Below are 91,903 nucleotides of genomic sequence, written 5' to 3' on the forward strand. Positions count from 1 at the left end.
TCTCGTTCACTATTCCCCATGGTGCGATTGTCGGCATTGTGGGTGGTAACGGTGCGGGTAAATCAACCCTATTCAAGCTGATCACGGGTAAAGAGCAGCCCGATGCCGGTGAAGTAACGATCGGCGAAACAGTCGATATTGCTTACGTTGAACAGTTACGCGACGCTTTAGACGACAAACAAACCGTATGGGAAGCCGTTTCAGATGGACAGGACATCCTGAACATTAACGGTTATGAAGTCTCTTCCCGTGCTTACGTCGGTCGCTTTAACTTCAAAGGTAACGACCAGCAGAAGCGCTTATCGGAGCTCTCCGGTGGTGAGCGCGGACGCCTACAGCTTGCCCAAACGCTCAAACAAGGGGCTAACGTTCTCCTGCTTGATGAGCCATCCAATGACCTGGATATCGAAACTTGCGTGCGCTGGAAGAAGCCCTGCTGGCCTTCCCTGGCTGCGCCATGGTGATCTCTCACGATCGTTGGTTCCTGGACCGTATCGCGACCCATATTATGGCTTTCGAAGGCGACTCCGAAGTCGTGCTATTTGAAGGCAACTATGCCGAGTACGAAGAGGATCATAAAAAGCGTGTCGGCAACGACACGCCTAAGCGCATGAAATACAAGCGTATTGATGCTTAATAACGGCTGTTAAACTGAACGTCAAACGCCTCGCACTGCGAGGCGTTTTTTTGCAGAGCGTTTAGCAATGGGTATTAAATATGATACGAATGTTAAATATGATAGACGCTCTTGGTCATCACTTTGGAGACTAGCCCCATACCCCATTTCACTGGTGCTGGAAAGCGTATACCGCCCGCTTCCAATGCAAGATGAGCATGGTGCGCCTCATCAACAGCCATTTTCCGTAGGATGGCACGGGAACGGTGATCTGCTGCGGGTAGCGACGTTTGGTGCGCATCAATATGCCTACCCAAACGTTCTTCAGTTGCTGCTACCAAGCCCAAACTGACGCGATCACTGACTGCCCCGGTTACGGCACCAACACCAAATGAAGCGACGTAAAAGAGAGGGTTTAAGTAGCTTGGGCGGCTACCTAATTGTTCCAGGCGTTCATCACACCAGGCCAAATGATCGATCTCTTCTAATGCCGCCTGCTCCATCTGCCTGCGCCCGTGAGGAAGCTTTGCTGTAACGCTCTGACCCTGATATAGCGCCTGGGCGCACACTTCCCCCGTATGGTTAATGCGCATTAAGCCTGCCGCATGACGACGCTCCTGATCGTCCAACACACCGTCGACAACCCCTTGCGCAGGTGTCACACGTTGAGGAACAGCCGCATGGGGCATTAAAGTACGTAAAAGTGTGTCGAACTGGTGAATCATTCGATCTGAACGGCTTTGCTGGCGATCCATGTCAACAGCTCCTCCCTCTTGGTGCAGTCGCAGTCTACAAGATTTAACCGGCAGGCCAAGTAAATACGCGCCCACCCATCAAATGCATATGAATATGGTAGACCGTTTGTCCGCCCATTTCGTTGCAATTCATCACGACACGGTAGCCATCTGCCGCAAACCCCTGCTGCTTGGCAAGTGTGGCAGCCGTAAACTGCAGCCGTCCAATCATCGCTAAATCAGCTTCATCTATATCGTTTAATGTCGCTATATGCTTTTTGGGAATGATCAATTGATGGGTGGGCGCCTGAGGGCCAATATCATTAAAGGCCAGCACGTGCTCATCTTCATAAACGATATCAGCAGGAATTTCGCGGTTGATGATTTTACAAAAAAGACAATCCATATATCACTCCATTCTTGTTGTCTGCCACGATTAGCGAAAACGCCGCTGTGCCAACAAATGTCGAACCAAAGGGGCAAGAATAAGCTCCATCGCTAGCGACATTCTTGCGCCGGGTACGACCAGTGTATGCGGGCGAGTCATAAACGAATCTTTAATCATCGCCAATAACCAAGGAAAATCAACGGTCGAGGGATCCCGAAAGCGGATAACGACAAATGACTCAGCGTCTGTTGGAATGTCCTGCACTTCAAAGGGGTTAGACGTATCGACGGTGGGCACACGCTGAAAATTGATATGAGTACGCGAAAATTGTGGCTGGATATAGCGGACATAGTCATCCATCCTGCCCAAAATGGTGTCAATCACCGCTTCCTGAGAATAACCACGCAACTTGGTGTCGCGATCAATCTTCTGTATCCACTCAAGATTCATGGTCGGTGCGACGCCAACCAGCAGATCTACATGGCGGGCTATATCAAACTCTTCAGTTACCAACCCACCATGCAGTCCTTCGTAAAACAGCAGGTCGGTACCGCACGGCAGCGATTGCCACTCGGTAAACGTGCCTACCCGGTAACCCGCTTCAATCTTCTGCTTATCTTCGGCATGAATATAATGCCTAAAGGTACCCGACCCATGCTCACCATACTCGCTGAACAGGCCTTCCAAACGGTCAAGCAAATTAGCTTCAACGGCAAAGTGAGAAAGCTCATCCTTGCGCTCCGGCTCTTCCCGGAAGATGCGGTGCAGATCATCACGGGTATAGCGGTGAAAGGCATCGCCATCAACCACGGCCGCATGCACATCTTCGCGCAGAAACATCCGCTCAAAGCTGCGCCGCACAGTGGTAGTGCCTGCTCCAGAAGAGCCGGTCACCGCTATAATCGGATACTCACGCGACATCAGCCACTCCTCGCATTCGCCAGCGCTTGTATAACCTGCGTGGGCACTTCAGCCGGGCGGCCCGTGGCAAGATCAATTAAGAGCTGATTAACTCGTGACGTCGCGACTAGCTGTTCAGAATCTGCCTGATAAATACGCTGGTAAATAATTAACGCTTTGCCTTGCGGCTCGGGTACAGCGGTCTCAATAAGCAACGCATCGGGCCAGCGGGCCTCACTGTGATACTGGATCGCTAAATCGGCAACTACAGAGGGGTGGCCATGCATATCCCACTCAGGCAGATCAAGCGCTGCGAAAGCCTGTATACGCGCTTCATGGAGCAACGATACAACGGCATCGTGCCCCAAATGACGGCCATAGTTCATATCGGTTACCCGCACCGTCAGAGGGTGACGGTGAATAACCGCTTCAGCGGGAAAATCCAGCTTCACACGCTCCATAGCTATTTCCTCGTCACTGCCTGATGGTATTCACGCACTTAGCATTCATAGCGTTCACGCGCAGACTCACTACTCCCGCGCAATGGCTCTGTAGGCGATATCACGCCGATACTCCGCATCGTCCCAGCGAATCGCATTTACACCCTGATATGCTTTCTGCTGTGCCTCAGACACGCTATTGCCAAGCGCTGTCACACACAGCACCCTGCCGCCAGCAGTGATAATCTCGCCTTGGGCATTTTGCGCTGTTCCCGCATGGAACACTTTACAGCCTGTTTGCTCAGCTTCAGCAACGCCATGAATCACATCACCTTTACCATAGCTGCCGGGATAGCCACCTGCGGCCATCACAACACCAACAGCGGCGCGTGCATCCCACTCACAGGTGCGTCCTGCCAACTTACCCTCGGCGCCGGCTAGACAGAGCTCAGCTAAATCAGACGTTAAACGCAGCATGATAGGCTGGGTTTCAGGGTCACCAAAGCGGCAGTTGTACTCAATAACTTTAGGGTTCCCAGCAGCATCAATCATCAGACCCGCATACAGAAAGCCACTATAGGCATTACCCTCTGCGGCCATGCCGCGTACGGTGGGCAGAATGACTTGCTCCATGATGCGCGCATCAACCTCAGGGGTAACCACTGGAGCCGGTGAATAAGCCCCCATGCCACCGGTATTGGGGCCGGTATCGCCATCGTAGGCGCGTTTGTGATCCTGGCTAGTGGCCATCGGCACAACATGTTCACCATCGACCATGACAATAAAGCTAGCTTCTTCACCTTCCAAAAACTCTTCAATCACCACGCGTGCGCCAGCATCGCCAAAAGCGTTGGCTTCCAGCATATCGCGAATGGCTGCTTCCGCTTCTACTTCGCTAAGCGCCACAATCACACCTTTGCCAGCGGCCAAACCATCCGCTTTAATCACAATCGGCGCGCCCATTTTATGCAGATAGGCGAGTGCAGGATCTACTTCAGTAAATGTTTGATAATCTGCCGAAGGAATAGCATGGCGAGCCAGGAAGTCCTTGGTAAATGACTTAGAGCCTTCCAGCTGTGCCGCCGCCTGGGAAGGGCCAAAAATGGCTAAACCAGCCGCTTGAAAAAGGTCGACAACACCGTCTACTAAAGGCGCTTCTGGACCAACTACCGTTAGTCCAATTTGCTCATTTTTGGCAAATGCAACTAAACCTTCTAGGTCTGTTGCCTCAATAGCCACATTGGTCACTTTAGCCTCTGTCGCAGTGCCGGCGTTACCCGGGGCAACAAACACCTGCTCTACTTGAGCAGATTGGGCTAATTTCCAAGCCAGAGCATGCTCACGACCACCGCCGCCAATCATCAAAACCTTCATGTTCATCCTTCTCAAACGGGAGAGCGTTTATCGGCGGCATTATGCCACAGCGCAGCGCCAAGTGGGGTCAGGAGGATTTGTTATCGTTACTCGCGTCGCGGCTATCCGCTTTAGGCTCGCTTGCGTCACTTGGTTCATCAGCTTCAGCGGACTGATTTAGCGTTTTCTGCCAAAACCGCATATTTTCTTCTGCCAACTCACGCATAAACTCAAGCGGCGTATGGCGAATAGCCTGCTTCCATTGGCTTTGCAGACGCTTTTGCTGCTCCAGCATTAGCTGGGTACCTTGCTCAAGGTAACGCGACAACGGCAACGGCGATGCCATATCGTAGACACGAATTAGCTGCGCCAATAAATCATTCGAAAATACATCCGATTCGCCGTCGGCCTGCTCTTGTTCAATGATGATGGATAGCAAAATGGTCCGCGTCAGGTCTTCACCGCTTTTGGCATCCTCAACCCGGAACGGCTCTTCTTCAATAATTAAACGACGTAAGTCTTCCAACGTTACATAGCGACTTTGCTGCGTATCATACAGCCTTCGGTTAGCATATTTGCGAATCACGCGCACGGCGCATCTCCTTAAACACGATAGGGGCTTTTGCTCCCATTACTGGTATTGTGCCTGCACCACGCGTCCTTGCAAGCCACCTTGATATATTAGACCGGCATACTGCGCCTGTTTTGTGACCAATAGACTCTTATTATGAATTTGATTTTACTCGACCCTAACGACCTCACCAACGATGGCTGTGCGCTTATAACAGACCCACGCAGGCTAATGCATTTACGCGATGTCCATCGCGCGTTACCTGGCGACCTATTGACTGTCGGGGTGCAAGGCGGCGAAATGGGCAAGGCGCGGCTTACAGAACTCACTGCCGAGCATGCTCGCTTCTCCTTGGAAATCCTTAACGAACCACCGCCACCTCCCCTGCCGGTACATTTAGTCTTGGCGCTGCCGCGGCCACGCATGCTAGCCCGCACTTTAGAGCACGTGACAGCGCTGGGCGTAAAAGAGATTACCCTGCTTCACACCAAACGAGTAGAAAAGAGCTACTGGCAATCTCCCGAGCTACGCGAAGATAAAATTTACCAGCACCTGGTACTGGGCTTAGAGCAGGCCCGTGATACAAAACTGCCTAATGTGACGCTATGCAAAGGGTTTCGGCCTTTTTTAGAACAACAGCTACCTGACTTATTAAATGCGCGACGTGGACTGTTAGCGCACCCCGGCATGCCCAATGCTTGCCCTAGAGACATCCAAGACCCAACACTGCTATTAGTCGGCCCTGAGGGAGGGTTTATTGCCTGGGAGGTTGAACAACTGCTGGCAGCGGGCTGCGAGGGCATGCACCTGGGCCCACGCATATTACGCGTGGAAACAGCCGTCACAGCACTGCTGTCACGGCTGTTTTAGCGGTCTATCCGTTATGATTGGTCATCTTCAGGATCGTGAGGCACAACGTCAGCGTTTTCATCACACCCGGGCTCTTGCAGGAAGGTATTGCGCACATCGAGCAAACCTAGGTGGCTAATAGTACGGCGACCTAACAACAGCGGGTAGAGCATCTCTTCACGGTCACGCAGGCTGAACTGCTCTTCATAAATCGTATCGCCCATGCAGAGTTCCATGAGCACTACGGGGCGTTCGTCACGGCCACCGGCGCCACGTACGGTTTGCTCACGGTGAAGTGGGCGCTCAATTTCATCACTGAAGACTTCGCCACTCTCCTGGTCTTCAAGCTTGAGACGAAAGCGCACCCATTCCTCATCGTCTTGCTCGAACAGCTCAATATCGCGAGCATCTAGCGATGACGTTAACGCGCCACTATCAAGCTTTGCCTTAACCGTTATGCCCCATGGCTGTAGCGTCGCGTTTTCGACCCAACCGAATACTTGATCTTCTTCAGCCAACGCAGTGGAAGTAGATAGCATCGCGCCTACTACCAAGCTGCCTAATAACGTTTTACTCATCATTCGCATAGCGTCATCCTTGGTAAAATAAATGGCTAGTCAAATGACTGCCTACTCTGAACGGCTGCGTAACTGTTCCAACAGCTCCTGTGTCGCAAAACCGTCTGGTATTAACCCTTGATCGCGCTGGAAGTTCCGCAAACCTTGTCGCGTATTGGGCCCCATCACCCCATCCGCCCCCCCCACCGCATAGCCCACCCGGTTCAAGCGTTGTTGCAGTTCTTGGACATCGTCACGGGTAAGCGCTGCCTGATCACGCGGCCATGACTGTTCAATACCGCCGCGACCGGCAATAGCATCGCCCAAGGTAGCCACGGCCAGGGCATAACTAGTGGCATTGTTATAGCGTAAAATAGCGCGGAAGTTAGGGCCTACCAAAAAGGCAGGGCCATTGGCGCCAGCAGGAATCACCACGGCGGCACTGTCAAAGTTGGGGAATTCGCCTTGAAGCGCCTGAATACCTTGGCGTTGCCACTCAGCGCTACTGCGACGTTCGGTTTGGGCGTAGTCAAACCCTTCCGGCAGGCTCACTTCAACGCCCCAGGGTTGACCTGTTTGCCAGCCCGCTCTCGCCAAATAGTTGGCCGTGGATGCCATGACATCAGGAATACTTCCCCAAATATCACGCCGACCATCACCGTCGCCATCGACTGCGTAAGCTTCAAAGCTGCTGGGAATAAATTGGGTATGACCCATCGCGCCTGCCCAAGAGCCTTTCATCTGCTCGGCGGCAATGTCACCTTGATCAATAATACGCAGCGCTGCGAGCAATTCTCCACGAGCAAAGTCGCGTCGACGACCATCATAAGCCAGCGTGGCCAGCGCCTCTAAGGTTGAAAAGTCACCAAAGTTGCTGCCGTAGTTACTTTCAATGCCCCAGATGGAAACAATAATTTCAGCAGGCACACCATAGCGTTGCTGCATTTGCATAGCCGTATCGCGGTGATCTGCAAATTTTTCACGACCCGTATTGATTCGGGTGGAAGAAACCGCTGTATCGAGATACTCCCAGATAGGCCTTACAAACTCGGGCTGGAAACTATCAAGTTCAATAACGCGCGCGCGATAGCGCACGCCATCCAATGCCTCACTCAGCGTTGCTTCACTAATCCCCTCGCTGGCAGCATGGCGACGAAACGCTTGAAGCCATTGTTGAAAATTTGCATAGCTGACTTCGTTAGCCGCACGCGCGTCGACTTCGGTCATCAACTGTTGATTTGCGAGTGCAACGCCCCCGGCTAACGGGGAAATTAGCACTGCAGCAAGTGAGACACGCAACAAGGGGCGATAACACCCACTAAATGAAAAAATACGAAACATCACTTATATCCTCAGGCAGTCCTTGGCATACCTGAGATGATGGCCTAGAAAACAAGTGGATACCAGCTTTCAAGGTTCCGCAAAGGCGAAGCTTACTTTACACACTAGCAATCACGGATGGCTCGGCGGATTCGGCCAATTCACCAGCAGGAATTAACCAGCGCGGCCACTGCTCAAGCTCAACATAGGGGCTGTAAATTCTGCAGGGGCAACTCGCCAAGACTGGTAATGCTCTAAGTGAGGTGTAGTTAAGCATAGACCGTTACCATTATACTGTATAATTTCTGTAAAGTTATTGTTTAGGTAAGTTTAACGTGACGAAACCAATTCCTTAACTTCAAAAACAAAAAAGCCACCCGGAGGTGGCTGATCAAAATTCTTTATTGGTTATGTAGACACTACCTTGCTATCCCACTAATCAGGATCAGTATCCCTCGGCTGTCGCTTGGCATTCTCATGCGTCTCTAGGCCACTTTTTAATTCGTGGGTTAGAGGATCATAGTTGGGACGTAATTCATCTTTAACTGTGCCACTCCAAAGCTTGGAGCCGACAAAATAACCAGCACGACCAATGACATGTGCAGCCACCGGTGCGGTCATTAGGATAAACACAATGATCGCAAACGAACGCGCCACTATGCCTACTTCAGCAAAGTGCATGGCTGCCGCCAGCATAATCAAAATAACGCCGAGTGCGGCAGCCTTTGTCGTCGCATGCATACGGGTGAGTAAGTCGGGTAAGCGCAGCAAACCAATGGAAGCAAGCAGAATAAACAGCGCGCCACCAATGATTAACGTGCCCTTGATAAAATCAATCATCGCGCGGGCCTCCTCGTTCCAAAAAGCGCGCAAAGCCTATCGCCGCTAAAAAGCCCATCAATGCAATCACAATGGCAGCGTCCAAGAAGCTTGCGACTTCAGATTTGATCGCATACACCCCAACGAGTCCTACCACAGTCGTCGAAAAAAGCTCAAGCGCCACAACACGGTCAGGCAGGCTTGGGCCACGCACCACTCGTACAAAGGTGAGTATTAAGGCCAAGCTCATAATGACTTGGCTAATCAATATGACGGTATCCATTAGCGAAACAGCTCCAGGGCCCGATGCTCCATTTCTTTTAAATTACGCCGCAGCTCTTCTTCATCATCTAAAAACATCGCATGGATATACAGCACCTTGCGATCATCAGACACATCAAGACTCAGTGTGCCGGGCGTTAGAGAAATCAAGTTTGCCACCATGGTGATTTCCATTTCCGTACGGGCTGAAAGAGGCATCGCAATGACACCAGGCTTCATGTGCCACGGGGGGGTCAGAATATCGAAACCGACCCGCAGATTGGCTTGAATAAGCTCTTTCAAGAAAAAGCCGACAAACCCTATCAAGCGCGGGATGCGGGCTGGATAGCCTTTTAAAGCGTCAAGCTGCGGCTCAATCAGCACCAGAGAGATATAACCAAAAACTAAACCAACCAGTAGATTTAAGCCGGTAAAGTCGCCACTTAACAACACCCATGCAAGGCCTAACAGTAGATTCCAAATGGCACCCGTCATGGCACATCCTCCCCAGCATCAGCCTCTACTTCATCAGCCCCCGATACAACGGGCTCAAGCAGTGCATCTTCGCCACTCGCAGCAATACCCATGACGGCTTCAATATAGCCAGATGGCTCAAATAGTTGGTCACTAATGATCGTCATTACCAGCATAACGGGTTCAGCAAACACACCTATCAGTAGCGAAAACATCGCCAGTACCACCACAGGCAAATACATCATCCAAAGACTTGGCTTTAATAAACGCCCATCATCACCCATGGGCGTCGCTGTTTCAGGCACATGGTTCTCTTCCGGTAGTGATTTCCAGAACACCTCATTCCAAATTTTCACCATGGAGTAGAGGGTCATCAGGCCGACCGCGAGTGCAATTCCGGTAACCACATAGGCTTCTGCTTCTATGCCTGCTCGTACAATCACGAACTTGGCAAAAAAGCCTGACAGCGGCGGGATACCCGCCAACGAGAAGGCAGAAACAAAGAAGGCCACTGCCAGCCAGGGGCGTTCACGGTATAACCCGCCCATTTTTTTAAGCTGATACGTTCCTTGCAGACGGTGAGTAATACCGCTGATTAAAAATAGGTTCGTCTTCACGATAATATTGTGCACGATAGCGAACACCCCACCGGCAATGGCTAATGGGGTATAAAGCGCCAGGCCCAATATCATGTAGCCAATCTGACTAACAATATGGAAGGACAGTATCCGCCGGAATTCATACTGCGCGGCGGCCCCCAAAACCCCCGTCACCATAGTAAAGGCAGCGCCCCACAGCATGATGTCCTGAAGGTAGCCCATGGACTGATCAAACATCAGCGTAAACACACGGAACAGTGAGTAAACGCCGACTTTGGTGAGCAAGCCAGCAAATAGCGCAGAAACCGCTACCGGCGGGGTATGGTAAGACGCAGGAAGCCAGAAGAAGAGCGGGAATGCCGCTGCTTTGATGCCAAAGGCCACCATAAACATAACGGCTAACACCTCAACCATGCCTTGATGCTCTGCTTCATTCAGTCGCAGTGCAATATCGGCCATGTTTAAGGTGCCCACCATGCCGTAGAGCAGGCCAATCGCTGTTAGAAAAATAACTGATGCTAACAGGTTCAGGGTGACGTACTTGATGGCACCTTCCATTTGTGCCCGCTCACCACCTAAGATCAGCAGGGCAAAAGACGCCACCAGCATGACTTCAAACCATACATAGAGGTTGAAAATATCACCGGTTAGAAACGCCCCTGCTACACCAGCTAACAGCAGATGCATTAATGGGTAATAGCCAAATTTTTCATGGCCGCGGCCGGTCGACGCGAGCGAGTATATCCCCATGGCCAAACCAATAATGGCGGTCATTAGGATCATAACGGCACTGAGCATATCGGCGATTAGCGTGATACCAAACGGTGCTGGCCAGCTACCCATCTGCATCGTGACGTAGCCATCCGACAGCGTCGAGATAAACAGCCAAATACTGACAATGAACAGTGCGACATTACCAGCCACGGCCAAAAAGCGCTGCATGGGGCGCGAGCGCCAGAATAACAAAGATATTGCCCCTGAAAGCAAGGGCAAGAGGACGGGAAGAGCGACTTCAGGCCTCACGTATCAGTATCCTTCATCTTGTCTAAATCATCTGCCTTAACGACTTCATAGGCGCGTCGAATCAATACCACCGCAAATGCAAGCACCCCGAAGGCAATAACGATAGCCGTTAGCACCACGGCTTGGGGCAAAGGATCAGCGACATCACCTACGGGCCGCATCATGCCTTCCGGAATTAATGGCGGTGCCCCTCGCGTCATACCTGCAGTGGTAAAAATCAGCAAATTGGCGGCGTTAGAGAGCAGCATTAAACCGATTACCAGTTTCACGATAGAGCGACGTAACATCATAAAAATAGCCGTCGCATAAAGCAGGCCGATGGCCACTGCCATTATTGGTTCCATGCTGAGCCTCCTAATAAATCAAGGTTCATCCTTATCAACCTCCATTAGCGTCATCACCATGCCTGTGACAGAGCCCAATACCGCTAGATAAACACCAATATCAAAAATCAGCGGCGTAGACGCTTTGAAGTCGATGACCGGAATAGTCCACCACTGGGCCGTTAGAAACGGCTGCCCCATAAACCAGGCGGGTACGACCGATATCATGCCTAACAGCAAGCCAATGCCAATCAAGTCGCGGGGATCAACCATCCGCAGCACTTCCTTAGTGGCACTCACCCCAAAGGCAAACAAATAGAGCGTAAAGGCCCCTGCGGCTACTAGCCCGGCGATAAATCCCCCACCCGGCTCATCGTGTCCGCGAAGTAGCAAGAAGACCGAAAAAAGCAGTTGCAGCGGCATTAAAAAGCGGGCTGCCGTATTAAGAATAATCGTGCCTGATTTAACCATCGTAGGGCTCCTTGGCAGTCACTTTGCTGCTCTCGACGGTTTTTCCATCGCTATTCTCACCATGACGCAGTTTCAACATGGCAATAACACCAATCGCTGCAAGCGCGAGTACGAACATCTCTCCCAAGGTATCCAGCGCGCGATAGTCAACCAAAATGACATTGACGATGTTGCGACCATGAGCCAAGGGTGCACTGTTCTCAATCATATAGGTGGAGATAGGCTCAAACTGCTGAATGCTCCACGCCGTCATAATGAGCAAGCAGATTAAAATACCCATAGTGGCCGCAACGGCACCATCGCGTATACGCTCAAGGCTGGTCGAGAGGTTCGAAAAGCGCGGCAAGCGGAACAGCACTAACACCAGCAGGATGACGGTCAGTGTTTCAACCAGCAACTGCGTTATCCCAAGGTCTGGCGCGCTAAACAGAATGAAGATTAGCGCGATGGAGAAGCCCATAATGCCCACAGATACCACAGCACCGAGACGCGAGCGTGATATCGTTGCAAATAACGCCCCCATGGCCATCGTGCCAACTACCACCAGTTCGTGGAAACGAACATCCAGCTCGAAAGCGAGCTGTGGCGAGTGACGCAGTAAAATTGAGTTGCCGATTAAGACGATAAGTGTCACTAGCATTACTAAAATATAGTTACGCATATAGCCATTTTGCAGCAAGCGCGTTTGCCACTCAGAAACATGCACGATGCCATTCATAAAGCTTTCATAACCCGCTTCAGGGCCATAGCGCATTGCAGGTGCCAGCATGGAAAGCTTGCCGCGCACCGTGTCCCAGCGTTTAAACAGTAAAAAGCCCAAACCCAGGCTGACGATAGACATAATCAGCGGCAGGTTGATGCCATGCCAAAGTGACAGCGATACAGTGATGGGTTCGCCCACCACCGCAGAGGCCGCCGACGTCAGCAGCCCTTCGCCGACTAATGCAGGCAAAATACCGATAAACAGTGACAACGCGGCGAGCATGCCTGGCCCTATCAACATGCTTAAAGGTGCTTCGTGAGGCTCTTTAGGAGTATGGTGCTGCTTTCCAAAAAACGGTCTTAGCGCAATAATGGCGGCCACGGCAATGGTTAAGAAAGCCGCTACAAAGCCAAATAGCACTAGCAGTGCACGAAAGCTACCCGCGCCGAGCACAGACTCAAACATTAACTCTTTACCGACAAAGCCAAACAGGGGCGGTACACCTGCCAGTGACAGCGCTGCCACCATCGCAATGACCGCAGTCACAGGCATCAATGAGCGCAAACCACCCATTTGCGTGACATCCTTGGTACCGGTCTCGTGATCTAAAATACCCGCCACCATAAATAGCGCACCTTTATAGAGTGAATGCGCTAACAGGAAAGTAACGAACGCAATCATCGCACCATCGGTACCGATGCCTAACAGCATGGTCAGGGTGCCCAGCGCCATAATCGTTGAGTAGGCAAGTAGCTTCTTAATATTGGTGTGATGGATAGCCAAGAAGGCACCCGTCAGCATGGTAATAGCACCTACCACGGAAAGAATACCAATCCACAGCGCCGTGCCGCCCAGTTCGGGCTGCAAACGCGCCATTAAATAAATACCCGCTTTGACCATTGTGGCGGAGTGAAGGTAGGCCGACACCGGGGTAGGCGCCGCCATAGCGTTGGGTAGCCAGAAATGAAACGGGAACTGGGCTGATTTAGTGAAGGCACCTAACAGTAAACAGATCAGCATGGGGGTATAAAGTGCATGCTCGCGCAGGTCGGCTTCCATGCTACGAATTTCAGCCAGTGACCAACTGCCGCTTGCAACTCCCAACAGCACCAAGCCCGCCATCAACGCTAATCCACCAGCGACGGTTACAAATAAACCCTGCCGGGCAGATTTGCGCGCTTCGATATCGGCATGATTAAAGCCAATCAGAAGATAAGAGGTGATGCTGGTCAATTCCCAAAAAATAAATAGCGTCAATAGGCCGTCGGCCAACACTAGGCCAAGCATGGACACCATGAACGCCACCAGTGCAATATGAAAACGCACTAAGTCAGGATGACCTTTGAGATAACCACCTGCGTAAACCAGTACAAAAGCACCGATCACCGTGATTAACAGCCCAAACAGCAGTGACAAACCATCCAGCATGAATGACAGGCTGATACCTAGCGAAGGCACCCACTCCCACTCCAGAAGTATGCTGCCATTTTCGATCACTTCAGGCGCTTGTATTGCCAGCCACGCAGCCAGTCCCGCTGGAAAGAGCGCCAACACCAGGCTGGTGTGATGAGCAAACCAGCGATGCAGCAACGGCGACGACGCGGCCAGCAAAAAACCCATTAACACGGCAAGTTGCATCTAGCGAAATCTCCTAAGTAACAAACTGCCCACCACTACCGATGGGAACGTTAGGCATGATGCCTCATTTACTGCTAATTCCCCCAACCAGCGCGACAGGTGATATTGAGCCGAGGCCCATATAACACCAAAGTGGCTTAGGCATAAGTCGCCTACCACCCTCACTAACGCCTCTGTAGACTGCCTCCGACAGCTGGCAAGAGAGTAGCTATCCAAGGTGACGCAAACTGTAAACCTTATAGCACCCATGTTTGGCTTACCAGACGCGTGTTTTAACGCGCGCTTGCCACCGTCATGTAAACCCTCAACCTTCACATGGCTCTACCACTTGCCAACGGCACGCTCGCGGCAGTGTTAAAGGCCACCCAGAGTGCGGAACGCTAGCAATGTCGCTGCTATGGATACCTTTGTTAACCCTGGCTGGCACCTTAGTGCCGCTATTCACCGCCAGCCGCGGACGCGTTATTTGCACGATCGCCACGATCATTGCCCCATTGGCCGCCCTCAGCATTGTCTTCAGCCATTTACCCACTCTGCTAAGTGGCGAGATCGTTACCCAACACTGGACCTGGATGCCATTGCTGGGGCTTGACCTTGCGCTACGCCTTGATGGGCTGACGCTACTTTTTGCGCTACTCATCCTGGGCATAGGTAGTCTTATCATTACCTATGCGGGCTATTACCTTGCCAGTGACGAGAAAGACGGTCGCTTTTTCTCGTTCATGATGCTGTTTATGACAGCTATGCTCGGCATTGTGATGGCCGATAATTTACTGCTGATGTGGCTTTTTTGGGAGCTTACCAGCGTCGCCTCTTTTCTACTGATTGGCTTTTGGGGCCACCTGAGCGATGCCCGCCGTGGGGCCCGCATGGCCCTGACCGTCACTGGCGCCGGCGGGCTAGCGCTGTTAGCGGGCATACTGCTGATTGGTAATGAAGTGGGCAGTTTTGCCATGGCTGATGTATTAGCCGCAGGCGAGCAACTTCGGGCATCTGCACACTACCCCCTCATTATGGCCTTAGTGTTACTCGGTGCATTTACCAAATCAGCACAGTTCCCGTTTCACTTCTGGCTACCCCACGCAATGGCCGCCCCTACCCCGGTGTCAGCCTATTTACACTCTGCCACGATGGTCAAAGCGGGGATTTTTCTGCTCGCCAGACTGCATCCAGCACTGGGCGACACCTCTCTTTGGGCGGTTAGTCTAACACTAGCTGGCCTTGCAACGCTCGTTTATGGCGCATGGTTTGCTTTGTTAGAGCGTGATTTAAAAGGTATTTTAGCGTTCTCAACGGTTAGCCATTTAGGCCTTATCGTATTGCTACTGGGCTTAGATACACCGCTGTCGATTGTGGCTGCCCTTTTTCACATACTTAACCACGCCCTGTTCAAGGCCACACTGTTTATGAGTGTTGGCATTATTGATCACGAGACGGGAACCCGGGATATTCGCCGCCTGGGAGGGCTGTGGTCGCTAATGCCAATTACCGGAACGTTAACCTTAATGGCCGGGGCCGCCATGGCAGGCTTTCCACCATTCAACGGCTTTTTATCTAAAGAAATGCTGCTGACAAAAGCATTGGCGAGTGAGCTTTTCGGTGGCTTAGGAAGCATCATTCCACTACTTGTGCTGTTAGGTGCCACGCTATCGGTCGCTTATTCCCTACGCTTGGTGCACGGTGTTTTCTTCGCCAAGTCCATTGATAACTCCCCTGCAGAGCAAGCCTTACACCCCCATGACCCACCCCAAGGAATGTACCTTCCTGGCCTGATATTAGCGTTTCTATGCCTACTGGTCGGATTACTTCCAATGACCCTTGCCGCGCCACTAATTAATAGCGCTAGCCTTGCGGTTCAAGGTGTCAATAACCCTGTTTTCATTTTTGCACTATGGCATGGATTCAACTTACCGCTAATGATGAGCCTTATTGCCATTGCAGGCGGGGCTCTCTTATTGCGCGAACATAAGCGCCTGGGCCTTCTGGCCAACATCCTGCCTAGCCCAAATGCCAAAGTTGTTTTTGAAAAACTCATTACCCGGATTGTGAAAGCAGCGCTGTGGGTGACGCTACGCCTGGAGAACGGCTCACTACAGCGCTATCAGGCGCTTTTGCTGCTCGCCGCTTTGGCGATGACCGCGCTGGGGCTGAGTAATGTTAGTTCTTTAACGGGCTCTGCAGGCATACAACCTGTCGATGGCTTAGTCATGCTGGGTGCCGCCGTGATGATGCTGGGGGCCATTGGGAGTGCGCTGGCACATCGCTGGAGGCTGGTATCTCTACTAATGCTCTCGGTGGTGGGGTTAACCGTATCGCTAACGTTTATCCGCTTCTCTGCGCCGGACCTCGCGCTCACTCAACTGTCGGTAGAAGTCGCCTCAATGATTTTAATGATCCTGGCGCTGTTTTTTCTACCTCAGCGGCCGCCGCTATGGGTTTCCTCAAGGCGGATAATGCGCGATGTACTGCTCGCAGGCTCATTGGGTCTTATCATTGCCTCGCTAAACTACGCGCTGCTCACCCGTGAGGTAGCGAGCATTTCGGACTTCTTCCTGACCGAAAGTGTTCCCGGCGGTGGCGGCACGAATGTCGTTAACGTGATTCTGGTCGACTTCCGCGGCTTTGATACCCTGGGCGAAATTACGGTACTGACGCTTGCCGGCCTTGCGACTTACAAACTGCTTAACCGCTTACGCTTGTTTAAACCCTCAGGCAATTTAGAAGGGATTCGCTGGTCCAGGCACCGCTATCCTCTGATACTAGATGTGGTGGCACAAATCATCCTGCCCATTGCCCTGCTGGTATCGTTCTATATCTTTCTACGCGGCCATAACCAACCCGGCGGCGGCTTTATTGCGGGTCTAATTACCGCAATTGCGCTGCTGCTGCAATATATTGCCCGGGGCTATGAGTGGACCAGCCAACGCCTTAAAGTCTCTTTCCCTTTTATCTCAGTACTGGGGCTAGCCATTGCTGTTTGCACAGGGCTCGGCAGTTGGCTGTATGGCTATCCTTTTCTCACCTCCTCTTTTGGCTATTTCGATATTCCGCTAATCGGCAAAATTGAATTGGCGACGGCGATGCTATTTGACCTAGGTGTCTACCTAGCAGTAGTGGGCGCAACACTGATGATTTTGGTCAACCTTGGCAGTGTCACGACGGCGCACCGGCCAACACTCCAAACGACCGAGCAGTCGGCATCCAAAGAGGGGAGTAAATAATGGAACTGTTGTTCTCACTGGTCACGGGCGTACTCAGCGCCAGCGGCATCTACCTGCTGCTACGCGGCCGCACCTTCTCTATTATTGTGGGTCTGGTTCTGCTCTCTTATGCGGTCAATTTGTTCCTCTTCTCAACAGGCGGGCTACACACTCACTCTGCGGCGGTCATTGGCGAATCAGCATCTCCTGCCGACCCTCTGCCTCAAGCACTGGTATTAACGGCAATTGTTATTGGCTTTGCCATGACAGCGTTTATTGTCATTCTGGCTATCCGCACGCGGGCAGAACTAGGCAATGACCATGTGGATGGCAAACAGGGTGAAGAAGGAGACACACGCTGATGAGCCAACATTTATTGGTGCTGCCGATTCTTCTCCCCATGGTGACCGCCCTGGGCCTGCTGCTCACCGGGCAAACACCGAGCGCCCTACAGCGTCAAATAAGTATTTGCTCCTCAGCACTTTTGGTGGTGCTTTCCGTCTTTTTGCTGATGCGTGCTAACAGTGATGTCATCAGCGTTTATGCGCTAGGTAACTGGCAGGCCCCCTTTGGCATTGTGCTCGTACTTGATCGCTTATCGGCACTTATGGTGGCGCTAACGGCGGTACTGGCACTGGGCTGTATTGTGTTTGCCAGCGCAGGGGATGACGCACGGGGAAGTAATTTCCACGGAATTTTTCACCTTCAGCTATTAGGGTTAAACGGTGCGTTTCTCACTGGCGACATGTTCAACCTGTTTGTCTTCTTCGAAATTCTATTGCTCGCCTCTTATGCACTGCTAATGCACGGTGGTGGCAAGGCACGAATTGGGGCTGGCCTGCACTACGTGGTACTGAATTTGGTCGGTTCAGCACTATTTTTGATCGCACTGGGCGTGCTGTACGGTATTACCGGCACCCTTAATATGGTCGACATGGGGCGGCGTATTACGCTCATGGAGGGCGACGAAGCGGCATTAGCCAGTGCTGGCGCGCTGCTTCTGGTGGTCGTGTTTAGCCTTAAAGCTGCTATTTTACCGCTCTATTTCTGGCTGCCGGCAACATATGCCTCGGCCCCGGCGCCGGTCGCCGCCCTGTTCGCGATTATGACCAAAGTGGGCCTTTACGCTCTGCTCCGCGTACAAACCCTGGTATTCGCCGACAGCCCTGCTGCCACGCTCATTAATGCATGGCTATGGTGGGGCGGCTTAGCCACACTACTCTTTGCGGCCATTGGTGTGCTGGCGGCCCGGGATATGCGAACGCTGGCGGCTTACCTAGTGCTGGTTTCCGTCGGCACGCTGTTGAGCGGTGCAGGTATGGGGCATGTCCCCGCCAACAACGCCCTCCTCTTCTACTTGGTTCATACCACGCTAATTGCAGGCGCTCTATTTCTGATTGCGGAACTCATTGGCATGCAACGGGGGAAAGCGGGTACTCGCTTGGTGCGTGCCCGCCTACTGCGCCAGCCCGCCCTGATTGGCAGTATGTTTATTATCGGTGCCGTGGCAATTTCCGGTCTGCCCCCGCTAGCGGGCGCACTAGGAAAGCTACTGCTCATGCAGTCCGCTGAAAGCGGCCAGCGGATCTGGCTGTGGCCATTACTATTACTTGCTGGTTTGGCCAGTTTAATTGCGCTTTCCCGAGCAGGCTCGGTATTTTTCTGGGCAAGTTACAAAGGCGCGCCTAACGGTCCTAACATTAGTCGTTTACAATTAACCGGCGTTGCATGGCTACTCATTAGTGCTCCGCTACTGGTCATCTTAGGAGGGCCGGTGAGTCACTACACTCAAGCCACTGCCGAGCAGCTTGCTTCTCCACAGCTGTTTATTGATGCGTTGCTACCTAACGATACAGCGGTTGTTCTCAGCTCAGGAGAATCGCAATGACCAATATCCTGCGTTACTTCCCAGCCCCCATGCTGTCGCTGATCCTTCTGGTTACCTGGCTGTTGATGGTACGTAGCGTTGCCTTTGGCCAAGTGCTGCTCGGTATCGTTCTCGCCATCGGCATTCCGCTGCTCACGCGCCAATTCTGGTTACCCTTTCCACGCGTAAAACACCCTATTAAATTGCTACGCTTTTTCTTCTGTGTGCTTGGCGACATCGTTGTCGCCAACCTGCACGTTAGCCTACTAATACTAAGCCCCAAACGTGAACCCCACCCTGGTTTTGTGGAATACCCGTTGCAAGTAAAAGACCGCTTAGCCATCACACTACTTGCCAATACCATCACCATGACACCCGGCACCGTCTCTACCAATATTCGTCTTGATCAGACGTCATTATTGATTCATGTGCTTGATATGCGAGATGAGCAGCAACTAATAGACGAAATACATCAGCGTTATGAGCGGCCCTTAAAGGAGATTTTTGAATGTTAACCGTGGCTTTATGGATTAGCCTGACGTTCATTGTCCTTGCACTAGCAATGAACGTTTACCGCCTGGTGATTGGCCCTGACATTCCTGACCGACTTTTGGCGCTGGATACCATGTACGTTAATGCGATCGCGTTAATCGTCATTGCCGGTTTATGGTTTAACACTAAAACCTATTTTGAGGCCGCCATGCTAATCGCCTTGCTCGGCTTTATCAGCACTATGGCTATCTGTCGCTATCTACTACGCGGCGACATTATCGAATAACAGCAAGATTGAATAAGGGAACGGGCCATGACGCTTAATCTCATTGCTGAGGCAGCGGTTTCATTACTCCTGGTATTAGGTGGACTATTTGCCTTCGTAGGTTCACTGGGAATGCTGCAATTTAAAGATTTTTTTATGCGGCTACATAGCCCCACCAAAGGCACCACGCTGGGCATTGGCTGCGTGTTAATCGCATCAATGATCTATTTCAGCGTCACTCAACGCGAGCCTCATATTCAGGAATTACTGATCACACTTTTCCTATTTATTACTGCACCCGTCACCGGCCATATGCTAGCCAAAACAGGGCTACACATGCACCTGCGCTTTATTACGGGCACACGGGGCTCATTACCAGAGCTAATGGATGAAGATGTCGGCCAGAGCCGCTTTGCCCGCCCGGCTCGCCCAAAACCTCCCGGCGGGTTAAAAACCCGCCGGGAGCAGCTGCTAAAAAGTCGTGGGCGTTAGGCGTTAGGCAGCCAGCCCTGTAGCTCATTATTGATAACGGCCAGTAATGCCTCTATGTGATCGTCGCGGTCGTTTAGGCAAGAAATATAGCTAAACGTCTCACCGCCTGCTTCCATAAAGCTATCGCGGATCTCCTCTTCAATCTCTTCGAGTGTTTCCACGCAGTCTGACGAGAAAGCAGGTGACATAATCGCAATATGTTTATGCCCCTGCTGGGCCAGTTCAGCCACATGGTTCACTGTCTGTGGCCCCACCCATTTTTCAGGGCCAAACTGGGACTGAAATGCGGTATCCACTTCCTCTTTGCTAAAACCAAGCTTCTCCCGGAGCAAACGCGTGGTTTTCTGGCACTGGCAATGGTAAGGATCGCCTTCCATTAAATAGCGCTCGGGCACACCGTGATAACTAGCCACTAGCTTCGTCGGGCGGGTAGGCAAATCGGCATAGACCTCTTCCACCGAATTGGCCAGCGCCTGTATGTAAGCAGGATGATCGAAATAGGCAGGCACCGTGCGGATATATGGCTGCCACTTCATTTTCATCAGGGTGCGAAATGCTTGGTCGTTAGCCGTTGCGGTGGTCGGAGAGCCGTACTGAGGGTAAAGCGGAAAGAACACAATCCGCTCACAGCCCTTCTCTTTCAGCCGCGTCAACACGCTTTCGGTTGATGGATTGCCATAGCGCATGCAGAAATCAACTTCGACATCGTCACCATAAAGCGCTTTCAAACGCGCCGTCATTTTTTCAGTCTGGGCTCGTGTGGTTGTCAGCAACGGACTTTCGTTCTTTTCATTGTTCCAAATACTTCGGTACGCCTTACCCGACGAGAACGGACGCTTGGTCAAAATAATCAGCTGCAACAGCGGCTGCCATTTCCAGCTGGCATAATCGACGACCCGCTTATCGGAAAGAAATTCATTTAAGTAACGGCGCATTGACCAATAGTCAGTGGCATCCGGGGTTCCCAAGTTCGCTAGCACTACACCCACTTTGGCTCGAGGCACCGGCGGATGATCGCTAGGTGCATGGGCCAAGCGTCCTGTACCCGGCTGATCCTTGACGACATTCTCGGTCATTACACTTGCTCCTGGAAAATAACGTTGGTGCTCAGCACATGTAGAAAGTGCATAAATCCTATCACTTTTCGGCACATCGGCGGCATAAAGTTATACTATCAGCATTATTTGTATAACCCTGGGGCAACTCATGTCTAAGCCTTTGCTTTTGGTACTTGGCGACCAGCTAACGTTTTCACTGGCAACGCTACAGCAAACACCGGCCAATGCGGTAGTAGCCCTGTGCGAAGTCGCCGAGGAAGCGCGCTATGTGCCCCATCATATACACAAAATTGGCCTCTTTTTGGCGGCCATGCGTCACTTTGTCCAGGCACTGCGCGAAAAGGGCTTCCAAGTCCATTACAGCGCACTGGATGATGCTGACAACACTCACGCAATTATCACAGAAGCCGAACGCATTGCCGCCCAATATGGCTGCGACGAGATACGCGTTGCCCGGCCAGGGGAGTGGCGCCTTTGGGAGGCTATGCAACAACGCGGTGATGCAGACCTTCCCTGGCGGCTCTTGGAGGATGATCGTTTTTTCACCACCCCTAATGACTTCCGCCAATGGTCGAGCGGTCGTAAACAGTTACGTTTAGAGTACTTTTACCGCGAACAGCGCAAGCGCACAGGACTATTAATGGAGGGCGATGAACCTGCGGGCGGCAGATGGAATTTCGACCACGACAATCGTCAGCCTATCGATGCATCGCTTGAATTTTCTGCGCTGCCCCAGCATCAACATGATGAACTTACTAAGACCGCGCTAGCCGATGCCCAGCGCCACTTCAGTGAGCATATGAGTTCCATTGAGCAGTTTAATCTACCGGTCACCCGGCGCCAGGCATTGGTCGACCTTAAACACTTTATGCAGCATGGATTGACTCACTTTGGCCGATACCAGGATGCCACCAGCGACGCATCGCCGTTTTTTTACCACTCGCGACGCTCTGCAGCACTGAATATCGGTTTATTGACACCCCATGAAGTGTGCGAGGCCACCGCACAGCGTTACTACACAGGCGATGCGCTAATCAATGCCGTGGAGGGTTTATTCACCAGATACTGGGATGGCGAGGGTATGTTCGGGGGCTCTACTGGACCCAAATGCCAGCTTATAAGGCTGCAAACAAGCTTGGCTTTCAGCGCGACCCAGATGACTATCGACAATAATTACGCCCACCATATTCAGCGGCTAATGGTAACGGGCAATTTCGCTTTGCTGTGTGAGATTAAACCCGAGGCTTTATGTGATTGGTATCTAGCGGTGTACGCCGATGCCAGCGAGTGGGTAGAGCTGCCTAACACGCTGGGCATGGTCCTGCATGCAGGCGGCGGTTTGATAGGCTCCAAGCCCTACTGCGCCTCCGGTAAATATATCGACAAAATGTCTGATCACTGACAACACTGCCGCTATCTCAGCGGCAACATATCGCGCTGGTGAATATTCAAGCCAGTGAATTTAAGCCCAGGAGCATGGCCAAGACTTTGCCGCCATGATGGGGCAACTGCACCTGCGCAACAGCCTAGGAGCGTGGTATATCGGGATGGATGCCAGCCGTGCCCTCTATGCTGTGTTGGGCTACCGGCGGCTGGTGAGATTTTCGTGCTTACCGGGAGTACGCGGCTTAATGAACACCGGTTACCGGTTTTTTGCCCGCCGCCGAATTCGGCTCGGGCAGTGGTGGGAAAAACGTAAGGGGAAGGGCTAGCTGTTGATAGCGCCTTACTTTAAAAGCTAATTTAAAAACTAACTTAAAAAGCTAGCTTAAAAAAACCAGCTTAAAAAACTAGCGGCATACGTGAAGTGAGAGGCTCACTGTAGTGCGCATCACGGCCAATTACTTCATCGTGGGGCACATGCTGGACTAAGTAAGCGCGATGAATACCGGCGCGTTTAAGCTCCATGTAAACATCATCTAGCGAGCGAAACAGCATTGGTTTACCGCGCTGCATGAGCATATGGCGCTCGGCTTCAACGTCTTCTAACTCGATTTGATAAAAACGGCTGCCCGAATGGGTAATCACGCGTATTTCAAAATTGTCGTGACTCGCGACAAACTGTTTTAGATCCTTCAGTTCCATGGTTCCCTCCTATTATTTGTATACATCATCGGGCACAGCATGCCTGTACCCGATGACATTCCTGTTGCCTGATTATTGCAATGTTATGACGATCTCCATCGCCAAAACATTCAACACTTCTACATTTAATAACTAGGAGGGCAACAGTGCAAGAGAGTTCCTGACCAAAGAGTCAACAAACAGTGCTTAACGTTGATATTCAGAAGGGTCGATAGCTTTACCAAGCGAATTACGGTCGATCCAATTACCGCCTTTTGTTTCCTTGTAGCGGAAAACCACCTTATCTCCTACTGCCACAGGAAGCTCGCCATCTTCAGTTTGATAGCTATACTTTTCACCCTCCACAACTAAGTGGTAACGGTAAAGATCGGGCATACCTAGCCACTCTTTAAAAGGTCCTTCGCGCTCTAACGACTGCAACTCACCGCGACCTTCTAGCTTAGGAAGACGCTGCCTATTTCCGCGCCGAAATCCACCTGCCATTTGCTACTCCCGTTATCTACATTTCTGGGTGGGGCATTATACGAGCTTACTCCCCATCCTCAAGTTAATCAGAGACTGCTTAATCACCGAAAGCTTCGCCGTAACTATCCGGAGCCAAATCCTCAAAGCGGGTATATTTACCAATAAACGCCATATGCACCGTACCGATAGGCCCGTTACGTTGCTTACCGATAATTAACTCAGCGATGCCCTGGTTATCGGGGTTATCTGGGTTATAAACCTCATCACGATAAACGAAGGCGATAACATCCGCATCCTGCTCAATCGCTCCAGACTCCCTCAAATCCGACATGACTGGCCGCTTGTTGGGGCGCTGCTCCAAAGAGCGGTTTAGCTGTGAAAGTGCGACCACAGGGCAGTTAAATTCTTTTGCCAACCCTTTTAAGGAGCGCGAGATTTCAGAAATTTCCCCAGTACGGTTTTCATTGAAACCGGGAATCTGCATGAGCTGAAGGTAATCGATCATTACCAGCGCTATGTTGCCATGCTCACGCACGACTCGGCGCAGCCGTGAGCGCATTTCATTAGGTGATAAGGCCGCGGTATCGTCGATAAACAGCTGTTTGTCTTTAAGCAGGTTAACTGCGGAAGTTAAACGCGGCCAATCCTCATCTTCCAACTGACCAGTCCGCACACGGGTTTGATCAATCCTACCCAGCGACGATAGCATCCTCAGCATCAGCGATTCGGCGGGCATCTCCATGGAGAACACCATCACCGGCTTGTCGCTAGAAATAACCGCATGTTCAACCAAGTTCATGGCGAAGGTGGTTTTACCCATTGATGGTCGCCCTGCAATAACCACCATGTCCGAAGGCTGTAGACCCGTGGTCATCTCATCCAGGTCACGGAAACCGGTTGAAAGCCCGGTCATTTCACCTTTGAGGTTAAATAGCTCATCAATGCGATCAACGGCCTTGGTTAACAGCTCACTCATGCCGATAGGACCGCCGGTTTTTGGGCGCTCCTCAGCAATCTGGAAGACTAACCGTTCGGCTTCGTTAAGCAGTTCATCCGCCGGACGCCCTTGAGGGGAAAAGGCACTATCCGCGATTTGGTTAGCAGCGCGAATCAGTTTACGCAGTGTGGCGCGCTCGCGGACGATATCAGCGTAGGCGCGAATATTACTCGCAGAGGGCGTATTACGCGCAAGCTCGGCCAGAAATGCCAAGCCACCCACCGTGTCTAATTGATCCCGTGCTTCGAGGGCTTCGGAGAGCGTTACCACGTCTAATGGCTGAGCAGACTCAGCCAGATGAATCATCACGTTGAACACCAAACGGTGCTCATAACGGTAAAAATCGTCCGCCACCAATCGCTCTGAAACGTTGTCCCAGGCCTGGTTGTCAAGCATCAGCCCGCCCAGTACCGACTGCTCTGCCTCAAGCGAATGCGGCGGCAGCTTTAGCGCTGCCGTTTCCTTATCAGCAGAAGGCTGGTCCTGCATAGCGAGCTCCTTTAAACACAACGGTGTAGCCAGTGAACATGCTTATCTTAGTCACCACTCTTCACTGTGACTACTAGCACTGATTAGACTACCAACACTGATTAATAATGGATGTAGTTAGACGTTGGCTAAAAAAAACTGTGCGGTGGCACAGTTCGCTTTTAGGCAACCCCAGCAATAGCTAATGCCCAGCCAAAACAAAAGGCGCGGGAGGAAACCCGCGCCTTTTGAGGCGTGTTAGCGCAACTAGTTACTTAGCGTATTGACTAGTTACTCTGCGACTACCACTACGCGTACAACGGCATCCACTTCAGCGTGCAAGTGAAGGGCGATGTCGTATTCGCCAGTCTGGCGAATCGGGCCATTCGGCATGCGCACTTCGCTCTTGGCAACGTCGATGCCGGCAGAGGAAATGGCGTCAGCCAAATCACGCGGACCGATAGAACCAAACAACTTACCTTCATCGCCTGCTTTGGAAACCAAAGACAGTTCGATGTCGTTTAGCTGCTCAGCACGCGCTTCGGCTTCAGCCTTACGCTCAGCAGCTTGAGCTTCAAGCTCAGCACGCTGTGCTTCAAACGCTTCGATGTTATCTTTAGTGGCCGGTACGGCTAAGCCGTAAGGCACTAAGTAGTTACGACCATAACCAGGCTTTACAGTGACCTTGTCACCCAGGCCGCCCAGCTTACCAATGTTGTCGAGCAGAATGACTTCCATCTCGTAAACCTCTTGTCAGTTGCTGCGGGCAAGGCGTGCGCGAACGTTCGCGAATGTATCAATCAGCCCCAACAGCAGCACAATGAGAATCGTGGGCCAGGTCGTGATTAGCAGCACATAAAATGCTACCAACCACAGCCCGTTCATCCCCTTTAATCCAATAAACCCGTGCACTAACGCAACGCCAGCAACCAAAAGCGGAACCCAGCCAAGCATGGCTAGTGCGTGAGCACCCAGCACCATGCCTGCCACCCCGATAACTACCAAAATGGCTAGTTCTTTAGGGGTTAAGCGCAATGCATGAAACTCTTCGCGAAAGCCGCCAGGGTTATACAACCCGGCCTGCCAACTTCTCGCGAGTGCTAAACACACTATCGCTGCCAACAGCACTACTAATCCCGTTACACCACCCACCACTAATGCAGCAAGGGTCTGGGTATCGTAGCCCTGATTGGAAAATTCCGTGAGCATGCGATCCACTTCTTCTGAACCTTCACGCAGTTGCTCAAGCATTAGCTCTGTGCCACCTGGCGGTGTGAAGATGCCAAGCTGAACCATCACTGCAGCGACCAATGTCCCTACAATTAACGTTTCACCCCAACGCATCCTCTCGCGCAGAATAACGGCCATCAGCGTTACCAGCAGTACGCTAGCAAGCGGAATAACATCACCCTGAGCCCACCACCAGCCAGCCGGTAGCGCTGCAGCAATAATCACCGGTAGCGCAGGCGCGAAGCCTTTGCGTAGGGTCATCAATGCGGCGATGGCTGCCCCTAACCAGAACAGCCAAGGCACTAGCGTTGCCAGGGCCGCCACGCCTGCAGCGTAAGGCGTACCCCGCATTAGCCATCGGGCTAGTGCCAGCATCACGTTAAACGCTTACTGGTGGCTATCGGAGTAGGGCAGCAACGCCAGATAACGCGAACGCTTAATAGCGGTCGCCAACTGACGCTGATAGCGTGCTTTGGTACCGGTAATACGGCTTGGAACGATCTTGCCGGTTTCGGTGATGTAAGCCTTCAGCGTGTCCAGATCTTTGTAATCGATCTGCTTGATGCCTTCAGCGGTGAAGCGGCAAAACTTACGGCGACGGAAAAAACGTGCCATGGACTAGCTCCTTAAAACGTGCAGTGAATAAAATCAGGCAGTTTCTTCTTCTTCAGCGCGCGGTCTTTCTTCGCGACGCGGACGTTTTTCTTCTGCCGGTTTCATCATCGGGGAAGCTTCAGTAACAGCTTCTTTGCAGCGAACAACTAAGCTGCGGATGATGGCGTCGTTGAAACGGAAGATGTTCTCGATTTCTTCGAGAGTCTCGCCAGAACATTCGACGTTCATCAGCACGTAGTGGGCTTTGTGGATCTTGTTGATCGGGTAAGCCAAGTGACGACGGCCCCAATCTTCTAGACGGTGCACAGTGCCGCTATTTTCAGTAACGATGCTGGTGTAGCGCTCGACCATAGCCGGCACCTGCTCGCTTTGATCCGGGTGGACCATAAACACGATTTCGTAATGACGCATGGGATCTCCTTGCGGTTTGACAGCTTCCTTTGTGTGTTACTGCTAAACGCAGCCAACGACGACAGGGAAGCAAGGAGTTAACTGAAGTGCCCCGCCGCCGCATTCACGGCCACCGGAACATCAAGCAGAACGTTTATTTCAACAACTGTCTTTAACGACAGCTTTTAAACAACAGTTTCAATTACTAATTCTCACAGCTAACGCCCGCTTGCAGACAAACGGGCGCGTGTATCTTAGTAGGACGGCGGTTAACTTGCAAGCTGGCGCTGCCGGACAGCTTCAAACAAACAAATACCGGTAGCAACTGACACATTGAGGCTAGACACCTCCCCCGCCATTGGCAACTTGGCAAGGTTGTCGCATGCTTCGCGAGTTAAGCGACGCATGCCCTTACCTTCCGCCCCCATCACCAACGCGATAGGGCCCGTCATATCTATCTCAAACACGCTGGATTCCGCTTCACCGGCGGTACCGGTTATCCAAACACCAGCATCTTTCAGCTTTGCGAGTGTGCGCGCCAGGTTAGTTACCTGATATACAGGCACTACTTCGGCGGCACCACAGGCAACTTTACGCACCGTGGCATTGAGCGGGGCGGCTTTATCCTTAGCGACAATCACGCCATGCACACCCGCCGCATCCGCACTGCGCAGACAGGCGCCAAAGTTGTGAACATCGGTGACACCGTCAAGAATTAAAAAAAGCGGCGGTGTAGATGACTGCCAAGCGCGCAGCTTGAGCCATAATGACTCTTCACCCTCAGCAACCAACGGCGGGCAAAAAGCCACGACTCCTTGGTGAGCAGCCCCTTGCGTCAATTGATCCAACAGGTCGCGAGGCTGCTCTTTCACACGAGCACCCCGTGACTGCGCCTGGGCGACAACCTCTTTTAAGCGGCTACCTGCCCCCTGCTGAACCCACAATTCACGGGGTGACTCACCTCTATCCAGCAGGCTCTGCAGGGCATGCATACCGTACACTTGATCCAGTCCATCAGGCGTCTTGGGGCCTGCATTCGAACGGCTACGCTGACCTCGCCGAGAGGGTTCCGATTTCATGCTTAGCCCTTATTCGGTGATGGTTTGCGCGGGCCATTGCGCGTACGACGCGGGCCGCGACGAACAGCTGGTTTCTCGCCATTGGATGCCTTATTACCACCGGCTCGGCCACCACTGGCTCTGCCGCCATCGGCTTTGCCAGCGCCGCCTTCACCACCGCGACTTTTTCGCGGCTGACGGCGCGGGCGGGGCTTCTCATCACCCAAGCCAAAGTCGATTTTACGGTCATCCATATCAACGCGGGCAACCTGCACTGTGAGGCCATCGCCCAAGCGATAAGTGGTGCCGGTGCGCTCGCCTTTCAAACGGTGCTTCTCTGCTTCGTAGTGATAATAATCCGAAGGCAGCGAGGTAACGTGTACCAACCCTTCCACGTAGAACTCATCCAAACGAACAAACAAGCCGAACTGAGTAACCGAGGCAATGGTGCCTTCGAACATCTCACCGAGCTTGTCTGACATAAACTCACACTTCAGCCAGCTCTCAACATCGCGAGTCGCCTCATCGGCACGCCGCTCGGTCATTGAGCAGTGTTCGCCCAGCTCAAGCATCTGCTCAAAGGTATACGGGCACCACTTGCTTGGCGGCTCAACCGGCGCACCCTCTACGCGCAGCACCGTATTGGTCTGACGCGGGCCGCGGATTACCGAGCGAATAGCACGGTGCACCAGCAGATCAGGGTAGCGGCGAATCGGCGAGGTGAAGTGGGCGTAGGCTTGATACGCCAACCCAAAGTGACCTTCGTTTTGCGGCGAGTAGACCGCCTGATTCATCGAGCGCAGCATCACTGTCTGAATGATATCGGCATCGGGGCGGTCACTAATCGCCTCGCGCAGCGCCTGGTAATCCTGCGGGGTCGGCATATCACCACCACCCACAGAAAGACCTAGTTCATTCAAGAACAGGCGCAGTTTGTCGAGACGCTCAGGCGTGGGTCGCTCATGGATACGATAGAGCGCAGGCAGATCATGCTTATCTAAGAAGCGCGCAGTCGCCACGTTAGCGGCCAGCATGCACTCCTCGATTAGCTTATGCGCATTGTTGCGGCTGCGCGGTACGATTTTCTCGATCTTGCGCTCATCATTGAAGATGATCGCTGTCTCGGTGGTATCAAAATCGATAGCGCCACGCTCCGTGCGAGCTTCACGTAGCAGGTAGTAAAGTTCTTCCAGGCTCTGCAGCGGCTTCAAAAGATCGCTATGCTCTTCCCGCAGCGCTTTACCCTCTTCACTGTTCTCATCAAGAATCGCAGCAACCTTGTTATAGGTAAGGCGTGCGTGAGAGTTCATCACTGCTTCATAGAAGCGGTAGCGGCTGATCGCGCCAGTTTTCGAGATATTCATCTCGCAAACCAGCACTAGGCGATCTACATGGGGGTTGAGTGAACAAAGCCCGTTAGAGAGCAGCTCAGGCAGCATGGGAACCACTTGGCCGGGGAAGTAGACCGAGTTACCACGGGTACGGCCTTCGTCGTCTAGCGGCGTACCGGGGCGCACGTAATGCGATACATCAGCAATCGCTACCAGCAGCTTCCAGCTTCCAGATTTGGTTTTCCAAGCACACACCGCATCGTCAAAGTCCTTGGCGGACTCGTCATCGATGGTGACCAGCGGCACGTCGCGCAGGTCAACGCGGTGCTGCTTATCATCTTCCAGCACTTCAGCTGAAATACCGCCAATCTGGTCGATGACTTCCGGGGGGAACTCAGCGGGAATATCGTAACTGCGGATCGCAATATCAATTTCCATACCTGGGTCCATGCGCTCACCCAGCACTTCGACCACTTCGCCTACCGGCTGTATACGTGTCGCAGGCTGCTGGACAATTTTGGCAGAGATTACCTGGCCATCCTTAGCGCCACCGCAAGCACTATGTGGAATAATCACTTCCTGAGTGATGCGCGGATTTTCCGGGATCAGTATGCCAAATTCAGGCGTATTGCTACGGTAAACGCCAACAATCGTTTGGGTGTTGCGCGCAATGACATCAGCAATGGTCGCTTCATCACGGCCACGGCGATCGCGACCACTAACGCGAGCCAGTACATGGTCACCGTGAAACACGCGTCGCATTTGGCGCGGCGGTAATACCAGATCAGGCTTTTTGCCATCATCACGCAGCAGAAAACCAAAGCCGTCACGGTGGCCCAGCACTTTACCCTTCACTAGATCAAGCTTATCGATCAGCGCATAGGCACCGCGGCGATCGCGCAGCACTTGGCCATCACGTTCCATGGCTGCCAATCGGCGTCGAACGGCTTCAATTAAATCTTCGTCTTCAAGCCCCAGCATCCGGCTCATATTTTCGTGGGTAATCGGCTTGCCATAGCTCTCTAATGCGGCAAGCAGATACTCTCGGCTCGGCGCTGGATTACCATATTTATGCGCCTCGCGCTCGGCATGCGGATCATCACTTAACGTCCAATACTTCATACGAGCAACATCCTTGAAGGCGTCATTTGCGAGAGGCATAAAAAAAGCGCATACGCATTGCGTTGCGGGCGGGATATTTCAGTATTTTTAAAGCTGAAATGAATACAGTTTTGTTTAGTCATGGAGGCAGTATAGCGCTGCACGTTCATTCACCCAACCGTCTTGAACGCAGTTTATACAATTTGCTTTATAAAAAGCGCGCTCAAGGTCTTGCATTTAACTAACACCCCGGTATTATACGCGCCACTTGCCCAGATGGCGGAATTGGTAGACGCGCTAGCTTCAGGTGCTAGTGTCCGTATGGACGTGGAGGTTCAAGTCCTCTTCTGGGCACCAAGTTACATCATGTTATCCCCTTTCCATGATGTATTTAGGTGCGACTGCAAGTAATGGCAGTAAGCGTAATAGCAGTAAGTTTGTGTTCGCCCAGGTGGCGGAATTGGTAGACGCGCTAGCTTCAGGTGCTAGTGTCTGTATGGACGTGGAGGTTCAAGTCCTCTCCTGGGCACCATACGAACACAAACAAAGATTATGTTAGCTATAAATGATGCGCCCAGGTGGCGGAATTGGTAGACGCGCTAGCTTCAGGTGCTAGTGTCCGTATGGACGTGGAGGTTCAAGTCCTCTCCTGGGCACCACTCAGTGGTACCCGTCCGCATCATTATCACCCTTCTTATATACATTATTGAAAACGCCCACGACGACGTGCGACTTCTTCAAGCGCCCAACCCTGTGTGCGCAACTCCCCTTCTAATACAGCTTCCACTTCAGCGGTTAAGTCTGGAAAGAAGTTAAGCCCCGTGCGCGCTTCTATTTCATCAATGGTCACCAAGTAATCATCAAGCGGCTCATTACCACGCACTTCTTGGGGCATAATAAATGCCAGCGCTAATGGCGCGTCACTGTGTGGCGCTACAATAATTTTATAAAACGCTTCTGGGACTTCAACCAAGCCAACACGGTTAAATACGTTATCCATAAAACGTTCTGGAAATACCGGCCCAGTAATAACCTGTAAACGATCAAAACGCGGCGCGAAATGATCCATCACCGCTTCTTCTAAACGCTGCCATAGCTGACGATTTAGCTCGGGCCGTTGAGGGGTCATATTGCTCATCAAAAAAGTATCTACTTGGGCACTGCGCCCATGCACAGCGGCAATCGCGTAATTGGGTGCCATATGCCCACGATCATAACCACTACCCGCATAGCTATCGGTGCCAACAGGCCAAAGCGTTCGCCAGTCTGCTTGAAAGTTAGGCCGGGAACCAATTCGGGTTTCATCAGGCACCGCTTCAACCTGATAGCTGACCCATAGCGGATTCACTCGCACATCCGACCAGCCAACTAGAAAGCCATCATTACGCAGAACACGATGAAAGGTGGTGGGATGAAAGCTATCCCATGTCGGCACACCCATCCAGGTATACGCATCTTTATGCTGGCGCTCTTGAAACTCCCAAAGACCGGTACCGGCAACAACAAACAGCAAAACAATACCAAAGCGTCGACCCTGCCGACGCCAGCGTGAAACCGATTTCCCCAACAGATTTACTCCCAGGCTAGCGCTTATAAGCACTTATCATTTTATATGCCGCATGTGTTGATAGGTCTAATTCAAACTACCAACCTAGTGAAAACATGGTTTCTAAATCGTGCCGAGAGTGAACCTGCATGGCATTAAGCGTTTCGGTATCACTAATCCCTTCCACCGCATTCAAACGTTCGGTAACAAGCTCAGCCAAACTTTCAAAATCACGGGTGCGGGCAATAGCAACCAAGTCGTAACGCCCACAGGTTGAGTAAACTTCACTAATACCTTCTACATCGGCAAGGCGCTCTGCCACCGCCTTCACTTGACCTTTATCGGTATTGATTAATATGACTGCGTTTTGCATGGCCCGCCTCTCACGTTAGAATAGTAACAATCCAAAAATGCTTGTCAGAGTATACCAGCGACCAGGAAGTAGACGCAGCTTCAGCATCAGCGTGACCAATTGTCGCTATACTTGCGGGATGATTCGCACAACCTTTGTACATCCGCTAGCATGTAGCTAAGAACTCCGTCTTGCAGGTTTCTGCGGAGCATTAAGAGGTGGTCAACCACCCGATAACCGTGACCAAACGTCAAACCGTGACGATAAGGAGAAATCATGGCTAATAAGAGCCGTCGTGACTTCATGCGCAATAGCGTGTTGGGCCTTGCCGCCCTTCCACTTGGCGCGGGCATTCTTTCTAAGACTGCCTTTGCTCAAGAGCTACCGCGTCTTGACCCATCCGCAAGCAATGCTCAAGCCCTTAACTACGTAGAAGACGCCAGTGAAGCTAGCGACCACCCTGCGTATGAAGATGGCGAACGCTGCGATAACTGCATGTTCTGGGTTGCCGACAAAGAAGGCTGCCAGCTGTTCCCAGAGAACAGCGTTGAGCCCGGTGGCTGGTGCCAATCCTGGACCGCTCAAGCATAAGCGCCAAGCGTTCAAAGCCTAACGCTAGAGAAGCAAAAATGCCGCTACCCCGCCACTGTGCGGGGTAGTTGTTTTTAGCAAGTATAGAAATACTAGCAGGTATAACACCTAGGGAGTGCTAGTCTCGTCCTCTACAGGCCAATGATAGCGCCTGGTAACTCGCCCCTCATCAAGAGAAACCAAGTGAACCGGGAACCCCCAGAGCTGCTGCAAATGTCGAATGACAGGATAAACGCTGCGGCCTAACGGACGGCGGCTATCCTGCACGTGATGAAGGGTCAACGAGCGATCGCCGCGAATTGCAGCTTCAACCACCTGAATATTGGGCTCACGAACGGAGAGCGCATACTGGGTTGCAAGCGCCTCACGCACCCGACGGTAGCCTTGCTCATTATGGATCGCGGCAACTTCCAAGGTATCAACCTGATCATCGTCCACGATTAAAAACAGTTTAAGGTCGCGCATTACCTTCGGCGATAGAAACTGCTGAATAAACGATTCATCTTTGAAATTGCGCATCGCAAACTCTAGCGTTTCCCGCCAGGGCGTGCCGGCTATATCAGGAAACCACTCGTGATCCTCAGCGGTCGGGGCATCGCACATCCGCTTAATATCCATAAAGATAGCGAAGCCCAACGCATAGGGGTTAATTCCACTAAAGTGGGGGCTATCAAAGCCTGGCTGGTTAATCACCGCGGCATGGGACTGTAAAAATTCAAGCATCAGCCCCTCATCGACATTGCCATCGTCGTAGAGTCGGTTCATCAGCGTGTAGTGCCAGAAACACGCCCAGCCCTCGTTCATGACCTGGGTTTGCCGCTGAGGGTAAAAATATTGGGCAAGCTTGCGCACAATGCGCACAATCTCGCGCTGCCATGGTGCCAGCAGCGGTGCATTTTTCTCAATGAAGTAGAGCAGGTTCTCCTGGGGCTCAGAAGGATAAAGACCACCGCTATGTAAACCTAAGGGGTCATCATCGCTATGCAGATTGCCCGGCAAGGGTGAAATCCCAGCGGGAGCTTCAGGAATGGTACGCCAGAGCATATTAACTTGGGTCTGTAGGTAGGCTTCCCGCTCATCCTGGCGCTTCGCCTCCTCTTCAGCTGAAATCGGTGAAGGGCGCTTATAGCGGTCAACACCATAGTTTTGCAGTGCGTGGCAGGCGTCCAATAATTGCTCAACCGCCTGTACGCCGTGCCGCTCTTCACACTGGACAATATATTTACGAGCGAACACTAAATAATCAACGATAGATGAGGCGTCGGTCCAAGTACGAAACAGATAGTTGCCCTTAAAGAAGGAATTGTGGCCATAGCAGGCGTGTGCCATGACCAACACCTGCATCATCAGCGTATTCTCCTCCATCAGGTAGGCAATGCAGGGATCAGAGTTGATAACCAGCTCATAGGCCAAGCCCATTTGGCCGCGCTTGTAGGCACCTTCTACGGCTAGAAATTGCTTGCCAAACGACCAGTGGTGGTAACCTACAGGCATACCTACGCTTGCGTAGGCATCCATCATTTGTTCAGTAGTAATCACTTCTATCTGATTAGGATAGGTATCCAACCGATACTGATCAGCCAACCTTGCCAGCTCCGTATCGAAACGCTCCAGCATGCTGAAGTTCCAGTCGGAGCCGGTGGCAATCGGCTTGCGCTTGCGGGATACACTCATAGCCCACTCCTCATCAGGCGGTCACTCGCCTCTATAAAAGATCACTGGGACTGGCTTAAGCGGCGCTTAAACAGCTCACGAAAGACCGGATAAATATCACCAGCTTCAACAATTTGTCGCATCGCAAAACGTTCGGGAAACTGCTTCACTACACTCTCGTACTCATGCCATAGCGATTGATGGTCGTGGGGGGTAATTTCAACGTAAGCGTAATACTGCAGCTGTGGCATTAGCTGCTTGACCAGCAGATCGCGACAGATATTCGAATCATCGTCCCAATTGTCGCCATCAGACGCCTGGGCCACATAGAGATTCCATTGGCCCACGGGGTAGCGCTTTTGAATGATTTTATTTACCAGGTTCAGCGCGCTGGAGACAATCGTGCCCCCCGTTTCCCGTGAATAGAAAAACTCTTCCTCCGTCACTTCACGGGCAGCTGTATGGTGGCGCACAAACACCAGTTCGACTTTCTCGTAGTGCTTTTCTAAAAACAGATACAGCAGCAGGAAAAAGCGCTTGGCGATATCTTTATGGTTTTGGGTCATGGAGCCAGACACGTCCATGACACAAAACATGACCGCTTGGTTAGAGGGCTGTGGCTGGGCGCTCAACTGGTGGTAGCGTAAATCGTAGGTATCAATGAAGGGCACGCCCGCGATGCGCTTCTCCAAGCGCTCAATTTCGGCTTTCAGCTCATTGATACGGGTAGGGTTGCGCAGCACCTGGTCTTTACGCTCTTCGGCCTCAAGTGCTTCGATGGCCTCTTTAAGCGCCCGCTTGATGGGCGCGCGCATGGCAATTCGCCGCGCGTAGGCTTCCCGCATTGAACGGGTAATGCTAATACGAGAAGGAACGCCATCGCGTGAAAGGCCTGCTCGCACCATTTTGACCTCTTCCAACGACTTCAGTGGCTTGCGCTGCAAATGGGGCAGTTCTAAACCATCAAAGACAAACTCTAAAAACTCCTCTCGGCTAAGCGTAAAGGCAAACTCATCGATACCTTCGCCTTGATTAGAGGCGCCACCCTCACCACCGCCACTGCCGCCGCCCTGCCCGCTGGGGCGGCGGATTTTATCGCCGGCAACAAACTCCTTGTTACCAGGAGAAACAACGTTACGCGCGCCACCTGGGCCGTGCTGGAAGACCGGCTCCGAGATATCTTTCGCAGGAATCGATATTTTCTCCCCACGCTCCATGTCGGTGATTGAACGGCGGTTAACGGCCTCTTCAACCGAGCGTTTAATATGCTTACGGTAGCGCTCCAAAAAGCGCTGCCGGTTCACCGCGCTTTTATGCTTTGCGTTCGGCCTTCGATCAATAAAGTAGGTCATACGACCTCCTTAGACGCTCATCTTTACGCCACCCATTACTGGGACTTACGCACCCGCAAATACCACTCGGAAAGTAGCCGTACCTGTTTCTCGGTGTAGCCGCGCTCGACCATGCGTGCCACAAAATCTTCATGTTTTTTCTGGTCGGATCTAGAGGCCTTGGCATTGAACGAAATAACCGGCAGAAGCTCTTCGGTGTTAGCGAACATTTTGTGCTCGATCACTCCTTTCAACTTCTCGTAAGACTGCCAGCTGGGGTTCATGCCGTTATTTTGCGCCCGCGCCCGCAAAACAAAGTTGACCACTTCATGACGGAAATCTTTGGGGTTCGAAATGCCCGCTGGTTTCTCGATTTTTTCTAGCTCTTCATTGAGTGATTGACGGTTTAACAGCTCGCCGGTTTCGTGATCACGGTACTCCTGATCCTGAATCCAGAAATCAGCGTAGGTTACATAGCGATCAAAAATATTTTGGCCATACTCGCTGTAGGATTCGAGATACGCGGTTTGGATCTCTTTACCAATAAAGTCCACATAACGGGGCGCCATGAACTCTTTAATAAAACCTAAGTAGCGCTCAAACACTTCCGACGGCAGCTGTTCACGCTCCAGCGCCTGCTCTAATACGTAGAGTAGGTGCACCGGGTTAGCGGCCACTTCAGTACTGTCAAAGTTGAACACCTTAGAGAGAATCTTAAACGCGAAGCGCGTCGACAGCCCCTGCATGCCCTCATCCACCCCAGCCGCATCACGATACTCTTGTATCGACTTAGCACGAGGATCGGTGTCTTTCAGATTTTCACCGTCATACACGCGCATTTTAGAGTAGATATTGGAGTTTTCTGGCGCTTTCAGTCGTGACAACACGGAGAACTGCGCCAGCATACGCATTGTGTCCGGCGCACAAGGGGCAGCGTTAAGCGAAGAGTCTTCGAGTAGTTTCTGATAGATTTTAATCTCTTCAGACACGCGCAGACAGTAAGGCACCTTGACGATATAGACCCGGTCAAGAAACGCTTCGTTGTTGCGGTTATTGCGAAATGCCTGCCATTCGGACTCGTTTGAGTGGGCTAGTATTACGCCATCAAAGGGGATTGCTCCCATGCCTTCTGTCGGGTTGTAGTTGCCTTCCTGCGTTGCGGTTAATAGCGGATGCAGCACCTTAATAGGCGCCTTAAACATCTCCACAAACTCCATCAACCCCTGGTTAGCACGGCACAGGCCGCCGGAGAAGCTGTAGGCATCCGGGTCATCCTGGGAGTAGAGCTCTAACTGGCGAATATCGACTTTACCCACCAGTGATGAAATATCCTGATTATTTTCATCGCCTGGTTCAGTTTTGGAGATAGCGATTTGGTTCAGCCGTGAGGGGTACAAACGCACCACGCGGAACTGAGAGATATCACCGCCGTACTCTTTCAACCGTTTCGCCGCCCAGGGAGACATTACGCTGCGTAAGTAGCGTGGCGGAATACCAAACTCTTTCTCCAGTAGCTCACCATCCTCCTCAGGTGAGAACAAACCAAGCGGTGATTCGTAAACCGGCGATCCCTTAATGGCATAAAACGGAATACGCTCCATCAGCAGCTTAAGACGCTCAGCGAGTGATGATTTACCACCACCCACCGGGCCAAGCAAATAGAGGATTTGTTTGCGTTCTTCAAGCCCTTGAGCAGCATGGCGGAAGTAGGAGACGATCTGCTCGATCGCCTCTTCCATGCCGTGAAACTCTGCAAAGGCAGGATAACGGCGGATCACTTTGTTGGAAAAAATACGCGAAAGGCGCGCATCTTTTGCCGTATCCACTACCTCCGGCTCGCCTATCGCTTCCAACATACGCTCGGCAGCACTGGCATAAACCTTTGGTTCACGACGGCACAAAGCCAAATACTCCTCTAGGCTCATATCTTCTTGCTGAACGCGGGAAAAACGGTCTTGAACGTGATCAAAGATGCTCATGGAACTCTCCTGTGGCCCATCCCCAGGCAGTCACCGCAAAGCCAAATGTTTCGCAACGGTGTGCCAAACGAGGTGTCGCTTTTTTAGCGTAGTCAGCATTAGCAAAAAGTGATGACTAAAACCTTCAACGCAGCAGCGATATTAGTAAGAGAATTATTCAAGCGAATAGTTGCGTTGACCAAAACAACATATGTGAGGAGAGCGTGTTAACGCAGCACACCGCTGCAGGAGAGCAGCGGCGTGAACGGTTGGAAGGTAGCGAACAGCAGCAAAAAAGTGATTAACGGTTGGATTTAACGCTCAAGTACTGAGCGAATATCGGTCAATAGCTCGTCCAACAGTTCAACGGTAGTATTCCAAGCACATACAAAACGAGCACCACCAGCGCCAATAAAGGTATAGAAGGTCCAACCTTTGGCTTTCAACGCTTCAATGGCAGAGGGGGGCAATTCAACAAAAACGCTGTTGGCCTGGGTAGGAAACATTAGTGACACGCCGGGTAGTGCCTGTAGGCCTTCCGATAAATAGCGTGCCATGGTATTTGCATGCTGTGCATTCGTTAACCAGGCGCCGCTTTCTAATAGCCCTAACCAGGGGGCTGAAACGAAGCGCATTTTCGAGGCTAGCTGACCTGCTTGTTTACAGCGGTAAGAGAAATCTTCGGCCAGTTCACGATTAAAAAACAGAATTGCTTCGCCAAACGCTAAGCCATTTTTGGTACCCGAAAAGCACAGTGCATCAACGCCCACCTGCCAGGTGAGCTCTGCCGGTGAGGCATTAAGGCTGGCACAGGCGTTAGCAAACCGTGCGCCATCCATATGCAGACGCAAGTCATGTTTGTCGGCAATGGCGCGAATGGCCATTAGCTCTTCGCGGGAGTAGAGCGTGCCCACTTCGGTCGCTTGGGTGAGCGAGACTACTTTAGGCTTGGGGTAATGGATGTCGCTGCGCTTAGTGACCAGCGCTTCAATACCTTCCGGCGTCAGCTTGCCATTGGCACCCGGTGAGGTAAGCAGCTTCGCACCGTTAGAGAAAAATTCAGGGCCACCGCACTCATCGGTTTCGATATGCGCCAGCTCATGACAAATAACGCTGTGGTAGCTACGCCCCATCGCCGAAAGCGCCAGTGAATTAGCGGCAGTGCCGTTGAAAACAAAGAAAACGTCGCAGTCATAATCAAACATCTCACGGAAGCGATCCGCTGCACGGGCCGTCCAGATATCATTACCGTAAGCCAAATCATCGCTGCGATTGGCTTCAAGCAGATATTCCATCGCCTCCGGGCAGATACCGGAGGTGTTATCACTGGCTAAAAAACGCGGGCTACACTCCGAGGTCATGACGGTTGTCCTTATATCTGGCGATCTTACGGCGCAAGCTGGGTGCCACTTGCGCCTTTAACACCTAGCTACGCTTAATAGCTAGGCTGACCAGTCAGTCTATCGCCATTTATAGGTTTACGTCACCTGCACTGTTAAGCACTTACTTATAAATACACGTTGATGCTCTTTGTTTATAAGCGCGCCGCTAACCGGGTGCCTTGCTCAATCGCGCGCTTGGCATCCAGTTCGCTAGCTTCATCCGCACCGCCAATAATATGTACAGCCACCTTTGCCTGTTCGAGCGGTGCCAATAGGTCACGTACCGATTCTTGTCCGGCACACACCACCACGCTATCCACCTCCAAGACCTGATCAACGTCATCACGGCGGATATGCAAACCAGCATCATCGACTTTAAGGTATTCGCAGCCGGTCAGCGTGGTTACCCCACGTGCTTTAAGCGATGCACGATGCACCCAGCCGGTAGTTTTACCCAGATTTTTACCTGGCTTAGAGGCTTTACGCTGCAGCATGACAATTTCACGGGCAACCACGGGCGGCATCGGCGCTTTTAAACCGCCCCGTTCGCCTACCGCTAAATCGACGCCCCACTCATTGCACCAGCCGGCTATATCTAGCGCCGGATGACCTTGATGCGACAATAGTTCGGAAACATCAAAGCCAATGCCCCCCGCGCCAATCACTGCGACTTTACGGCCAACGCGCTCAGGGGATTCAATCGCTTCGGCGTAACTAAGCACCTTAATGTGATCGTGACCTGGAAGAGTAAGTTCGCGAGGTTGAACGCCGGTGGACAGCACGACTTCATCAAAGTCGGCAAGCGTTTCAGCAGTTGCCGTAGTATTGAGGCGCACCTCTACGGCATATTTTTCCAGCATTACCCGGTAGTAGCGCAGGGTTTCGTTAAACTCCTCTTTACCAGGAATTTTACGCGCATAGTTAAACTGCCCGCCCAGTTCACTACGTTGTTCAAACAGCACCACGCTATGCCCACGGCTGGCCGCAGTGACAGCGGTTGCCAGACCCGCAGGGCCGCCACCTACAACGGCTACCCGTTTGATCGTTTGGGCAGGCGCTATCACCAGCTCGGTTTCGTGACAGGCGCGAGGATTAACCAAGCAAGACGTCAGTTTTCCGGCAAAGGTGTGATCAAGACAGGCTTGGTTACAGGCGATACAGGTGTTGATCTCCTCCGCTAAGCCCTGTTCAGCTTTGCGCACCCAGGCAGGATCCGCCAGAAAGGGCCGTGCCATGGAGACCATATCGGCATGGCCTGCAGTCAGTACGCGCTCGGCGACCTCCGGCATGTTGATTCGATTGGTGGTAATCAACGGAATCGATAGCGCCGATTTTATGCGATGCGTTACTTCAGTAAAGGCGGCGCGAGGTACGCTGGTGACAATCGTAGGGATCCGTGCTTCGTGCCAGCCGATGCCGGTATTGATCACATTCGCCCCAGCAACTTCAATGGCTTGACCAAGGGTAACGACTTCTTGCCAGGTACTGCCCTGTTCGACTAAATCAATCATCGAGAGACGGAAGATAATGACAAAACGATCACCCACCGCTTCGCGTACACGGCGCACGATCTCGACCGCAAAACGCATACGGTTTTCAAACGCCCCGCCCCACTCATCGTCACGCTGGTTGGTACGCTGGCAGATAAACTGATTGATCAGATAGCCTTCTGACCCCATCACCTCAACGCCGTCATAACCCGCCTGTTGAGCAAGCGTTGCACAACGCACATAGTCGGCGATTTGTTGTTCAATATCATTGCCGCTCAATGCGCGAGGCATAAAGGGATTAATCGGTGCCTGAATCGCTGAAGGCGCCACTAGATTCGGGGAATAGGCGTAACGCCCAGCATGCAGAATCTGCATACACAAATGGCCGCCCTCTGCGTGCACTGCATCCACTACCTGACGATGCTCCGCCAATTGCGCTTCATCGATAAGGGCATGCGCACCTTGGAATACCGCACCTTCGGCATTGGGGGCAATACCGCCGGTGACGATCAGGCTAACGCCCTCCCGCGCCCGCTCAGCATAAAATACCGCTAACCGCTCAAAGCCATTCGGCGCCTCTTCCAAATTAGTGTGCATGGAGCCCATTAAAATGCGATTCGGCAACGTTAAGTGACCAATGGTCAGTGGACGGAACAAATTCGGGTACGCAGGCGTCTGGCTCATCGCGATCTCCTTACTTTTATTAGATGCTTTATAAATATCAATTCAAACAAGCGTATGACATCTAGCACATCACGTATAGCCCTTCTGTGCAGCCCTTGCGAACAGTCCTTGTGAATAGCCCTTATGAATAGCCACGCTATCTTTTGTAGCCCTTGCCCAGAACATAAATCCGCGGCACATTACCCGGCTAACGATAAGGAACCGCAGCTATGCCCTTGATTTACTTTTTGCCGCCGCTCGCTACCGTGCTGATTTGGTCAGGTAATATGACCATTAATCAGCTTAGCGTAGGTGCCATTGCACCAAGCAGCATCGCTTTTCTGCGCTGGCTGTTAGCGCTGGCGGTGATGACCCCGTTTGTGCTGCCAGCGGTGTTGCGCCATCGTGACGAAATTCGTCGCCAGTGGCCTAAGCTTGCGCTATTAGGCTTGCTCGGCATGGGCCTGTGGCAAGGGCTGGCTTACGTGGCAGCAGAAACCACTACCGCTACTAACATGGGCATTCTTGCCGCCATGGTGCCGCTGTTAACGGTGCTTCTCAGCGCACTGATTCTTCGCGAGCCACCCTCATTAGGCGGCGTTTTAGGCGGCGTGCTGGCGTTCGTAGGCGTTACCGTACTGCTGGGGCGCGGCAATCCGTTCTCTTTGCTGCAATTACAGGTCGCGTTGGGCGATGCGCTGATGGTCGTCGCGGCAACCTGCTACGCGCTATATGGCGTTATGCTCAAGCGCTGGTCAATGAATTTGCCGCCCTGGGTGATGCTCTATGCCCAAGTCTGTTTTGCCGTTCTGTTCTTATTGCCGCCCTATTTAATGGGACCAATGACGCCGATTGATAGCCAAAACATCGGACTAATTCTTTATGCAGGTATCCCCGCCTCAGTGATTACCACCTTTCTATGGATGCGCGCTGTTCGCCAAATCGGTGCTAATCAGTCGAGTATTTTTATTAACTTGATGCCGCTATTTAGCGCCGTCATTGCAATGATCTTTTTAGGCGAGCGTGTAGCTGGTTTCCACTTTGCGGGCGGTCTACTGATTCTAGCCGGGGTGATCATGGCGCAAATGCTGACACGCCCATTAACACGCGGCGTAACCTCAGATAAGCCGAGCAACGCCCAATAATGGTAGAATGGTCGTTTACTTCTGACGCTGGGAAGCCCTGATATGTCCCTGGAAGAACTGCATCTCAATCTGCGTAACCTGACGAGCGATGACTACGATCAGCTCAAGACATTGATGGACGCTGTCTATCACGATATCGGCGGATCATGGCCGAAGCGCACGATCGACAAATTGATTCAGGAGTTCCCTGACGGACAAATAGCGATAGAAGATGATGGTCTTCTGGTCGGCGTAGCGTTGACGGTTCAGGTGGATTACGACGAGTTCTCCAACCCGCATAAGTACGACGACTTGATCGGGCATCGCGAGATAATCCTCAACAATGAGGATGGCGACGCCATGTACGGGTTGGATGTGCTAATTCACCCGGATTACCGGGGTTATCGCTTGGGCCGTCGCCTTTACGAAGCGCGCAAAGAGCTGTGCCGCTCCATGAACCTGCGGGCAATTCTTGCCGGTGGGCGGATTCCTGAGTACCACCAGCACGCCAATGAGCTCACGCCCGCGCAATACATTGATAAAGTCTCACGTAAAGAGATCTACGATCCGATTCTCTCTTTCCAGCAAGCGAATGACTTTCAGGTAAAGCGCCTACTGCGCAAATACCTGCCGGAAGACGAGCAGTCGCGCGGCTACGCCACCCTGCTTGAGTGGAACAATATTCTGTTTGAGCCCGCTGCCAGCGTGCTCGACAACAAACCTACCCAGGTGCGCGTGGGTGCCGTGCAGTGGCAAATGCGTGAATTTGCCTCGGTAGAAGCAGCGTTACAGCAGATCGAATACTTTGTGGATGCGCTCTCCGACTATCAAAGTGATTTTGCGGTATTTCCAGAACTGTTTTATGCACCGTTAATGGGCCTTCAAGACCGCGCCGCCCAGCAGGATCAAATGGGCGCGATTCGCTTTTTGGCGGGTTTCACCGAGCGCTTTAAGACTGAGCTTTCGCGCATGGCGGTGTCTTACAACATCAATATTGTTGGCGGTTCGATGATAGAAGTCGGTGACGATGACCGGCTCTACAATATCGCTTATCTGTTTCACCGCGACGGCAGCGTTGAACGTCAGGCCAAGCTACACATTACCCCGCAAGAGCGCCGTGATTGGGTGATTGAGGGTGGCGATCAACTGCAGGTGTTTGACACCGACGCAGGCCGCGTGGGCATTTTGATCTGCTACGATGTCGAGTTCCCGGAGCTTGGGCGCCTGTTGGCTGACCAGGATATGGACATTCTGTTTGTACCGTTCTGGACCGATACCAAAAATGGCTACCTGCGTGTGCGCCACTGCGCTCAAGCGCGGGCAATTGAAAACGAGTGCTATGTGGTGCTTTGCGGCAGCGTCGGCAACCTGCCTTCGATTGAAAACCTGGATATCCAGTACGCTCAATCAGCGGTGTTCTCGCCTTCTGACTTCGCCTTCCCTCACGACGCGGTGCTGGCGGAAACCACGCCCAATACTGAGATGATTTTCTTCTCGGATTTGGATTTAACCCGCCTGACCGTGGTACGCGCTGAAGGCTCGGTGACCAACCTTAAGGACCGCCGCAAGGATCTGTTTGATCTACGCTGGCGCGACTGGTCGTGGAAATCGGGAGCTAATTTGGAGGAGTGAAGCGTTAAACAAAACAACAACGCCGCCCAACTGGGCGGCGTTGTTGCTTCTATTCGTACCACATAGCTTAATCGGAATAGCTCAATCAGGCCAAACAAGGTGCGCGGGAACGCGGCCTTTGGCATCAAACAACACTCCCTCATCGCGCAACTTACGGTGTTGGCGCTCTGCCCCACCGTGATCTGCAAGCTTGAGTGATGAGGCGATCACGCGATGCCAGGGCAATTGATGGCCATCCGGCAGATGACGCATCGCGGAGCCCACCATGCGCGGGGTGGCACCTTCGGTCATTGCTGCGATACGCCCGTAGGTGGTCACACGCCCCGATGGAATTTGATCGACAATCGTGTAGATCTGTTCGAGTAATTCAGGCCGAGCCATGTGACATTGTCCTTTTAATGCAAGAAAGTACTCAAAGCCCCTCAACCAGTTGATCAATCGCTTGGAAGGCCTCTTTTAGAGCGGCAGCGCGCTGCTGCTCGCCCATATTTAAGCCTTCAGCATAGACCACATTAACATCGGTAATGCCCATCAGGCCTAGCATGGTCTTCAGATGGGGTGTTTGACTATCAAATTCGGTGCCTGCGTACTGCCCACCACGAGCTGCCAGAATAATCGCGCGCTTACCTTCCACCAATCCTTGCGGACCATTTTCGGTATAGCGGAACGTTTCGCCCGCTCGCAGTACCCGGTCAAACCACGCTTTTAGCTGAGATGGGATACCGAGATTGTACATCGGCACGGCAAGTACCAGCACATCAGTAGTACGAAGCTCTGCCAGTAGCTCATCGGAACGAGAGGCCAGCGCCCGCTGTTCAGCAGTACGTTCTGCGCCTGCCACTTGCCAAGCGCCCAATTCACTGATGTCCAGGTGGGGTAACGCATTTTTCACTACATCACGCTGGGTAACATCAATATTAGCGCGGGCGTTAGCCTGTTCAATAAAGCGATTAGCTAGCGCAATAGATTGGCCATTTTCAGCCAGAATAGATGAAGTAATAACTAAGGCTCGGGTCGACATAGAAAGCTCCAAACTGAATCGGGGTAGATATTGATCGCTATTCTACGGCGCTTTATAAGAAGCAAAAGCGCAACGTTTTCCGCCTTGTATTCGATTAAATCGAATTATGGATAAAAACCGGCACAGTACTTTAGACTATCGAGTAGCAAAGCCATTGCCAGACCAATGCCGCTTCGTCGCTAATATGGCGCCGACTTGGTCGCACCAGCCAAAAACGTTCATCGCTAGGTATACTAAGATCAAAAGGAGCCACTAAATCGTTACGCTGCTCCATTAAGCGTCGATGAGTCAGCGCAACGCCGCCACTCTGGCTAGCAAGTGCTAACGTCATGACCTGGTTATCGCAGGTGAGTGACCAGCACTGCGACTCCAAATGCGCAAAACCTGCTTCTTGTAGCCACCCGGGCCAACCTACGCCAAACCCCACCGCATGCAGTAGCGTATGCCCGGCTAAATCAGCGGGCGTCATAAGCTGCTCCGCTAACGCCAGCGAGCAAACAGGCAGCAGTTGCTCTTCACCAAGGGGCTGCATCTCTATACCCGTCCACTCCCCCTTACCGTAGCGAATTTCGATATCCGCCCCTTCAGGGCCAAAGTCATCAGGCCAGATAGCACTGACCAATCGTAAAGCGATGTGGGGATGGGCACGATGAAAGGCGATTAAGCGCGGCGCCAACCATGACTGCTGAATCACCGGTGTCGTGCGTAACGTGACAGGTTGCTCAGAAGTACTCCCAAAGACTTCTAACGTGCCTTCGCTGATGCGGGTAAAAGCATCGTGAATACTCGGTAGCCACGCTTGCCCGGCGGGCGTGAGCGTTAAGCTACGCGCGTGTCGAACAAACAATTTCTGTCCGACCCGATCTTCCAGCAGCCGAACACGTTGACTAATGGCCGCTTGGGTGACGCCCAGCTCATTACCTGCGGCGGTAAAGCTTAGCGTGCGTGCCGCAGATTCAAAGGCTTGCAACCATAAAAGGGGTGGTAACTGACTCATGAAAAAGCAACCTATAAGTAAAACGATGTCTTAGGGGCCAGATTAATCGTTTGTCAGCGCCGCCGCTACTCATCATCCTTAATAGGAGTTATTAACGACCCTCATGCACTTAAGCAAAGGGAGCCCTTCGGAGTTTTAATGAACAGCGCAGTACAAACCATACCCACAGCGAGCAATAAACACGCACCAGAGATGGGCGAGCTAACCCCTTATCATACCGAACCCTCACTCATACAAGCGGCGACCACACCAATGGGTGTTAGCCTTGAGTGGCAAGACGGACAGCAGACTACGCTGCCGTTACGCTGGCTGCGCGACCACTGTGCCTGCCAGGCCTGCCGCCACCCACAGACTCGTGAAAGGCTTTACCTACCTCTTGACGCTATCACTGAGCCACCAAGCGTTGCGTTGTGGGACGGGCACTTACACCTCCATTGGCAGGATGGTCATGTCAGCGCTTTTCATAGCGGCTGGCTTCACCAGCGCCGCCCAGAGGCTATACGTTACTCGGCGGTACCCAGCATCCAGCCGTGGGGTGATAACTTTGCTCCTGAACGCGTCCACCATGCGGACTTTTTAACGTCTCAAGGCGAAAAATCCTGGCTAACCGCCATGCTTCGCGACGGGCTGGCACTGATTACCGATGGCCCCTTGATAGAAGAGGAAGTGAGCCGTTTAGCCGAACGCATTGGCCCCCTGCGCGCCACCAACTTTGGTGCCCGCTTCGATGTACGCTCCAAACCCAATCCCAATAATGCGGCCTACACCGCGGTGGGGTTACCGCTGCATATCGACTTACCCAACTGGCGCCAGCCGCCGGATATTCAGTTGCTCTACTGCCTACAGAACGAAGCCAGTGGCGGCGAATCGCTATTTGCCGACGGCGCCCGAGTGGTAGAAGCACTACGCCAGCAAGACCCTGCAGCGCTAGCCATCCTCAGCGAAACACCGATCGATTTTCGCTTCCAGGATGAAACCCATGACATTTCCACCCGAGCACCGGTTATCACACTAGATGCCGAAGGTAAGCTGGTCGAAATGCGGTTAAACAACTGGATTCGCGATGCGCTGCACCTACCCGTCGAGCAGATGGATACCTGGTACAACGCCTACGCCCTTCTATGGACGCTATTTCATAGTGACGCGCACCAGTTAGAGTTCTCCCTTCGCCCTGGGCAGATGATCGCTTTTGATAACCGCCGCGTACTCCACGGACGGCGCGAGTTCGACCCCAACAGCGGCGCTCGTCATTTACAAGGCACCTACCTAGATCGTGACATGCTGGCCTCACGCCTTCGCGTGCTGGCACGCAGTGATTAACTAAACGCGACATTAATGTATTTGATAACAATATCTATCCGACAAAAAAACCTCATCAACTATATAACCTCATCAACTATAAAACCTAGCAAGGAGATTCAATGACACACCTTAAACCTCTCGCTTCAGGCATTGCCCTCGTCACTACGGCACTATTCGCCTCAATGGCTCAGGCGGACGACCAAACTCTCGACTTTGGTGTGCCCGCCTGGCCTGGCATTACGGTAAAAACCGCCATTGCCGAGCAGCTCCTTAACCCGCTCGGTTACGAAACCAGCACTCATGAAATTGGCTTGCAGGTGATCTACCAGGGTATCGAAAGTGGTGACATCGACGCATTCCTAGGCGCTTGGCTACCTGCACAACGTGAGATGTATAATCCCCGTAAAGAGTCGGGTGTGTTAATTGATGTCGCCAACAACGTTGATGGCGCGCAAATGACCCTGGCGGTGCCGGAGTATCTGTATGAAAGTGGCATTCAGAGTTTTGCCGACCTGGATGACCACCGAGACCAATTCAATGGTCAAATACATGGTTTTGGGGCAGGCTCTGCCGCCAGTGAGATTCTGCATGATGCGATTGATAACGACACCTGGGGACTCGGTGATTGGCGTCTGGTCGATACCAGTGAAGTCGGCATGCTTTCTGCGGCACGTGATGCGATTTCCCGAGAAGAGGCCATCGTATGGGTCGGTTGGACCCCTCACTGGATGAACCTTGAACTGCCAATGCGTTACCTGGATGATCCTGAGAATTTATTTGGTGAGAATAACGGCGAAAGCGACGTGCTGACGCTGCTACGCAGCGACTATGCAAATGCCCACCCCAATGTGGTGACGTTCTTTGAACAGTTCACCTTCACCGCTGAAGAGCAGAGCTGGATGATTCAAGCCTTCGGTCAAGAAGAGCAAGATCTTGCCAATGTCGCCGAACAGTGGGTCACCGATCACCCTGAGCGCATAGAAGCAATGCTAGACGATGTAACAACCACGGACGGCGACCCCGCATGGCCCGTGATTGAAGAGCGCTTTAATCTGTAAGCTTTCACCGACATTACGTTGCTTCACAGCCATTCAATGTGGCCAATATCCGCCGCGGCCCTCCCTGGTCGCGGTGCTCTCCCAGCCAGATCCCCTGCCAAGTACCCAAGGCCAAACGCCCATCCCGCACGGCCAATGTTAGCTGAGTTCCCATCAGGCTGGCAGCCACGTGGGCTGGCATATCGTCAGGCCCTTCTAACGTATGGCGAAAATAAGGCAACTCTTCGGGCACTAGTCGACGTACAAACGCATCTAAGTCATGACGCACGTCCGGGTCGGTGTTTTCGTTCAACGTTAATGAGGCGGAAGTATGCATCAGCTGTAAATGCAGCATACCGATGTGACAATCGCTCAAGCATGGCAGCGCTCGTGCTATATCATCGGTAATCAGGTGAAAGCCGCGAGATAATTCCGGCAAATGAATTTCCTGTTGATACCACATAAACACTCCTTTGTTTTTACTCTATGAGGCACGTCATCGCCAGCGTGCTCTTGTTGTGTGGCAAAATAACGACATTATGCGTTCACAATTTAACACCATTAAAAGTAGCCAATAGCCAATGATTCACCGCTGGTTCAATCGATTCACTGCGCAACCGCTACCTGCTACTGAATGGCGGGCAGCCCAAGCACGCGTTGCCCTGCTTGCCACCTTAAATGAGGCCGACGCCGAACGTCTGGGCCAGCGGGCATGGCACTTTTTAAACCATAAACGTATTACCCTGCATGCAGATCTTCGCGATACCCCCTTTGATCTTGCCGCGCAGTTGGTACTGGCCGGCCAAGCCTGCCTGCTGACCCTAGGCTGGACAGAAGCCGAGCATCTAGAAGCCTTCACCAACGTGCATGAGATACTCATTCTACCCGATGGGTTCAGTCGCCAGATGGAAGAAGTGGATGAAACGGGCGTGATCCATCTTTATAACGACACACTTGCCGGGGAAACGTCTTACCAAGGCCCGGTCATCCTATCGTTTACCGACCTTATGAAGAGCGGCGGTTTCACTGGGTCCAACGTACTCATTCACGAACTTGCCCATAAACTCGACATGGGCAATTCCATCGACACTGATGGTTTCCCGCCACTGCCACGGGAAATCAGCCCAAGCGAGTGGCACCGCGTGTTTAGCAGCGTATGGAATGACCTGACTGCTCGACTAGCGCGGGGAGAAGTCACGCCCATTGATGACTACGCGGCCAGCCATCCCGGCGAGTGTTACGCCGTCTGCTGTGAGCTCTTTTTTAGTGATCCCGTTACTTTAAATGATGCTTACCCGGAACTGTATGAACTACTGTGCCGCTATTTTAATCAACAGCCACTGAAAAGATTTACCGACAAGGAGAGCCCCCATTGAAAACTCTGATAGGACGCAGCTTAGTTAGCGTGGCACTCCTCACCGGCTGTACCGGTATTCCCGAAGGCACTCAGCCCGTCACCGGTTTCGAGCTAGACCGCTACTTGGGCCAGTGGTACGAAATTGCCCGCTTGGATCACTCCTTTGAGCGCGGCCTGGATTGTGTCACAGCGGACTACAGCCTGCGTGACGACGACGGCGTGCGCGTAATCAACCGGGGATACAACCTGGAAGAGCAAGAGTGGGATGAAGCCGAAGGCCGCGCCTACTTTATTGACGATGAAAACGTCGGGCGTTTGAAAGTGAGCTTTTTTGGCCCCTTTTACGGCGGCTATAACGTGCTTAAGTTAGATGATGATTACCAGTGGGCATTAGTGGCAGGCCCTAACCGCGACTACCTGTGGATACTCTCACGCTCGCCGGAGATGGATAGCGCAACCGAAAGCCGCCTGCGCCAGCGAGCAGCAGAACTTGATTTCCCCGTTGATGAGCTCATCGACGTTACTCAGGGCGATGAGTGTCCTAGCTCATAGTCGATTATGCGTCGCCCATCAGCTTTCAGGCAGCACCGACACCCGCCCCGCTATCTCGCGCTGTACATAGTCAATAAAAGCGCGCAGCCGGGCGGGCACATGGCGGCGCTGTTCATACACCGCATAAAAATCTGCCCGCACGCCTTGCCAGCCAGGTAATAAAGCCACCAGAGCACCGCTGGCAAGGTGTTCGTTAACATCCCACCAGGAACGCAGCATCACCCCATGGCCATCCAACGCCAAGCGGGTGATCACTTCGCCATCGTTGCTGGCCAACCGACCACTCACTTTTACTGACTGTATTTTGGTCGGCTGACTGCTTTGCTCAAAACGCCAGAGCGGAAAATCGCTATCGTTTTCTCGAATGACCAAGCAAGCGTGCTGCAGCAAATCAGCCGGCACCTTGAGAGCAGGCGCTTGAGCAATATAAGCCGGTGACGCACACAGCACGCGCCGGTTAGCCAAAATACGCCGGGCAACCAATCGCGACTCAGGTGGCTCACCCACCCGTATGCCGATATCGAAACCATGGTCGCTCAGGTTAAGGGGGAAATTAGTCAGCTCTAACCACCCCTCCACCTCAGGGTGCTCGGCACAAAAGCGCGATAGCAACGGCGCAATATGTCGGCGGCCAAAACCAAACGTGGCGTTAACCCGCAACCGGCCACTAAGCGCTTGGTTGGCTTTTTCACCCAATGAATTTTCTAGCTCATCCAGCTCGTCCAAAATCAGCGCGCCGCGAACAAAATAGCGCTCGCCCTCTGCGGTAAGCGTTAAACGCCGCGTGGTACGTGCCGCTAGCTCGACGCCCAGGCGCCCCTCAAGAAGTTTTAGACGCTTACTCACCGCCGACAGCGAAAGCCCCAGCTCACGCGCAGTCCCAGTTAAACTGCCAGCCCGGGCCAAGTGCTGAAAAAACGCCAAATCATCCAGGTGCGCCATCCCATTCCTTTATTTATTCTGCACTTTAAAGCAACAATAACTTGAATATTAGCCTGATTACCCCCTCCAAAATAGAGGCTACACTCTATTTACTATTCAAGACTCACACGCATGCAAAGCAACTAACAAAATAAGGAACTAAGATGACCCATCGTATTGCCATTATCGCTGGCGACGGCATCGGCACTGAAGTCATGCCTGAAGGCGTTCGTGCTTTAGAAGCCACCGCAAAGCGCTTCAATATTGACCTTGAGTTCACCACTTTTGAGTTTGGTAGCTGCGACTACTATCTAGAACACGGCAAAATGCTGCCCGATGATTGGTTCGAGCAGTTAAAAGATTTTGATGCACTGTTTTACGGTGCAGTGGGCTGGCCCGATAAAGTGCCCGACCATATTTCCTTATGGGGCTCACTGCTCCAGTTCCGCCGCCGCTTTGATCAGTATATTAACCTGCGCCCCTGCAAACTAATGCCAGGGATCAAAAGCCCGCTAGCAGGCCGCGAACCCGGCGATATCGATTTTTACGTGGTGCGTGAGAATACCGAAGGTGAATACTCAAGCGTTGGCGGCAAAATGTTTGAAGGTACTGACCGGGAAGTAGTTATTCAAGACACGGTCATGACCCGTACCGGCGTAGACCGCGTATTGAAGTACGCTTTTGAGCTGGCGCAAACACGTCCGCGTAAAAAGCTCACCTCGGCGACAAAATCTAACGGTATTTCCATCACCATGCCGTACTGGGATGAGCGCGTGGTTGAAATGGCGAAGGGCTACCCTGAGATTGCGGTAGATAAATTCCATATCGATATTCTCACCGCCAACTTCGTACTTCACCCGGATTGGTTCGATGTAGTCGTGGGTAGCAACCTGTTCGGCGACATCCTTTCCGACCTGGGCCCCGCCTGCACAGGCACTATTGGTATTGCGCCTTCCGCCAACATCAACCCGGAAGGCAACTTCCCCAGCCTGTTTGAGCCAGTACACGGCAGCGCGCCGGATATCGCCGGTAAAGGCATTGCCAACCCCATCGGCCAGATCTGGTCAGGCGCGATGATGCTTGAACACCTGGGCTATAAAGAAGCCGGTGATGCCATTGTTACTGCTATTGAGGAAGTACTGACGGAAGGCGACAGCCAAGTACTTACCCGCGATGTAGGCGGACAAGGTACGACGGAAAGCTTGGGCAAGGCGATTGCGGCTAGGTTGACAAAATAACTAGCTGGCTAATTAAGTACATTGGCTATATAAAAATTAGCCAGAGCACGTCCGCTTAACAATAAAGCGTTCAACCAAAAAAAGCCTCGCCAGACACGTCTGACGAGGCTTTTGGATTACACGCTACTGCATTTCAAATAACGACACTAGTCGCTATGAAATCAGGTCATTAACTTGCCAGTTTCATAGCTGTTTTAGCGACTAATTCACCCTGGAAGCGAGCAATCTTAAGTTCGCGGTCATCCGGCTGGCGTGAGCCATCACCACCAGCTAACGTCGCTGCGCCGTAAGGCGTGCCGCCGCTAACTTTGGAAATATCGAACTGCTCTTCAAGGCCATAACCAATCGGAACAATGATCATGCCGTGGTGAGCCAGCGTGGTCCAGGTGGAGGTAATGGTCATTTCATCACCCCCGCCGGTACCCGTGGAAGTGAACACGCTAGCGACCTTGCCGCGTAACGCGCCTTTCGCCCACAGACCGCCGGTTTGATCCAAGAACGTGCGCATTTGACCTGCCATATTACCAAAGCGAGTTGGCGTACCAAAAATAATTGCATCGTAATCAGTAAGCTCTTGCGGAGTAGCTTCCGGCGTATCGAAATCCTGCTTACCCCCTGCATTTTTATAGGCATCTGCAGGCATGGTTTCAGGTACGCGCTTAACGGTAACTTCAACGCCGCTTACGCCTTTTGCACCCTCTGCGACAGCCTGAGCCATCTTATCAATATGACCATACATTGAATAATAAAGTACCAGTACCTTTGTCATTGCTAACTCCTTTGCCTTGTTTAGCGGTGCGATGGGGGATATGCCCCGGAAGCAGATGATTACAAGATAGCGCACCTAATAGTAGATAAAAGCGAATGTTTTCGACTGGGAGCATCGATTTCATCAACGGGCTTCACCTTGCACTTTACGCCATCCACCACTAGATTTTGTCTTGCCGATCCCCCCACACGTTTCCAAGGAGCCTGGAATGACGATTTTTGAAGCCCTGCGCAAGGATCATGATATTCAACGTGACCTGCTCGCCCAGCTAGTTGAGACACACGGCGACAGTGATGAGCGCGACAGTCTCTATCAGCAGGTGCGTGCTGAGCTGCATTACCATGCGGCAGCAGAAGAGCGGGCTTTATATATTCCAATGATGTCAATTGATTTAACCCAAGAAAAAGCGCGCCATAGCGTCGCCGAACATCATGAAATTGATGAGCTTTTAGAATTACTGGATGAAATCGACTATAGCGCCACCCATTGGCTGACTCACGCAAAGCAGCTCCAAGAGTTAGTGACTCATCACCTTGACGAAGAAGAGCAAGAGGTCTTCCAACTGGCTGGACGTGGGTTGCAAGAGAAACAAAAAACGTCGCTTGCCAGCGAGTACCAAGAAGAGATGAAGCGCCAGCGCTCCGCGTAAATAGCAGATAATCTTAAGGTCTAAATTCCGAGACTAAGAACCAAGCGCTCATGTTTCGACATGGGCGCTTTTTCTATGATTGAAAGCAATGGTTGCACAAAAAACTGAGCTTTTTCACCTGAACGACCTTTACACTTGTGGCGCGTACTCAGCGTGGTAAACCTAAACGCATGTTCATGCGCACCACAATTACCCTAAGGAGCTGACAATGCTAGGCCAATGGCTCGACTGGTCGCTTGATGGGCAGTTCCCCGCCGCTAGCAAAGGTGTCTTCGCAAGCGGTACTTACCATTTGCACGCGCCCGGCATTTTGGAACTTTCTCCCCATACCTCAAGCCAGGATGCGCACGCCTGCATTTTTTCAGCGGCGATCCACGGCAATGAAACTGCGCCGGTTGAATTGGTTGGCGAGTGGTTAAGTGCCCTAGAAGCGGGTGCCGTAACGCTTGGAGTCCCCGTGCTGGTAATTCTGGGGAACCTGCCCGCGCTTAAAGCACAGCAACGGTTTCTCACCACCAATTTAAACCGGCTGTTTAGCCGGGAACTGACTGCCGAAGGTAAAGAACCAGACCGAGCCCGAGAGCTAATGGCCGCCGTCGATAGCTTTTATGCACGCCACTCAGCGCTCCCCAAGCTGCATTACGATTTGCATACCGCTATTCGAGATAGTCGTTATCCACGTTTTGTTGTTGAGCCTTTTGCCGAATCCACCACCGACGCTACTCAATGGCAATGGCTAGCCGCTGCAGGCATGCAGGCGGTGCTGCACCAGCATCAACATAGCTGGACGTTCTCCCACTACAGTAAGCATTATCACGCAGCTCAGGCGTTTACCTTTGAGCTAGGCCGGGTGGCACCTTTTGGTCAAAACGATATGGCGTCTCTGAAACCGATGCTGGCGCTGCTCACAGCATTAAGCACAGGCCAGCACCCTGAGAGCCAACCAGCCTCGCACATGCTGTTTTTTCAGGTGCATCACGAGCTAATACGCCAGACAGACGCCTTCCAGCTCTGCTTTGCCGAAGATACCGCCAATTTTAGCCAGTTTGAGCCTGGCTCCCTGCTCGCGCAGGATGGTGAGGCGGGCGATTTTTGGGTGGGGGATACGCCACTCTACGTTGTATTCCCTAATGCCAACGTTGAAGTGGGGGCACGTGCAGCACTGTTAGTGGCGCCAATCACATAAGTGCCTTCATGAGTTTGACAATAATAACGATGAGGCGATAACCGAGCGCTGAGTGTCATTACGACCAACGTCGAGTGCTTAATATTATAAGGAAAGCGCGCATAATGCGCTCAGCCTGATAGAATCGCCCCTTTTTTCGCGCCAGCCGCATCTCAGCTTTTTGTTAACCTGTTGCTGCGGCAACTCTGTACTGGAGCCAATGTTATGGCCGCTACGCCTACTCCCCTTGAAGTGCGTAATATTAAAAAGCGCTTCGGCGATACGGAAGTGCTAAAAGGTCTCTCACTGCAAGCCCAAAAGGGAGATGTGATCACCCTTATTGGCGCTTCTGGGTCGGGTAAAAGCACCTTTTTACGCTGCATGAATCTGCTAGAACAGCCAGACGAAGGCGACCTTATTGTTCACGGCGAACCCATTCGCTTTAAAACCACCAAGCATGGCCGCGAACCGGAAGACTGGAAGCAGGTGGTACGCATGCGGGCCAAGCTTTCCATGGTGTTCCAAAGCTTTAACCTGTGGGCCCACATGACGCTGCTGGAAAACATCATTGAAGCGCCTATTCATGTGCTAAAAAAGCCAAAAAAAGAGGCTTTGGAACATGCCCATGCCTTGTTGGATCGGGTGGGTTTAACCGCGCGTGCCAATGCCTATCCTGCACAAATGTCCGGCGGCCAGCAGCAGCGTGGCGCCATTGCACGCGCACTGGCGATGAACCCTGAAGTTATGCTGTTTGACGAGCCCACCTCTGCGCTTGACCCAGAACTTGTCGGCGACGTGCTTAAGGTAATGCACGGCTTGGCCGAGGAAGGCCGCACCATGGTGGTGGTGACCCACGAAATGAGCTTCGCTCGCGATGTTTCCAGTCAGGTGATCTACCTTCACCAGGGCTTAGTGGAAGAAGCGGGAGCGCCTGCTGATGTATTGGGTAACCCTCAGTCACCGCGCCTGAAACAGTTCTTGGCCCCTAAATACTGATCCGCGAGGCTCACCATGCTTGATTTGCAAGGTTATGGCCCCCGGCTGATCGAAGGGGCTGGCGTTACCATTCAACTGGCGGTGCTGTCGTTAATGCTAGCGATTGTGCTTGGGCTACTGACCGCCAGCGCCAAGATGTCACGCAACTGGCTATTGCGCCGTACGGCAACGGTTTACACCACGCTGATTCGCGGTGTTCCGGATCTCGTCTTGATGATGCTGCTGTTTTTTGGCGGCCAAATCGGCGTTAACGCCATCAGCGATATGCTCTATTACAGCTACGACATCGATATTTACATCAACTTCAACGCCTTCGCCGCTGGCGTGCTGACGATTGGTTTTATCTTCGGCGCTTATATGGGCGAGACCTTCCGGGGTGCCTTTATGGCGGTGGATAACGGCCAAATCGAAGCCGGCAAAGCCTACGGCATGAGCGATGGCTTGGTGTTCCGTCGTATTCGCTTTCCGCAAATGATGCGCCATGCGCTACCGGGCTTATCAAATAACTGGATGGTACTACTCAAAACCACCGCGCTCGTCTCGGTGATTGGCTTAACCGATATGGTGCGTGTGGCGGCAGAAGCCTCCCGTGCAACCCACGAACCGTTTGCCTTTTTGCTACCTGTTGCGGCGGTCTATCTGCTGATCGCCAGCGTATCCGAATGGATATTTTCGCGGCTGCAAAAACGCTACGACATCGGCTTTGGGGAGCAATAGCATGCTAGATATTTCTGCATGGTTTAACGACCTGCTGGCGGGGAATCTTATTTTCACGCCCACGACGCTTGGCTACTACTGGGAAGGCTTAGTCACGACCTCCCAGTTAGTGTTCCTCTCGCTTGTTGCTGGACTGATTCTAGCCGTGCCCCTGGCGATTATGCGCAGCTCCAAGCATAAGTGGATTAGCCTGCCTGTTTACCTGTACACCTATGTATTTCGCGGCACCCCACTGCTGATTCAGCTCTATATCATCTATTACGGGGTGGTATTTATTGACGGCATCCAGCAGACCTTTCTGTGGCCAATCCTGCGTGAGGCCTTCTACCCCGCGCTTATTGCTTTCACGTTGAACACCGCCGCCTACACCACGGAGATATTTCGTGGCGCCATCAAGGCCACTGCACAAGGCGAGATTGAAGCCGCCCGCGCCTACGGCATGTCGCCACGCCTAATGATGCGACGAATTATTCTGCCCAGTGCCTTTCGCCGCGCCCTGCCCGCCTACGGCAATGAAGTGATCTTTATGCTGCATGCGAGTGCTATTGCCAGCGTGGTCACACTGATGGATTTAACCGGTGCCGCACGCTTTGTCTACGCACGTTTTTATGCACCGTTTGAAGCGTTTCTGTTTGTGGCCGCGATTTATTTGTGCCTGACCTTCGCCATTTTGTATTTCTTCCGCTATTTGGAGAAGAAGCTATTGGCCCACCTGAGGCCACAAACGTCATAGCGCTATAAGCGAGCGTCAAACAAACGTTGGTTCACTCTGCTGATCCCCTCTTTTCGTTAGCGCCAACCTGGGTTAGCTTAAAGGGGATCACCATAAGGTGAAATTGATACTTACGGAGTTAAAAAGAATGAAAAAGCTGCTGTCTGTTTCACTACTTGGCTTAGCTGTCGCTGCCGCCTCTTCTGCCCAAGCACGCGATTATGACAATGTTCGTATTGGTGTTGATATACCTTACGAGCCAATGGAATACCGCACTGCGGATGGCGAGCTAACCGGCTTTGACATTGATCTGGGCAATGCACTGTGTGAACGCATCGGCGTGACCTGTGAATGGGTCGAGCAAGAGTGGGATGGCATCATTCCAGGCCTGATGTCACGCAACTACGATGCCATCATGTCTTCGATGACGATTAATGACGAGCGTCGTGAGCAAGTGCTGTTTTCTGACCCCTACATCACCATGCCTTCTGCCTGGTTTGCACCCACCAGCCTGGACATCAGCGAAGCCAATGAAGAAACACTGGATGGCATGACCATTGGTGTACAGCGTGGCACCTTGCAGGACAACTATGTCACTGACAACTACAGCAGTATTGCCAGTGTAAGCCGCTACTCCACCGCCGACGATATGGTGCTGGACATGCAGGCCGAGCGTCTGGATATCGTTTTCCTAGATTACCCGATCGGCCAAACCACCCTGTTAGAAAGCGAGCACGGTGAGTACGTACTGATTGGCGAAACCATTACCGAGCCTAAAGAGTATTTTGGTGATGGCTTTGGCATCGCCTTCCGTCAACGCGACGAGGCCCTGGCCGAGCGCTTCAATGAAGCCCTGGCCGAGCTGCAGGAAGACGGTACTTACGACGAAATCTACACTCGTTACTTTGGTGAAGCAGAGTAATCTTAAAAGCAAGTTCCCACGACGATCACCCCGGCAATTGCCGGGGTGATGCGTTTCTCCGTAACTTAGTGAATTCAGTGAACTAGGTAAAGCTCCCTCTGTCTGTGTATCATTGTGCATGATCAACATGGAGGTTTTATGGCTTACTCGACTAGCCCGCATGCAGGCGTGCTCCCTCGCCCCTCTTCCCACTGGACAGGCTGGGGGCAATGGCTGGCGCTGTTAACCATGACCATTGACCACCTCACTCGTTACGTACTGCCCAGTGATTGGGATTTAGGCTGGGCGGGTGCTTCGATTGGCCGCATCGCCTTTCCGCTGTTTGCCGCCATGGTAGCGTGGCACGGGCTGTTCAATACCCGTAACCCACTGCGCTATTCACGCCGCATTTTAGTCATCGGCCTGGTCGCTCAGCTACCTTATATGATGATGCCTCGCGCATCTGATGCGTTTATCTTAAATGTCTGCTTCACCCTTGCTAGTGGCCTTGCGCTAGGCACACTGGTACGCCTAGGCTGGCAGCACTATCAACGGCAAACATTAGGCTTACCCTGGTTATTAGCAGGCACGGCTGTCGGCGTTACGGTGTGGTACTTGCTCGGATTCTGGGTTGAGTATGGCCACAACGGGCTATTGCTGATCCCGCTACTGATGTTTGCGATGCATGCATTGAGCCAGGCAGAAAGCCACTTCCAAGCACGCCTATGGGCAGGGCTAGCGGCCTTTCCAGTACTCTGGATCGCCGGGCAGATGAATGCATCCGACATGGCCAAGTCGTTTACCGTGGGCACCTGCGTAGTAGTGCTAATGCTTGCAGCAGGCGCTGCTCAGCGCATACCCGCCGTCAAGTTAGTAATGCCGCGTCGCTTGTGGCTCACATGGTACCCTGGTCACTTTGCGTTAATCGCACTATGGCTGCTGCTCATCGGTCAGTTAACGTAACTAACCGCGTAAACCTGATAACGAAAAGCCGCCCAATTTGAATTGGGCGGCTTTTGACACTACTGTTTGATGGAAAAGCTTAACGCTGGCGGCGGCGACTCCGGAAATAAAGCGCTGCAGGCGTTTACTTTTTCCAATAGTTCGGCATGGTTAGGCGCCAGAATATTGACGTGAGCAAGTTTCCGGCCTGCGCGCTCAGCTTTGTCGTAGCGATGCAGGTGCGTATTGGCAAGCGCCAGAATCGCCGTGTTATCGCCCTCGCGACCAATCACGTTAATCATGCAGGTGGGGGCAATCGCTTGGGTATCGCCTAAGGGTAACCCCTGTATCGCACGCAGATGATTTTCAAACTGGCTGGTCACCGCGCCGTCCATCGTCCAATGACCAGAGTTATGCACACGGGGCGCCATTTCATTGGCCAGCAGACTGCCATCACGGGTTTGAAATAGCTCAAGCGCCAGCACGCCCACGTAATCCAGCTCATCCAGTAACGAGCGAATATAGCTATCGGCGGTTTGCTGCACGCTAGCATCTAAATCCGGCAGCGGTGCCACGGAGTAACGCAGGATACCGTCAACATGCTGGTTTTCCGCCATGGGGTAGAACATCACTTGGCCATCGCGCCCACGCACCGCAATCATCGAAACTTCACGCACAAAGTCGACGAATGCTTCAACGACCAACTGCGAATGACCGATAGCATTCCATGCGTCTGCTGCTTGCTCGGGCTGCTTCAACACTGACTGCCCCTTGCCGTCGTAACCTTCCGTGACCGACTTAGCCACTACCGGGCAACCCAGTTCACGGGCGGCAGCTTCAAGCTGCTCGGCGCTCTCAACCACGCGGTAAGCAGGCGTGGGAATGCCTAAGCGATCAAACAGTGTCTTCTCTTCGACCCGGTTCTGACACACCTCTATCGCACGGCTACTAGGATAGACCGGCTTGTGCTGTTCAATTTCACGCACAAGCTCAACGGGTAGATGCTCAAACTCGTAGGTCACCACGTCGACCTTGGCCAAAAACTCCGCCAGGTGCTGGTTATCAGGATCAACGATCACATCGCCAATGCCTGCACTTGGGTTACCCGTGGTATCCAGGAAGGTGAACCGATTGCCCAGCGGATAACCCGCCAGCGCTAGCATGCGGCCTAATTGGCCTGCGCCTAGAATGCCGATATTTTTGACAACGGAGCTTTTTGCAGCGACGTTTTTTGCAATATCTGAGCTCATAGACAGGCTCCTTATTCTGCTTCCGGCTCGGGGCGTGGATCCGGGTTATCGAGTACTTTCTGAGTCTGCTCAGCGCGAAACGCCTCAACAGCACTTCTTACGGTCGCATCTTGCAGGCCGACAATTTGTGCCGCTAGCAAGCCTGCGTTGGTTGCGCCCGCTTTACCAATCGCCAGCGTGCCCACGGCGATACCACCCGGCATCTGCGCAATGGAGAGCAACGAATCCAAGCCTTTCAATGCTTTCGACTCTACCGGAACACCCAGCACCGGCAGCGGCGTTTGCGAAGCCACCATGCCCGGCAAATGGGCAGCGCCGCCAGCGCCCGCCACAATCACCTGCAGGCCTCGCTCAGAGGCGCTCTTAGCATAATCGAACAGCAGATCAGGTGTACGGTGCGCGGACACCACGCGGGTTTCATAAGGAACGCCCAGCCGCTCTAGCATCGCCACTGCGTGCTCCATGACCGGCCAATCAGACTTTGACCCCATGATCACGCCCACTTTGGGTGCGCTGTTCGACATGCAAAAACTCCTCGGCCAATGGCCTATTAAAGCAAACGCGTTTAACGAGCCGCACGCGACTCACCTGAAAATAAGAAGGCGAATAGTCTACCAGAGCCCGCTCGTTTACGGGCTTGGCATTCGTCGTGAAATTTTCATCAAATTAGGCATTGAAAAGCGCGCGACTTGGCGGCATTGTGTGATTGTCATTTCAGACTGATGGAGTCACATGAGTACGGCATACTCAACCGCTTACGCAGAAACGCTGGATCCTCCGCGAAGCAGCCCTGACCTCGACGTCAGGGATTTAGAAAAACGTACGCGCCTAATGCGTATTATTACCCGTCTGATTGCTATTTCAGACCTAGGAAGTCGTGATATCGCCCGCCGGGCGGGTCTTCCAGTGCAAAAGGTCAGCGACCTGCTCGCCGGAAGGCTCGAGCACCTCAACATTGATGAACTCAATGTACTGCGTCGCACCTTAGAGCTGGAGGCGCCATAGCAACAGCGACTACATCAGAATCTACTCCCTTTTTCGATACAGGCTGGCCCATTGGGTCAGCCTGTTTTTATTTGTCACGCTTAATAGGGCGTCTTTCATGAAAACAATTAGTTAGCGCTTTAAGATTAAGGGAGCATTAAGAAAAGCGCGCTAACTCATTGACGAGAATCAACTTTCCCCTTCAACTTAAGGCGTAATCTTAGCGTACCCCGACCATTCGCCCCTGCGAATGACGTTTTACCCGCTAAGGAGGCGCTATGGACGCCATACGCCGCTCGCTACTCGGCCAGCTGGCCCGCTTAAGCGCAGGCGCTGCACTGGTACCCTTTTCTAGCCTTGCCCAAGCAGGCATTAATCAACAGCCTGCCCGTCGCGAAGGTGATCCCACAAAGCGCTACGGCATGTTGATTGATCTTCGCCAGTGCATCGGCTGCCAGGCTTGTACGGTGTCGTGTCATATCGAGAACGCCGCACCGCTTGGCCAATTTCGCACCACGGTTTCCCAGTACGAAGTTCAGCACCAGGAGAGCGGTGAGCTGGCCACGTTTATGCTGCCACGCCTGTGTAACCACTGCGAAAACCCACCCTGCGTGCCCGTTTGCCCCGTTGAAGCTACCTACCAACAGCAGGATGGCATCGTTGTGGTTGATAGCGACCGCTGCGTGGGCTGCGCTTATTGCGTTAACGCCTGCCCTTACGACGCCCGCTTTATTAACGAGCGCACCCAAACCGCCGACAAGTGCACGTTCTGCGCGCATCGTTTAGAGGCAGGGCTACTGCCCGCCTGTGTTGAAAGCTGTGTTGGAGGTGCGCGGATTATTGGTGATATGCGCAATCCTGACAGCCAAATCAGCCGCATGATTCAAGAGCACCGTGATGCGCTGATGGTACTTCAGCCAGAAAAAAACACGCTTCCCCAAGTGTTCTACCTCGGGATGGATGAACGCTTCACCACACGCCCCGTGGCGGAACCCGTGGCGCTTGAAGTGTTTGACCCCCACGGCCAGGAGATGGGCTATGAATTCCACCATTGAACTGCTCGCCCCGCGTTATGACATTGCCTGGTACCCCTGGGCGGTACAGTACTTTTTTATGATCGCGATCTCCTACGCAAGTTTGTGGCTCGCTGCCCCAGCATTAATATTCGGCAAAAAAGCGTGGTTGCCTACGGCACGTCTGGCGCTCATCGCCTGCGTTAGTACGACGCTGGTAGCACCGGTAGCCTTGTTGGCAGATTTACACCAGCCGCTGCGCTTCTGGCACTTCTACGCCTACGCCAACACCCACTCGTGGATGTCGATTGGCAGCGTGGTGCTACCAATTTACCTGATCAGTGTTCTAGGCCTTGCCTGGCTGGCCTGGCGCCCTGCATTGCAAGCTCAGCGAAGTGCGTCAGGACTGGGCGGGTTTATCGCAAAGTGGCTGAGCCTAGGCAATGGTGCCACGCCTAAAGTGCTGGTGGCCGTTGTTGGGCTAATCGCGTTACTGCTTTCTAGCGGCATTATGCTCTACACCGGGGCGGAGCTGGCCGTTGTTAAAGCGCGCCCGTTATGGAACACCCTATGGCTGCCGCCCATGCTGGTCGCCACCGGGTTTATCGCTGCTGCTGGACTAGTGCTGGTACTAAACCGTGCAAGTGGGCTGCGTTCAAACGACGCTACCCGGCAAATGCTCTATGTACTGTTAGGCTTCTGTGCAGTAGCTGGTTTGATTGCGCTTAGCTGGTTATTAGATGGCATGAATGCTCACGTAGGTTCTGTGGCGGCAGCGCTGGAATCTGTACGCTACAGCCCCTCTTGGCGCAGCACTGCGCTATGGGGCAGTGTAACCGGAGCAGCACTTTTTGCGGTTGTTGCGCTTTTACTCTTGCGCCCACCCCATCACCAGCCAGCACTTTTTGCCTGGGCATGGCTACTAGGCCTAGTGGCAATTCATATGGGCTGGATGTTCCGCTGGGTGGTGCTGATGGATGTTCAACATGTGGCCCGTAACAGCGCAGGTTTCCACCACTACGGCATTCCCGCTGGCTCGTCCGGCATCTTAGGCATCGTGGGTACGTTTGGGCTTTGGCTCACCGCCATCTTACTGATTGAACTCTTTATTCCTTGGCGGCAGGCCCAACAAGGTGGCCATCTTCCGACCAACACTCAAGACGCTTCTCGTGCCCCACTTACCGCCAACAAAGGAGCACCTAGTCATGGCTAAGTCTGCTCAAGACCTCTCTCGCCGTCGCTTTCTAAAAGGTGCTGCCGCTGCAGGCGGTGCCGCCACCTTTGCGGTGGGCTATGCCGACCCACTGGCCAAAATGGCCAAGGGCGTTACCGGCAGCGCGGGTGAAAAACCTAAGCACAATATTCATGGCAACTCGCTAACACCGGAATACCGCGTTGATTTAGGCACCGGCGAGCTAACCCTCACACCCGACCAGCGAGTCGCCTTTACCATTTGCTACGGCTGCACCACCCAGTGCGGCGTCAGGGTGCGAGTTGATGATACCCAGGGCGAAGTGCTGCGGGTATCTGGCAACCCGTACCACCCGCTCTCTGCAGATGACCATCTGCCAATGCGAACTCCAGTGGCCGAGGCATTGCGCAGCGTGAGCGCTTACGGAGAACAGGGCCAAGTAAATCGCTCTACCGCTTGCGCCCGTGGCAACTCAATGATGAGCCAGATCACCAACCCTTTCCGTATCGACCACTGTCTTAAACGAGTGGGTGAGCGCGGTAACCGCGAATGGCAGAAAATCTCGTTTGAACAGTTGATTGAAGAGATTTGTGAGGGGGGCGATCTGTTTGGTGAAGGCCATGTAGATGGGCTGCGCGCCATTCACGACCACGACACGCCTATCGACCCTGCCAATCCAGAGTACGGCCCCAAGGCGAACCAGTTGATGGTGATGGAAGCCACCGACTACGGGCGTTCAGACCTGCTTAAACGCTTTACCCTCAATGCCTTTGCGACACGCAACTACGGCCACCACGGCGCTTACTGTGGCTTAGCGTTCCGTATGGGATCAGGGGCCGTGATGAACAACATTGTCACCAATGCCCATGTAAAGCCTGATATCCAGAACGCGCGATTCATCATGTATATCGGCTGTGCGCCCAGCCAAGCGGGCAACCCGTTTAAACGCCAAGGCCGCCTGCTTGCTCAGGCACGCGCCGCAGGAACCCTTGAGTACGTGGTAGTCGACCCCGCACTGAATGCCGCCACTTCCCACGCCGCCGACAATAACCATTGGGTACCTATTCGCCCCGGTACCGACAGCGCCTTTGCCATGGCGGTGATTCAGTGGTTGCTGGATAACCAGGGTTACGCCAGCGATTTCCTCGCCATACCCGGCAAAGCCGCCGCTGACGCTGCTGGCGAAACGACCCACTCCAACGCCACGCATTTGGTAATTGATACCTTCGAGCACCCACGCCGGGGCTACTTTTTGCGCGCAAGCGACCTTGGCCTTGCCGAAGCCAGTAGCGATGCGGATATACCGGTCGTGGTGGCCGACGGTGAACTCGCGCTCAGCGAAGAAGTAATGACTGCCGAGCTATTTGCCGAGCGCCCAGTGGAGCTTGCCGATGGCACCACAGTAACGGTCAAAACCAGCCTGACGCTGCTGCGCGAGTCTGCTAATGAGTACGACCTGGACGCCTACGCGGAACACTGTGGTATTCCCAAAGCGACGATTATTGATCTCGCTCGCCGCTACGCCAGCCATGGTAGAAAAGCCGCGGTTAACTGCCACGGCGGCATGATGTCGGGCAACGGTTTTTACGCCGCATTCGGTGTGCAGATGCTCAACCTGCTAGCAGGCAACTACAACATGAAAGGTGGCAGCGCGGTGGGGGGTGGAACCTACAGCGGTACGGGAGAAGGCCCGCGCTACGATTTAGCCAACTTCCCCGGCAAGCGTGGCCCTCAGGGCGTGTTTCTCTCGCGCTCACGCTTTCCTTATGAAAAATCATCGGAGTACCAGCGCAAGGTCGCCGCCGGGGAAAACCCCTACCCCGCCAAGGCTCCTTGGCGCTCGCTCGCGCCGCCAACACTCACCGAACATTTACCTTCCGCGCTGGATGGCTATCCTTACCCCATTAAAGCGGTGATTGGCTGCATGGCTAACCCGATTTATGGCCAAGCGGGCTTAAAAGGCGTGATTGTTGATAAGTTGAAAGACCCCAAGCGCTTGGGGCTGTTTGTCGCGGTTGATGGTTTTATCAACGAGACCAACCGCTACGCCGATTACATCGTACCGGATTCAGTGATGTACGAAGTATGGGGCTTTGCAGGCTCCTGGAAAGGCACGCTGGGCAAACTGACCACCGCTTGCTGGCCGGTGGTTGAACCGCGCCAACAAAAAACCGCCGAAGGCGAGCCGGTGTCTATGGATAGCTTCTTTATTGCCGTGGCCAAACGGCTAAGGCTACCCGGCTTTGGGGACAACGCCATTCCCGATGCCGACGGCAACCTTCACCCACTAAACCGCGCCGAAGACTATTACCTGCGTGCAGCCGCCAATATCGCCTTTCAGGACGAGCCACTGCCGGAAGCAAATGACGCCGATGTTGCCCATAGCGGTATTGCACCACTGTTACCCAAGCTTGAACGCACGCTGAAAGCTGCCGAGCGCAAACGTGTGGCGTACCTTTACGCACGAGGTGGGCGCTTTGAAGATGCCAGCGAACACTTTGTTGGCGAGCATTTGAAACACCAGTGGAAGCAGACCTTATGCGTTTACAACGAAGCGGTAGGCACCAGCATTGATACCACCAATGGGTTGCCAAACCGGGGCGTACCGTGTCACTCGCTGCCTCAAATGGCGAATAAGCAGCCCATGCGGGAGGTGTTCTCAGAGCAAGAGTGGCCGCTACTAGCATTCTCGTTCAAATCTAATCTGATGAACTCTTACGCCATCGGCAACGAGCGGCTGCGGATGATCAAGCCCTATAACCCAGTACAAATGCACCGCCAGGACGCCGAGCGCTTTGGTATTAAGCACGGCGACACCATTCGCATTGAAAGCCCCGGCGGCAGCGTGGTGGGGCTAGCCCTGGTAAGCGAAAGCGTTGTGCCCGGCGCACTGGGTATTGAACACGGCTACGGGCATAAAGATTTAGGCGCCACGCCACACATCATTGACGGTGAATCCCAGCCTGACATGCCGTGGATGCGGGCAGGCATCAACATCAACGACTTGGGGTTTAAAGACCCTACGCGGGCGGTAGACGGCACTTGGCTTGAACCGATTAGCGGCGCCAGCGTGCGCCAAGGGTTACCGGTTAAAGTAAGCCGCGTATAAACCGGCTGGGGTAGTGATGCTACAGCGTGATCACTACCCCACCCAAAGCGACGACGATCACGACTACCCATGCAGACAGCTTCCATACGGTGAGCAGCAGAAAGCCCGTCAACGCCAGCACGAACTCGTGCGGCCCAATAATGGCACTGGTCCACACCGGCTGATAAAGCGCCGCGCCTAAAATCCCTACCACCGCCGCATTGGCACCGCGCATCAGCGCTTGAGCACTCCCCCACTGGCGGAAACGATTCCAAAATGGCAGCACGCCTACCAAAAGCAAAAAGCCCGGCACGAAAATCGCCAGCAGCGCCAACAGTGCGCCGATCACGCTGGGCAACCCGGGTAGTAGTGTCCCTAGGTAGGCCGCAAAGGTGAACAGCGGCCCTGGCACCGCCTGTGCAGCACCATAGCCAGTCAAGAACTCATCCGCCGTTATCCAGCCCGACTGCACCACTTCAGCTTCCAGCAGCGGCAACACCACGTGACCACCACCAAACACCAGCGCACCCGAACGGTAGAACGCATCGACCACGGCCAGCCACATCGCGCCACTAGCCAGTAGCGGCAACAGCACCAGCAGCGCAACAAAAAGCCCTAGGGAAATCATGCCTACCTTACGGGACACCGCAAAATGTAACGAGTCGGCCAGCTCGCCCTGAGCGCTTTCACGGCAGAGCAATAGCCCCACCAAACCACCCAGCACAATCGCACTCACCTGACCCAACGGCCCACTCACCATGACCACGGCAAACACCGCCGCAAGCGCAATACCTGCACGGGTTTTATCTGGGCAGAGGTTACGCGCCATCCCCCACACCGCATGGGCCACAATGGCCACCGCCACAATCTTCAAGCCGTGAATAATGCCACTGGCAATTGGACCATCCAGCACTGCCGCGCCCATGGCAAACATCGCCAACACCAACGCCGAAGGCAGCGTGAATGCCAGCCACGCCATGGCTGCACCCCAAGGGCCTGCCCGCATTAACCCCAACGCAAAACCTACCTGACTGCTAGCCGGCCCCGGCAAAAACTGGCATAGCGCGACTAAATCCGCGTAGGCCTGCTCAGTAAGCCATTTGCGTCGTGCTACAAACTCCGTGCGAAAGTAGCCAAGGTGCGCGACCGGCCCACCAAACGAGGTAAGCCCCAATGCCAGAAACGTCCAGAAAACCTCTTTGATGCGCGAAGACGATACGGGAGTTTCAGATGAAGGGGGTGATTCCGACATAAACTCGGCTCCTAGCAGATGAAAAACAGACAGCGGATAACCATACACGATTTTATTGACATGCCCATGTCAGTTAAGCAACGGTGAGTACCCCTACGCTAACGATCAGGAGCCACCTTATGGCTAAGCATTCAGAAGAGTTTCTGCGCCTTGCTGAAGCTGCCAAGCAGCGCACTACCCAAGTGTCACCGAGCGACGCCAAACAGCGCATTGCCCAGGGTCACGTTGTTTTGGATGTGCGTGATAAAGAGGAGTTTGAGCAAGGACATATTGAGAATGCACTCAATATCAGCCGAGGCACTTTGGAAATGCGTATCCAAGAAGCGATCCCTGATAAAGAGACGCCGATTGTGTGCCACTGCGCAGGCGGTAATCGAGGTGCATTAGCAGCGGAAACGCTGCAACAATTGGGCTATACCCAAGTGGTGAATATTGAAGGCGGCTTGAAGGCGTTTAAAGAGGAAGAAACGCCATAAGCCGCCAGGTATTTAAATCGCCGCTATTCAGTCAGGTCAGATCAGATAACGTTTAATCAGTCACCGCGCCGGTACTCGCAGAGCTGACCAATTTGGCATACTTCGCCAGCACGCCTTTACGATAGCGCGGCTCTGGCTGCTGCCAGGCAGCGCGGCGGCGCATCATCTCTTCATCGCTAATATCGACTTCAATGGTGTCGGCTTCTGCATCAATGGTAATGGCGTCGCCATCCTCCACCAGCGCCAGCGGACCACCGTCGAACGCTTCAGGCGTCACATGCCCAACGACAAAACCGTGGCTGCCGCCAGAGAAGCGCCCATCGGTAATCAGTGCCACATCATTACCTAGGCCACGGCCCATAATGGCAGATGTCGGCGTGAGCATTTCGCGCATACCGGGGCCACCTTTCGGGCCTTCATAGCGAATAACGACTACATCACCAGCGATCACGGTTCCATCATTGATCCGCGCTTGAGCTTCTTCTTCAGAGCCAAACACCCGCGCAGAACCTGTAAAGCGCGTACCCTCTTTGCCGGTAATTTTGGCCACGGCGCCTTCCGGTGCCAGATTGCCGTAAAGCATGCGCAGATGGCTCTCTGATTTAATCGGGTTACCCAGCGACGCGATGATTGGCGGCTCAGCGGGGTAAGGGGCCACATCCGCCAAATTTTCTGCCAATGTTTTGCCTGTCACCGTCAGGCAGTCGCCGTGCAGTAGGCCAGCATCCAGCAATATTTTCATCATTGGCTGAATACCGCCAATCGCTACCAGCTCGCTCATCATGTAGTGGCCGCTGGGGCGCAAATCGGCAAGTACCGGTACGCGTTTGCCGATCTCGGTAAAATCGTTAAGGGTTAACTCAACGTCAATGGTGCGCGCCATAGCAATTAAGTGAAGCACTGCGTTGGTCGAGCCGCCCAAAGCAATTACCACAGTAATCGCGTTCTCAAATGCCTCGCGGGTCATGATATCGGAGGGCTTAATATCCTCGGCTAGCAGCGCCAGCACTGCTTCGCCCGCCGCTTTACAGTCATCGCGCTTCTCCTGAGAGATAGCATTTTGCGCGGAGCTGCCCGGCAGACTCATGCCCAATGCCTCAATCGCAGAGGCCATAGTGTTAGCGGTGTACATACCGCCACAGGAACCGGGGCCAGGAATGGCGGTTTCTTCGATATTTTTAAGCTCGATCAGGTCGATATCACCGCGGGAGTGGGCGCCCATGGCTTCAAAGACCGAGACAATATCGGTATGTCCTTTCCCAGGCATAATGGTGCCGCCGTAAACAAACACGCTGGGGCGATTCAAGCGCGCCAAGCCCATCAGGCAGCCCGGCATATTCTTATCGCAGCCACCAATGGCCACTAGGCCGTCAAAGCCTTCGCAGCCTGCCACCGTTTCAATGGAATCAGCGATCACTTCCCGCGACACCAGCGAATACTTCATGCCTTCGGTGCCGTTGGCAATACCATCAGAAATGGTGATGGTATTGAAAATCACACCTTTACCACCGCCCGCATCGGCGCCATCCCGAGCAAACTCGGCCAGCTCATTAATATGGCTATTGCAGGGCGTCACCATGCTCCAGGTAGAGGCAATGCCTACTTGGGGCTTTTTAAAATCGGCATCGTTAAAGCCCACGGCGCGTAGCATAGCGCGGCTAGCGGCTTTACCTGGACCATCAACCACTTTGGCAGAATGGCGACGGGAGTTCTGCGTTGAATCGGACATTAGAAATCTCTCTTAGCGTTGTTCACGGTATCCGCATAGCTTGGCGATGCCACGGCGTTCGCGCAAGGGAAGAGGTCGCATAAGTAAGTTTATTAAGAGTAATTATTCCCAAGAGCGTGCATCACGCGGCAAATCGCCTTTGGGATCATAGACCTCTAGGATATCTTTTTCTGTTAGCGTTTCGGTATAGAGAACAAGATTAGTACCTGAAGCATGTGCCAATGAAGGAAACAGTATTCCCTTAGCACCTTGCTCCAGCGCCATATCGCCTAATAGCCAGCTAGGCGGCTCAATACGCTGATTAAACCAATACTTACGCCAGTCACAATTAAGCTCTTGCCAAAGGCTATCCCATTTCGAGTGATAGCCTGCTCGAAAATCGACAATATGAGTCACGCTAACCGAACAGCTAACAATCAGCCCAGGTGGCATCAATGCAGAAAGCTGCTTGTACTCCGCTAACGCTGTTTGCTCCTCAAGCGACAGGTATAATGCATCTACACCAACACGGTTCAACCGCCCACCATGCTCTCTAGCACCAGCCCCACTGGTAGGCGAAAATGCCCAGCGCGGAACATGTACACGGTATGCCTGAGTTTTCAGCTCTGGCAGCAATATCATCCCACCACACCTGCTTGCAGCGCCTGAACATAGCGCAGAAGATCATCTGCGCGCCCTTCACTGACTAGCTGCTCGGGTGTTTTATAGTCAAACGCACTAAGCGGTTCATTGCGAAACCAAAACAGAGCGTCATGAAAGTCTCCATTAATATCCGCCGCTGCACCGAGCACACGAAGAGCATCACGCAAATAACGTTGAAGTTTTTCCGCTCCCTGAGCACGCGAGATCGTCGTACGATGAACATGCGCTTGGCTGGCCAATGTTTGGATATCGATACTCAATGCACTAGCAAATAACTTCGGGTTAATCAATGGGTGGCGTTCTTCTCGAGCAACGCCCTTTAAGTCGGCCAAAAACCGCTCGAACGAATCAGGTACCCGATACCCGACAGGCTCATTAAGTGATTCCTTTACAGTTCCCATTGCCATTGGCAACCTCCTGCTACGCTTATACAGCTAATATACAACTCAAATGCATCATATTTTCATCATAGCAGCTCTGAAACAAGACGCTAGGGTTTCAAGCTTCAGAACTAAACTTATGGCACCATACACTTAGCCGCCTAGCCCCTGCCGTAAAAGAATCATCCATTAAGGAACATCGTGCATGTCGTCAAACTCGCTGCTCTCAAAAACGCCGTTAACGCCGGGTTTTATGGTTGTGCACGCCAATCGCCTGGAAGATTTACGCGGTTTGGCAGTTGCGTGGATGCGACAGCACCCGCTGGCACCGCTTGAGAATGAAACCATTCTGGTGCAGAGCAACGGTATCGGGCAGTGGCTAAAGCTGGCGCTGGCGGAAGACCCAGCTCAAGGCGGTGCGGGCATAGCAGCGGCGCTGAACGTTACCCTCCCCGCGCGCTTTTTGTGGCAGGCTTACCGCAATGTGTTGACCCATACGACGGCAGCCACAGAGGCAGTTCCCGAAACCTCGCCGTTTGATAAATCACGCTTGATATGGCGCTTACTACGCCTGCTGCCCAGCCTTGCCGAGCAGGAAGCTTTCGCACCGCTGGCGCGCTTTTTGGAAGTGGATCGTGACCAACGTAAACACTACCAACTGGCCGAACGGCTGGCGGATCTGTTTGACCAATACCAAGTGTATCGCGCTGACTGGCTGGGCGCATGGGCGAAAGGCAACGATGTATTGATCACCGCCCGTGGCGAAGCCCGCCCGTTGGAAGCACATCAACTCTGGCAACCCGAGCTATGGCGCGCCCTCCGCGATGATGTAGCCAATATCCAGGGTGAAGCGGGTCTTAACAGCAGCCGCGCCCAGGTACATAGCCGCTTCCTAAACGCCGCCGAGCAGCTTGAAGGCCAAGACTGCCCTCCCGGCCTACCCCGGCGGCTAATTATTTTCGGTATTTCATCACTGCCACAACAAACCTTGGAAGCCTTGGCGGCGCTGTCACGCTGCTGCCAGATCGTGCTCTGCGTGCACAACCCCTGCCAGTTCTACTGGGCGGATATTATTGAGCATAAAGACCTGCTCCGTGCCAACCGTTACCGTCAGCAACGCAAAGCGGGTATGCCCGACGCCCTGGATGTTCTCGGCACGGGGGATGCAGACGACGCCTTGCACCTCCACGCTCAGCCGCTGCTAGCTGCCTGGGGCAAGCAGGGCCGCGACTACCTGCGCTTGTTAGACGAACACGACGATTCGGGCAACTACCAAACCCTGTTTGAACAGCAGGCGCTGCGTATTGATATGTTCGAGCCGTTTAGCAGCGTCGAGCACAGCTGTTTGCTCAGCCAGTTGCAGGACGATATCCGCGAGCTGCGCCCAGTAGCAGAAACCCAGACCCACTGGCCCGCGCTAAACCCGGCCAGCGATGACTCCATCGTGTTTCATATCGCCCATGGGCCCCAACGGGAAGTGGAGATTCTTCACGACCAGTTGCTTGCCGCGTTCAGCGCCGACCCGGATTTGCGCCCACGGGATATCATCGTCATGGTGCCAGATATTGACCGCTACGCGCCGCACATAGAAGCCGTGTTCGGCCAGTACCGCTCCGCTTTCGGTAGCCACATTTTTAGTAACAACAGTGCTCGGCCCGACGACCCGCGCTACATTCCCTACACTCTTTCCGATCAAGCCAGTCGCCACCGCCTGCCGTTGATGATTGCGCTGGAAAAGCTGTTGCGCCTGCCGGAACTGCGCCTCTCGGTGAGCGACCTGTTAGACCTCTTAGAAGTCCCGGCACTGCGCGCGCGCTTTGGCATTGAAGAGCATAACCTGCCCATCCTAAGCCGTTGGATTGAGGGCGCGGGCATCCGTTGGGGGCTTAACGCCGAACAACGCACACGGCTCGATCTTCCCGAAGGACTAACCCAGAACACCTGGGCGTTTGGTCTGCGTCGCCTGCTGTTGGGCTACACCGTTGGCAGTGCCGAAGCGTGGCAAGGCATCGAGCCATTTGACGATATTGGCGGGCTAGAAGCATCACTAGCTGGCCCTCTAGCGAACCTGTTAGAGAAGTTGGAAAACACCTGGAAAACCTTCTGCCAGCCCACCGATACCGCTTCCTGGGTGGCCCGGCTGCGCGAGCTATTAGAGACTTATTTTCTGACTGATGACGCCCAAGAGAGCGTCATGCTCACCAAGCTGGAAACCGCACTCCAGCAACTGCTGGACAGTACTGAAGAAGCGGAGCTTTTTGATCCCCTGCCGCTCTCCATGGTGCGCGAGCACTGGCTGGGGCAAATTGATGAGCATAGCCTCTCCCAGCGTTTTCTAGCCGGGGCGGTTAATTTCGCCACGCTAATGCCAATGCGGGCAATTCCATTCAAGCGGGTGTGTTTATTGGGCATGAACGACGGCGAGTATCCGCGTTCCCAGCCACCGTTGGATTTCGATTTGATGGGCAGCGACTACCGCCCTGGCGACCGCTCGCGTCGGGAAGATGACCGTTACCTGTTTCTGGAAGCGCTGCTCTCCGCTCGACAGCAGCTCTATATCAGTTGGGTCGGCCGCAGCCAGATCGACAACAGCCCCATGCCACCCTCGGTGTTGGTCGGCCAACTGCGTGATCACATCGCGGCAGGTTGGAACACGCAAAACGGCGAGCCGCTTTTGGAGGCCCTGACCACCGAGCACCCGCTGCAACCGTTTAGCCGCCGCTACTTCACTCCTCAAGCCAGCGACTCCCCCGCCCAGGCGCGGCTATTCACCTACACCCACGAGTGGCACACCCTGCATGCCCCACAAGGCGCAATCACCTCAGGTTCAAAATCACCTAAGCTTGAGGCAGACACAGAGCAGCAAAGCGCATTAACGATTGGCCAACTGGGCAGCTTTTTACGCGAACCAGCCAAGGCATTTTTCAATACCCGCCTGGGCGTTTACTTCGAGCATGAAGAACTCACCCAGCTGGATGTTGAGCCCTTCACGTTAGATGGGCTACAGAACTGGCAGTTGCAGGATCAATTAATCGCCGCCCAGCGCCACGCCGTGGATAATGGCCAGCCAAGAATGGAAGCGCTGCATGCAGAACTGGAGCGCTTCAAAGGCCAGGGTGTACTGGCGGTGGGCGCCTTTGGCGAGCGTATGCGCGAAGCGCTAGCCGAGCCAATGGAAGCACTGTTTGGCGCCTATGAAGAGGCGCTGCAAGAGTGGCCCCAGGCAGTCGCAGTGCCACAGGCGGTGCATGTTGTTGAAAGAGCTGAAGGGCGAGTAACGCTGGAAGATTGGCTGGGAGAACTACGCCAGGATGACGCGGGTAACCGCTGCCGCTTGCTGCTACTCAGCAGCAGCCTAATCAGCCAAGGCCGCGGCCGTGGTCAGTACCGCTGGACGCATCTACTGCGCCCCTGGGTGGCGCACCTCGCGGGCAATGCAGAACGCCCAATGACCACCCAGCTACTTTCGAAAGCAGGCCATGTGCGGCTTGAGCCTTTAGCAGCCGAGAATGCACGCTACCAGCTAGAAACACTGCTCAGCGCATGGTGTGATGGCATGCAAACCCCGCTTCCGCTTGCCCCGCAGGCGGCTTTCGCTTGGCTAGCCAAGCTGGGCACTCCCGAATCAGAACCTGAGAGCGATGCCTACGCCGCCGCAGAGAGCGCCTACGAAGGTAGCCGCTTCCAGACCGGCGAAGTCGCCCAAAGCGCCTATTTTTCTCACCAATGGCCGAGCTTTGATCGACTGTTTAGCGAGCGCGCCTTGGGCCACAGCTTTGCCACGCTGACCGAGGCGCTTTACGCGCCGCTTCATAGATCGGTAAAGGGATGACTAAGCGGCACTAGGTTCTAGTGTTTCCACCTCAAAGGCCACAATCTGCCGCTGAACACTGGAAAACTCTACGCCAATTAAATGGATAGGTTTTCCAGAAGCGCGTTGTTTATCGGCGTAGCTTTTCTGTTTGATCTGCGCCAGCGCGGCGCCTTCTGGTAATTGCTCCACCACCTTGAACTCAAACAAGTAGATGTGGCCGCCGAAATCCACGTTCATATCCACTTTACCGTGGTGGCTGGCATCTTCCACCGTCACGTCCAGCCCTAAGGCTGCAAAGTGACTATAGAAGACACTGGCATAATGCCCTTCGTAGCGGGCAATGGGATTGTTGCAGTACCAGTCATGGGGAAGCCCGGCATAAAGCGCTTTGAGGTGTAGTTCTAACCCGGCAAGGTCGTGCTGGCTTAAATGACGAAACAGCGTTCGCCGCTCACTCGGAGCGTTCTCGACCCCGAGTGAAGGCAGTAGCGCGTGGTTGAGGCTAGTCTCGACCTCGCGGTTTGGGAAGCCCAGGGTGTACTGGCGGTAACCCAGCAGAGGCTCTTCTACCTGTTGAATGGTCAGGTAGCCAGTTTGAAACAGCAGGCCTTCAGTACTGATCTGATCAACATCAAACTGGCTGAGCAACTCATACTCGGTTTCCCAGTGATCCAATGAGGGGGTAAATACCCCGCGTTGCTTGAGAATATCGACCAAAAATGTTGGCGTCGCGGACTCAAACCAGTACGGGGCGAACTCACGTTTCTGAAACAGCAGCAGCACATCGAAGGGATTGTAGACAGACACTACCTCACGGCCACCCCAGCGGTAGCCGTTATACCACTGGCGAATTGCTTCTCGATCCAGCCCTGGCAGCTCTGGGGCGAATACAGTATCAATATCTTCGTCGGTATAGCCACAAATCGTGCTGAAGGGAGCATCCAGAGTGATATCGTTGAGGTTATTCAGTCCCGAAAATAGGCTGACCTTACTGAACTTGGAAACGCCGGTTAGCAACACGAAGTGCAAGTGTGGGTCGGCGTCTTTAAGCACGCTGTAAAGGTTCTTCAAACCTTCGCGTAGTTCCCGGGCGCGCTCCGGCTCCAGGATGTTATCCAGAATCGGCTTGTCGTACTCGTCAATGAGCACAACCACCCGTTGGCCGTATTGCTGATGGGCGGTGCGGATGAGAGCGGAAAATTCACCGGGTATATCCGTTTTATGGCGCTGGGTAATGCCGAGCTGCTCACGCTGAACTCTTAGCTGCTCACGGATACGCTCGTCCAGCGCTTCACGGCTCTGTATCACGCCATCGGCAAAGCTAATGCGAATCACCGGGTAGCGTTGTTGCCAGTCCCATTTATCGTGGATAGAAAGCCCTTCAAACAGCGCTTGGCGGCCTTCAAACAGGCAGCGCAGAGTATCCAGCAACAGGCTTTTGCCGAAGCGGCGCGGCCGCGAAAGGAAGTAGTATTTGTTCTGGTTAACCAAGCGCTCGATATGCGGGGTTTTATCAACGTAGTAATAGTTACCCTCGCGGATATCCGAAAACGTCTGAATCCCAATGGGTAGCTTACGGCGATGGGCATCCTGCACGGCGGCCTCCAGAGCAAAAACAGCGATACGAACAGCAGTTTAGCATGCTGACAGTTTGGGAAGAGCCAGATCAGCGAGTTCTAATCATTCGTCCCGTTAAGCGATAAAATCCGCTTCGCCAGCGCAATCATTTCCGGGTCGCCGGTGTTCTTTTCGGCCACATCGGAAAGTTTGATCACCGGCAGCCAGCCCTGCCCTTCCGGGCGCGCCTCGACCATCTTGATCACCATGTTCATCGGCTCGGCACCCACATCGTTGGTAAAGTTGGTGCCGATGCCAAATGCCATTCCAATGCGATCCTGACAGAAAGCGTGAATCCGCTCGACCTTCTCGGGCGTAAGCGCATCGGAAAAGATAATCGTCTTGCTCAATGGATTAATGCCCAGACGCTCGTAGTGGGCGATCGTCTGGGAAGCAAACTCGATAGGGTCACCGCTATCATGGCGCACGCCATCGAACAGCTTGGCGAACTTCTTATCGAAGCTGTCGTAAAAAGCCCGCGAGGTAAAGGTATCCGTTAAGGCGATACCCAGGTCACCTCGGTAGACATCCACCCAATGCTCCAGGGCCAGGCTATTGGCCATTTTGAAGCCGAAGCGGGCACCGTGGAACATAAACCACTCATGGGCGTGGGTGCCGATCGGTTTAACATCGTGGCGCATAGCCATTAGCACATTGCTGGTTCCGCTGAAGGCCTCGCCACCATAGTTACTAAGCGCACCCACCACCCGATCGTGAACATCAGAAGAAAAACGCCGCCGAGTACCAAACTCTGCAATTTTCAGCCCCAAACGGCGGTAGAGCTCAATCTTCTCTTGAGCGCGCTGCTCGATCATCGCGTCAGTTTCTGGTGTGATTGTCACCCCACGCAGCCGATACCAAAGCTCGCTGATCAACGCCATCAGCGGCACTTCCCAAAGAATAGTGCGATACCAGGGCCCTTCGATAATTACCGAAAGATCGCTACCCTGCTGCTCAACGATGACCTCGGCGGGGTCGTAATGGAACCCAGCGAGGAAGTCGAGATAGGTGGGGTCTAAGTAAGGGCACGTGATTTCGAGATAGCGTTTTTCCTCATCGCTCAAGCGAAGCGTCGCCATCTTATCGACTTCGCGGCGCAGTTCCGCGCCGAACCCATCAGGAAAAGCATGCTCGCCACGATTGATAAAGGCGTAGCGCGCATGAGCATAGGGAAAGCGTTTAATCACGGCGTTCTGCATCGTGATTTTATAGAAGTCATTATCCAGCAGCGATGTCAGCATGAGATCCCATCGTTAGAGTGAACCGAAGCCGCCGGTAGCGTAAACTAAAATGCACCAAGAGTGGCTCGGCGATAAGATTATCAGGTGGCAGGGCTCTCATACAGTCTAGGAGCTGTCTTCATGCGTCTTACTCAAGCACAGCGCCACGCCATTCTTTCAGGCGTGCACGAATTCATGGGCACCGATGTCAACGTTCATGTGTTTGGCTCACGTCTTGATGATACCAAGCGAGGCGGCGATTTGGATCTCCTATTGATCTCCCAGACAGCAATACCTCTTCTTACCCGTGCCGAACTCAAAATGGCACTTGAAGAGCGCCTCCAACTGCCTGTGGATATAGTGGCCTATGACTCAACGGCTGAACCCACGCCCTTCCAAGCAATCGCCTTGGCACAGTCACGCTCAATTGATAGTGAGGAAGCAGCATGAGTCACGATGTTCTCAGCGAGCAGCAACGCTATCTTGCGCAACTGCTGGAGGCGATCCAACGCTGCGCTTGGTTTCTACAGCAGTCACGCAACAAAATTACCTGGCCAATTGACGGTGAATGGCTGGCCGCACACAAAAAAGACGTCGATTATTTTGAAACACTTGCCGCCATCAATGAACGCTTTGCCAAGCTGCAAGACTCCATCGCATCGGCCATGCGGCACAGCGCCCTGCTTGCAGGTGAATCCACAGATAGCTTTCTTAAGGTACTTGCGCTGTTCGAAAAGCAAGGCGTGATTAATGCGACAAGTGATTGGCAACGCTGCCGCGCCATTCGCAACATAGCAGCGCATGACTACTCAACTGATTACGCCCACATAGCAGAACACTTCAACCTGCTGAACGAACTCGCCGATATACTCTTAGTGACGTCTCAACGTCTTGTGTCCTGGAGCTCTGGGCAACTCAGCATCTACCCTGCCAGCTCAGATTTTTCCGCTGAGTTTGACAGCATTTTCTTATGAGCCAGCCCGCACCACTCAATCCATTGAGCCTACCGCTCCACGGCAGCCGACTGATAGAGGCAAGCGCTGGCACCGGCAAAACCTTCACCATCGCCCTGCTTTACGTGCGTTTGGTACTCGGCGGTCACCGCGTTGACGACGACACCGCGTTTATCCGCCCGCTCACACCGCCGGAAATCCTCGTTGTCACCTTCACCAACGCCGCCACCCAAGAGCTACGCGAACGGATTCGCAACCGGCTGGTAGAAGCGGCGGAAGTGTTTCGTAAAGCGCCAGACGCGAAGGAAGCAGGTCACGGAGAGGGTCTTTTTCCAGGGATGGAAAAAGTAGCGCCCAAGGATGGGTTCACAGCGCCCTCGGAGTGGCCTGCTTCCGAGCCTGTGGACGATCCGCTGCTCCTCCAACTCCGCGACCAATACGACCCCGCCACCTGGCCCGCCTGTTCGCGGCGCCTGGCGCTGGCCGCTGAATGGATGGACGAAGCTGCGGTTTCCACCATCCACAGCTGGTGCTACCGCATGCTGCGCGAACACGCCTTCGACAGCGGCAGCCTGTTCTCCCTCAACCTGGAAAACGACCAGCGCGAACTGGAACAGGAAGTGGTGCGCGACTACTGGCGCAGCTTCTACTACCCGCTGGACAGCGACGCCCTCGGCATTGTCACCCGCTACTGGAAATCACCGGACGACCTCCACGCCCCGCTGCAACGGCTACTGCCCGAAAGCGAAGCGCTGGGCGACGAAAAGCCTGAACCCAGCGAAACCCTGGCCGCCACCCAGGCTGAACGCGCCGCAAAGCTCAGCGAACTCAAGGCACCCTGGCCCGCCTGGCTGGACGAACTGGTGCCCGCCCTGGAAGAGGCCGCCACGCGCAAAGCCTTCAAAGGCCAAAGCTTCAACGCTAAAAGCCGCGCCAACTGGCTAGGCGCACTACGCGAGTGGTGCGAAACGGAGGCCGACCGCCCCGCGCTCACCGACGCCGCCTGGAAACGCATGACGCCCGACGGCATGGCGGATATCTGGAAAGACGGAGCCCCGCCCTGCCCGCAAGCCTGGGAAGCGCTGGCCCAGCTCCCGCAAGCACTGGATGCCCTGCCCGAGCCGCGCAACGACCTGTTGATTCACGCCGTACAGTGGTGCCGCGCCCGCCTGGAGCGCGAACAGGAACGCCGCGCCGAGATGGGCCCCAACGACCTGCTCACCCACCTGGATCGCGCCCTCAAAGGCCCCAACAAAGAGGCCCTGGCCGCGCAGATCCAGCGCCAGTTCCCCGTGGCACTGATCGACGAGTTCCAGGATACCGACCCGATCCAGTACCGCATCTTCAACGCCGTGTATGACGTCGCCACGCCCCGCCGCGACAGCGCCATCCTGCTGATTGGCGACCCCAAGCAGGCGATCTACGCCTTTCGCGGCGCGGATATCTTCACCTACCTGCAGGCCCGCCAAGACACCGATGGCCGCCACGTTACGCTGGGCACCAACTTCCGTTCCAGCCGCGCCATGGTGGCGGCGGTCAACCACTGTTTCAGCTACGCCGACCAGCACGATGCCGGCGCCTTCCTGTTCCGCGCTGATGGCGGCGACAACCCGCTGCCGTTCAACCCCGTCAACGCCAAAGGCACCAAGGAAACGCTGGTACTCAACGGCAAACCGCTAGCAGCGATGACCCTATGGCCACTGGAAAGCGACGAGCCGCTCTCCAAAACCGCCTACCAAACGGAGATGGCCGAGCGCTGCGCCTCGCATATGGCCATGCTTTTGGAATCAGGCCGCCAACAACAGGCGGGCTTTGCAAAGGGCTGTGCGAAGGGCTGTGCGAAAGCCACTGATAACAGCGACGATAACGGAGAGCAATCACTCACTCCGCTGGCCCCCTCGGACATGGCCGTGCTGGTCAATGGCCTACAGGAAGCGCGGGCGATTCGCTTGGCGCTGGCAAGCAGAGGTATCAAAAGCGTCTACCTTTCCGATCACGATAAGGTGTTCAGTTCCCCCATTGCCCCGCAGCTGGCCATTTGGCTGCGCGCCTGCGCCGAGCCACAGGCCAACTCCCGCCAGGCGGAAGCCAAACTGCGCGCCGCTCTCGCGACTCAAGTGCTCGGGTTGAGCCTTGAAGAGCTAGACCACCTCAACCAGAGCGAGCTGGCTTGGGAAGCGCGGGTTGAGCAGTTCAGCGAGTACCACCGCCTGTGGCAGCGCCAAGGCGTACTGCCGCTGGTGCGCCGGTTGATGGTCGATTTTGATATCGCCGCACGGCTGCTGGGTGAGTTCGCCGAGGGTGAGCGGTTGCTAACCGACCTGCTCCACCTGGGCGAAATGCTCCAGCACGCCAGCCAGGAGCTGGATGGCGAACACGCGCTGATTCGCTTTCTCGCCGAGGCAATTGCCGACCCAGACAGCCACGGCGACAGCCACAAACTGCGCCTTGAGAGCGACGCCGATCTGGTCAAAGTGGTGACCATTCACAAATCCAAAGGGCTTGAGTACCCGCTGGTGTTCCTGCCGTTTATCGCCAACCACCGCCCGGTCAGCGACAGCGACCTGCCGCTGCGCTGGCACGATAGCGACGGTACGCTACAACTCAGCCTGAGCGCCGATGAAGCCACGCTTACCACCGCCGACCGCGAACGCCTGGGTGAAGACCTGCGCAAGCTCTACGTCGCACTCACCCGCGCCCGCCACGCCACTTGGCTAGGGCTGGCGCCGCTAAAAGGCAGCGAGAACAGCGCCATCGGCCACTTGATCAACGGCGGCAAGGCCATCGCCCCCAGCGCGTTTACCCACGCGCTCGGCGAACTAGTGAAAGGCAGCGATATCGATTTAAGCGCCGCCCCGGAACCCACCGCGCTGCGCTTTACCCCCGCGCCGGAACAGCTGGCCCTGGGCCTCGCCCGCACCCCTCTGCGCCCCGCCCGGGAACAGTGGTGGATCGCCAGTTACTCGGCGCTGCGCACCTCTGGGGCCGTCTCTGAAACGATGCCAGGCGCGGCGCAGCCAACGCCCGCGCCGGAACCCACCACGCCCCAGGAAGCCACCACCCTGGAAGTGCTGGATGAACCCCACGACAACGCCATCAACACCGAAGCGTTTCACCTGCACCGGTTTCCGCGAGGCCCAGGCCCCGGCACCTTCCTGCATGGATTGCTGGAGTGGGCGGGCCAACTGGGCTTCAACAAAGCGCTAGAAGCCCCCGCCGCCCGGGAAGACATGCTGCGACGGCGCATTCAACTGCGCGGCTGGCAGGCATGGCACGATACCCTGGCGGGCTGGCTGGAAGAACTGCTCGCCACGCCGCTTCCCCTGCCTCACTCTCTGTCACTGGCCCCGTCCCCGTCCCTGACAGAGCCCAGCGCAGGCAGCCAAGTGGCGCTATGTGAACTCGAAAGTTATCAGGTAGAACTGGAGTTCTGGTTTGCCGCGCATCAGGTACAAACGCGCAAGCTGGATGAGCTGGTCAGTGACCACTTACTGCCGGGGGTATCACGCCCCGTATTGGATGCCGACACCCTCAACGGCATGCTCAAAGGCTTTATCGACCTTGCCTTTGAGCATGAAGGCCGCTTCTATGTGCTCGACTGGAAATCCAACTACCTGGGCAGCGACGACAGCGCCTACACCGCTGACGCCCTACGCGATGCCATGCTCGAAAAACGCTACGACCTGCAAGCCGCGCTTTACCTGCTCGCACTTCATCGCCTGCTGAAAGCGCGTCTGCCCGACTACGACCCGCACCAGCATTTGGGCGGCTCGATGACGGTATTTCTACGCGGCAGCCGCACCACCGCCCGCGGCGTACACGCCGTGCCCGCGCCAGTCGCGCTGATCGAAGCGCTGGATGCACTCTTTGCAGGCACCGCAGCAGATGCAGTATCAGAAACAGGCCTAGAGGCGGTGGTATGAGCAATAGAGACACACAATCTATGAACCTTGATCTGTTCGCCGATGACGCGCCGACTGCTGCACCGGATTCAACCGCATCGGTAACACCACCGACAGAATCAGCCGCCAGTGCTACCCAGCCGCACCCGGCGCTAAGCGACACCGCCGCGCTATTCCTACTGTGTGAGCGCTGGGTTTCCCGTGGCTGGCTGCGGGATCTGGATTTAGCCCTGGTGCGCTTTCTCGACCGCGAAACCCAAAACGCCCCGCCGCTGCTGTTGCTAGGCGCGGCGCTGGCCAGCCACCAACTTGGCCGAGGCCATGTGTGCCTGGATATAGCTGCGACGCTGGAAGCCCCAGATTTTGCGCTTTCGCTGCCCCCAGAAGGCGACGACCTCAACGACCCGCCGCCGCTGCCCAGCCATGTGCTGGCTACGCTAACGCTGCCCGAGTGGCAGGCCGCGCTCAACTACCCCACGTTGATCAGTGACGGCCCCGGCAATACGCCTTTGGTAGTGAGCCACAGCGGCAACACCAGCAAACTCTACCTGCGCCGCTACTGGCAGTTCGAGCAAACCCTACACCAGGAAATCGCCGCCCGGTTAGCTACCACAGAACTTGATAAAACCTATGGGAGGCAAAGTGAAGACCATTCTGCTGGGCCTGATAATACTTGTGGGAGGCCGCTTCAGCGGGCGAAGGGTGACGATAGTCACCCCCAAATACTCAAAGATGCCCTAGATACCCTATTCCCCGCCAGCAACAGCATAGACTGGCAAAAAACCGCCTGCGCCCTAGCCGCCCGCAGCCCTTTCGCGATCATCACCGGCGGCCCCGGCACCGGCAAAACCACCACCGTGGTGCGCCTGCTGGCCCTACTGCAAACCCTGCAACTGGCAGAACCCAACGCCCACCCGCTGCGCATTCGCCTAGCCGCCCCCACCGGCAAAGCCGCCGCACGGCTAAACGAATCCATCGCCGGGCAAGTCGCAAAGCTCCCCATAAATGATTTAGCCACTTTGTGGGAGGGAGCTTCAGCTCGCGAAGCTAAGGCGCCAGAGCAGCTACAAGCCGCCATTCCAACCGAAGTCACCACACTTCACCGCTTATTAGGTGCCAGAGCAGACACCCGCCACTTCCGCCATAACGCCGCCAACCCGCTGGCGCTGGATGTGCTGGTGGTGGATGAAGCCTCGATGGTGGATATCGAAATGATGACAGCGCTGCTCAGCGCCCTGCCCGCCAGCGCCAAGCTCGTGCTGCTGGGGGATAAAGACCAGCTGGCATCCGTGGAAGCAGGCGCCGTGCTGGGCGACCTATGCCGCCGCGCAGACGCCGCCCACTACACACCCACCACGGCGCAGTGGCTAGCCGAACTCACCGACCACCCGCTGCCAGAGGCATTAATCGACCCGGACGGCCAGCCGCTGGATCAAGCCATTACCATGCTGCGGGTAAGCCACCGCTTTACTGAAACAAGCGGCATCGGCCAGCTAGCCCAGGCGATTAACCAGCCGCTAAGTGAGGCGTTGCGGGAACGGGATAAACACCAAGCCGTGCATGGCATACTAAATAACGGCTACGCCGACCTGCACCACTTGGTGTTGAAGCCAGACGCACAAAACGAAGACAGCGCCCTGGAGCGCCTGGTGATCACCGGCAGCCCGGAGCGTTTTCCCAACGCAGGTGAAGGCCGTACCAATTTCAAAGGCGAACCGATTGCACCACCCACTGGCTACCAGCACTACCTGAATACCCTGGCGAGTGAACGGCCTGATACATCGCTAGCATTTGAAGAAAACGGCGACGCTTATGATGCCTGGGCGAAGCAAGTACTCAACGCCTACAGCCGCTTTCAGCTACTGTGCGCACTACGCAAAGGCCCGTGGGGAGTAGAAGGTTTAAACCTGCGCATCGCCAAAACATTACGCCGCGAAAAGCTGCTGTTCGGCAACGACCACACGTTAGAGAAAGGCTGGTTCGAAGGCCGCCCGGTGCTAGTCACCCAAAACGACTACGGCCTGAAACTGATGAACGGCGATATCGGCATCACAATGGCAGTGCCCGATCCGCGCACTCCGAGTAAATCATTACTCCGTGTCGCCTTTCCGACCAGCGACCCGGAAAACCCCATTCACTGGGTGCTGCCTTCCCGCCTGCACGCGGTAGAAACCGTGTTCGCGATGACGGTACACAAATCCCAAGGCTCGGAGTTTTTGCACACCGCCCTACTGCTACCGCCCACGCTAAACCCCATCCTGACCCGCGAGCTGGTGTACACCGGCATCACCCGCGCCCGCGAATGGCTCACGCTTATCGAAGCCAAACGCGGGATTTTGAATGATGCGGTGACTAGGGAGGTTATGAGGGTTAGTGGGATGGGGAAATTGTAATCAAAATTGACATAATCAATGGTAATGTCAGTTTGGATCAGAAACATAATTTTAGATAATGCTTTGCTCACCAATCAATTAGAATCACCGCAAATAATTTATCCGCGCGCAGCACTAGGTTAGGCCCACATCCATGGTTGACATTATCGGCAACATGGCTAAAGTGAAGCTAAGGCACGTAAACAGGTGCCTGAGTCGCCCGCTGACCAAAGTGCAAACACTGTAGCTCCAAAAATTGACATAGTTGACCTTATACTTGCGTCGTAAGCGGGCTGCGGCGGACGATTGTGTAAGGAATAACTATGCCTAGCAAATACATTTCACGTCAAGAACTCCCTGCTTCACAGCAGCTTAAGCTTGTCAAAAGAGAAGCCAAGCATCTATGCAAAACTAACCATAAAGACCGAAATCATAAATTTTACCTTAATCTGGTTTCGCGTAAGTATGGCTATGAGAACTACGATGCACTCCTCCTTAAATTCAAAGAAGAACTTCGTAATTGGCAGAACAAGGGTAGAGAACTCTGTGAATCAAGGCCAGCCGATCCACATAGAAGCTACTATTTTGTGACGATGCATGATTCTTTCCAATATAGCTATTATAGCCATTGGGTTGCGTGGGACAACGAAGGCTACGAGTTAAGAATCCCCTCTCAAATGAACCCTGCCTGGGTGATTGAGTTTGTTCGTGAGTCCATGAGAGAGCCTCTTTATATCATTCATGACATGGACGAGGCATTCCGTTGGATGTGGTTTTGGCAAGGACGCGCCCTCGTTGACCATGATGTTATAACGAAAAAAATTAAAAAATTTTTGCTGCCCTCACGATCGTATTCACATCCCCGCTTAAAACTGGGCTTTGACTAAATATTCTCTGGCCCCCACAGCCATTGTAGACGTGGGGGCCTAACAGGTACTAAGTTGCCCATCGATTGGATGAACGTGAGCTTCGATCTCGGCGATGAGGCCAGCATCATAGCTATCGACATCGAGCTACCCGAGGAGGATGCCTTCCCAGACGTGGAGTACAACCTTTCCGCCAAGCAGGCGAAGGTTTCTCAAAAAAATTGCCGCCACTAGGCGGCGCATGCTGTATCGCGACTACGCCCATGGCGTGGCGATGCGAGTGCTCGGTGAGATATACCACCGTCTTCCAACCGTTCAGGTAGCGCTTATATCGGCCTACGTGCCGACCCTCGACACCGGAACTGGTCAGCCCACCGAAGCAACTTTCTCTTGCACTACACACCACAAAAGAAGGGCTCCACAAAACTATGAATAAGGAGCCCTGGCAAACGGCAGGTAACATGACTTCACTATCATGATTCTATGTGGGAAATGTACTGGGAAAATGCCATTTTTGGATACACTGGCTAATGCTGCACATAGTTCTTATTGCGAGGATGATAACTTGACCAAACAAATTGGCTAAAATAGGATTCAGCAATTTCTGTCCAAATTCTCAGGCCATCAGGCTCCTGCATTATCTTCTTTGCGTTAACCAACAACCATGAACTTACAGCTTGGCTATCACGACATTTATCGCAGTCGCCTGAGGTGCAACATTGCATGACCGTCTTCATATCTGCCGCATAAGCGTTAAACTTTGGCAAAGCAGGGCCTCCCTCCTCCAAACGTTGTGCATTCCCAGAATAATCTTCACTAACGCTAGGGCATCCATAATAACCAAACTCTCCCCAACTCGTTCTTCCAAGAATTAATGCTTCAATATAGTATGGGTGGCTTGCAATAGTTTCAGGGTATTTTTCCTTCAACTCCAACAACAGATCTAGCAGGCGCTGCTCATACTCGGGCTTAAAACAATCATCTGTACCATAATCACTATAATAATTAAAAAGCAATCTATTACCGTTTCCCTCTATCTTCTTTACCGTTTCTTCAATGTATGGCATACCATCGTATGTTACAGCATAGACAAAGCCAGCCCGGTCGTCGTGCTTGTAGTTTTCCATAACTTTATCAAGCAGTCCTGTGAATTTCTTACCTGTTGGGCCTATGGCTCTCAACTCATCATCAAGGGGGCCACCACCAAAAACAGAGATGGCTATAGTGACATCCTCAAAACCTTCGTATGGGACTTTTTTCAAACCGTTTGTTGAGATTGAAACCTTAGGCATATATTTTCGGAACAGCGAAATTCTGTCCAAAAATAAAGCTGGCTCTCCTCCGATTAGCAAAGGAGCATTGACTCCCCTTTCTGCTTCATCTTGAATGCGAGCCTCTAGTGTAAGTAGGTCATTAAGTTCATCACTACTTTTATCAAACTCTTTCTCAAAGAACCAACATCCTTTGCATCTTAAGTTACATTTATTAGTTAAATGATACAGAGATGAGCGAGTAGAACTTGCCTCCTTCCTCACTTCTTTGAATCGCTTTCTAAGATCACCTTGACTATCCATCTTCTTCACCTCTCGAGTCACTATTGGATTTTACTTCCCCTTCTTTTTTAAGCGCGCTAAGGATCAACGGCCATACCTTACCGCGCGATGTCCTAAACATATTCATATGCCCTATAGAGTCACAGCCTAATTCGAGTGGATTCAATGGCACGATTTCCTTGTTAGCAAAAGGCATTAGTCTCAGCCAATCACTTATATTATCTTTGGTAGCAAGAGGGTCGTCATCAGCAGAAAACAATGTGATTGAGCAAGTTAGTTTTTTGTAATAATCATGCTCCACACCCACACCAAAATCACTTTCAAGATAGCCTGGGGTACGACACCATCGCGCCCACTGCAGCGCAACCATGGGTGGTAGATCCTCTCCCCACCCAATCCATTTGGCAGGCACATAGCCAAGCCACCTAGCTGCCAATGGAATATAAACAAAGGTGAAAAACATCGCCGCCAATCTCGTGGGATACTTTATATTCCCGATGTATCCAGAAGATGCAGAAACGGCAACCAAATGGCTTATCGACTCATAGTTGGGCATCAATCCCACCAACTGGGCGCCAGCACTGTGACCAATCAAAATAGCCTGGCTGGCATCTGTCTTTTTCAAGAGCCACTCTAAGGCGGCTGGCATGTCCAACTCGCCCCAATCCTGTTTCCGAGCCTTGGATTTCTTCACATGTGATTCAGCGAGTGACGAACCGACACCTCTATAGTCGAAAACCAAGACGCTATAGCCTTCCTGACTTAACCAGCGTGAGAATGCGTAATAAAATGATTGTCGAACACCGGTGGCAGGACATATAAGCACAGGCATCCCACCAGCAGGGTCAGAAGTAGGAAAATAGCTTCCCGACAACATGTACCCATCTGCGGCCAGAAAGCGCACGGTCTCGAAGTTTATCGTTTCGTCCATCCCCCTCTCGCCTCCCTAACCCCCTAAACGATCCCCTAAGCACCGTGCTCGTCACGCCCCGCCATGGGGAAGATCGGCCACGCATTAGTCGCGCCTTCGTCTGTATATTCAGCGATCAGCTGGCGTAACGACTCGGTACTCTCAGGCGCATGGCATAGTCGCAAAAGAGAGCCCGCAATGCCAGTGGCGTTTTCGATAGCCACTCGCTGGAAAATATTACCCTGTCTGTTGACCACGGGCAGTTTTCTAGCTCAGAACATATGTTTTAGCTTTTTAGCAGCTATAAAATCAATAATTAATTTTATTCAACCAAAACCTTCCTAGCTTGAGCAATAATTTGTTCACGAAACTTTACCAATTTAGGCAACTGAGTTTCCCAATAATGTAAATACAATGAGATATCTGTTTTTTCTGTTGGCATCAAATCAATTAAATCAGCCGATATGATTTTTTCTTCATATTTGGGTAGTGGCATCATGCCATAACCTATACCAAATAAAACTGCTTCATAATATGCTTCAGATGAAGGAATATAATGACAAGAACAAATATCTTGCATCAGCCCAAAATTATTTTTCAAAAAATCTTCTTGCAATCTATCTTTTTCACAAAAAACAAGTAGTGGCGAATTTTTCAACGAGGTAAAATTAACGCCATTTTTAAACCATTTTTTATAAAAGGTACTAGAGCAAGCTAGCTTATATCTCAACTTACCTAAGCAAACCGATTTACAGGAATTGAATGTTTTTTCCTTAGAAGTAACTGCCATTATCGTTAGCCCAGACTCTAATGCTAGATGGGTATAATCTTGATCGTCAATATAAACATCTAACATCACCTCTCCCGATTGAAGATATTCAGCTAGAACAGGCATTAACCAATTAGATAATGAGTCATTATTAACAGCTATAGAAAATCTTAATTTGTTTTTTTTAACATCAATAAATTCATTCATGAATTCATTATTTAGATACTCTATATTTTTAAGATGACGGATTAATTTTTTTCCTTCCTCAGTAGGCCTACAGGGCCTGTCTCTTATTAAGAGTGACATCCCCATTTCAACCTCTAATGCCCTCACTCTCTGAGAAACAGCAGAAGTTGTAATGTTCAGCTTACGAGCAGCTCGTTCGAACGAACCTGATGCGACAACTTCAATTAACGCCATCTTTTTTTTAGGGTCAAACATATAACCTCCAGGAATAAAGAAATATCAATCAGGAATAATCAGCAAATTCAAAATGTGCAAAATAAATATAAAATCCAATAAAAACAATTAATTGCATAAAAACATAACTCTATGACTCCTATTTAAATGTCATGGCTATTTAACAATCTAAAAAGCGATCCTCACAAGGTTTTAGTTAAGAAAAAATTCACTCCATCAACTTATTCTTCACATAATTTACAAACCAACCATGAGATACGAAAGTAAAGCTGCCAAACAAACAGGAGACGTATCATGAAAGCATCTGATTTAAAAGGAAAAACTATTGGATTTGCAGCATCTGGTGGCCTGGATAGCTGCACTATTACCCACTGGCTGTCTTCACAAGGAGTAAAAGTTATTTGTTTTACAGCCGATCTTGGCCAACCTGATGAAGATAATTTTTCTGATATTAAAGAGAGGATGCTAGCGTCAGGGGCCTTAGATTTTATTTCAATCGATTTAAAAAAAGAAATAGCTGAAATTGGTTTGGAACTAATCCAGTGCAATGCTCAGTATGAGTTTGGGTATTGGAATTTAACAGGCGCCGCTAGGCAGGTGATAGTTAATGGTATCGTTAAAAATCTAAAACATTACAATTTAAATATATTTAGCCATGGAGCGACAGGAAGAGGCAATGATCAAATCAGATTTCAAATAATAGCTTCCATGCTAAACCCAAATTTAGATTTTTATGCTGCATGGAGAGACGAAGAATTTCTAAAAAATTTCAAGGGTAGAAAAGAAATGATTGACTACTGCATTACACACAAAATACCCATTAAAGCTTCCAGTGAAAAACCTTATTCAACTGACTCTAATCTATTAGGCCTTACTCATGAAGGTGGATTACTTGAAGATTTAAAAAACTCAGTATATGAAGTTGAACCTGAATTAGGATTTTGGCCAAAAAATTGCTCAGATGAAGCACTAACCATCAAGTTAACTTTCGAAAATGGAATTCCAAAAAAACTTAATAACGACTCAGTAAGCTTAATTGATTTATTTTCTAAATTAAACCATATAGGTGGTGTACATGGAGTTGGGATAGCTAAGAACTTAGTTGAGAACAGAATTATTGGCGTTAAATCAAGAGGTGTGTATGAATCCCCCGCCATTGAGATCTTAGGCAATTGTTATCAATACCCTGAATCCGTGAGACCGGCCCCCGGAAGCACTTCTAACCCACTGACCTGCATGGCAATATAGCCATTATCGCCATTCACCCAGACAGTGCCATGCCCAACATAAAGTTCCGCGCCAGTCGCCGCACCCTCACCAGCCACGCCGGGCTGTCCATCATCGGGCAAT

The 91,903-nt window shown here is 53.1% G+C and carries 86 protein-coding genes, 3 tRNA genes and 2 pseudogenes (1 of these 91 running past the window's edge); 41 read left to right on the forward strand and 50 right to left on the reverse strand.

The features are described from left to right. A pseudogene (gene ettA, locus ACQKE4_RS07220) lies at positions 1–637 on the forward strand (energy-dependent translational throttle protein EttA) (it extends 1,024 nt beyond the left edge of the window). Between the two features lie 92 nt (positions 638–729). Here ettA and coq7 read toward each other — a convergent pair. The 6 genes from coq7 to phaR form a co-directional block, all read right to left on the reverse strand. Continuing rightward, positions 730–1,371, reverse strand: coding sequence for a 2-polyprenyl-3-methyl-6-methoxy-1,4-benzoquinone monooxygenase (gene coq7 / locus ACQKE4_RS07225; RefSeq protein ID WP_427387578.1), 642 nt, complete (start codon positions 1,369–1,371; stop codon positions 730–732). Between the two features lie 43 nt (positions 1,372–1,414). Beyond that, positions 1,415–1,756 (reverse strand): histidine triad nucleotide-binding protein, encoded by a 342-nt coding sequence (locus ACQKE4_RS07230; RefSeq protein ID WP_290837482.1) that lies wholly within the window; start codon positions 1,754–1,756, stop codon positions 1,415–1,417. Between the two features lie 30 nt (positions 1,757–1,786). Beyond that, the gene (locus ACQKE4_RS07235; protein ID WP_290837480.1) at positions 1,787–2,659 is read right to left on the reverse strand and encodes a phosphoribulokinase; all 873 of its coding nucleotides are present in this window, start codon (positions 2,657–2,659) and stop codon (positions 1,787–1,789) included. After that, complete coding sequence (locus ACQKE4_RS07240) at positions 2,659–3,099, reverse strand: acyl-CoA thioesterase (RefSeq protein ID WP_290837478.1); 441 nt, start codon at positions 3,097–3,099, stop codon at positions 2,659–2,661. The genes ACQKE4_RS07235 and ACQKE4_RS07240 overlap by 1 nt, the downstream gene beginning before the upstream one ends. Positions 3,100–3,168: 69 nt before the next feature. After that, a complete protein-coding gene (gene purD / locus ACQKE4_RS07245; protein WP_427387579.1) occupies positions 3,169–4,452 on the reverse strand; it encodes a phosphoribosylamine--glycine ligase in 1,284 nt (427 codons plus the stop codon). Between the two features lie 67 nt (positions 4,453–4,519). Continuing rightward, positions 4,520–5,023, reverse strand: coding sequence for a polyhydroxyalkanoate synthesis repressor PhaR (gene phaR, locus ACQKE4_RS07250; protein ID WP_427387580.1), 504 nt, complete (start codon positions 5,021–5,023; stop codon positions 4,520–4,522). Positions 5,024–5,158: 135 nt separating this feature from the next. On the opposite strand from phaR, the gene ACQKE4_RS07255 reads away from it, so the two are divergent. After that, a complete protein-coding gene (locus ACQKE4_RS07255) occupies positions 5,159–5,872 on the forward strand; it encodes a 16S rRNA (uracil(1498)-N(3))-methyltransferase (protein WP_427387581.1) in 714 nt (237 codons plus the stop codon). An 11-nt stretch (positions 5,873–5,883) separates the two neighbouring features. On the opposite strand, the gene ACQKE4_RS07260 is transcribed toward ACQKE4_RS07255, so the two are convergent. The 9 genes from ACQKE4_RS07260 to ACQKE4_RS07300 all read right to left on the reverse strand — a co-directional run bounded on the left by ACQKE4_RS07260 (position 5,884) and on the right by ACQKE4_RS07300 (position 14,039). Next, entirely contained in the window at positions 5,884–6,429 is a 546-nt protein-coding gene (locus tag ACQKE4_RS07260; protein ID WP_427387658.1) for an ATP-dependent zinc protease family protein, read from the reverse strand. 51 nt (positions 6,430–6,480) lie between these two features. Then, the gene (locus ACQKE4_RS07265; protein ID WP_427387582.1) at positions 6,481–7,749 is read right to left on the reverse strand and encodes a lytic murein transglycosylase; all 1,269 of its coding nucleotides are present in this window, start codon (positions 7,747–7,749) and stop codon (positions 6,481–6,483) included. 414 nt (positions 7,750–8,163) lie between these two features. Beyond that, the gene (mnhG, locus tag ACQKE4_RS07270; protein WP_290837462.1) at positions 8,164–8,568 is read right to left on the reverse strand and encodes a monovalent cation/H(+) antiporter subunit G; all 405 of its coding nucleotides are present in this window, start codon (positions 8,566–8,568) and stop codon (positions 8,164–8,166) included. Then, on the reverse strand, positions 8,561–8,830 hold the full coding sequence (locus ACQKE4_RS07275; protein WP_290837460.1) for a cation:proton antiporter: 270 nt from the start codon (positions 8,828–8,830) through the stop codon (positions 8,561–8,563). The genes mnhG and ACQKE4_RS07275 overlap by 8 nt, the downstream gene beginning before the upstream one ends. Then, positions 8,830–9,303 (reverse strand): Na+/H+ antiporter subunit E, encoded by a 474-nt coding sequence (locus ACQKE4_RS07280; protein WP_290837458.1) that lies wholly within the window; start codon positions 9,301–9,303, stop codon positions 8,830–8,832. Before ACQKE4_RS07280 ends, ACQKE4_RS07275 begins: the two co-directional genes overlap by 1 nt. Further along, positions 9,300–10,904, reverse strand: a complete 1,605-nt coding sequence (locus ACQKE4_RS07285) for a Na+/H+ antiporter subunit D (RefSeq protein WP_427387583.1) — start codon at positions 10,902–10,904, stop codon at positions 9,300–9,302. The genes ACQKE4_RS07280 and ACQKE4_RS07285 overlap by 4 nt, the downstream gene beginning before the upstream one ends. Continuing rightward, on the reverse strand, positions 10,901–11,248 hold the full coding sequence (locus tag ACQKE4_RS07290) for a Na+/H+ antiporter subunit C (RefSeq protein ID WP_427387584.1): 348 nt from the start codon (positions 11,246–11,248) through the stop codon (positions 10,901–10,903). The genes ACQKE4_RS07285 and ACQKE4_RS07290 overlap by 4 nt, the downstream gene beginning before the upstream one ends. A gap of 18 nt (positions 11,249–11,266) precedes the next feature. Next, complete coding sequence (locus ACQKE4_RS07295) at positions 11,267–11,698, reverse strand: Na+/H+ antiporter subunit B (protein WP_290837452.1); 432 nt, start codon at positions 11,696–11,698, stop codon at positions 11,267–11,269. Continuing rightward, the gene (locus ACQKE4_RS07300) at positions 11,691–14,039 is read right to left on the reverse strand and encodes a putative monovalent cation/H+ antiporter subunit A (RefSeq protein WP_427387585.1); all 2,349 of its coding nucleotides are present in this window, start codon (positions 14,037–14,039) and stop codon (positions 11,691–11,693) included. The genes ACQKE4_RS07295 and ACQKE4_RS07300 overlap by 8 nt, the downstream gene beginning before the upstream one ends. A 386-nt stretch (positions 14,040–14,425) precedes the next feature. Between ACQKE4_RS07300 and ACQKE4_RS07305 the strand changes: the two genes are divergently transcribed. Genes ACQKE4_RS07305 through ACQKE4_RS07330 form a run of 6 tightly spaced genes read left to right on the forward strand, consistent with a single transcriptional unit; the run spans position 14,426 to position 20,355 of the window. Then, the gene (locus ACQKE4_RS07305) at positions 14,426–17,260 is read left to right on the forward strand and encodes a monovalent cation/H+ antiporter subunit A (protein ID WP_427387586.1); all 2,835 of its coding nucleotides are present in this window, start codon (positions 14,426–14,428) and stop codon (positions 17,258–17,260) included. Further along, entirely contained in the window at positions 17,260–17,601 is a 342-nt protein-coding gene (locus ACQKE4_RS07310) for a Na+/H+ antiporter subunit C (protein WP_427387587.1), read from the forward strand. Before ACQKE4_RS07305 ends, ACQKE4_RS07310 begins: the two co-directional genes overlap by 1 nt. Then, entirely contained in the window at positions 17,601–19,127 is a 1,527-nt protein-coding gene (locus ACQKE4_RS07315; protein ID WP_427387588.1) for a monovalent cation/H+ antiporter subunit D, read from the forward strand. Before ACQKE4_RS07310 ends, ACQKE4_RS07315 begins: the two co-directional genes overlap by 1 nt. Beyond that, positions 19,124–19,621, forward strand: coding sequence for a Na+/H+ antiporter subunit E (locus tag ACQKE4_RS07320; RefSeq protein WP_427387589.1), 498 nt, complete (start codon positions 19,124–19,126; stop codon positions 19,619–19,621). Before ACQKE4_RS07315 ends, ACQKE4_RS07320 begins: the two co-directional genes overlap by 4 nt. Further along, positions 19,615–19,884 (forward strand): K+/H+ antiporter subunit F, encoded by a 270-nt coding sequence (locus ACQKE4_RS07325; protein ID WP_290832945.1) that lies wholly within the window; start codon positions 19,615–19,617, stop codon positions 19,882–19,884. Before ACQKE4_RS07320 ends, ACQKE4_RS07325 begins: the two co-directional genes overlap by 7 nt. Positions 19,885–19,911: 27 nt before the next feature. Then, complete coding sequence (locus ACQKE4_RS07330; protein WP_427387590.1) at positions 19,912–20,355, forward strand: Na+/H+ antiporter subunit G; 444 nt, start codon at positions 19,912–19,914, stop codon at positions 20,353–20,355. Here the strand turns inward: ACQKE4_RS07330 and hemH are convergent. Continuing rightward, positions 20,352–21,431 (reverse strand): ferrochelatase, encoded by a 1,080-nt coding sequence (gene hemH / locus ACQKE4_RS07335; RefSeq protein WP_427387591.1) that lies wholly within the window; start codon positions 21,429–21,431, stop codon positions 20,352–20,354. The genes ACQKE4_RS07330 and hemH overlap by 4 nt on opposite strands. Positions 21,432–21,561: 130 nt before the next feature. Between hemH and ACQKE4_RS07340 the strand changes: the two are divergent. Together ACQKE4_RS07340 and ACQKE4_RS07345 are read left to right on the forward strand one after the other, a co-directional pair. Next, positions 21,562–22,812 (forward strand): annotated as a pseudogene (locus ACQKE4_RS07340) (cryptochrome/photolyase family protein); the annotation flags it as partial. A gap of 100 nt (positions 22,813–22,912) precedes the next feature. Next, the gene (locus ACQKE4_RS07345) at positions 22,913–23,125 is read left to right on the forward strand and encodes a DCC1-like thiol-disulfide oxidoreductase family protein (protein WP_427387659.1); all 213 of its coding nucleotides are present in this window, start codon (positions 22,913–22,915) and stop codon (positions 23,123–23,125) included. A 70-nt stretch (positions 23,126–23,195) separates the two neighbouring features. Here the strand turns inward: ACQKE4_RS07345 and ACQKE4_RS07350 are convergent, their stop codons facing one another. The 9 genes from ACQKE4_RS07350 to rnr form a co-directional block, all read right to left on the reverse strand. Beyond that, positions 23,196–23,498 (reverse strand): DUF6482 family protein, encoded by a 303-nt coding sequence (locus ACQKE4_RS07350; protein WP_290832935.1) that lies wholly within the window; start codon positions 23,496–23,498, stop codon positions 23,196–23,198. 186 nt (positions 23,499–23,684) lie between these two features. Then, positions 23,685–23,981: a hypothetical protein gene (locus ACQKE4_RS07355; RefSeq protein ID WP_427387592.1), complete on the reverse strand. Its 297-nt coding sequence runs from the start codon at positions 23,979–23,981 to the stop codon at positions 23,685–23,687. Between the two features lie 79 nt (positions 23,982–24,060). Beyond that, a complete protein-coding gene (dnaB, locus tag ACQKE4_RS07360; protein ID WP_427387593.1) occupies positions 24,061–25,449 on the reverse strand; it encodes a replicative DNA helicase in 1,389 nt (462 codons plus the stop codon). Between the two features lie 270 nt (positions 25,450–25,719). Continuing rightward, complete coding sequence (gene rplI / locus ACQKE4_RS07365) at positions 25,720–26,166, reverse strand: 50S ribosomal protein L9 (RefSeq protein WP_133730184.1); 447 nt, start codon at positions 26,164–26,166, stop codon at positions 25,720–25,722. 15 nt (positions 26,167–26,181) lie between these two features. Next, entirely contained in the window at positions 26,182–27,033 is an 852-nt protein-coding gene (locus tag ACQKE4_RS07370) for a hypothetical protein (RefSeq protein WP_427387660.1), read from the reverse strand. Between the two features lie 12 nt (positions 27,034–27,045). After that, positions 27,046–27,273, reverse strand: coding sequence for a 30S ribosomal protein S18 (rpsR, locus tag ACQKE4_RS07375; protein ID WP_008958980.1), 228 nt, complete (start codon positions 27,271–27,273; stop codon positions 27,046–27,048). 33 nt (positions 27,274–27,306) lie between these two features. Then, a complete protein-coding gene (gene rpsF / locus ACQKE4_RS07380) occupies positions 27,307–27,684 on the reverse strand; it encodes a 30S ribosomal protein S6 (protein WP_290832926.1) in 378 nt (125 codons plus the stop codon). 248 nt (positions 27,685–27,932) lie between these two features. Next, positions 27,933–28,742 carry a 23S rRNA (guanosine(2251)-2'-O)-methyltransferase RlmB gene (gene rlmB, locus ACQKE4_RS07385; RefSeq protein WP_427387594.1) on the reverse strand — a complete coding sequence of 270 codons (810 nt, stop codon included), beginning with the start codon at positions 28,740–28,742 and terminating at the stop codon, positions 27,933–27,935. Positions 28,743–28,744: 2 nt separating this feature from the next. Beyond that, positions 28,745–31,174 carry a ribonuclease R gene (gene rnr / locus ACQKE4_RS07390; protein ID WP_427387595.1) on the reverse strand — a complete coding sequence of 810 codons (2,430 nt, stop codon included), beginning with the start codon at positions 31,172–31,174 and terminating at the stop codon, positions 28,745–28,747. A 249-nt stretch (positions 31,175–31,423) separates the two neighbouring features. Between rnr and ACQKE4_RS07395 the strand changes: the two genes are divergently transcribed. The 3 genes from ACQKE4_RS07395 (at position 31,424) to ACQKE4_RS07405 (ending at position 31,812) form a co-directional block, all read left to right on the forward strand. Then, positions 31,424–31,510: transfer RNA gene (locus ACQKE4_RS07395), tRNA-Leu, on the forward strand. An 88-nt stretch (positions 31,511–31,598) separates the two neighbouring features. After that, a tRNA-Leu gene (locus ACQKE4_RS07400) sits at positions 31,599–31,685 on the forward strand. A gap of 40 nt (positions 31,686–31,725) precedes the next feature. After that, a tRNA-Leu gene (locus ACQKE4_RS07405) sits at positions 31,726–31,812 on the forward strand. A 44-nt stretch (positions 31,813–31,856) separates the two neighbouring features. On the opposite strand, the gene ACQKE4_RS07410 is transcribed toward ACQKE4_RS07405, so the two are convergent. Beyond that, positions 31,857–32,720, reverse strand: coding sequence for a DNA/RNA non-specific endonuclease (locus ACQKE4_RS07410; RefSeq protein ID WP_427387596.1), 864 nt, complete (start codon positions 32,718–32,720; stop codon positions 31,857–31,859). Positions 32,721–32,796: 76 nt separating this feature from the next. Continuing rightward, positions 32,797–33,072: an Lrp/AsnC family transcriptional regulator gene (locus tag ACQKE4_RS07415; RefSeq protein ID WP_008958975.1), complete on the reverse strand. Its 276-nt coding sequence runs from the start codon at positions 33,070–33,072 to the stop codon at positions 32,797–32,799. 255 nt (positions 33,073–33,327) lie between these two features. On the opposite strand from ACQKE4_RS07415, the gene ACQKE4_RS07420 reads away from it, so the two are divergent. Beyond that, complete coding sequence (locus ACQKE4_RS07420) at positions 33,328–33,642, forward strand: high-potential iron-sulfur protein (RefSeq protein WP_427387597.1); 315 nt, start codon at positions 33,328–33,330, stop codon at positions 33,640–33,642. A 108-nt stretch (positions 33,643–33,750) separates the two neighbouring features. Here the strand turns inward: ACQKE4_RS07420 and ACQKE4_RS07425 are convergent, their stop codons facing one another. The 5 genes from ACQKE4_RS07425 to ACQKE4_RS07445 all read right to left on the reverse strand — a co-directional run bounded on the left by ACQKE4_RS07425 (position 33,751) and on the right by ACQKE4_RS07445 (position 42,140). Next, positions 33,751–35,316 carry a SpoVR family protein gene (locus tag ACQKE4_RS07425; protein ID WP_427387598.1) on the reverse strand — a complete coding sequence of 522 codons (1,566 nt, stop codon included), beginning with the start codon at positions 35,314–35,316 and terminating at the stop codon, positions 33,751–33,753. 41 nt (positions 35,317–35,357) lie between these two features. Next, a complete protein-coding gene (locus ACQKE4_RS07430; protein ID WP_427387599.1) occupies positions 35,358–36,647 on the reverse strand; it encodes a YeaH/YhbH family protein in 1,290 nt (429 codons plus the stop codon). A 35-nt stretch (positions 36,648–36,682) separates the two neighbouring features. After that, positions 36,683–38,605: a PrkA family serine protein kinase gene (locus ACQKE4_RS07435; protein ID WP_427387600.1), complete on the reverse strand. Its 1,923-nt coding sequence runs from the start codon at positions 38,603–38,605 to the stop codon at positions 36,683–36,685. Positions 38,606–38,898: 293 nt separating this feature from the next. Next, positions 38,899–39,945, reverse strand: coding sequence for a threonine aldolase family protein (locus ACQKE4_RS07440; RefSeq protein ID WP_427387601.1), 1,047 nt, complete (start codon positions 39,943–39,945; stop codon positions 38,899–38,901). A 173-nt stretch (positions 39,946–40,118) separates the two neighbouring features. Next, the gene (locus tag ACQKE4_RS07445) at positions 40,119–42,140 is read right to left on the reverse strand and encodes an FAD-dependent oxidoreductase (RefSeq protein ID WP_427387602.1); all 2,022 of its coding nucleotides are present in this window, start codon (positions 42,138–42,140) and stop codon (positions 40,119–40,121) included. A gap of 209 nt (positions 42,141–42,349) precedes the next feature. On the opposite strand from ACQKE4_RS07445, the gene ACQKE4_RS07450 reads away from it, so the two are divergent. Then, positions 42,350–43,264, forward strand: coding sequence for a DMT family transporter (locus ACQKE4_RS07450; RefSeq protein WP_427387603.1), 915 nt, complete (start codon positions 42,350–42,352; stop codon positions 43,262–43,264). Positions 43,265–43,306: 42 nt separating this feature from the next. Further along, positions 43,307–44,875, forward strand: a complete 1,569-nt coding sequence (locus tag ACQKE4_RS07455; RefSeq protein ID WP_427387604.1) for a GNAT family N-acetyltransferase — start codon at positions 43,307–43,309, stop codon at positions 44,873–44,875. 81 nt (positions 44,876–44,956) lie between these two features. Here ACQKE4_RS07455 and ACQKE4_RS07460 read toward each other — a convergent pair whose 3' ends face one another. From ACQKE4_RS07460 to ACQKE4_RS07470, 3 genes are all read right to left on the reverse strand, one after another. Continuing rightward, positions 44,957–45,256: an MGMT family protein gene (locus tag ACQKE4_RS07460; RefSeq protein ID WP_427387605.1), complete on the reverse strand. Its 300-nt coding sequence runs from the start codon at positions 45,254–45,256 to the stop codon at positions 44,957–44,959. Positions 45,257–45,287: 31 nt separating this feature from the next. Next, positions 45,288–45,896: an FMN-dependent NADH-azoreductase gene (locus ACQKE4_RS07465; RefSeq protein ID WP_427387606.1), complete on the reverse strand. Its 609-nt coding sequence runs from the start codon at positions 45,894–45,896 to the stop codon at positions 45,288–45,290. A 130-nt stretch (positions 45,897–46,026) separates the two neighbouring features. Beyond that, positions 46,027–46,893, reverse strand: a complete 867-nt coding sequence (locus ACQKE4_RS07470) for a LysR substrate-binding domain-containing protein (protein WP_427387608.1) — start codon at positions 46,891–46,893, stop codon at positions 46,027–46,029. A gap of 138 nt (positions 46,894–47,031) precedes the next feature. Between ACQKE4_RS07470 and ACQKE4_RS07475 the strand changes: the two genes are divergently transcribed. Continuing rightward, positions 47,032–48,213 (forward strand): TauD/TfdA family dioxygenase, encoded by a 1,182-nt coding sequence (locus ACQKE4_RS07475; protein WP_427387609.1) that lies wholly within the window; start codon positions 47,032–47,034, stop codon positions 48,211–48,213. A gap of 101 nt (positions 48,214–48,314) precedes the next feature. Next, the gene (locus tag ACQKE4_RS07480; RefSeq protein WP_427387610.1) at positions 48,315–49,253 is read left to right on the forward strand and encodes an ABC transporter substrate-binding protein; all 939 of its coding nucleotides are present in this window, start codon (positions 48,315–48,317) and stop codon (positions 49,251–49,253) included. A 13-nt stretch (positions 49,254–49,266) separates the two neighbouring features. Here ACQKE4_RS07480 and ACQKE4_RS07485 read toward each other — a convergent pair whose 3' ends face one another. Further along, positions 49,267–49,695: a secondary thiamine-phosphate synthase enzyme YjbQ gene (locus tag ACQKE4_RS07485; protein ID WP_290832893.1), complete on the reverse strand. Its 429-nt coding sequence runs from the start codon at positions 49,693–49,695 to the stop codon at positions 49,267–49,269. 118 nt (positions 49,696–49,813) lie between these two features. Here ACQKE4_RS07485 and ACQKE4_RS07490 point away from each other — a divergent pair, with 118 nt between their 5' ends. Together ACQKE4_RS07490 and ACQKE4_RS07495 are read left to right on the forward strand one after the other, a co-directional pair. Then, positions 49,814–50,608: a zinc-dependent peptidase gene (locus ACQKE4_RS07490; protein ID WP_427387611.1), complete on the forward strand. Its 795-nt coding sequence runs from the start codon at positions 49,814–49,816 to the stop codon at positions 50,606–50,608. After that, a complete protein-coding gene (locus ACQKE4_RS07495) occupies positions 50,605–51,141 on the forward strand; it encodes a lipocalin family protein (protein WP_427387612.1) in 537 nt (178 codons plus the stop codon). The genes ACQKE4_RS07490 and ACQKE4_RS07495 overlap by 4 nt, the downstream gene beginning before the upstream one ends. 18 nt (positions 51,142–51,159) lie before the next feature. Here the strand turns inward: ACQKE4_RS07495 and ACQKE4_RS07500 are convergent, their stop codons facing one another. After that, complete coding sequence (locus ACQKE4_RS07500; protein WP_427387613.1) at positions 51,160–52,083, reverse strand: LysR family transcriptional regulator; 924 nt, start codon at positions 52,081–52,083, stop codon at positions 51,160–51,162. A 143-nt stretch (positions 52,084–52,226) separates the two neighbouring features. On the opposite strand from ACQKE4_RS07500, the gene ACQKE4_RS07505 reads away from it, so the two are divergent. Next, entirely contained in the window at positions 52,227–53,300 is a 1,074-nt protein-coding gene (locus ACQKE4_RS07505) for a tartrate dehydrogenase (protein ID WP_427387614.1), read from the forward strand. 169 nt (positions 53,301–53,469) lie between these two features. Here the strand turns inward: ACQKE4_RS07505 and wrbA are convergent, their stop codons facing one another. Continuing rightward, positions 53,470–54,069 (reverse strand): NAD(P)H:quinone oxidoreductase, encoded by a 600-nt coding sequence (gene wrbA / locus ACQKE4_RS07510; RefSeq protein WP_427387615.1) that lies wholly within the window; start codon positions 54,067–54,069, stop codon positions 53,470–53,472. Positions 54,070–54,277: 208 nt separating this feature from the next. On the opposite strand from wrbA, the gene ACQKE4_RS07515 reads away from it, so the two are divergent. The 7 genes from ACQKE4_RS07515 (at position 54,278) to ACQKE4_RS07545 (ending at position 60,172) form a co-directional block, all read left to right on the forward strand. Next, positions 54,278–54,718: a hemerythrin domain-containing protein gene (locus ACQKE4_RS07515; protein ID WP_427387616.1), complete on the forward strand. Its 441-nt coding sequence runs from the start codon at positions 54,278–54,280 to the stop codon at positions 54,716–54,718. A gap of 208 nt (positions 54,719–54,926) precedes the next feature. Continuing rightward, a complete protein-coding gene (locus ACQKE4_RS07520) occupies positions 54,927–55,904 on the forward strand; it encodes a succinylglutamate desuccinylase (protein ID WP_427387618.1) in 978 nt (325 codons plus the stop codon). A gap of 204 nt (positions 55,905–56,108) precedes the next feature. Further along, entirely contained in the window at positions 56,109–56,879 is a 771-nt protein-coding gene (locus ACQKE4_RS07525; protein ID WP_427387620.1) for an ABC transporter ATP-binding protein, read from the forward strand. 15 nt (positions 56,880–56,894) lie between these two features. Continuing rightward, a complete protein-coding gene (locus ACQKE4_RS07530; RefSeq protein WP_427387622.1) occupies positions 56,895–57,596 on the forward strand; it encodes an ABC transporter permease in 702 nt (233 codons plus the stop codon). A 1-nt stretch (position 57,597) separates the two neighbouring features. Beyond that, on the forward strand, positions 57,598–58,329 hold the full coding sequence (locus ACQKE4_RS07535) for an ABC transporter permease (protein WP_427387623.1): 732 nt from the start codon (positions 57,598–57,600) through the stop codon (positions 58,327–58,329). A gap of 127 nt (positions 58,330–58,456) precedes the next feature. Beyond that, positions 58,457–59,230, forward strand: a complete 774-nt coding sequence (locus ACQKE4_RS07540) for a transporter substrate-binding domain-containing protein (RefSeq protein WP_427387624.1) — start codon at positions 58,457–58,459, stop codon at positions 59,228–59,230. Positions 59,231–59,368: 138 nt separating this feature from the next. Further along, positions 59,369–60,172 carry a TraX family protein gene (locus ACQKE4_RS07545; RefSeq protein WP_427387625.1) on the forward strand — a complete coding sequence of 268 codons (804 nt, stop codon included), beginning with the start codon at positions 59,369–59,371 and terminating at the stop codon, positions 60,170–60,172. Positions 60,173–60,231: 59 nt separating this feature from the next. Here the strand turns inward: ACQKE4_RS07545 and ACQKE4_RS07550 are convergent, their stop codons facing one another. Both ACQKE4_RS07550 and purE read right to left on the reverse strand, forming a co-directional pair. Then, on the reverse strand, positions 60,232–61,401 hold the full coding sequence (locus ACQKE4_RS07550; RefSeq protein WP_427387626.1) for a 5-(carboxyamino)imidazole ribonucleotide synthase: 1,170 nt from the start codon (positions 61,399–61,401) through the stop codon (positions 60,232–60,234). An 11-nt stretch (positions 61,402–61,412) separates the two neighbouring features. Further along, positions 61,413–61,925: a 5-(carboxyamino)imidazole ribonucleotide mutase gene (purE, locus tag ACQKE4_RS07555; protein ID WP_427387628.1), complete on the reverse strand. Its 513-nt coding sequence runs from the start codon at positions 61,923–61,925 to the stop codon at positions 61,413–61,415. Between the two features lie 208 nt (positions 61,926–62,133). Between purE and ACQKE4_RS07560 the strand changes: the two genes are divergently transcribed. The 4 genes from ACQKE4_RS07560 to ACQKE4_RS07575 all read left to right on the forward strand — a co-directional run bounded on the left by ACQKE4_RS07560 (position 62,134) and on the right by ACQKE4_RS07575 (position 67,699). Then, positions 62,134–62,406: an XRE family transcriptional regulator gene (locus ACQKE4_RS07560; protein ID WP_009097209.1), complete on the forward strand. Its 273-nt coding sequence runs from the start codon at positions 62,134–62,136 to the stop codon at positions 62,404–62,406. Between the two features lie 257 nt (positions 62,407–62,663). Continuing rightward, the gene (gene dsrO / locus ACQKE4_RS07565; RefSeq protein WP_137094539.1) at positions 62,664–63,440 is read left to right on the forward strand and encodes a sulfate reduction electron transfer complex DsrMKJOP subunit DsrO; all 777 of its coding nucleotides are present in this window, start codon (positions 62,664–62,666) and stop codon (positions 63,438–63,440) included. After that, the gene (nrfD, locus tag ACQKE4_RS07570) at positions 63,424–64,611 is read left to right on the forward strand and encodes an NrfD/PsrC family molybdoenzyme membrane anchor subunit (RefSeq protein ID WP_427387629.1); all 1,188 of its coding nucleotides are present in this window, start codon (positions 63,424–63,426) and stop codon (positions 64,609–64,611) included. Before dsrO ends, nrfD begins: the two co-directional genes overlap by 17 nt. Further along, complete coding sequence (locus ACQKE4_RS07575; protein ID WP_427387631.1) at positions 64,604–67,699, forward strand: molybdopterin dinucleotide binding domain-containing protein; 3,096 nt, start codon at positions 64,604–64,606, stop codon at positions 67,697–67,699. The genes nrfD and ACQKE4_RS07575 overlap by 8 nt, the downstream gene beginning before the upstream one ends. A 19-nt stretch (positions 67,700–67,718) precedes the next feature. On the opposite strand, the gene chrA is transcribed toward ACQKE4_RS07575, so the two are convergent. Continuing rightward, on the reverse strand, positions 67,719–68,930 hold the full coding sequence (gene chrA, locus ACQKE4_RS07580) for a chromate efflux transporter (RefSeq protein ID WP_427387633.1): 1,212 nt from the start codon (positions 68,928–68,930) through the stop codon (positions 67,719–67,721). Positions 68,931–69,049: 119 nt separating this feature from the next. Between chrA and ACQKE4_RS07585 the strand changes: the two genes are divergently transcribed. Further along, positions 69,050–69,406 (forward strand): rhodanese-like domain-containing protein, encoded by a 357-nt coding sequence (locus ACQKE4_RS07585; protein WP_427387634.1) that lies wholly within the window; start codon positions 69,050–69,052, stop codon positions 69,404–69,406. A gap of 52 nt (positions 69,407–69,458) precedes the next feature. On the opposite strand, the gene ilvD is transcribed toward ACQKE4_RS07585, so the two are convergent. The 3 genes from ilvD to ACQKE4_RS07600 form a co-directional block, all read right to left on the reverse strand. Then, the gene (gene ilvD, locus ACQKE4_RS07590) at positions 69,459–71,135 is read right to left on the reverse strand and encodes a dihydroxy-acid dehydratase (RefSeq protein WP_427387635.1); all 1,677 of its coding nucleotides are present in this window, start codon (positions 71,133–71,135) and stop codon (positions 69,459–69,461) included. Positions 71,136–71,237: 102 nt separating this feature from the next. After that, positions 71,238–71,756, reverse strand: coding sequence for an RES family NAD+ phosphorylase (locus ACQKE4_RS07595; protein WP_427387636.1), 519 nt, complete (start codon positions 71,754–71,756; stop codon positions 71,238–71,240). Further along, positions 71,753–72,184 (reverse strand): DUF2384 domain-containing protein, encoded by a 432-nt coding sequence (locus tag ACQKE4_RS07600; RefSeq protein ID WP_427387637.1) that lies wholly within the window; start codon positions 72,182–72,184, stop codon positions 71,753–71,755. The genes ACQKE4_RS07595 and ACQKE4_RS07600 overlap by 4 nt, the downstream gene beginning before the upstream one ends. A gap of 178 nt (positions 72,185–72,362) precedes the next feature. Here ACQKE4_RS07600 and recC point away from each other — a divergent pair, with 178 nt between their 5' ends. Beyond that, positions 72,363–75,989, forward strand: a complete 3,627-nt coding sequence (recC, locus tag ACQKE4_RS07605) for an exodeoxyribonuclease V subunit gamma (protein WP_427387638.1) — start codon at positions 72,363–72,365, stop codon at positions 75,987–75,989. Here recC and ACQKE4_RS07610 read toward each other — a convergent pair whose 3' ends face one another. Together ACQKE4_RS07610 and pncB are read right to left on the reverse strand one after the other, a co-directional pair. Continuing rightward, entirely contained in the window at positions 75,990–77,567 is a 1,578-nt protein-coding gene (locus tag ACQKE4_RS07610) for an ATP-binding protein (RefSeq protein ID WP_427387639.1), read from the reverse strand. Between the two features lie 80 nt (positions 77,568–77,647). Further along, positions 77,648–78,829, reverse strand: a complete 1,182-nt coding sequence (pncB, locus tag ACQKE4_RS07615) for a nicotinate phosphoribosyltransferase (protein WP_427387641.1) — start codon at positions 78,827–78,829, stop codon at positions 77,648–77,650. Between the two features lie 120 nt (positions 78,830–78,949). Here pncB and ACQKE4_RS07620 point away from each other — a divergent pair, with 120 nt between their 5' ends. From ACQKE4_RS07620 to ACQKE4_RS07645, 6 genes are all read left to right on the forward strand, one after another. After that, positions 78,950–79,258 carry a nucleotidyltransferase domain-containing protein gene (locus ACQKE4_RS07620; protein WP_427387642.1) on the forward strand — a complete coding sequence of 103 codons (309 nt, stop codon included), beginning with the start codon at positions 78,950–78,952 and terminating at the stop codon, positions 79,256–79,258. Continuing rightward, a complete protein-coding gene (locus ACQKE4_RS07625) occupies positions 79,255–79,782 on the forward strand; it encodes a hypothetical protein (protein ID WP_427387644.1) in 528 nt (175 codons plus the stop codon). Before ACQKE4_RS07620 ends, ACQKE4_RS07625 begins: the two co-directional genes overlap by 4 nt. Next, complete coding sequence (gene recB / locus ACQKE4_RS07630; protein ID WP_427387646.1) at positions 79,779–83,684, forward strand: exodeoxyribonuclease V subunit beta; 3,906 nt, start codon at positions 79,779–79,781, stop codon at positions 83,682–83,684. Before ACQKE4_RS07625 ends, recB begins: the two co-directional genes overlap by 4 nt. 20 nt (positions 83,685–83,704) lie before the next feature. After that, a complete protein-coding gene (recD, locus tag ACQKE4_RS07635) occupies positions 83,705–86,056 on the forward strand; it encodes an exodeoxyribonuclease V subunit alpha (RefSeq protein WP_427387661.1) in 2,352 nt (783 codons plus the stop codon). A gap of 302 nt (positions 86,057–86,358) precedes the next feature. Beyond that, a complete protein-coding gene (locus ACQKE4_RS07640; protein WP_427387647.1) occupies positions 86,359–86,922 on the forward strand; it encodes a hypothetical protein in 564 nt (187 codons plus the stop codon). A 54-nt stretch (positions 86,923–86,976) separates the two neighbouring features. Continuing rightward, the gene (locus tag ACQKE4_RS07645; protein ID WP_427387648.1) at positions 86,977–87,135 is read left to right on the forward strand and encodes a hypothetical protein; all 159 of its coding nucleotides are present in this window, start codon (positions 86,977–86,979) and stop codon (positions 87,133–87,135) included. Positions 87,136–87,428: 293 nt separating this feature from the next. Here ACQKE4_RS07645 and ACQKE4_RS07650 read toward each other — a convergent pair whose 3' ends face one another. From ACQKE4_RS07650 to argP, 4 genes are all read right to left on the reverse strand, one after another. Then, complete coding sequence (locus ACQKE4_RS07650) at positions 87,429–88,475, reverse strand: hypothetical protein (protein WP_427387649.1); 1,047 nt, start codon at positions 88,473–88,475, stop codon at positions 87,429–87,431. Then, positions 88,468–89,385, reverse strand: coding sequence for an alpha/beta hydrolase family protein (locus ACQKE4_RS07655; RefSeq protein ID WP_427387650.1), 918 nt, complete (start codon positions 89,383–89,385; stop codon positions 88,468–88,470). Before ACQKE4_RS07655 ends, ACQKE4_RS07650 begins: the two co-directional genes overlap by 8 nt. 35 nt (positions 89,386–89,420) lie before the next feature. After that, on the reverse strand, positions 89,421–89,621 hold the full coding sequence (locus ACQKE4_RS07660) for a hypothetical protein (protein WP_427387651.1): 201 nt from the start codon (positions 89,619–89,621) through the stop codon (positions 89,421–89,423). 65 nt (positions 89,622–89,686) lie between these two features. Next, positions 89,687–90,574 (reverse strand): HTH-type transcriptional regulator ArgP, encoded by an 888-nt coding sequence (gene argP, locus ACQKE4_RS07665; protein ID WP_427387652.1) that lies wholly within the window; start codon positions 90,572–90,574, stop codon positions 89,687–89,689. A gap of 273 nt (positions 90,575–90,847) precedes the next feature. Between argP and argG the strand changes: the two genes are divergently transcribed. Then, positions 90,848–91,801 (forward strand): argininosuccinate synthase, encoded by a 954-nt coding sequence (argG, locus tag ACQKE4_RS07670; protein ID WP_427387653.1) that lies wholly within the window; start codon positions 90,848–90,850, stop codon positions 91,799–91,801. Positions 91,802–91,903 lie beyond the last annotated feature (102 nt).

The organism is Halomonas sp. NPDC076908 (genome assembly GCF_050269715.1).
Classification (GTDB): domain Bacteria; phylum Pseudomonadota; class Gammaproteobacteria; order Pseudomonadales; family Halomonadaceae; genus Vreelandella.

Bases quoted from the DNA above. Each gene is read 5' to 3' on its own strand.
- nrfD (WP_427387629.1), top strand. From the start codon at position 63,424: ATGAATTCCACCATTGAACTGCTCGCCCCGCGTTATGACATTGCCTGG.
- ACQKE4_RS07480 (WP_427387610.1), top strand. From the start codon at position 48,315: ATGACACACCTTAAACCTCTCGCTTCAGGCATTGCCCTCGTCACTACG.
- pncB (WP_427387641.1), bottom strand. From the start codon at position 78,829: ATGCTGACATCGCTGCTGGATAATGACTTCTATAAAATCACGATGCAG.
- ACQKE4_RS07530 (WP_427387622.1), top strand. From the start codon at position 56,895: ATGCTTGATTTGCAAGGTTATGGCCCCCGGCTGATCGAAGGGGCTGGC.
- ACQKE4_RS07600 (WP_427387637.1), bottom strand. From the start codon at position 72,184: ATGGCAATGGGAACTGTAAAGGAATCACTTAATGAGCCTGTCGGGTAT.
- ACQKE4_RS07315 (WP_427387588.1), top strand. From the start codon at position 17,601: ATGAGCCAACATTTATTGGTGCTGCCGATTCTTCTCCCCATGGTGACC.
- rpsF (WP_290832926.1), bottom strand. From the start codon at position 27,684: ATGCGTCATTACGAAATCGTGTTTATGGTCCACCCGGATCAAAGCGAG.
- wrbA (WP_427387615.1), bottom strand. From the start codon at position 54,069: ATGACAAAGGTACTGGTACTTTATTATTCAATGTATGGTCATATTGAT.
- ACQKE4_RS07320 (WP_427387589.1), top strand. From the start codon at position 19,124: ATGACCAATATCCTGCGTTACTTCCCAGCCCCCATGCTGTCGCTGATC.
- ACQKE4_RS07550 (WP_427387626.1), bottom strand. From the start codon at position 61,401: ATGAGCTCAGATATTGCAAAAAACGTCGCTGCAAAAAGCTCCGTTGTC.
- ACQKE4_RS07520 (WP_427387618.1), top strand. From the start codon at position 54,927: ATGCTAGGCCAATGGCTCGACTGGTCGCTTGATGGGCAGTTCCCCGCC.
- ACQKE4_RS07440 (WP_427387601.1), bottom strand. From the start codon at position 39,945: ATGACCTCGGAGTGTAGCCCGCGTTTTTTAGCCAGTGATAACACCTCC.
- ACQKE4_RS07490 (WP_427387611.1), top strand. From the start codon at position 49,814: ATGATTCACCGCTGGTTCAATCGATTCACTGCGCAACCGCTACCTGCT.
- ACQKE4_RS07230 (WP_290837482.1), bottom strand. From the start codon at position 1,756: ATGGATTGTCTTTTTTGTAAAATCATCAACCGCGAAATTCCTGCTGAT.
- ACQKE4_RS07370 (WP_427387660.1), bottom strand. From the start codon at position 27,033: ATGCTGGCACTAGCCCGATGGCTAATGCGGGGTACGCCTTACGCTGCA.
- ACQKE4_RS07275 (WP_290837460.1), bottom strand. From the start codon at position 8,830: ATGGATACCGTCATATTGATTAGCCAAGTCATTATGAGCTTGGCCTTA.
- ACQKE4_RS07445 (WP_427387602.1), bottom strand. From the start codon at position 42,140: ATGAGCCAGACGCCTGCGTACCCGAATTTGTTCCGTCCACTGACCATT.
- ACQKE4_RS07585 (WP_427387634.1), top strand. From the start codon at position 69,050: ATGGCTAAGCATTCAGAAGAGTTTCTGCGCCTTGCTGAAGCTGCCAAG.
- ACQKE4_RS07290 (WP_427387584.1), bottom strand. From the start codon at position 11,248: ATGGAACCAATAATGGCAGTGGCCATCGGCCTGCTTTATGCGACGGCT.
- ACQKE4_RS07325 (WP_290832945.1), top strand. From the start codon at position 19,615: ATGTTAACCGTGGCTTTATGGATTAGCCTGACGTTCATTGTCCTTGCA.
- ACQKE4_RS07540 (WP_427387624.1), top strand. From the start codon at position 58,457: ATGAAAAAGCTGCTGTCTGTTTCACTACTTGGCTTAGCTGTCGCTGCC.
- ACQKE4_RS07575 (WP_427387631.1), top strand. From the start codon at position 64,604: ATGGCTAAGTCTGCTCAAGACCTCTCTCGCCGTCGCTTTCTAAAAGGT.
- recC (WP_427387638.1), top strand. From the start codon at position 72,363: ATGTCGTCAAACTCGCTGCTCTCAAAAACGCCGTTAACGCCGGGTTTT.
- mnhG (WP_290837462.1), bottom strand. From the start codon at position 8,568: ATGATTGATTTTATCAAGGGCACGTTAATCATTGGTGGCGCGCTGTTT.
- ACQKE4_RS07295 (WP_290837452.1), bottom strand. From the start codon at position 11,698: ATGGTTAAATCAGGCACGATTATTCTTAATACGGCAGCCCGCTTTTTA.
- recD (WP_427387661.1), top strand. From the start codon at position 83,705: ATGAACCTTGATCTGTTCGCCGATGACGCGCCGACTGCTGCACCGGAT.
- purD (WP_427387579.1), bottom strand. From the start codon at position 4,452: ATGAAGGTTTTGATGATTGGCGGCGGTGGTCGTGAGCATGCTCTGGCT.
- ACQKE4_RS07545 (WP_427387625.1), top strand. From the start codon at position 59,369: ATGGCTTACTCGACTAGCCCGCATGCAGGCGTGCTCCCTCGCCCCTCT.
- ACQKE4_RS07355 (WP_427387592.1), bottom strand. From the start codon at position 23,981: ATGGCAGGTGGATTTCGGCGCGGAAATAGGCAGCGTCTTCCTAAGCTA.
- ACQKE4_RS07500 (WP_427387613.1), bottom strand. From the start codon at position 52,083: ATGGCGCACCTGGATGATTTGGCGTTTTTTCAGCACTTGGCCCGGGCT.
- ACQKE4_RS07620 (WP_427387642.1), top strand. From the start codon at position 78,950: ATGCGTCTTACTCAAGCACAGCGCCACGCCATTCTTTCAGGCGTGCAC.
- purE (WP_427387628.1), bottom strand. From the start codon at position 61,925: ATGTCGAACAGCGCACCCAAAGTGGGCGTGATCATGGGGTCAAAGTCT.
- rnr (WP_427387595.1), bottom strand. From the start codon at position 31,174: ATGAAGTATTGGACGTTAAGTGATGATCCGCATGCCGAGCGCGAGGCG.
- ACQKE4_RS07240 (WP_290837478.1), bottom strand. From the start codon at position 3,099: ATGGAGCGTGTGAAGCTGGATTTTCCCGCTGAAGCGGTTATTCACCGT.
- ACQKE4_RS07625 (WP_427387644.1), top strand. From the start codon at position 79,255: ATGAGTCACGATGTTCTCAGCGAGCAGCAACGCTATCTTGCGCAACTG.
- chrA (WP_427387633.1), bottom strand. From the start codon at position 68,930: ATGTCGGAATCACCCCCTTCATCTGAAACTCCCGTATCGTCTTCGCGC.
- ACQKE4_RS07465 (WP_427387606.1), bottom strand. From the start codon at position 45,896: ATGTCGACCCGAGCCTTAGTTATTACTTCATCTATTCTGGCTGAAAAT.
- coq7 (WP_427387578.1), bottom strand. From the start codon at position 1,371: ATGGATCGCCAGCAAAGCCGTTCAGATCGAATGATTCACCAGTTCGAC.
- ACQKE4_RS07415 (WP_008958975.1), bottom strand. From the start codon at position 33,072: ATGCAAAACGCAGTCATATTAATCAATACCGATAAAGGTCAAGTGAAG.
- ACQKE4_RS07280 (WP_290837458.1), bottom strand. From the start codon at position 9,303: ATGACGGGTGCCATTTGGAATCTACTGTTAGGCCTTGCATGGGTGTTG.
- ACQKE4_RS07350 (WP_290832935.1), bottom strand. From the start codon at position 23,498: ATGGAACTGAAGGATCTAAAACAGTTTGTCGCGAGTCACGACAATTTT.
- dsrO (WP_137094539.1), top strand. From the start codon at position 62,664: ATGGACGCCATACGCCGCTCGCTACTCGGCCAGCTGGCCCGCTTAAGC.
- ACQKE4_RS07640 (WP_427387647.1), top strand. From the start codon at position 86,359: ATGCCTAGCAAATACATTTCACGTCAAGAACTCCCTGCTTCACAGCAG.
- ACQKE4_RS07420 (WP_427387597.1), top strand. From the start codon at position 33,328: ATGGCTAATAAGAGCCGTCGTGACTTCATGCGCAATAGCGTGTTGGGC.
- ACQKE4_RS07655 (WP_427387650.1), bottom strand. From the start codon at position 89,385: ATGGACGAAACGATAAACTTCGAGACCGTGCGCTTTCTGGCCGCAGAT.
- ACQKE4_RS07450 (WP_427387603.1), top strand. From the start codon at position 42,350: ATGCCCTTGATTTACTTTTTGCCGCCGCTCGCTACCGTGCTGATTTGG.
- ACQKE4_RS07310 (WP_427387587.1), top strand. From the start codon at position 17,260: ATGGAACTGTTGTTCTCACTGGTCACGGGCGTACTCAGCGCCAGCGGC.
- rlmB (WP_427387594.1), bottom strand. From the start codon at position 28,742: ATGAAATCGGAACCCTCTCGGCGAGGTCAGCGTAGCCGTTCGAATGCA.
- ACQKE4_RS07595 (WP_427387636.1), bottom strand. From the start codon at position 71,756: ATGATATTGCTGCCAGAGCTGAAAACTCAGGCATACCGTGTACATGTT.
- rpsR (WP_008958980.1), bottom strand. From the start codon at position 27,273: ATGGCACGTTTTTTCCGTCGCCGTAAGTTTTGCCGCTTCACCGCTGAA.
- ACQKE4_RS07455 (WP_427387604.1), top strand. From the start codon at position 43,307: ATGTCCCTGGAAGAACTGCATCTCAATCTGCGTAACCTGACGAGCGAT.
- ACQKE4_RS07505 (WP_427387614.1), top strand. From the start codon at position 52,227: ATGACCCATCGTATTGCCATTATCGCTGGCGACGGCATCGGCACTGAA.
- ACQKE4_RS07425 (WP_427387598.1), bottom strand. From the start codon at position 35,316: ATGAGTGTATCCCGCAAGCGCAAGCCGATTGCCACCGGCTCCGACTGG.
- ACQKE4_RS07535 (WP_427387623.1), top strand. From the start codon at position 57,598: ATGCTAGATATTTCTGCATGGTTTAACGACCTGCTGGCGGGGAATCTT.
- ACQKE4_RS07265 (WP_427387582.1), bottom strand. From the start codon at position 7,749: ATGTTTCGTATTTTTTCATTTAGTGGGTGTTATCGCCCCTTGTTGCGT.
- ACQKE4_RS07330 (WP_427387590.1), top strand. From the start codon at position 19,912: ATGACGCTTAATCTCATTGCTGAGGCAGCGGTTTCATTACTCCTGGTA.
- dnaB (WP_427387593.1), bottom strand. From the start codon at position 25,449: ATGCAGGACCAGCCTTCTGCTGATAAGGAAACGGCAGCGCTAAAGCTG.
- recB (WP_427387646.1), top strand. From the start codon at position 79,779: ATGAGCCAGCCCGCACCACTCAATCCATTGAGCCTACCGCTCCACGGC.
- ACQKE4_RS07305 (WP_427387586.1), top strand. From the start codon at position 14,426: ATGTCGCTGCTATGGATACCTTTGTTAACCCTGGCTGGCACCTTAGTG.
- argG (WP_427387653.1), top strand. From the start codon at position 90,848: ATGAAAGCATCTGATTTAAAAGGAAAAACTATTGGATTTGCAGCATCT.
- ACQKE4_RS07300 (WP_427387585.1), bottom strand. From the start codon at position 14,039: ATGCAACTTGCCGTGTTAATGGGTTTTTTGCTGGCCGCGTCGTCGCCG.
- ACQKE4_RS07255 (WP_427387581.1), top strand. From the start codon at position 5,159: ATGAATTTGATTTTACTCGACCCTAACGACCTCACCAACGATGGCTGT.
- hemH (WP_427387591.1), bottom strand. From the start codon at position 21,431: ATGACCGAGAATGTCGTCAAGGATCAGCCGGGTACAGGACGCTTGGCC.
- ACQKE4_RS07650 (WP_427387649.1), bottom strand. From the start codon at position 88,475: ATGGATAGTCAAGGTGATCTTAGAAAGCGATTCAAAGAAGTGAGGAAG.
- ilvD (WP_427387635.1), bottom strand. From the start codon at position 71,135: ATGTCCGATTCAACGCAGAACTCCCGTCGCCATTCTGCCAAAGTGGTT.
- ACQKE4_RS07345 (WP_427387659.1), top strand. From the start codon at position 22,913: ATGGGGCAACTGCACCTGCGCAACAGCCTAGGAGCGTGGTATATCGGG.
- ACQKE4_RS07460 (WP_427387605.1), bottom strand. From the start codon at position 45,256: ATGGCTCGGCCTGAATTACTCGAACAGATCTACACGATTGTCGATCAA.
- ACQKE4_RS07560 (WP_009097209.1), top strand. From the start codon at position 62,134: ATGAGTACGGCATACTCAACCGCTTACGCAGAAACGCTGGATCCTCCG.
- ACQKE4_RS07470 (WP_427387608.1), bottom strand. From the start codon at position 46,893: ATGAGTCAGTTACCACCCCTTTTATGGTTGCAAGCCTTTGAATCTGCG.
- rplI (WP_133730184.1), bottom strand. From the start codon at position 26,166: ATGGAAGTCATTCTGCTCGACAACATTGGTAAGCTGGGCGGCCTGGGT.
- ACQKE4_RS07435 (WP_427387600.1), bottom strand. From the start codon at position 38,605: ATGAGCATCTTTGATCACGTTCAAGACCGTTTTTCCCGCGTTCAGCAA.
- ACQKE4_RS07485 (WP_290832893.1), bottom strand. From the start codon at position 49,695: ATGTGGTATCAACAGGAAATTCATTTGCCGGAATTATCTCGCGGCTTT.
- argP (WP_427387652.1), bottom strand. From the start codon at position 90,574: ATGTTTGACCCTAAAAAAAAGATGGCGTTAATTGAAGTTGTCGCATCA.
- ACQKE4_RS07475 (WP_427387609.1), top strand. From the start codon at position 47,032: ATGAACAGCGCAGTACAAACCATACCCACAGCGAGCAATAAACACGCA.
- ACQKE4_RS07515 (WP_427387616.1), top strand. From the start codon at position 54,278: ATGACGATTTTTGAAGCCCTGCGCAAGGATCATGATATTCAACGTGAC.
- ACQKE4_RS07235 (WP_290837480.1), bottom strand. From the start codon at position 2,659: ATGTCGCGTGAGTATCCGATTATAGCGGTGACCGGCTCTTCTGGAGCA.
- ACQKE4_RS07430 (WP_427387599.1), bottom strand. From the start codon at position 36,647: ATGACCTACTTTATTGATCGAAGGCCGAACGCAAAGCATAAAAGCGCG.
- ACQKE4_RS07260 (WP_427387658.1), bottom strand. From the start codon at position 6,429: ATGAGTAAAACGTTATTAGGCAGCTTGGTAGTAGGCGCGATGCTATCT.
- ACQKE4_RS07525 (WP_427387620.1), top strand. From the start codon at position 56,109: ATGGCCGCTACGCCTACTCCCCTTGAAGTGCGTAATATTAAAAAGCGC.